Here is a 111,082-nt window from a genome sequence, read left to right as displayed (position 1 = left end):
GGGCCCGCTGGGCGGCCGGTGTCAAAGGCTTGCGCGGTGCTTCAGGCAATTCATCGGACATCGAACCCTGCTCCATTACGCTTTGGTCATCCGCACTTGCATGCAACCATGGGCTGCACAACATATTTGCCTGTCACACGCGTTTGTCGAGGTCCTGATGTTCAATGCCTTCCGCACCACCGTCCTGCTGGCCGCGCTGACCGCGATCTTCATGGCGGTCGGCTATTTCATCGGCGGCACCGGCGGCATGACGATCGCCTTTGGCGTGGCACTGGTGACCAATCTCATCGGCTACTGGAATTCCGATCAATTGGTGCTGCGCATGCAGAATGCCCAGCCGGTCGAGCGCTCCCGCGTGCCCGAGCTCTATGACATGGTCGATACCCTTTCCAAGCGCGCCGGCATTCCGACGCCTGCCGTCTATGTCATCGAAACCGACCAGCCCAATGCCTTCGCCACCGGCCGCGACCCCAATCATGCCGCGGTCGCCGTCTCCACCGGCCTGCTTCGCAGCCTCGAAACCCGGGAAATCGCCGGCGTCATCGCCCATGAGCTGGCCCATATCCGCAATCGCGACACCCTGACCATGACTATCACCGCCACCTTTGCGGGTGCCATCGGCATGCTGGCGCAGTTCGGCTTCTTCTTCGGCGGCGGTGGCAATAACCGCAACAATCCGCTCGGGCCCTTTGGCGGCATCCTGATGCTGATCCTGGCCCCCATGGCCGCCGCCCTGGTGCAGATGGCGGTCAGCCGCACCCGCGAATACGAGGCCGATCGCCATGGCGCCGAAATCTCCGGCGATCCGCTGGCCCTGGCCTCGGCGCTGCAGAAAATCGCCAACGCTGCAGGGCACACCGTCAATGTGGCGGCCGAACGCAGCCCGGCAATGGCCCATATGTATATCATCAATCCCCTGTCGGGCCGGGCCATGGACAACCTGTTTTCCACCCACCCCGATACCGGCAATCGCATTAATGCGCTGCGCCAGCTTGCGGCGGAGATGAGTGTGGACGATAAGGGCCGCAGGCCTCAGCCCCGTCCAACGCCGCAGAACACTGCGCCGGTCAGCGGCGGCGGCTGGCGCGTGCCGACCGTCGGACGAACCGACGAGGATGGCGGACAACGGGGTCCCTGGGGCTAGAGCACCTATTGGCTAAGTCTAAAAAACCTGAACCGGCGGGGCTTGCGCTTCGCCTCGCCGCCGCCCAGCGCCTGCGCGCCGTCCTCAATGGGGACAATTTCATTCCGCTCGGGGCGGGCGACGTCGCCGACAGCCGCGACCGCGCGCTGGCCAACCGGCTGGTCACCACCGCCCTGCGCCGTCAGGGCCAGCTCAACTTCATCATCCATGCGCTGCTCGACAAGGGCATGCCCGGCAAGTCCGGCAGTTTTGAAGCCGTGCTGCGCCTCAGCCTGGCGCAACTGGTGTTCCTGCCCGATCTGGGTGCTCATAGCGCGCTGTTTCTGGCCGTCGAGGCGGTCAAACGCGATGCCAAGGCGCGCCACCTGTCCGGGCTGATGAATGCCGTATTGCGCACCGCCCAGGCCAATTCGGCCAAGTTCTCCATGCTGGAAGACGACCTGCTGATCCCCGACACGTTTGGCGATACCTGGCTCAAGGCCTATGGGGAGGACGCCATCGACGCCTTCACCGAGGCCCTACTGGCCGGCGCTCCGCTGGATATCACCCTCAAGCAGAATGACCCCGAATTGATCGAAGCGCTGGGCGCCAGCCCCGTGATCGTCGATACGGTCCGCGTCGATACCCGTGACCGTCCGGTCGAAGCGCTGCCCGGCTTTGCCGAGGGAAGCTGGTGGGTGCAGGACGCGGCCTCCGCCATTCCCGCGCGCCTGCTGAACCTGCCCGCCGGCTCGCGCGTACTCGACCTCTGCGCGGCGCCAGGCGGCAAGACCGCGCAACTGATCAAGGCTGGCTACGCCGTCACTGCGCTCGACAACGATGCCAAGCGCATCGAGCGCCTGAGCGAGAACCTGGTCCGCCTCAACTACAGCGCCGACATCGTCACTGCCGATGCAGGCAACTACGCGCCCGCCGGTCTCTTCGATGGCGTCCTGCTCGACGCGCCCTGCTCGGCCACCGGCACCTTCCGCCGCCATCCCGAGGTGATCTGGCACCGCTCGGTCGCCGATGTCGAAGGCCGTGTCCGCCTGCAGCGCTCGCTGCTGATCAATGCCCTGCGCTGCCTCAATCCCGAAGGCGTGCTGATCTATTGCGTGTGTTCGCTGGAGCCCGCCGAGGGTGAAAAGCAGGTGCAGTGGGCGCTCGATACCCTGCCGGGCCTTGATCTGTTGCCGATTTCCAAGGACGAGATGCCCGGGCTGGAACAGGCCGTGCTGCCCTCGGGGCTGGTACGCACGCATCCGGGGATGCGGCCGAACAATCTGGACGGCGGCTTGGATGGCTTTTTCGTCGCCCGTTTTCGTCGCCGCTGAACCTTGCGGGGATTACGGCTTGGTGGTTACGGACAGGTTAACTCCATGATGCTAGAGTCGGCGCTATGCGAGTGCGAACAAGACTACGCCCGGACAACCGATTGAACGGCATGACCACACACATTTCCACGCCGGCAGGAAAGCCGGCGAGGCAGTCCTGATGTTGGAAGGGTTCCGTTTTGCCACGCGCCGGCTGGCGCTGGGCGTCGCCGATTATGCGCTGACCGTGCCGGCTTTGCGCTGGAGCTGGACCGGCCTGGCCGATGACGCCTTTGCGGGCGACCTGCCCGAATTCCGCCCCAGCGACCGCGAAGCCGTGCGCGAAATGATGGCTGGGCGCTACCTGCTGGCCTCCAAGCTGATCGAAAGCGGCGGCACCTCGCCCTTTGGGCTTGAGGTCGAGCATGCCGACTGGCTCTGGAGCCTCAACAGTTTTTCCTGGCTGCGCCATTTCCGCGACTTGCGCGACCCCGGCGAACGCCGCTTTGCCCGCACGCTCGTGCTCGATTGGATCGGCCGCGATGGCCAGTTCACCCGCGACACCTGGGCCCCGGCGCTCTGCGCCCAGCGCGTGCTCAACTGGCTGCGCCACCTGACCCTGCTGCTCGAAGATGCCAATCCCGAGCAGACCCGCACCATCCAGCGCTCGCTTGGCACCCAGATCCAGAGCCTCAAGGTGCGCCGCCGGCTGGCGGCCGACCCCACCGACGAACTGTTCGCCGCCATTGCCCTGGTGGGCGCCGAAGTCTGCGAGCAGGGTGACAAGGTCGATGTCGACAAATATGTCGAGCGGCTCAACCTGCTGCTCGATGATCAGCTCGACAATGACGGCATGCATATGTCGCGCAATCCGCGCCTGCAGATGCAATTGCTGGTCGAACTGGCCAGCGTGCGCCGCGCCCTGGGCAGCCATAAGAGCGAAGCCACCGGCGAGCTTTCGGCCCAGGTCGAGCGCATGCATGAAAGCCTCGACGCGCTGACCCTTGGATCTGGCGAGCCGGTCTATTTCAATGGCTGCGGGCAATTGCCCCATGACGTGCTGATCGCCGTGCAGGCCAATGGCTCGACCCGCAAGCGCAAGAGCATGCTGCTCGGCGGCTACGGCATCTTGCGCGACGGCAACGCCGTGGTGGTGGCTGATAGCGGACTGGTGCCGCCGCCGGGCCTCGCCAATGAGGCCCATTCCAGCGCACTGGCCTTTGAATTCAGCCACGGCACCGAATTGATCCTGGGTTCGTGCGGCCCCGCTCCATCCGACCTGCCGGCCAGCAAACCATTGTTTCGCCAGGGTATCGCCCATTCGGCGCCCACCGTGGATGCCGAGGACGCCCAGCCGGTGGCGCGATCGGGCTCCAGGGCCGGCCGCTTGCTGCAGGCCGGTGCACCGCCGGCAATGACCCTGCACGCCGCCGATCATCTGCTGACCCTGACTACGTCGGGCTATGCCAAGCGCTTCGGCGTGACCCTGGAACGCCGGTTGACGCTACTGTCGGGTGGCACGACGCTGGTGGGGCAGGACCGCATGATTGCGGCTGGCGGAGCCGCCAAGGGCCTCTTGGCCGTACGCTTCCATCTGGCGCCCCGCGTGGTGGTTCGTCGCATTCGCGGCGAGAGCATCGTACGGCTGGTGCTGCCCAATGGCGCGGTGTGGAGCTTTTTGTGGGAAGGCGCCGAGTTCCACGAGGAAGACAGCGTGCGCCAATCCTCCTATGTGGGGTTTGCCAAGACGCGGCAGCTGGTGCTGGAAGCGCAGGTCAACCCGGGCGCCGAAGTGGCGTGGATTTTTACGCTGGAGCAGGCTTAGGCCTTCCCGATCCAAACGACGTAGGTCCGATCTTGCCCACCCACTATCCTTCCCGCGGGCTTGACCCGCAAGCCATTCGCCACTTGTGCCGAGTTGAGAGAGGCCCGCGGATCAAGTCCGCGGGAGGACCGGGGGTGGTGACGGCATAGCACCTAAAGCCGGCCCCCAATGCCCTTTCCCCGGTTCCCCTGAACCGCACTTCGTGTTAGCCACCGCCCATCATTCCAGCGCGAGGCAAAATCATGGAAACGGTCAAGATCACCCGAGCCCTTCTTTCGGTGTTCGACAAATCCGGCATGACCGATTTTGCCAGGGGCCTGAGCCAAGCCGGCATCGAGCTGGTCTCGACCGGCGGCACACACAAGCTGATCTCCGAGGCCGGCCTGCCCGTCCGCGAGATTTCCGAGCTCACCGGCTTCCCCGAAATGATGGACGGCCGCGTCAAGACGCTGCATCCAAAAGTGCATGGCGGCCTGTTGGCGGTGCGCGATAACGCCGAGCACAAGGCGGCGATGGACGCCCATGAGATCGGCCCGATCGATCTGGTGGCGGTCAACCTCTACCCCTTCGAAAAGACCGTGGCCTCCGGCGCCAGCTATGACGAGATCATCGAGAACATCGATATCGGCGGCCCGGCCATGGTGCGCTCGGCGGCCAAGAACCACGCCTTCGTCACCGTCATCGTCGATCCCGCCGACTATCCGGAAATCCTTGCCGCCATAGCCGAAACCGGCGGCGTGCCCTATGCGCTGCGCCAGAAGTTGGCCGCCAAGGCTTATGCCCGCACCGCCGCCTATGACAGCGCCATCTCGACCTGGTTCGCCAAGGCCATCGACTATCCCGAAATTCCCTACCGCTCTCTCGCAGGTTCCTTGCGCGAAGTGATGCGCTATGGCGAAAACCCGCACCAGTGGGCCGGCTTCTACGCCAATGGCGATACCCGCCCCGGCGTTGCCACGGCGCGGCAGGTGCAGGGCAAGACGCTGAGCTACAACAACATCAACGATACCGACGCCGCGTTCGAGCTGGTCAGTGAATTCGATCCGGCCGACGTCGCCGCCGTCGCCATCATCAAGCACGCCAATCCATGCGGCGTGGCCGTGGCGGGCGACCTGACCACAGCCTACAAAAACGCCTTGCGCACCGATCCTGTCAGCGCCTTCGGCGGCATCGTCGCCCTCAACCGCGAACTGGACGCCGCCACCGCCACGGAAATCGTCAAAGTGTTCACCGAGGTGATCGTCGCGCCCTCCGCAACCCCGGAAGCCGAAGCCATCATCGCGGCGAAAAAGAACCTGCGCCTGCTGCTCACCGGCGGCCTCGCCGACCCCAAGGCCGATGGCCTGACCGTGCGCTCGGTCGCCGGGGGCCTCCTGGTCCAGACGCGCGACAACCGCAATGTCGATGACAACGAACTGCGCGTCGTCACCAGGAAGCAGCCCACCGACGCCGAAATGGCCGACCTGCGGCTGGCCGCCAAAGTCGCAAAACACGTCAAGTCCAACGCCATCATCTACGTCAAGGACGGCGCCACCGTCGGCATCGGCGCCGGCCAGATGAGCCGGGTGGATTCGGCCCGCGTCGCCCACCGCAAATCCATCGACGCCGCCGAGGCCGCGGGCATTTCGGGTGCGCTGACGCAGGGCTCCGTCGTCGCCTCCGACGCCTTCTTCCCCTTCGCCGATGGTCTTGAGGCCCTGGTCGCCGCCGGGGCCACCGCCGTGATCCAACCGGGCGGCTCGATGCGCGACGATGAGGTCATCGCCGCTGCGGACGCTGCGGGTATTGCCATGGTGGTCACCGGCATGCGCCACTTCCGCCACTAACGGTTTCGCGCGCGCTCTTCCCGCGCTTCTCTCCTCTCTCTTCTTCCCGCGGGCTTGACCCGCGGGCCACTCGCCCCCTGTGCCATGCTGACAGAGGCCCGCGGATCAAGTCCGCGGGAAGGCTGGCGGTTGGGGATGGATCCAGCTTGAGCGGGATATCCTAAAGGCGGCGCAGCACCTGGATGGGTAGCTCCATGAGCGCCGGCAACGGGTCGTCCAGCGCGAACAGCGCCGGCACTGAGCGCGGGGACAGGGATCGCATAGCCGCATAGCCGAGCCGCTTCGTGCGCTGCAATGACTGCACCAGCGACAGCGCATTGGGAATGGCGCGCACCCAGCTTGCGCCATAAGCCGGCTCGAGCTTTTCGGGCAAGCGTCCCAGTGCCATGGCCGCCGCCAGAACCGGAAAGTCCAGCCCAGCGGCGGCGCCCAGCCCGATCCAGGCCCAGATCCGCGTATTGACGTCGAGCAGCTTCAGCCGGTCGTCGCGCGCGTCGAGCTTGAACTCGACCTCGACCAGCCCGTGATAATCCACCGCCTTGAGCAGCGCCTGCGCCTCGGCCAGCACGCGCGGCTGCGCGGTGGTTTCGACAAACGGACTGGTGCCGAACTCGGCGGGAAACTGCCGTGCGCGTCGTGCGGTCAGTCCGCACACCTCGACGCCGTGGTTCCACAGCCCCGCATAGGAGAACTGGCTTTCCCCATCGCCGGGGATCAGTTCCTGCGCCACGAAGCCGCCCGGCCCCATATACTGGGTCGCCAGCGCGTACTTCTCGGCATACTCCGCCGCGTTATCGGCCTTCCACGCCTTGGCCTTTGTCAGCGGATTGGATTTTTCCGTCGAGGACGGCTTGATCACCACCGGAAATCGCATCTCGTCAACAGGTCGATCCGCCGCGATGCCGTCGGCGTAGACGCGCGGATAATCGATGCCCAGCGTGTCCGCCAGCCGATAGAGCTGTGCCTTGTTGTTGAGCTGCTCCAGCGCCGCCCAGTCCTCTGTCACCAGCGTAAACCGCGCCGCCAGTGCGTCAAAATTCCGCGCCACGAACTGCACTTCCGCATCGCCGCTGGGCAGCAGCAGCCAGCCGTTCATACCCAGCCGGTCGGCGGCCGCGAACAGCACATCGAGGGCCTTGGGATCGCCGGGGCCCTGCCAGGGCACGTGATGGGTCACATAGCGGCAATATTGCGCCACGCTGCGCACGGCGCTGAAATACGAAACCCCGATGCCCTGCCGGCCAAAGCTGCGCGCCACCGACAGGCTCCCATAGGAGCCGCCCAGGATGATGGCTCCGGCGATTTGCGGCTCAGTCACTGGAAAACCGCACGCTGGACCGCCCGCATCCTGGAAGAAAGCTTAAATTCCGCAACGGTCTAGTCTTAGCGTGGCGCCGTAAATAATTGATGAGTTGCAAGGCCGTGGAAAATGTCGCCCCGCCGGCCTTCCAGCCGCTGCGTCAGCACGCCCAGGCTGATCGCCCAGAACACTTCGGCGCCCAACGTCGCAAGCGCGATGCCGACCAATCCCCAGAGCGGCGTCAGGACCGCCGCCAGCACCACCAGCAGCACCACGGCCATCACGCAGGTGGCGGCACTGCGCACCTGGTGACCGCCAAGCGCCAGCAATTGCCCGTTCATGCCGCCCATCACCCGCACTACCTGGCTGACGAGGAAAATCAGGAGCGGCCAATAGCCGACGGCATAGTCCGGCCCGAACAGCGCCAGCACCAGATGGCCGAAAACCAGCACGAACAGTGTCGCTGCCAGCATGGTGGCAAGGCCGGTGATATTGGTGCGCCATAATAGGGCATCGACCTCGCTGCGGCCCATGCGCGCCATGGCCGAGACCAAGTCGCGCAACACGAATTGCTGCGAGGCCAAGCTGAAAAATCCCACCAGGGCCGCGACCCGCACCGCCACGCCCAGCACCGCGACATCGCTGGGCGTGAGGAAAAATCCGCCGATCAACACCACGAGATCGGCAGTCGCCCCGGCCACGATGGTGAACATCAACATCGCCGCCGCTCGCCGCCGATAGAATTTTCGCAAATCGCGCAACGGTTTGGCCCGTCCGCGCACAAAGGCGTTATCGGCGCCGAGCATGAGCGCCTGCCCGACCGCGACGGCGGCAGCGATCCCCACCATCGCTACCAGCACGTAATCGATGTTCCGCTGCACGCCGAGGAGCACCATGGCGCCGATAAAGCCCAGCAGCAGCGCCGGCCGCACCACGAAATCGGGCGCGTAACTGAGGGTGAAGCGTTTCTGCGCATTGGCAGCGCTGTTGTTGAGCCGGATCGCCGCCAGCGGCACCGCGGCCAGCGTGCCGTAGAGGAACGCCTTGGCGGTATCGTGATCGGGCAGCACCAGCATGGCCAGCAGCGACAGCGCCACCAGCACCACTGCGACAACCGCCATATCGCGCCGCGCCGCATACAGAAATGCCCACACCAGTTGGCCCCGCCCAAAGGCCTGGAACCGCGCCAGATAAGTCAGTGCGATGGTGTGATAACCGCAGGTGATCAGTAGGCTGACGAACGAAGTGACGCTGATAGCCAGGAACGCCACGCCCACATCGTGCGGCACGAAGGCGCGCGCCAGCACGATCTGGCTGACAAAGCCAAACCCCGCCCCGGCCAGTCGCGCTCCCATGAGCCCGAAGACCGGCATGATGACCTGCCAGAACGATCGCATCCAAGGCTCCATGGCGGGCCGCCGAAATGTCGCTCCACCGGGCCTGATCTATGGGCCGGCAGGCGTGAGAATTCAGTTAAATGGCGGCCTGGCAGGCAGGCGCTAACGCCAGCGTGATGCAAAACCGTACCCGACGGTACGGTTGCGCTTGACCCATCGGCGCTCCCGGCTTAGAACGGCTCCAAACTTCGCTGTCTTTTGCTGGAACACCGCTATGACCAAGGCCCGCACGCTCTACGACAAGATCTGGGACGACCATCTGGTCCAGAACAACGAAGACGGCACGAGCCTGCTCTATATCGATCGCCATCTGGTCCATGAAGTGACCAGCCCGCAGGCCTTCGAGGGCCTGCGCATGAATGGCCGCACGGTTCGTCACCCCGAGCGCACGCTCGCCGTGGTCGACCACAATGTGCCCACCACCGATCGCAGCCTGCCCAATCCCGACCCGGAGAGCGTGATCCAGATTGCCGCCTTGGCCGAGAATACCAAGGATTTCGGCATCGAATATTTCGACGCTTTCGATCCCCGCCAGGGCATCGTGCACATCGTCGGCCCCGAACAGGGTTTTACCCTGCCCGGCATGACCATCGTGTGCGGCGATAGCCACACCTCGACCCATGGTGCGTTCGGCGCGCTGGCCCACGGCATCGGCACCTCCGAAGTCGAGCATGTCCTGGCCACCCAGACGCTGATCCAGCAAAAAGCCAAGAACATGCTGGTGCGTGTCGATGGCAAGCTGCCGCCACATGTCACCGCCAAGGACATCATCCTCGCCATCATCGGCGAAATCGGCACCGCCGGCGGCAATGGCCACGTCATCGAATTTGCCGGCGAGGCGATCCAGGCGCTGTCGATGGAAGGCCGCATGACGGTCTGCAACATGACCATCGAAGGCGGCGCCCGCGCCGGCCTGATCGCCCCCGACCAGACTACCTTCGACTATGTCGAGGGCCGCAACCGCGCGCCCACGGGCAAGGCCTGGGACATGGCGCTGGACTATTGGAAAACCCTCTATACCGATGAGGGCGCGGTCTACGACAAGGTCGTCATTCTCGACGCCGCCAAATTGCCGCCCATCGTCTCCTGGGGCTCGTCCCCCGAGGACGTGATCTCGATCACCGGCGTCGTGCCCAATCCCGACGATATCGCCGACGAGAACAAGCGCGCCTCCAAGTGGCGGGCGCTTGAATATATGGGCCTCGTCCCCGGCACCAAAATGGTCGACATCACCGTTGACCGCGTCTTCCTCGGCTCGTGCACTAATGGCCGTATCGAAGACCTGCGCGTCGCCGCCAACGCCATCAAGGGCAAGAAAGTGGCCGCAACCGTCTCGGCCATGGTCGTGCCCGGCTCCGGTCTGGTCAAGGATCAGGCCGAAGCCGAAGGCCTCGACGTCATTTTCAAGGATGCGGGCTTTGAATGGCGCGAACCCGGCTGCTCAATGTGCCTGGCCATGAATGCCGACAAGCTCAAGCCGCATGAACGCTGCGCCTCCACCTCCAACCGCAATTTCGAAGGCCGTCAGGGCTTCAAGGGCCGCACCCATCTGGTGTCCCCGGAAATGGCCGTGGCGGCCGCCGTCACCGGCCACTTCGTCGATATCCGCGATTGGCAATAAGCCCCAACCAGTGGGGAGAGCGCCTGGCGCCCTCCCTCGACGACTTCGAGGCTTTGGCCCGCGAAGCGCTTTACCTGCTGCCCGAGCCGTTCAAGTCGCTGGCCTCCGACATCACCTGTTCGGTGGCTGAATTCGCCGAAGACGACGTGCTCGAAGAATTCGACATGGAATCGCCCTTCGAGTTGATGGGGCTGTTTGTCGGCACCGGCCTGACCGAGGACGGCGCGGTGCCGCAGACCGGCCAATTGCCCAACAATGTCATCCTCTACCGCCGCGCGATTCTCGACTACTGGGCGGAAAACGAGGACGACACGCTGGGCGAAATCGTCACCCACGTGCTGGTGCACGAAATCGGCCACCATTTCGGGTTTTCGGACGACGACATGGAAGCCATCGAGACTGCGGCCGAAGCGGAATAAGACTCCCGCTCCACCGCTGTGCGTCTCACGCACTCTCCACGCCCACTGTCCTTCCCGCGGACTTGATCCGCGGGCCCCTATCAGCGTGTGCGACGCTGGGAGAGGCCCCCGGATCAAGTCCGGGGCAAAGGCGGGGTGGAGGCACCACGGTGGCTGAGCGCAAGCTTACTCCCGCTCGACGAACTCGAACTCCGCCTCATTGCCGCCCGAGGGATCGTCCGATACCCGCAGCGACAGCTTGTTGGCATCGAGCGCCTCGAACCACTCGTCCCAGCTTACCAGTTGATAGCCGCCGACGCGGTCGGGACCTTCGTTATTGTCGGAATTGAGCGCTTCCTGCCCGAAGGTCAGGTTCAACAGCGTGCGGCTGCGCGTGCCGTCCGGCGTTTCCATCAACATCGGATTGCCGGCTCGCGCGGCGGCCCATTCGCGAATGTCCTCGCGCGAAGTCAGAATTTTAGCCATCGATGACGCTCCTCGATTATCAGTCTCGGACAATCGTGAGCGCCCGAGATGGTTCCGGCAAGCGCTCTCTTAGCTTTCCACCGCCACGTCCAGCGCCAGCTCGACCATTTCGGTTAGCGAACTCTGGCGTTCGTCGGCGCTGATTTCCGCATGGGTGATCAGGCAATCGGTCATGGTGCAGATCGTCAGCGCCTTGACGCCGAAGCGGGCAGCGAGCGTGTACAGCACGGCCGCCTCCATCTCGACGCCCAGCACGCCATGTTCGGGCAGCTTGTCGTAACCCGCAAAGCCGTCGGCGTGATAAAAGATGTCCGAGGACAAGAGATTTCCGGCATGGAACCGCAATCCGGCGGCCTCGGCCTTGTCGGCAGCGCTGCGCAGCAAGCCGAAATCAGCGATCGGGGCGAAATTGAAGGCGCCGAACCGCCCCTTGACGATGGAGCTGTCGGTCGAGGCGCCCTGCGCCAGGATCAGGTCGCGCACCTTGACCTTGGCATTGAGCCCGCCGCAAGTGCCGACGCGGATCAGCGATTGCACGCCATAGACGTTGATCAGCTCATGCACATAGATGGCGAGCGACGGCTGGCCCATGCCGCTGGCCTGCACCGAAACCGGCTTGCCCTTCCAGGTGCCCGTGTAGCCCAGGCAATTGCGCACCGAATTCACCAGTTTTGGCGCCTCGAAAAAGGTTTCGGCAATCCATTTGGCGCGCAGCGGATCACCCGGCAGCAGCACGGCGGGGGCGTAATCGCCGGCCTTGGCGTGGTTGTGGGGGGTCATGGCGCGCTCCTGTGAGAATTGGGCCGCAAACTGCCATCGCAACGCCGGACCAGCAAGCCGCGTTGAATGAGTATTGCGATTGCCAGAGGAGGACGACATGGCCGACACCATCGGAGCCAAGGTAACTCACAAATCGCCGGCCCGCGCGGCCGCTATCTATGACGCCTGGCTCGATCCGCGCCAGATTCGGCTCTGGATGGCGGCGGCGCTCAGGCAGAACGGGCTGGCGGGCGAAATGCTCGCCTGCGGCACCGACCCCGTCGTGGGCGGGGCTTTCCTGTTCACCGACCGGCGCGACGGGCAGGAAGCGCGCCATTGGGGCCATTACCGCCATCTCGACCGGCCCCGGAAAATCGTCTTCACCTGGATCACCAGCGATGCGGCGGCCAATGATCCCTCCAAGGTGACGCTGATCATCGAGCCAGATCCGGACGGACCCGGCGCGGTGGTGACGCTCTATCATGAGATGCTCGCCAAGTGGGACGAGCATCGCGAGCGCACTGAACGGAGCTGGCGGCAGATGCTGGAGCAGGTCGACGTCTTGCTCGCCAAGCCTTGAGCGGCAGAAGCCCTGACCCGCAGGGTCTTGACCTTGTCATGGGAGCAGTCCATTTACGCAAAACTGGACGAGGAGCCCGATCATGGTCGCGAAAATCTTCATCGATGGCGAAGCTGGCACGACGGGCCTGCAAATCCGCGATCGGCTGGCCGGACGGCGCGACCTTGAACTGCTGTCGATCCCCGCGGATCGGCGCAAGGATATTTCCGCGCGGGCCGAACTGCTCAACGCCGCCGACGTGGCGATCCTCTGCCTGCCCGACGACGCCGCGCGTGAAAGCGTGTCGCTGATCACCAATTCCACCACGCGCGTCATCGACGCCTCGACGGCGTTCCGGACCGATCCCGAATGGGCCTATGGCTTTGCCGAGATGGACAAGGACCAGGCCGATGTGATCGCCAATGCGCGCTTCGTCACCAATCCCGGCTGCTGGCCGCAGGGGCTGATCGCGGGGCTCCGGCCGCTGGTCGAGGCCCGGCTGGTGCCGGCCGATTATCCGATCAGCTATCACGGCGTTTCCGGCTATACGGGCGGCGGCAAGCAGATGATTGCCGAATACGAGGGCGCTGCGACGCCCAGCCAGTACATGCCTTATGCGCTGACCTTCGTGCACAAGCACCTGCCCGAAATGGCGTTCTATGCCCGGCTCAACCGTACTCCACTGTTCGAGCCGGTCGTGGGCAATTTCGCGCAGGGCATGACCACCACGGTGCCGCTGCATCTCGACCTTCTGGCCGAAATCCCGACCGGCCGGGACCTGCATGCAGCCCTGGCCGATTACTACGCCGCCATTCCTGATAGCTTCGTTCAGGTCGCGCCCTTCGATCCGGCCCAGACCAAGTCGGCAGGGCTCGATCCGCAGGTGCATAACGGCACCAACACCATGACCCTGCACGTGTTTGCCAACGACGACCGCCAGCAGGCCGTCATCGCCGCCGTCTACGACAATCTGGGCAAGGGCGCTTCGGGCGCCGCGGTGCAGAACCTAAACCTGATGCTGGGCGTCGACGTCGCAATGGGCCTCGCAGCCTAGCGCAGAATATTCAGTCGACGCCTCCCCCTTGAGGGGGAGGAGCAGGCTGGGGCTCGATGGCGCAACCGAACGGATTCCCCCAATCGCGGCTTGACCGCGTACCCAAGAGTACGGCATGAAAGCCCCAACCAAGGAAGGCTTTCCCATGGACAAGTTCACGACATTGACCGGGGTCGCGGCGCCACTGCCGATCATCAATATCGACACCGACATGATCATCCCCAAGCAGTACCTCAAGACCATCAAGCGGACAGGTCTCGGGACGGCGCTGTTTTCCGAGATGCGCTACAACGAAGACGGCAGCGAAAACCCCGATTTCGTGCTCAACAAGAGCGCCTATCGGGGGGCCAAGATCATCGTGGCCGGCGACAATTTCGGCTGCGGCTCGTCGCGCGAACACGCGCCCTGGGCCCTGCTCGATTTCGGCATCCGCTGCGTGATCTCGACCAGCTTCGCCGACATCTTCTACAATAACTGCTTCAAGAACGGCATTTTGCCCCTTGTCGTCTCGCCCGAGCAGCTCAAGCTGCTGCTCGACGACGCCGAGCGCGGCGCCAATGCGACGCTGACCGTGGATCTGGAGGCCCAGACTGTGCGCGGCCCCGATGGCGGCACCCTGCATTTCGATATCGATCCGAGCCGCAAGCAGATCCTGCTCGAAGGCCTCGACGATATCGCCGGAACGCTGAAATCCGATCCGGCGATTTCCGGCTTCGAAACCAAGATGGCCGAAAACCGCCCCTGGCTCTAAAACTTAAGGCCCAAAAATGCAGCGCGTTTCTACCGGCTCGCCCTTCGAGACAACCCTTGGCTATTCCCGCGCTGTGCGCCACGAGGACACGGTCTATGTGTCGGGCACGACGGGCTATGATTACGCCACCATGACGATGCCCGACGATGTCGGCGTGCAGGCTGCCAACGCACTGGCCACCATCGACAAGGCGCTCAAGCAAGCCGGCTCGTCGATCGAGGATACCGTGCGGGTGGTCTATTACATCGGCGACCGCAATGACGTGAATGCGGTGGTCGCCGCCGTCGGTCCGGTATTCCGCGACATCCGCCCGGCCGCTTCGATGCTCATCGTGCAGATGATCGAAGCCGGCATGAAGGTCGAGATCGAAGTGACCGCCCGCATCGGCGCGAGCAACAGCTAAGCGCCATGGAGATCGTGCTCGACGCGGCGCCGACGGAGACCGACCGCAAGGCGATCCAGGATGCTCTGGTCGCCTTCAATCGATCCAAGACCACCTTGCGCGACTATCGCGATGTCGCGGTGCTGATCCGCGACGACGCTGGCACCACCATCGGCGGGGCTTGGGGCTACACGTCCTATCGCTGGATGTTCATCGAACTGCTGTTCGTGCCCGAAAGCCTGCGCGGCCAGGACATCGGCACGCAGGTCATGGAGCAGGCCGAGGCCCATGCGCGATCGCTGGGGCTGGTCGGCATCTGGCTCGATACCTTCTCGTTCCAGGCCCGCCCGTTCTACGAAAAGCTGGGCTATTCGGTGTTCGGCACCATCGAGGATTATCCGCCCGGCGGCGCCCGCTATTTCCTGTCCAAAACCCTCTAGGTCCGCGAGATCACCATGACCCAATCCCTGTTCCTGCTTCCCGGCGACGGCATCGGCACCGAAATCATGGTGGAGGTGGAAAAGGTTATCGCCTGGACCAATGCTGAACAGCTTACCGATTTTGTCACCGATAGCGGCCTGGCCGGCGGCTCGGCGTACGACAAGCATCAGGTGGCGATCACTGACGAAGACACCGCCAAGGCGCTGGCCGCCGATGCGGTGATTTTTGGCGCCGTGGGTGGGCCGAAGTGGGACAATGTTCCTTATGAGCATCGTCCGGAAGCCGCCCTGCTGCGCCTGCGCAAGGAAATGGCGGTGTTTGCCAACCTGCGCCCAGCCATCTGCTATCCGGCGCTGGCGGATGCCTCCTCGCTCAAGCGCGAACTGGTCGAGGGTCTCGATATCCTGATCGTGCGCGAACTGACCGGCGGCGTCTATTTCGGCGAGCCCAAGACCATCACCGATCTGGGCGACGGCCAGAAGCGCGCCATCGATACCCAGGTCTACGAGACCTATGAAATCGACCGCATCGCCCGCGTGGCGTTCGACCTGGCGCGCACCCGCAACAATCGCGTGCACTCGGCCGATAAGAAGAACGTGATGAAGTCGGGCGTGCTGTGGGACGAAGTGGTCAAGGGCGTCGGCAAGGACTATCCCGACGTCAAGCTGGAGCACATCCTGGCCGATAACGCCGCCATGCAGCTGGTGCGCAATCCCAAGCAGTTCGACGTCATGGTCACCGACAACCTGTTCGGCGATATCCTGAGCGACGTCGCCGCCATGCTGACCGGCTCGCTGGGCATGCTGCCCTCTGCGTCATTGGGTGCGCCCGATCCGGTCACTGGCAAGCGCAAGGCCTTCTACGAACCCGTACACGGCTCGGCTCCCGACATTGCCGGCCAGGGCGTCGCCAATCCCATCGCCATGATCGCATCCTTCGCCATGGCGCTGCGCTATTCGTTCAACATGATCGAACTGGCCGACAAGATCGAAGGCGCGATTGCCGCCGTGCTGGATGATGGCCTGCGCACCGGCGACATCGCCCAGGACAACCGCAAGCGGGTTGGGACGCAAGAGATGGGCGCGGCGATTCTGGCGAAGCTGAAGGCTTAAGGCTGCAGGAGGATCGTGGCTCCCGTCACCCCTCTAGCCGCCCACAGGTCACCCCTCCCAGTCCCAGCGTGGCTGGCCTCGATCTAGTCCCCCACCGCCCTTCCCGCGGGCTTGACCCGCGGGCCTCTCGCCACCCCACCGAATTCGGCGCTACGCTCGAATGGCAGGGTGGGAGGGGAATGCGGTCGCGCGATCCCTGGGCCGGCGCGACGTTCGTCTCCTGAAACAATGGAGGCCACGTTCGAGCGGCCAGAAACCCCATCGCATGCGGCGAGACATGTCTCGCTTACTACCAAACCCATGAGGCGCGTCTCGCCGCATGCCGCAGTCTTTCACACCCGGAGGTCATCCCGTCCGGCGCCTCACCTTGCCCATTTCTTGCCGGGATCGTCGTGTTATCCTGTCCCTGAGCCCGCATCCGGGCGAGGGGCCGCAGATGCAACTCAAGAACAATGCCTATCGCCTCAACGAGACCCTCAGGGGCGTCGAGACGATGACGCGCTTTGCCCTGGCCGTGCTGGCGCTGGCCTCGGGCGTCTATACCTATCTGGGCGTGCGCGGGATTCTGGACGGCTCGGCCACCTTCGTGTTCTTCGCCGCCATCATCTATTCGGCGGCGGTCTCGGTCGCCATCTACGCGTTCTGGACTTTCATGCTGCGGTTCGTGCCGCTGGTCACCTCGGGCGTGCAGCGCATCGGCCTCTTCGTCACCATGGCCATCGGCTGCATCATGATCATGGCGATGAGCTCCTGGCTCAACGCCGCGGCCCTGGCCGGGTCCGCCGCGCTCGAGCAGCATATGGCGGTCACCCTGCAGGGCTATGCCGAAGACCTCGACGACGCCCATGCCAATGCGCTGGCCGCCCAGAGCCTGCTGCCGGACGTACAGCGCGCCGCCGAGCGCTTCGACACCCTTGCCGCCTCCGAGCGTGAATCGGGCGCCCTGACCGGCACCACCGGCTCGGGCAGCGTGGTCCAATTGTTGAGCCAAATGGGCTCGCAGATGACCCAGCTCGCCGCCACTATCACGGGCAGCCGCGAAGAGGTCGCCGGGCAGTTCGAACAAGGCTCGGCACGCCTCGCCACCATGCGCGAACTGGTGTCCACTCCTGGCGCCATCGAGCCGCGAAGCGACCAGTTCCAGGCCGAGGCCGTCCAGCTCACCGCTGTCATCGCCGCGCTGCAGCAGACCGGCGTCGCTGCCTCGGTCAAGCGAGCCTCCGCCGATCTCAGCGCCGGCTTCATCGCCCCGGTGGCCGACGGCGCCTCGGCCGATCTCGCCAGCCGGCAGGATCGGGTGATGGAAACCGTGCGCACCTCGGTCGCCGCCCAATCGGCCGCCCTGACCGCGGCCGCCGACGAAATTCTCGCCACCCCCTTGATCGAGCAACGCCGCTTCGTGCCGCTGTCGAGCGCCGAGGCCGTGATCCGCTACTGGAGCGACTTCATTCCCTCCTGGGCCGGCGCTATCTCCATCGACATGCTGCCGGTGGTGCTGGTCCTGGTGTTGATGATCGTCAACGACGCCCTGCGCCGCGATGCGGATACGCTGGAGGAGGCCGAAAACATCACCGCCGCCGAAATGCTGCGCGCCATGGCGCTGTATCGGCGCATGCAGGAGACCGGTGTTCTCTCCGAACAAGCCCCGCTGCCCGTCACGCCCGAGACCGAACCCGTTCCCGAGGAACCGTTGGCGCCGGCCGCGCAGGCGCCGCCCGACGATGCCACCGTCACCCCCATCGACACGGCCCAGCGCAAGCGCAACGAGGGCCCGGCCCGGCCATGAAAACCGACGCCAATGCGCGTGCCGACACCCAGGACGGCCCGTTCTACCGGCGGCTGATCGCCTTCCTGGCCAGCTTCGAGGACGGCGCCATCATGCGGGTGGCGTTTTTCGGCCTGCTGCTGGGCACAGTGTCGGTGCTCTATGTCGATTACCGCGAATTGAGCGCGGGCGAAGGCTCGGCGCTGGCCATGCCCACACAGCCCATCCTGCCCCCCGCGACCGCCCCAACCGGCCCTGCGCAGGGCCCGATGCCGCCCATTACCACCAGCCCCGATCTGCTCGACGATCCCCTGGTCATCGCGCTGGAGCCCGGCGGCGTGCTGGCCCTCACCGGCACCATCGATATCGGCTCCGCCACGCGCTTCGCCACCGAAATCGCGGCGCGCGGTGAATATGTCAAAACCATCGCGCTCGATTCCCCCGGCGGCTCGGTCGAGGATGCGCTGACCATTGCCGACCTGATCCACGACAAGGGCTTTGCCACTTCGGTGGCGGCCGGCGCGCTCTGTGCCTCGTCCTGCCCGCTGGTGTTTGCCGCCGGCAAAGCCCGCCTCGCTACACCGCAGTCGGCGATCGGCGTGCACCAGATCTATGCCGCCCAGCTCTCGGGCGATCCGCAGTCAGCCTTGCGTGTCGCCGGCGCCGCCATGGCGGACGCACAAACCACAACTGCCCGAATCACCCGCTTTCTGGATATGGTGGGTGTCGATCCGTCCGTTTGGGTACATGCCCTCGAAACGCCGCCGGATCGGCTCTACTACTTTACGCCTGAGGAACTGACGAAATACCGCCTGGTCACCGTGCTGGAAAATCAGCCAAAGACCGGAACCTGAGGAGGGGTGCGGGCATTTTGTTCCAATGTGTCTATCGAGAGGAGGCCACAATGACTGACATACATACCCTGACACGCCACCGCGATATCCAGAACTGGGTCACGGACCGGCACGGCATCCCCGCCATCGCCCGAATCCGCAACAACTTCGGCGAGGTGCGCGCACAACTGCGCCTGAGTTTCCAGCGGGCCAATGCTGCCAAACCCGATCCGGCCAGCCAGGATGACGGCATGAGCCCGTGCTCCTGGACAGCCTGGCTGGCCGAACTCGACCGCCAGCAACTGGCCCTCAAGGTCGATAGCACCAAGGCCGATAGTTTCGAGCTGGTGGAACGGCGCGGCGCCGTCAACTAGGCGATAAACTTGCCTGTCACCATCCGGCACGGGCGCAAACCCGTGCCGTTCTGCGTTCGTACAATCCCTTACCCGGTGAACACGACAGTTTTCATTAAAGTGGCATTCACCTTTCGGGCGACTATCCCGTACCTTCTTGAGTGGCTGCTTCATTGTGGCAAGACCATCTTAACGCCGTGCATGGCTCATGGGAGGTCACAATAAGGAAGCCCGCGTGCTCAATTCGGCCCGCAAATCGATGCCGACCCTCGACTATGTGTCGATAGTCCGCTCCGTCTATGGGGATAGGCGGGCGCTGCTGGCTGGTGCCTTCGCTTCTGCATCCGCGGCGGGCCTGACCGCCTACAAGGCCCATTCGATCCCCCTAGCGCTGGTCACCTGCGCGTTTTTGATCTTCGGCGCCGCGCGCTATTTCAACATGCAGGCCTTCTGGCGCGCCAATATCGATAGCGACGATGCCGATGCGGCCGAGCGCTGGGAATTGCGCGCCATGATCGGCGGCTCGACAGTTGCGCTCACCTATGGGATGTGGTGCCTCGTCACCATGGCGTGGACCAGCGACCCCTATGCCGAATTGGTCAGCGCCTCGCTGTCCATTGCCGTCATGGTTGGGCTGATCGCCCGCAATTTCGGCCTCGATCGCCTGGTTGCCACCCAGCTCCTGCTGGTCATCGTGCCACTGGCGATCGGGCTGTTCCTGCATGGCGACGCTTATCACGCCATCCTCGCCGTACTTCTGGTGGTCCTGCTGTCCAGCTTCCGCCGGCTGGCCGGCGATATCCGCACCATCCTGCTCAGCGCCGTGCATGGACGGGTCGAGGCCTCGCGCCTGGCCGCCGAGCTCGATATGGCCATGTCCACCATGCAGCATGGCCTGTGCATGCTTGATGAAAGCGGCGTCGTCACCTTAGCCAACGAGCATGCGGTGCGCACCTTCTCGCTGATCAACATGACCAATCTGGTCGGCCAGTCATTTCAAAGCGTGCTTGGGAAACTGGGCGAAAACGGCCGCCTGCCGCGCACCGCCGTCGACCGGCTGCTCGATATCGTGAGCCGGCGTGCCTCGGGCAAGGTGCTGCTCTGCCTGCCGCATGGCCGTTATTACGAAGTCACCGTCAGCTCGCGCCAAGAGCGCAGCGTGCTGCTGTTCGAGGATATCAGCGAGCGCGTCGCCGCCGAGGAACGCATCAGCTTCATGGCGCGCCACGATGCGTTGACGAGCCTTCCCAACCGCACCTATTTCAGCGAGATGGTAACCGAAGACCTGGCCACCCGCGAGCGCAATGGCGAGCCTGCCCGCCCCGTGGCGCTGATGATCCTGGATATCGACGACTTCAAGCACGTCAACGACACGCTGGGCCATATCGTGGGCGACCGGTTGCTGACCGAGGTGGCACAGCGCCTGCGCGGCTCAGTGGGCCCCGAGGCCGTACTGGCGCGGCTGGGCGGCGACGAGTTCATCATCTATCGCGGCACGATCGGCGACCCCGCCGAGGCCGATGCCGAAGTCGCGGCCATTATCGCCGCCTTCGCCACGCCCTTCGCCATCGACGGCATGGCGCTATCGACCAATATCAGCGTCGGGCTGGTCACCAGCACTTCGCTCGACGACCACCTCGATTCCCTGATGACCAAGGCCGACCTGGCGCTCTATATGGCCAAGGGTGACGGCAAGGGCCGCAGCCAGATTTTCCATGCCCAGATGGATATCGACTATCATTACCGCCAGCGGCTCAAGGCCGACCTGCGCACCGCCGTACGCACCGGCGGCCTGACGCTGGCGTTCCAGCCGCAGCTCGATATCGCCTCGCGCAAGGTGGTGGCCTGCGAGGCGCTGGCGCGCTGGGATCATCCCGAACTGGGCAGTATCCCGCCCTCCACCTTCATTCCGCTGGCCGAGGAGATGGGCCTGATCTCCGAAATCACCGCCTGGGTGCTGCAGGCAGCAACCCTGCAGTGTCAGAGCTGGCCGGGCGATATCGGCGTTGCCGTCAACATCTCGGCGCACGATTTCCGCGGCGGCGATATCGGCACCATGGTGGCGCGGGCGCTGGAGCTGTCCGGCCTGCCACCCGCCCGGCTGGAGGTGGAAGTCACCGAAACCGTGCTCATCGAGGAGCGCGATATCGCCCTCAAGGTGCTCAATGCCCTGGCGGCGCAGGGCATTTCCATCGCGCTGGACGATTTCGGCACCGGCTATTCGTCCTTGAGCTATCTGAGCGTGCTGCCCTTCACCAAGCTCAAGATCGACCGCAGCTTCGTGGTCGATATCGCCACCGACCAGCGCTCGCTCAAGCTCCTGGCCAATGTGGCCCGGCTGGGCCGCGATCTGGGCCTGACGGTAACCGCCGAAGGGGTGGAGACCGAAGAGCAGCTCAATGCCATGCTGGCCAAGACCCGCGTCGAGCAGGTGCAGGGTTATTTCTTCAGCCGGCCGCTGCCACCCCGCGATATTGCCGAACTGATCAGTCGTCTGAACGCCAACCCCGCCCAAGCCACGCTAATCCGCAAGCATGGTTAACCCCCGTTAAGCATTTGTACGAACTAGCGAAATGGAAGCCGGTTGGGCTTTCGGTCGAATGCAGTCATTATTTCTCATGTTTGATATAGCTAACAAAAGATTAACATAGCCCCAGTCGTTTGGGGATTGGGCATGAGTGCGGCAACCGATTCATCCGGCAGCGCGGCGTCGCGCTTTGCCGTTACACTGATTGATCTGCTCGATCGCGTGCAATACCGGCGGGTCTCGGTCGAGGAACAGTTCGACCCGGTTTATGCGTTACGCTACGCCGCCTACCGGCGCGAAGACTTTGTGCCCGTCAACTCCCAGGAGATGACCCGGGACGACTATGACGACGCGGCCAATTGCTACAGCTTTGGCGTCTATATCGACGACGCCCTGGTCAGCTCTATCCGTTTTCACGTGGTGACGCCCGACAATCCAACCTCGCCCAGCCGCACCATCTGGCCCGAAATCCTCGAGCCCGTGCTGGAGCGCGGCGATAGCTATATCGACCCCAGCCGCTTCACCGCCGACCACGATGCCTCGCTGGCCATCCCCGCCCTGCCCTACCTGACGCTGCGCATCGTCGCCATGGCCTGCGAGCATTTCGCCGTGCGCTACTGCATTTCCTCGGTCCGCGCGGAGCATTCGGCATTTTACCGCCGCGTCTTCGGCTCCCAGCAACTGGGCGACGAGCGCAATTGGGGCGAACTGAAATTCCCGGTCTGCCTTTATGCCGCCGACGTGCCGGTGATCCGCGACCGCGTCGCCGACCGCTTCCCGTTCTTCATGTCGACCCCCGAGGAGCGCGCCAAGCTGTTCGATGGCCTGGGCAAGCCGGTGCAGGCGATCGCCCCCACCGCCCGCATGGCCCATCGCCTGCGGCTGATCGAGATGGGCGCCGCCTAATTCAGCGGCATGACGAAAGTGAAGCGTGTTTCGGCAGCGGACGAGGTGACCTCAAGCGTGCCACCATGGGCCGCGGCAATCTGGGAAGCGATATAAAGCCCGAGGCCCAGCCCTTGCTGACTAGCCTGGACATCGCCCCGATAGAAGGGCTGAAACAAACGGCCCAACGTTTGCGGATCGATTGGCTTGCCCGGATTGGCAACCCATAATTCCAATGCCCCGTTGCGCGTGCTGGCGCCGACGCGCACCGTCTGGTCGGGCGCGCCATGGGTGAGCGCATTGCCCAGCAGGTTGGAGAATAGCTGCGCGATCCGCACCCGGTCGCACACCACTGGCCGGTCGAGGGCAAATTCGGTTTCGATCGCGCGGTCGGGCCAACTGGCCCGCAGTTCGGCGATCACCTGGCTGAGCAACGGCTCGATCTCGGCGGACTCATGGCGCAGCGCCAAGCCATTGCCCAGGCGGCCGCGGGCGAAATCGAGCACATTCTCGATCAATTCGCCCATGCGCGACACGCTGCCCTGCATCAACTGCACGATCGCGGTTGCTTTCTCGTCGAGCGGGCGCTTCAGCAGCAGGTTGGTGCCGGCCTGGATCGAGGCCAGCGGATTGCGCAGGTCATGCCCCAAAACGGCGATGAACTGCTCGCGCAATTCGGCGTTCTGCCGCTCGCTCAACAGGTGCGCTTCGCTGGAGCTGAGCTTCTCGGCGGCTTCCAGATGATAGCCGATCAGCTCGGCGAACAGCTTGAACATACCGATGACCTCGGGCGTCTGCAGCAGCGCCGGGCGCGGATCGATGGCGCAGAGCGTGCCGAAAAACCGCCCGCCCGGCAGCGTGATGGGCATCGAAATATAGCTCTGGAAGCCATATTGCAGGGGCGTGTGGTGGTTGCGAAATGCCGGGTCCTCGTCGACATGGTCGATGACCACCGCGTTGCCGCTCTGGCGGATTTCGTGGCAAATCGTGGTCTGGACCTGCAGCTCGCCGCCCGGTACCAACCCGAACTCGATCGTGTCGAGCACCTGGCAAGCGATCCAGCGGTCCTCGGTGACGCGCGCCACTGCAGCAAAACCCATGCCGGTCGTGCGGCAGATGACTTCTAGAATGGTCGGAACGGCTTCAATGCCGTTGACGGCGTCGATATCGTTTTGGAAGTCAGTGCTCACGTCGATCCCGGCCTATCGCTGCAAGAAAGATCAAGGCTCGCGAGACCCTCATCCGTGCACCTGCATTTGCCAGCGGCAAACAGACCAGTCCACGCTCATCCAGGATACGCTATCACGGCGGACTTTGGCCGTCCTCGACGAAATAGCGAGCCTCGTCCTAGTCCAGATCGGGCACATCGCCTTCTTGATACAGCACGACCGGCGGTCCGAACTCGCCCAACAGCAGGTCGGCCGAGCGCGACCAGGCGATCACCCCTACGTGGCGCCGCGCCATCTCCTTGGCGGTGCGGATTGCCGTGCCCTCGTCGCGCATTTCGCGCGGCTCGAACGCCGGCAGCAACTCGCCGTCTTCCGACCGGTCGAAGGCCAGCAGAACGATCAATTTGGTGGGTTTGGGTTCGGCATCGCTCATCGGCGGTCACTATCGGGATTGTGGATGCAATCGCCCAACCGGGAGAAGTGGTGCCGCTTAGGTGACTCGAACACCTGACCCCATCATTACGAATGATGTGCTCTACCAACTGAGCTAAAGCGGCTTGATCGGTGGGCCGATCGATGGGCGTCTTTTACTGAGGGTTTCCAGCCTGTGCAAGAGGCAACACCGCAGGATGCTGTTGCACCATCGGCAAAGCCGGCTCGGCGCTGGCCGGACGCAGGCTGGCAACCACCGGCACCTTCCACTCGAAGGCATCGAGCCGCCCGGTAATCGGGGAGATCGGCTCCCATTCGTCGCTGGTGAGGCCATCGGCAGTCCAGGCCGGATCGCGCGGCGCCCGCACGGCGCGAGCCAGCCATTCGCGCGCTTTGCCCTGGTCGCCCGATTGGCCTTCCTCGATTTCGGCCATCAGGCTGGCAATGCCCTGCGTGGCGTCCTTTCCGGCAAACGGCGCCAGCGCGTCGCGCGCCTTGCTCCAGTCATAGGCATCGATGGCGGTTCGAGCCAGCACCAGCGCGGCAGCCCGATGCGGCGGCGGCATTTCGACCAGTTCGCCCATGCGCTTGAGCCGATCCACCGCCGAGGCGCCCGGCTGGGCATGGGCATAGAGCAGCGCCACGTCAGGATGCCCGGTTGCGCGCCAGATGCGACGCAAGAGGCTCATGGCCTTGCGCGTCTCGCCGCGATTGATGTGGATGCGCGCCGCGATCAAAGCCGCCGGCACGAAATCGGGCAGCAGCTTGAGCGCTGTCAGCGCATGATCCAGCGCCGGCAGCGGCGCGCTGGTTTCGGTCTCCCGGGCGCGCGCAGTCTCGATCACCGCCTGGCGACGACGCTTGTGGGCCCGCTGCTCGCGCGTATTGGCGGCCTCGACATTGACCATGGCGACCGCCTCGGCCCATTGCCCGCGCCGCACCAGATCCTCGAACACTGCGGTTGCCGCCCAGCCGGCCTGCGGCGCCAGTGCCAGCGCCTTGCGGGCGAAGGTCAACGCGGCTTCAGGACGGGTCTGGGTGCGCGCCTGCTCATAAAGCCCGGCCAGGGCCGCCAGCGCCGTACGCTCGTCGGCGATCAGCCCGCGATAATGCTCGCGCGCCGCCGCCATATCGCCCACCGCCAGATCGGCGCAGGCCTCCAGCAGCCGCGCCGCCTGATTGCTGGGCAGGCGCGCCTGCGCTTCGCGCGCCAGGAGACGCGCCCGCACCGGATCGCCGGCCTGCAGCGCGATGATCGCGTCGCTCAGCGCCTCGACCCCCTGCTCCTTGCGCCGCTCGCGATTGCGCCGTGCCATGGCGCGCGGAGCCGAAATGATGCGCCGCACCACCGCCCACACCACGATGAGGACGATCGCCACCAGCAGGAACAGGAAAATCGCCACGCCCAGCCGTGGCTGCATGCGATAGCCTGCCGCCTCCAGCGTCAGCGTGCCGTCGAGCGAGATCAGCCAAGCCGCCAGCGCGGTGATGAACAGGCTACCGACAATCCAGGAGGCAAGCCGGATCATGAAGCGCTCCCGCTCAGCGCCTGCGTCCGCAGCGCCTCAAGAAATTTGCAGGCCTCAGCCTGCGCGTGGATCAGCGTCGGGACATCGCCCGCCGCCGCCTGCATCGGGGCCGGCAGGCTGGCCATCAGCGTTTCCGCTGCCGGGTAATCCCGCCGCGCAATCGCCGCCTCCAATCGCGATACCACCGCTTCAGGGTCATCGCCCGGCAATTCGCCCGTGGGTCGTAGTGCGATGGCAGAGCGCAGCCAATCGAGCGCGCCATCCTGCCAGCCCGCATCGGGATTGGCCGGACGACCAGCCAGAATTGCCGGCAGCGCAGCGGCAAACTTGCTGGCGATAACATCGGGGCGGGTCAGGCCGGTTGTGGCGCCATTGGCGATATCGGTCGGGATCGCCGCAGTAGGCACCGCCGCCCGCAAGGCCGCCAATTCGGTTTCATAAGGTCGCCCGGTAGCGAACGCCGATTCGAACCCGGACAGCACCAGCGGCAATTGCAGCACCGCGCCGACATCGGCCGGCTGCTCGGCCAGGGCGGCCGTGGTAGCGGTCACGCTGGTCTCCAGCGTCCGCACGCCCGCTTCCGTGGTGCCGATACGAGCCCCAAGCTCGTCGAGCCGCGAGCCAAAACCGGCAAGATCGGTCTTGAGCGCTGCAATATCGGCTGGCGCGACCGCATTGGCCGGCGTCGCTCCAAGTTCCTCGACCCGCGACGTCAGCGCCGCGATATCGGCCTGGACACCGCCCAGATCAACCGGCGGAGCGCTGGCTGCTGCGGTACCGCCGCCTTTTTCGAGGCCAGCCACGCGGGCATTGAGCGCCGAAAGTTCGGACTGCGTGGTCTGCGTCACGGTCTGCAATTCGGGAATGGCGCTGCCGAGCTGGGCCAGCCGTGGATCGGCCTGGACCACCGGCGCGGGCGCACTCGGCCAATAGCCCAGCAAAGCCAGCCCATAGGCCGCCGCCAGCCCCAACACGGCGCCCGCAATTGCGGCCCCAAAGGCGAACTCGCGCTCCGGCTCGGCCGGCACCGGCGCTTTGGGGGGCGTCGGCTTTGGCGCCGTGTCCTTGGGCTCCACCGGCTTGGTGGCCTCGGGCTTGGCTGATTCGGTCTCCGGCTTGCCGGTTTCCCGCGCCTTCAAATCCAGCACGGGCGGCTTGACCGGGCCGCTCTTGGTCTCGCTGGGCTTGGGATCGTCTCGTTTAGGATCAACCATGGGACGGCTCCGTCTTGCTGGCCCGCATCATGGCCGGTTTTGTTCGCGCGTAACAGCCAAAGCCAGTGCCATCATGGCTTCATCGCTAGGATAATCGGCAAGGCTGATGCGATTGAAGTGCGCTGCCATCAGCGGCTCCGCCACCGCTTCGGACAGGCATAACATGGCAATGCGCGAACGCTGTGTCCGATCCAATTGCCCATCCAGTGCCTTGACTAGAAGTTCGGCAGTGCGCCGCGAATAGAGCAGCACGCCGCCGATATCGCCGCTCGCCAGCCCCGACACCACTGCATCCGGCAGGGCCTCGACCGGCACCATGTCATAGACGCGCGCCGTCACCACCAAAACGCCGAACGGGGCCAGCGCCTTGGCCAGATCGCCCGACAAATGCTTGCCCGCCGGATAAAATACCGGCCCCGCCAGCCGCGCCCGTGCCATCAGGTTGACCAGGTCGGCCAGCGTTCCTTCCGCCGCGAAGGCTTCGGCAAAGCCCATGCTGCGGGCCTCGTGCGCGGTCCGTTCACCCACGGCAAACACCGGTAGCTGCGCAAATTGCGCCACCACGCCCCGATCAGCCAACGCCCGCAAGCCGTTGGTGCTGGTCAGCGCCAGCGCGGCAAAACCCGCGGCGCGCGGCAGGCTGGTGTCCAGCGTCCGTCGGCTCATCAGTGGCGCGGCGAGGGTCGCGATGGCAAGGGCCGCGAGTTTTTGCACGGTGGCCTGCGCATCGGGCTCGGGCCGCGTTACCAGCATCCGCATCAGGCTTGCGCCCACTGCGCGAGAAATTCGGTGCCCGCCAGTGCGAGCAGCTGGTGCCCCAGCGCCGCGCCGAGCGCATCGGCATTTTCCGCCGGCCCGGACACGCTGTCGGTAAAGGTTGATTGCCCATCAAGGCTAATGATCTCGCCCTTGAGCATCAGCGTCTCGCAATCGAGGTTCGACAGCACGCCCACCGGCGTGCGGCACGAGCCATCCAGCACGCGCAGCATGGCGCGCTCGGCAGTGATGCCGCGATGGGTCCGCGGATGATCGAGCGGCGCCACGATACCCGCAAAGCGGTCATCGCCACGGCGCACCGCAATACCGATCGCCCCCTGCGCCGGCGCCGGCATGAACTGCTCTGGATCCAGAAACGCGGTGATTCGGTCGCCCTTGCCGAGCCGGTTCAGCCCAGCCGCCGCCAGTATGGTGGCATCCGCCACCCCATCGGCAAGCTTTTGCAGCCGCGTATCCACATTGCCGCGGAACGGCACGATCACCAGGTCCGGTCGCAGCCGCAGGGCCTGCGCGGCGCGACGGATTGAAGACGTGCCGAATTTGGCGCCCAGCTTCAGGTCTTCGATGCTCTTGGCCGTCACCGATATAAAGGCATCGCGCACATCCTCGCGCTCGAGGAAGGCGGCCAGCGCAATGCCCGGTGGCAGCGAAGTCGCCACATCCTTGGAAGAATGCACCCCGATATCGACCACGCCATCGAGAAGCGCCTGGTCGATTTCCTTGGTGAACAGGCCCTTGCCGCCAATCTCGGTCAGGCTGGCATTGCTCTGCTGCGAGCGATCGCCGCCGGTGGAAATCACCTGGATTTCAATGCGCTCGCGATCGACCTGATGCGCCGCTGCCAAGAGGCTCCGCACCAGCCGCGCCTGCACCAGGGCGAGCGGCGAGCCGCGAGTTCCGATCCGGGCGAAGGGCGGTTGCGATTGCAATGTCTTGGTGTCCTATAGTAGGCAACAGGCTCATGTCAGGGAGTAGACCAGTTCGTCATGACCGGGCAAGCTTCGACCATTGTTTTGGGCATCGAGACCAGTTGCGACGAGACCGCGGCATCCATTGTCATGCGCGACGCAGCGGGCAACGGTACCATCGTCTCCAATGTGGTGCGATCCCAGCTCGATGAACATGCGGCATTCGGCGGCGTCGTCCCGGAGTTGGCCGCCCGCGCCCATGTGACCTATCTCGACCACATCATCGCCCAGGCCTGCCGCGAGGCGGGGATTGCGCTGGACGAGGTCGATGCGATCGCCGCCACCGCCGGCCCCGGCCTCATTGGCGGCGTTCTGGTCGGGCTGACCACCGCCAAGGCCCTGGCGGCGGCGCTGGACAAGCCCCTCCTCGCCATCAACCACCTCGAAGCCCACGCCCTGACCGCACGGCTGACCAATGGCGTGCAATTTCCCTACCTCATGCTGCTGGTCTCTGGCGGGCATAGCCAGTTTGTCCTCGTGCGCGGCGTCGGCGATTATGAGCGCTGGGGCACCACCATCGACGATGCGCTGGGCGAGGCCTTCGACAAGGTCGCCAAGCTCCTCAGCCTCGGCCATCCCGGCGGTCCTGCCGTTGAGGCGATTGCCAGGACCGGCCATGCCACCCGCTTCAAATTCCCCCGCCCATTGCTGCGCGAGGAGCGGCTGGACTTTTCGTTTTCCGGCCTCAAGACCGCCGTGCGCCTTAAGGCCGAATCCCTGGCGCCGCTGAGCAACCAGGACGTCGCCGATATTGCCGCCAGCTTCCAGGCCACGGTTGCAGAGATCGTCGCCTTCCGCGCCAGCCAGGCACTGGCGCGGTTCAGCGCCGAGTATCCGGGCCAGAAGCTCAATCTCGTCGTCGCCGGAGGCGTTGCCGCCAACCTGGCGATCGCCGCCGCGTTACAGGCAATCTGCACAAAGCATGGTGCCACCCTGACCGTGCCGCCCATTGCCCTCTGTACCGACAATGGCGCCATGGTGGCCTGGGCCGGAGCCGAGCGCTTCGCGCTGGGTGTCGCCGATAGTCTCGACACCGTCGCCCGCCCCCGTTGGCCGCTCGATTTGCCCGATATGAAAGTGGTGTCCCATGCCACTTGAAACCGTGAGCGTCATTGGCGGCGGTGCCTGGGGGACCGCTTTGGCACAGGCCGCCGCGATGGCGGGCCGCTCGGTAACCCTCGTGGTCCGCCACGGCTCACAGGCCGACGAAATCAACAGGCACCATACCAATACGCGTTTCCTCGACGCGCAAACCCTGCACGCCTCGATCAGCGCAACAATCGACATACAGCCTGCAGATATCGTCATATTGGCCGTGCCCGCACAGGCGACCCGCATGATGCTCAGCGAAATCGATCCGGCTTACCTGGCCGGCCGGCCGGTCATCGTCTCGGCCAAGGGGCTGGAAACCGGCACCCTGGAACGCCAGAGCCAGATCGTGCTCGACATGGCCCCCGATGCCGTTCCCTACGTCCTGTCCGGCCCCAGCTTCGCCGCCGATGTGGCCGCCGGCCGGCCCACGGCAGTGACCCTTGCGGGTGACGATGCCAGCGCCACCTCCGCACTCGCGGCTGCCTTGGCCGGCCCCAGCTTCCGCCCGTATGCGGCCGACGACCGCATCGGCGTCGAGATCGCGGGCGCCTTGAAAAACATCTACGCTCTGGCCTGTGGCGCGGTCGAGGGCGCCAATCTGGGCGCGTCGGCCCGCTCGGCGCTCTTGGCCCGCGGCTATTCGGAAATGGCCCGCATGGTGGTCGCCATGGGCGGCTCCGCCAGCACCCTGACCGGCCTCGCGGGCCTCGGCGATCTGACGCTCACCTGCACCTCCACCCAATCGCGCAATTACCAGTTCGGCATTGCCCTGGGCCAGGGCCGCACGGTGCAGGATATCATCGCCGCCGGCGCCAAGCTGGCCGAGGGCGTCAGCACCACGCCGGTCGCCGCCGAACTGGCGCGGAGCCTCGCGGTCGACGTGCCCCTGATCGATGCGGTCAATGCGGTGCTCAGCGGCCGCGACACCATTCAAACCATCGTGGCCGGGCTGATGTCCCGACCGCTCAAACGGGAGGACTGACCAATGCTGTTTGTCATGATCGCCAAGGACAAGCCTGGAATGGGCGAGAAGCGCCTGGCTGTCCGGCCGGTCCATCTGGAGCATCTCAAGGCGCTCGGCGAAAAACTGGTCATGGGCGGCGCTCTGATGGGTCCGGATGGCAATGCCGAAGGCTCGTTGCTGGTGCTCGAAGCCGACTCGCTCGAGGCGGCCACGACGAGTTTCTTGCAGGACCCGTTCTTCACCGAAGGCATTTTCGGCGCCCCCGACATCAAACCCTGGCGCGTGGCGTTCAACCACACCGGCCGCGAGGTCTGACCATGGCGTATTGGCTGATGAAATCAGAGCCGGACGTGTTCTCGTTTGCGGACATGACGGCCAAGACCAAGCGCGGCGAACCCGAGTCCTGGCATGGCGTGCGCAGTTATGCCGCCCGCAACAACATGAAGGCCATGAAGCTGGGCGACGAAGCCTTCTTCTACCATTCCAATATCGGCAAGGAGATTGTCGGCATCATCCGCGTGATCGCCCTGGCCCACCCCGATGACACCGCCGAGCTGAGCAAGGACGGCAAGGTGATGTGGGAATGCGTTGACGTGGAAGCCGTCAAGCCGCTGCCCAAGCCGGTGACGCTGGCCACCATCAAGGCGACGCCGGCACTGGCCGAAATCGCTTTGGTCAAGCTGTCGCGCCTGTCGGTCTCGCCGGTGCGCGATGATGAGTGGAAACTGATCTGCCAGATGGGCGGGCTTTGAGCCGGCTCAGCTCTCGACAATGATGGGCGGCACATGCGGCGGCTCGGCCGGCGGCGCGTATTTGGTCAGTGTCGGCAATTGCAGCACCGAGAACAGCACGGTCAGGGGCATCACGCCCCAGACTTTGAACGACACCCAGACGTCGCCTGCCGCCTTGGTGTCATTGGGGAAATACGCATTGGCGCCGCGCCACACCACCTCATTGGCGATCGCCAGCACCAGGAAAAACAGGCCCCAGCGCAGCGTCAGCAGAAACCAGCCGCGCGGCAACAGCTTGTAGACATCGCCGAACACGTATTTGAGCAGCGATTGCTTGAACAGCAGCCCACCCAGCAGTGTGCCGCTAAACAGCAGGTTGGTGATGGTCGGCTTGATCTTGATGAAGGTATCGTCTTGCAGCCACAGCGTCAGGCCGCCAAACACCATCACCACAATACCGGTGACGAGCGGCATGACCGCGACCTTTTTCAGCACGAGCCAGGCCGCCAGCAGCGAGATCGCCATCGCCGCCATGAACACCGCGGTCGCGAAAATAATGGCGTGACCGCCGAACCAGCCGCTCAGCGTCGGATTGGCCGCGAGAATATCCTCGCCCTTGGCATTGGCGAGGAAGAACACCACCAGCGGGCCCAGCTCCAACACCAGCTTGATGATCTGGGGGCGCATCTCGTCCCAGTTCAACTGGGGTTCGGCGGCTTCGGCCTTGTTGTCGCTCATGGCTCAGATGCTTTCAGGTTTCGGCTGTAATGTGGTCTGCTCTGCGGTTCGACGCAAGCAGGCGATACTGCTCAAGCGTGGTGCAAATGCGGCTAAGCGTTTGACCCACCGGCGATGGCCTGGGCAAAATCGGCGGCCCGGAATGGCTCCAGGTCATCGACGCCCTCGCCGACACCGATGAAGTGCACCGGCATGCCGAACTTGCGGGCGATGGCCACGAGGATGCCGCCCCGCGCCGTGCCGTCGAGCTTGGTCATCACCAGCCCGGTGACCCCAGCTCTTTCGCCAAAGATTTCCACCTGCCGCAAGGCGTTCTGCCCGGTCGTCGCGTCGAGCGTCAGCAAGGTGGCATGCGGCGCAGTTGGATCGACCTTCTTGATCACCCGGATGATCTTTTCCAGCTCGCTCATCAATTCGTCGCGGTTCTGCAACCGGCCGGCCGTATCGATGATCAACACATCGCGACCCTCTGCCTTGGCGCGCGTCATCGCATCGAACGCCAGCCCCGAGGCATCGGCGCCCGCTGGTCCGCTGACCACCGGCGTATTGGTGCGCTGACCCCAGATTTGGAGCTGCTCGATCGCCGCCGCACGAAACGTGTCACCGGCCGCCAGGAGGACCGACTTGCCCTCCGCGGAAAACTTCTGGCTTAATTTGCCGATAGTTGTGGTCTTGCCCGAACCATTGACCCCGATCATCAGGATCACGAAGGGCTTTTTGGTGCCTTCGATCACCAGCGGCTGCGCCACCGGGCCCAGCACCTTTTCGATTTCGGCCGCCAGCACAACGCGGACGTCTTCGCCGCTGACATCGCGGTCAAAACGGTCACGGCGCAGGGTTTCGGTGATGGCGGTGGCCGTTTCCATGCCCAGATCGGCCTGGATCAGGACTTCTTCCAGCTCGTCCAGCGTCGCCGCATCGAGCTTTTTCTTGGTGAACACATTGGCGATCGAGCCGGTGAGCTGGTCCGAGGACCGCTTCAGCCCGGAGCTCAGCCGAGCAAACCAGCCGACACGTGGAGCCTCGGGCACCGGCAAAACCTCCGCCACCGCCCGCGCCGCGCTGAACGCTTCCGGCTCGGTTTCGGGCGGCCCCGGCGAGGGAATTTCATCGGGTTCGGACTGCGGAATTTCCGGCTCGGGTGCCGGTGGCGTCGGCTCGACCGGCTCCGGCGGCGCTGGCGGCTCCGGATTGATCGGCAGCGGTACATTCGGCACCGGCTCGGGCGCAGGCGTGTCGCCGCCGAACAGGCGCTGGAAGAATCCGGGCTTTTTCTCAGTCATCGCCATACTTTCAAACGCCCATCAGGCCGCGTCGCGGACCGGCTCGCCGACCAGCCCATCAGTCCCAGCGCCGGTCACCCGGACGGCCAGCAACTCGCCCGGCTGTGTACCAGCAACGGCGACCGGCAAGAATTGTTCAGTCCGGCCCAGCCCGTCGCGCTCGATCAGCACGCTCTCGACCATGCCGATGCGGCTGGCCTGCAACTTGGCCACCTGCCGTTCCCCCGCCGCGCGCAGCATCGCAGCCCGACGCTTGGCCACACCCTTGTCCACCTGCGGCATCCGCGCCGCCGGTGTACCCTCGCGCGGCGAATAGGGGAACACGTGCAGGTAGGTGAGGTCCGCCTCTTCGACGATCCGCAACGTATTGTCGAACATTTCGTCGTCTTCAGTCGGAAAGCCCGCGATGATATCGGCGCCGAACACCATGTCCGGCCGCAGCGTGCGCAGCTTGGAAACGATCGCCAGCGCGTCATCGCGAGAATGCCGGCGCTTCATGCGCTTGAGGATCATGTCGTCGCCCGATTGCAGCGACAGATGCAGATGCGGCATCAGCCGGCGATCACTGGCAACAGCATCATACAGCGCCTCGTCGGCTTCGATGGAATCGATCGATGAAATCCGCAGGCGCGGCAGGCTGGGCACGTGGCGCAGGATCGATTGCGTGAGTTTGCCGAGGCTCGGCAGCCCCGGCAGGTCGCCCCCATAGGAGGTGATATCCACCCCGGTCAGCACCACTTCGCCATAGCCGTTGTCGACCAGCTTCTTGATCTGATCGACCACCACGCCCATCGGCACCGAGCGCGACGGCCCGCGGCCAAACGGAATGATGCAGAAGGTGCAGCGATGATCGCAGCCATTCTGCACCTGCACGAAGGCGCGGGCGCGGCCATCCATGCCCTCGATCAGATGACCGGCGGTCTCCCGCACGCTCATGATGTCGTTGACTTGAACCTTATCGTTCAGCGGGGTGCCGAACACCATGGGCGTATAGCTGGCGGCCTTCATCTTGTCATTGTTGCCAATGACCATGTCGACTTCGGCCATGTCGCCGAAGCTTCGAGCCTCGGTCTGCGCCGCGCAACCGGTGACGATGATCTTGGCATCGGGATGGTCGCGGCGGGCCTTGCGCACCGCCTGCTTGGCCTGGCGCACGGCCTCGGCCGTCACGGCGCAGGTATTGATGATGATGGCATTGTCGAGCCCCGCCTTGAGGGCTTCGGCCTTCATCACTTCGGATTCATAGGCGTTGAGGCGGCAGCCGAATGTGAGGGTTTCGATCCCCATCAGGCCGCTTCCTCGTCGCGCGACCATGCCCCGGTCGCCGGATCGACAACGCCGGCAAATTCCAGCTCGGCCGGACCGGTCAGGATCACATGGTCATTGTCGCGCCATTCGATCAGCAGATCCCCGCCCGGCAGCGTCACCGTCGCCTTGCGGCCAGTCCGCTTGGTGCGCGCGGCATTGACTAGGGCGGCGCAGGCCGCCGTGCCGCAGGCCTTGGTCAATCCGGCGCCGCGCTCCCAGGTGCGCAGAATAATGTGATCATCGCTTACAACCTGCGCGATCGAGATATTTGCCCGCTCCGGAAAAATCGGATGGTTTTCCAGCAGCGGCCCAAACCGGTCCAGCGCGTAATTCCACACGTCATCCTTAACCCAGAAGGTGGCATGCGGGTTGCCCATCGAGACCACGGACGGCGTATGCAGGATCGGCTTGTCGATCGGCCCGATCTGCAGCTCGATCCCGGTGGTGTCGATAAATTCCTCGGCCAGCGGGATCTCTTGCCAGCCGAAATGCGGCTTGCCCATGTCCACCGCGATCAGGCCATCGTCGTGCTCGTCGCCGGTCAGGATGCCGGCCAGCGTTTCGAACACGAAAGTCTTCTGCCCGGTCTGGGCGGCCAGTGCCTGCACCACGCAGCGCATGCCATTGCCGCAGGCCTGCGCCCTTGTGCCGTCGCTGTTGATGATCTCGATATAGCCGAACGTACCCGAGGTGCGCGGATCGTGGATCGCCATGATCTGGTCGAACTTGGTATCGGGCGCGCCATTGATGGCGATCGCCGCCGCCGCCGTGACCCGGTCGGTGCGCCCGCGCATATCGGCCACGATGATCTCGTTGCCCAAACCGTTCATCTTGAGAAACGGCACGCCGCTCACGTCAGGCCTCATGGGAAGGGAAATGCTTGTTAGCGTCTATATGGCCCAAAGGCCGTCCGATTGCCAGTGTTTGGGGAAAATGCGGGCCCTGTGCTTGACGCATTGTTGAGGCTTTCGGGCCGCCAATGGCACTTCACCAGCGCTTAACCAGGCGATGAGGTGAAGCAAGCGTGGCCGGGCAAATGCGGGTAAGAAAAAGGCGGGCAAATTCGGCCAATCCGCGCGCCGTTTCCGACCCAAGGGGCAGTCTTTGCAATCGTTACGCACTCAGTTCAGAGAACAACTGGCTGATGTCTTGTCCGCGCCGGATCAAGACTGGGCCGCAATTGTCTCCATTAGTAAATTTTGTGTTGCCGACACTGACAGTTTTGCGCGGTGGACTGGCAATGTCTGATAGCGCAATGCTCACTATGCCCGCGTCTCGCGCCCTGCCTGCCGGCCCGGCTAGTCTGGCCCATGCGCAAAAGCTCGACATCGCCGCCGTACCGCGTGGCGCCTGGGAGGCGCTGTGCGCCGCCAGCATCGAGCCCAACGTGTTTTTCGATCCGGGCTACGCGGTGCCCGCCGCCACGATGGCCGCTGGTGGCAAGGGCGCCGATGCCCTGGTGGCCTTTGACACTGCCGATCACGGCCGCATGCTGGGCCTGCTGCCCGTGACCAGCGCATGGCACGCCTATAAGCTGCCGATCCCGGCGCTGGTGGCCCTGCAACCCTATTCGCCGCTGTCGACACCCCTGCTCGAAGCCGAACACGCCATCGAGGCGGCCGGCGCCCTGATCGACGGGGCCGCGGCGACCGGCGCCCATTTGCTCGTCCTGCCCGATATGATGCTTGATGGCCCCGTCGCCATGGCGTTTCAGGCGGCCCTCGCCGAACGCGGGTTGAGCTCGCTGACCGACCATGCCCATCAGCGCGCCGCCTTCGACGCCACCATTACCGACACCGACGATTACCTCCGCGCCAGCATGGGCGCCAAGCGGCTCAAGGAAATGCGCCGATTGCGCAACCGGCTGGCCGATGACGGGGAGGTCGTGTTCAGCATGGCCCGCTCACCCCTGACCATCGCTCCGGCGCTTGAGCGCTTTCTCGCGCTCGAGGCGCGCGGCTGGAAGGGCAATCTGGGCACCGGCCTCGGCCAGAGCCAGGCGGATACCGCTTTCATCACCGCCGTCGCCCGGGATTTGGGCACGCGCGGCGCCTTCGAAGTCGCAGAGCTAACCCTGAACGGCGCCACCATCGCTGCTGGGCTGGTGCTGCGCCAGGGCGACCGCGCCTTCTTCTTCAAGATCGCCTATGACGAAGACCTCGCCCGCGTCTCGCCCGGTGTACAGCTAACGCTGGAGCTGACCAAGCGCTTCGCCGCCAATCCCGCCATCGCGCTGGTCGATTCCACCGCCGCCGCCGGCCATCCGATGATCGACCACGTCTGGCGCGAGCGCCTGTCCGTTGGCGATCTGCTGATCCCAACGCGCCCGCATGATCCCGCCGGTCCGGCTCTGGGCAAACTCATCATAGCGCGCCGCCACGCGCGCGAAGAGGCCAAACGCCTCGTCCGTTTCATAGCGTCCATTCGGGAGAAAAAATCGTGAGCACATTGCTGAACGCCGATGCCTCCGCCTTCGAAGCCAAGTTTCCGCTCCTGCCGTTCCGCATCAATCACGGCCTCGTCGGCGATGCCCGCCTGACGCTTCCTGCCATTCTCGAACTGGTCAAGGAGATGCCGCGCGACCGCATCGAATACAACTCGGGCAAGGCCGCCGTCAGCCAGGACCCGACGACGACCCCGCTGGTCGATCTCGACCCCGAAGACGTGATACAAAAGATCGAGACGGCCGGCGCCTGGATGGTGCTCAAGCGCGTCGAGATCCATCCCACCTACAAGGCGCTGCTCGACGAGGCGCTGATGTCGGTCGCCACCGCACAGGGCTTCAAGAGTCTGGATGAAGCCGGTTTCTCGGACGTACAGGGCTTCATGTTCGTCTCCTCGCCGGGCTCGACCACCCCGTTCCACCTCGACAGCGAGGACAATTTCTTTGTCCAAGTGCATGGCGACAAGATTTTCAATGTCTATGACAACCAGGACAAATCGATCGCCACCGACGACCAGATCGAGCATTGCATCACCAAGCATCGCAACCTGAAATTCGACGAAAAATACGTCGCCAAGGAAATGCACAACGACCTCAAGCCCGGCGAAGGCGTGTTCGTGCCCTATCTGTGGCCCCATTGGGTGCGCACCAAGGACACCTATTCGATCTCGGTCGCCATCACCTGGAAGACTAAGGCCGTCAGCCGCCGCAACGACCTTTATGTCGCCAATTCCATGCTGCGCGATCGCGGTTTTCCGCAAAAGGGGCCGGGGATCAAGCCGGTCTGGGACGGGATCAAGGTTGCCGCCATGCAAGTCGCCAAGGGCGTTGCCGCCCCGTTGCGCCAGAGCGAGGGGCTGCGTCGTTTGATTCGCTCGGTGGTGTTGGGCAAGGACGCGAACTATTATTATAAGGCGCAGGAGGCCAAGGATGCTGCCGCCAAGGTTGGCATGTAAGGGCCGGTTACATACGGACTGAATGCTAGCGGGCGGCTCTTAGGGGCCGCTCGTTTTTGTTTTGGGGTGGACCACGCTCTTCACCTCTCCCTTTGGGGGAGAGGTCGGCGCGCAGCGACGGGTAAGGGGGCCTTCCCCACACGCCTCACCCAGCAAAGGCCCCCTCACCCGACCCAAGAGGGTCGACCTCTCCTCCAAAGGGAGAGGTGGGAAGGACGCTACCGCCGTAGCTTGCTCACAAAATCATACCGCAGCTTCTGCGCTTTGCGCGCTAGCGCCCAGATGCGCGGGTTTTGCTTGATCGCACGCTTGGTGCGGACCAGGTTGTCGAGCACCGGCAAGGCCACCTGCCCCAGCGGGCTCACCGCCACCGCGCTGTCGAACACCAGCTCTGGCTGGCTCCAGTCGGCTTTGTAGGCAAAATCACCGGTGCCCATATCGAAGCCGGTAATGCCCGAGGCGATCAGGTCGTCGAGCATGTCCACCATCAGGATGCCCATGAGGCTATATTTGCTGGCCGGGCCGGCGCTGGTCGAGTTGATGTACTGGCTATAGTGATTGCCCGCGGCGGTGCCGAATGAGGTCGCCAGGATCGTGTCGCCGGCATAAAGCGCATGGGCCATGAAGGCGGGGCGGGCCTCGCCGAGACTCCTTGCACAGAGCGAGCGGAAGAACCCCACCATGCCCGGCGTGGCGAAGACGTTCTCGATGCCCATCTGGGCGAACCGCTCGCCGCGTTGCGCGAGGAATGCATCGTGGACCGGCCCCAGCGCCGCCGCATCCACGATGCGCCGCACGCTGACCGGGCCGAACTGCTCTTCCAGCCGCGCCCGGCCGCGGCGCAGATTGGCGCGCAGCTTGCTCGTGATGCCATGATCGATGAAGGGACGCGGCACCGCGCCGATCTCGGCGACATAGAGGTTGTTTGCCGCCGGCTGATGGCGGAAGGCCAGCAGGGGATTGTCCTGGCCATGCCAGCGGGCCGGCAATTGGCTGAAACGCACGATATCGACGCCGCCAGCCTGGCGGGCGACTTCGCGCAGCAGATTGTGCAGCACTGGTAATGTCAGCCGGCAGGCGGCATCGGGATCGAAGATCAGCCAGTCGCTATTGCTATAATCCGAGCCGATCAGTCGCGCCTGCCGCACGCCGCGGCGCCAGGCGATGACCAGCGGCAGGATGGCGATCGGGCGATCGGCGGGCCCGAGGACAGCAATGGCCAGGCGCCCGTGATCGAGCCCATTGGCATACATCGCCGCCATCCAGTCGAACCGCTGATAAGGGGTGAGGACCGCCCGGGTTTCCAGATCGAGCCAGGCGGCGCGGGCGGCCTCGAAACTATCGAGGACCTTCACTTCGGCCAGCGCCGGCACCAAAACCGGCGTCTTGGCGACATCAAGGCGCACGTCCCCTGCCATGGTGCCCAACCGCTCGCTCAAGCTCATGTGTCCCCCGCTCCCGCCACCACTTGCCCCCGGCTGGCTGGTTTGACCATCTGCAATACACGGGCTCGGTTAAGACGAGTTTAGCCCGATACCAGCATTGTCGCGGATCTGCGGACGAGCGGCGTCCCGCCTTTTCTTGACTCCGGCAGCCAACCGGCTTATGCAGCGCCCATTCATCAGGCCCAGCCCTGACCAGCCGACCGGGACCCTTAGGGTATAAATCGATCCCGGAGGCCAACATCCGCCAGCGCGTTGCGCCCGCGGGTGGGTTTTGCGTTTGGGCTTTTTGACCCTATCTCTCGGGAGGATCCACTCTGCGAGTGAAATGGAAAAGCAATGTTCGATAGCTTAAGCGACCGGCTTGGCAAAATCTTTGATGGTCTGCGCGGCCGCGGCGCGCTGAGTGAAGCCGACGTCGATGCGGCGCTGCGCGAAATCCGCCGCGCGCTGATTGAGGCCGACGTTTCGCTCGAAGTCGTGCGCGCCTTCGTCGAACAGGTGCGCGACCGCGCCATCGGCGTCGAGGTCACCCGCTCGGTCACCCCGGGCCAGCAGGTCGTCAAGATCGTCCATGACGAACTGGTCGCCGTGCTGGGCGAAGCCGCCGTGCCGATCAGCCTCAATGCCGTGGCGCCCGTCACCATCCTGATGGTGGGCCTGCAGGGCTCTGGCAAGACCACCACCACTGCCAAGATCGCCAAGCGCTTCAAGGACCGCCAAAACAAGAAGGTCCTGCTGGCCTCCCTCGACACCCGACGCCCAGCCGCCATGGAGCAGTTGCGCGTGCTGGGCGAGCAGGTTGGCGTCGCCACCCTGCCCATCGTCGCCGGTGAAAACCCGGTGCAGATTGCCCGCCGCGCCGCGCGCGAAGGCAAGCTGGGCGGCTTTGATATCCTGATCCTGGATACCGCCGGCCGCACCCATATCGACGAAGAGCTGATGGCCGAAACGGCCGAGATCAAGGCTGTCTCCAACCCGCATGAAGTGCTGCTGGTGGTTGACGCTCTGACCGGCCAGGATGCCGTCAACCTCGCCCGCTCGTTCGACCAGCGGGTGGACATTACCGGCATCGTCATGACCCGCGTCGACGGCGATGGCCGTGGCGGCGCCGCGCTCTCGATGCGTGCCGCGACCGGCAAGCCGATCAAGCTGATCGGTACCGGCGAAAAGATGGATGCGCTCGAGGATTTCCATCCCTCCCGCATCGCCGACCGCATCCTGGGCATGGGCGATATCGTTTCCCTCGTGGAGCGCGCTGCCGAGCATGTCTCGGCCGAAGACGCCCAGAAGATGGCCAAGAAGCTCAAGAAGGGCTCCTTCGACCTCGACGATCTGCGCGGGCAACTGCAGCAGATGAAGAAGATGGGCGGCATGAATGGCCTGATGTCCATGATGCCCGGCGTCGGCCAGATGAAGAAGGCCATGGCCAATTCCAACATCGATGAGAAGGTGTTCGATCGCCAGATCGCCATCATCGGCTCGATGACCAAGAAGGAACGCGCCGAGCCCGACCTGCTCAATGCCAGCCGCCGCAAGCGCATTGCCTCGGGTGCCGGCGTCGAAGTCAGTGAAATCAACAAGCTTATCAAGCAGCACCGCCAGATGGCGGACATGATGAAGAAGGTCAGTAAGGGCGGCATGGGCTCGCTGGCCGGCATGTTCGGCGGCAAGATGGGTGGGATGATGGGCGGCATGCCCGATCTCTCCAAGATGGACCCCAAGCAGCTCGAAGCCATGGCCCGTCAGGCCGGCATCGATCCCAAGCAACTTCAGCAGGGTATGGGCGCACCAGCTCAGCCGCAGCTGGCCGATAAATTGCCGACCGATGTCGGCGCCCTGTTCAAATCCGCCCGCGGCCTGCCCGGCCTTGGTGGCGCTCCCCGTTTCCCCGGCCTTCCCGGCCTGGGCAAGAAAAAGTAACCCCAAAACTCCATCTAAAGGACCAAAAATATGTCTCTCAAGATTCGTCTGGCCCGTGGCGGCACCAAGAAGCGCCCGTTCTACCACATCGTCGTTGCTGACGCCCGTTCGCCGCGCGATGGCCGCTTCATCGAAAAGCTGGGCACCTTCAATCCGCTGCTCGCCAAGGACAATGAAGTCCGTATCGTGCTGAACACCGATCGCGCCAAGCATTGGCTCGAAGTCGGTGCCCAGCCGACCGACCGCGTGCTGCGTTTCCTCGACACCGCGGGCCTCTTGAAGCGCGAAGCCCGCAACAACCCGGAAAAGGCCGTCCCCGGCGCCAAGGCAACCGAACGCGCTGAAGCCCGCGTCGCCGCTGCCGCTGCTGCTGAAGCCGCCAAGAATGCCCCCAAGGAAGTCCCGGCCGAAGAAGCTCCGGCTGAGTAAGACCCTCTGGGTCTTTGATTTTGGGCCTCGATACGCCGTATCGGGGCCCTTTTCGTCTTGACGGCAACCGCCTCCAGACCTCCTCTGGCCGTCAGTGGTGGGGCAAGCCAATGGTGATCGCATGACCAATTCCAATCGCCTGCTGATGGGCATTATCGGGGGTGCCCATGGCATCAAGGGCGAAGTGCGCATCACGCCCTATACCCAGGACCCCGAAGCCATCGCGTCTTATGGCGCGCTGGAAACTGACCGCGCGGGGCTGACCATCACCATCACCAATCTGCGCGTCCAAAAGACCGTGGTCGTCGCCCGACTCAAGGGCGTGGCTGATCGCAACGCGGCCGAATTGCTCAATGGTGTCAGCCTGTTCGTCGATCGCTCGCGCCTGCCCGATACCGAGGATGAAGACGACTTCTACCACGCCGACCTGCTGGGGCTCGAAGCGCGCCTCGAAGACGGCACGGTGATCGGCACGGTCACCGCCATCCCCAATTTCAACGCCGGCGACCTGATCGAAATCCGCAATACCCAGTCCGGCGATACCTATCTTTATCCCTTCACCAAGGCCGTCGTTCCCGCCATTCATATCGAACAGGGCTTTTTGACCATCGTCGCCCCCACCGAGACCGAGTGGGGCGAGGAAGAAGAGCCAAATTGAGCTTTTCGGCCTCGATCATCACGCTGTTTCCCGACCTGTTTCCCGGTCCGCTGGGCGCTTCGGTAATTGGCCGTGGCATGGCCGACGGGCTATGGTCGCTCTCGACGACGCACCTGCGCGATTTCGCCACCGACCGTCACCGCACCGTCGATGACACGCCCTCGGGCGGTGGCGCCGGCATGGTGCTCAAACCCGATATCCTGGCGGCTGCCATCGATGCGGTGGCGCCGCAAGGCGACCCCCGCCCGCGCATCCTGATGTCGCCGCGCGGCAAGCCGCTGACCCAGGCGCGGGTGCGCGAACTGGCTGCCGGTCCCGGCGCCGTCATCGTCTGCGGCCGCTTCGAGGGTATCGACCAACGCGTCATCGACGCCCGCCAGCTCGAGGAAATCTCGATCGGCGACTATGTGCTCGCCGGGGGCGAAGTCGGCGCCATGGTGCTGCTGGAAGCCATTGTGCGCCTGATCCCCGGCGTGCTCGGCGCCGCCGAAAGCCATGCCGACGAAAGCTTCGAGAACGGAATGCTGGAATACCCGCATTACACGCGGCCGCAGGCCTTCGAGGGCGTCGAAATTCCGGCGGTTCTGACCTCGGGCGACCACGGCAAAATCGCCAGATGGCGGCAGGCGCAGAGCCTGGCGCTGACGCAGGCGCGCCGGCCGGACCTGCTGGACTGGAAGTAAGGCCCGTCCCGCACGACAGTTTTGCGACCATCGCGGCCAAAACCCATAGACTCTGGCCCTTTTTTCCCTTATAGCGCCGCTACTATCGCGCGTATGGGCTATTCGGACCCGTCGGGCACAAAACAAAAAGACGAAAAAACCTCCGTTGTAACCAAGACCGGGCAGTCGGGATCAGTTTCCCGAACAATGCTCCATTGAAAAGATCAGGACGGATCACATGAATATCATTCAGCAGATCAACGCCGAACAAGTCGAAGCGCTGGCCGCCAAGCGCACCCTTCCAGAATTCACCCATGGCGATACCGTCAAGGTGTGGGTCAAGATCCGCGAAGGCGAAAAAGAACGCCTGCAGGCCTATGAGGGCATCGTGATTGCCCGCACCGGCGGTGGCATCACCGAGAGCTTCACCGTGCGCAAGATTTCGTACGGCGAAGGCGTCGAGCGCGTGTTCCCGCTCTATTCGCCGAACGTCGCTTCGGTTGAAGTTCTCAAGCGCGGCAAGGTGCGTCGCGCCAAGCTGTACTACCTGCGCGATCGTCGCGGTAAATCCGCCCGTATTTTCGAATCGACCAATTCGCGTACCAAGAAGATCGAGGCCGTCGAGCGCACTGCAGCTCTGGAAGCCAAGAACGCCCGCGAACAGGAAAAGATTGCCGCTGCCGAGGCGTTCGCCGCTGAAGCTGCTGCCAAGGACGCGGAAGCCGCAGCCGCTGCTGCCGCCGCCGAACAGGCTGCTGCTGCAGAAGCCGCCGCTGCCGAGCCCAAGGCCGAGTAAGCCTGGATCAGATTTGAGTTTGAAAGCCCGGCCATTGTGCCGGGCTTTTTGTTTCTCGGTTGTGCCCCATCCACCGTCGCCTTCCCGCGGGCTTGACCCGCGGCCCCTCACCGCGAACACGAACGGCTGCGCAAGCTGCGAGTGGCCCGCGGGTCAAGCCCGCGGGAAGAACGGTGGGTGGGTAACATCGAGTGTGCAATGCAATATTGCGGCTCATGACATCCCTTGGCAGCAGCCCGCCATTTCCGGCTTTACCCCCCGTCGGGCTGCGGCCATAAAGAAGCCCCGCCAGCCTCAAGGCCCAAAAACATGTCCGTTGCCGTCGTTACCTGGAACATCAATTCGGTTCGCCTGCGCCTGCCCATGGTGCTGGAATTCCTCAGCCAGTATCAGCCCGACGTGCTGATGCTGCAGGAAATCAAATGCACCAATGACCAGTTTCCGGCCAATGCCTTCCGCGATGCCGGCTATCCGCACCAAGCAGTGCATGGACAGAAGGGCTATCACGGCGTCGCCATCGTCTCGAAGTTTCCCCTGACCGATGTATCGAGCCGCGTATTCTGCGAAATCCCCGAATCGCGCCACGTCTCGGCATTGACCGATCTGGGCCACGGACCGCTGACGCTGCACAATTTCTACATCCCGGCCGGCGGCGATGAGCCCGATCCCGAGATCAACCCCAAGTTCAAGCACAAGCTGGGCTTTCTCAACGAACTCACCTCCTGGTTCAGCGAGCCCATCTTCCAGCGCGGCCACCTGATCGCCGGTGATTTCAACATCGCGCCGCATGAAAACGACGTCTGGAGCCACAAGCAGCTCCTCAAGATCGTCAGCCACACCGCGGTCGAGACCGAGGCCCTCAACGCCATCCTCAATGGCGGCCACACCTGGGTCGACCTCGTGCGCAAGCACGTGCCGTATGACCAGAAGCTCTATTCCTGGTGGAGCTATCGCAGCGCCGATTGGGAAAACGCCAACAAGGGCCGGCGGCTGGATCACATCTGGTCAACGGGCGATGTTGCCGAACACTCCATCGGCGCCGAGATCATCAAGGCCTTCCGCGGCTATGCTCCACAGCCGAGCGACCACGTGCCGGTCATTGCACGATTTGCGGGGCTGTAGGTGCCGCCTCTGGGCTTGCAATAGCGAATTCGCCACCCTCGATCTTCCCACGGGCTTGACCCGTGGGCCACTGGCCGAACGCTCCTAAGCTCGTGTTTGCGGAGGAGGGCCGGGAGGCAGGCCCGCGGGAAGGTGGCTTCTGGGGTATGACTACGGGCACCACAACTAGAGCGCCCGCAGCAGCCCCCTACTTCCCGTCCCGCATCTTGACGCCCATCGGCTCCAGCGCCCCCAGATATGCGCCCAGATCGCTCTGGATACGCTCCACGGCGCGCTGCGCTAGGCCTGGCGACTGTTCCAGCAGTTTCAAAAACGCCTGCCGCGGCACGAACAGGGTTTCGCAGTCGATCACAGCAGTGATGGTCACAGGGCGAGGCTTGGGCAGGATCAGCGCCATGGCCGAAACCACGCTGCCGGGCTCGCTGATGGCGTAGGGCTTGCCCAGCGCACCCTGCCCCTCCGGCTTGACCTTGAGCGTGCCTGAGGCCAGCACATGGGCGCCGCCCGGCACGTCGCCGGCCTTGTAGATGACTTCGTCCGGGGCAAAGCTGCGCCGTTCGCTGGCAAAGGCCAGCAGACGTCGCTGCTCGTCGTCGCAAATATCGAAGAATTCGGCCTGCGCAAGAACGCCGGCCGCATTGTCAAATCGCATACGCCCCTAGCCCGGATGAGCACAATCGCCCGCTGACATGGAAATCAGCCGACGCTGTTCATCCTATAGGGCATTTCTTTCCCGGCTCTGAACGGAAATTTTACCCAAAGCCTAAGGAACGAGGCGATATCCACCCTCTTCGGTCACCAGCAGGCGCGCATTGGAGGGATCGCGCTCGATCTTCTGGCGCAAGCGATAGATGTGCGTCTCCAGCGTGTGGGTGGTGACGCGGTTGTTATAGCCCCAGACTTCCTTGAGCAGCACGTCGCGCGTGATGGTCTTGGGACCCTGCCGGTAAAGAAACTTCAGAATCGAGGTTTCCTTGTCGGTGAGGCGGACCTTGCCGCCGTCATTGGCTTCCAGCATCTTGGCCGCCGGCTGGAAACTGTATTGGCCGATGGTGAACACCACGTCCTCGCTCTGGTCGTGCTGGCGCAGCGCCGCGTTGATGCGCGCCAACAGCACGGGGAAACGGAACGGCTTGGTCAGATAGTCGTTGGCGCCCGATTCCAGGCCCAGGATCTGATCGGCATCGCTGTCGTGGCCGGTCAGCATGAGGATGGGGCTTTTGAACCCCTCGGTTCGCAGCACCTTGACCGCCTCGCGCCCGTCCATGTCGGGCAGTCCGACGTCGAGGATCATCAGGTCAATATTGTTTTCGCGCGTGACTTTGAGCGCATCATTAGCGCTACCGGCTTCAAGGATGTCGAATTCCCGGTGCTGCGCCAGTTGGTCCACAATAGTCTGGCGCAAATCCGCATCGTCATCTACCAGCAGAATGCGTCGCTTATTCATTGTTTTCTCCGGACAATTTCGATCAACCTCGCCATCGGTCACACTATTGCGACCTGTTTTGGACCTGCTAATCACATCGGCGTTACATTTCAGCAACGGCACGGAGCAACAAGAGTTGCAGGCTCACCCTAAGTTTTTGGACGATGTCCGAACAATGCCGAGCCAACCCTCACATGGGTGGCGCCCATGGCGATGGCGGTCTCGAAATCCCCGCTCATCCCCATCGACAGCTTTTGCACCCCGGCAGCTGCGCCCAGCACCGCCAGATGCGCGAAATAGGGTCCGGCCGGCACTCCATCGGGCGGAATGCACATCAGCCCAACCACATCGAGCCCATGCACCGTCCGGCAACGCGCCACGAACTCAACGACTTCGGCGGGTGCGATGCCGCTCTTTTGCGTTTCGCCGCCGATATTGACCTGAACGAAGCAGGGCATCGTCTTGCCGGCGCGCTCCATCTCGGCCTTCAGCACCACGGCCAGTTTGTCGCGGTCCAGCGTCTGGATACAGTCGAACAGCGCCACCGCTTCACGCGCCTTGTTAGTCTGCAATGGCCCGATCAGGTGCAGTTCGACGTCGCCATAGCGCTCACGCAGCCCTGGCCATTTGTCCGCGGCCTCCTGCACCCGGTTTTCACCAAAAATCCGCTGGCCAGCCTCCAGAAACGGCGCGATCTCGTCGGCCGCGAAGGTCTTGGAGACTGCGACCAGCGCCACGCTTCTCGCCGGTGGGCCAAACCGTTGCTGCGCGTGGCTGATCCTTGCGCGGATTTCCGTGAGCCGATCCTGGGCATCGCTTGCTGTCTGCTCCACGCTTTCGCCCTGTTTATGTTGACCTTGGGGGGGAATTCTGATGATGGTCCGGTAACCAAAATCCCCAACAAACGCAAGCCGCGCCGACTTTTCCTTAGCGCTGCTGTCGACCTTTCAAGGACTAAAAAAGTGAGCGGCGAACGCTACAATCCGCGCGAAATGGAACCCCGTTGGCAAAAAGTGTGGGACGAGGCCAAGAGCTTCGTCGTGCGCGACGATGATGCCCGCGAGAAATACTACGTCCTCGAGATGTTCCCCTACCCGTCCGGCCGCATCCATATGGGCCATGTGCGCAACTATTCCATGGGCGACGTGGTGGCGCGCTATCACCGAGCCCGCGGCAAGAATGTGCTGCACCCCATGGGCTGGGACGCTTTTGGCATGCCCGCCGAAAACGCCGCCATGGAGCGCAAGGTGCATCCGGGCGCCTGGACCCGTCAGAATATCTCAGCGATGAGGGACCAGCTCAGATCCATGGGCCTGTCGATCGACTGGACCCGCGAAATCGCCACCTGCGAGCCCCAATATTACCAGCACCAGCAGGCCCTGTTCATCGATTTCCTCGAAGCGGGCCTGGTCACGCGCAAAAAATCCAAGGTCAACTGGGACCCCGTGGACATGACCGTGCTGGCCAATGAGCAGGTCATCGACGGCCGCGGCTGGCGCTCCGGTGCGCTGGTCGAGCAGCGCGAGCTGACGCAGTGGTTCTTCAAGATTTCCGATTTTGCCGAAGACCTTCTCGCAGGCCTCGACACCCTGACCGAATGGCCTGAAAAAGTGCGCGTCATGCAGCGCAACTGGATCGGCAAGTCCGAGGGATTGCGCCTGCAGTTCGAGGTTGTCCCGAACGAAAAGGCCGATGCCAGCAGCATCGAGGTCTTCACCACGCGCCCCGATACCATTTTCGGCGCGTCCTTCATTGCGCTGTCGCCGGACCATCCGTTGACTGCCCAATTGGCCGCCAATGATCCCGCTCTGGCCGAGTTCGTCGCCGAATGCCGCCGTCAGGGCACCGCCACTGAGGCGATCGAGAAGGCCGAGAAGAAGGGCTATTTTACCCGGATTCACGTGAAACATCCGGTCAAGCCTGACGCCACCCTGCCGGTCTATGTCGCCAATTTCGTGCTGATGGAATACGGCAGCGGCGCCATTTTCGGCTGCCCGGCGCATGACCAGCGCGATCTGGACTTTGCCCGCAAGTACGACCTGCCCGTCATCCCGGTGGTCCTGCCACCCGATGCCGATCCCGCCAGCTTCGTCGTGGGCCACGAAGCCTATGTTGACGCTGGTAACATCTTCAATTCCGAATTCCTCGACGGCCTGTCCATCGACGACGCCAAGAAGGCGGCGGCCGCGCACTTCGCTGCGCTGACCGTGGACGGCAAGCCGCAGGGCAAGGTCGAGGTCAACTATCGCCTTCGCGACTGGGGCATTTCGCGCCAGCGCTATTGGGGGGCGCCGATCCCGATCATCCATTGCGAGGTCTGCGGCACCATTCCGGTGCCCAAGAAAGACCTGCCCGTGGTGCTGCCCGAGGATGTCACCTTCGACCAGCCCGGCAATCCGCTCGATCGCCATCCCACCTGGAAGCACGTGCATTGCCCGCAATGCGGCGGCGCTGCCCGGCGCGAAACCGACACTATGGACACCTTTGTCGATAGCTCCTGGTATTTTGCCCGCTTCACCGCGCCGGACGCCGCGACGCCGACCATTCCGGGCGTGGCCAATGCTTGGCTGCCGGTCGATCAATATATCGGCGGCGTCGAACACGCGATCCTGCACCTGCTCTATTCGCGGTTCTTCACCCGCGCCATGAAGGCCACCGGCCATGTGGGCATTGACGAGCCGTTCAAGGGGCTGTTCACCCAAGGCATGGTGACCCACGAGACCTACAAATCGCCTGCCGGCGATTGGGTCGCGCCGGCCGAAGTGATCATCGAAACGCTCGGCGAGGACCGCAAGGCCCTGCACCTGCATTCCGGCGAGCCCATCACCATCGGTTCGATCGAAAAGATGAGCAAATCCAAGAAGAACGTGGTCGATCCTGACGAGATCGTCGGCAGCTATGGCGCCGATACCGCCCGCTGGTTCATGCTGTCGGATTCTCCCCCCGAGCGCGATGTGCAATGGACCGAGGCCGGCGTCGAAGGCGCCAGCCGCTTCCAGCAGCGCATTTGGCGCCTGGTCACCGAAACCATCGAAATTACCAAACAGTCCGCCCACTCTGTTCGTGAATTGGACGACGATGAAGCGAAGGCCCTGCGCAAGATCGCTCACCGCGCCGTCCACAATGTCAGCCAAGACATCGAAGGCCTGCGCTTCAACCGCGCCGTAGCTCAGATCTATGAGCTGACCAATGCGCTGGTGCGCTCCTCGGGCATCGCCGCCGTCGCCCCCTCTTCCCGCCTGTCGGCGCTTGAAGATGGCGTCGCGCGCCTGATCCAGTTGTTGGCTCCCATGATGCCGCATCTGGCTGAAACCTGCTGGGAAGCCCTGGGTAAATCCGGCCTCGTCGCCGACGCCCCATGGCCCGAAGTCGATCCGGCCTTGCTGGTCGACGATCAGGTGATCATGCCGGTTCAGATCAACGGCAAGCGCCGCGCGGAAATCGTCGTTGCCAAGGGCACCCCCAGTGCCGAAGTCGAGCGCCTGGTCTTGTCTCTGGACGAGATTGTCCGCATGCTGGACGGCAACGCGCCCAAGAAGATCGTCGTCGTACCGGACAGGATCGTCAATGTTGTGGTCTAAACGCCTGCAAATCCTGAGCTTTTCGGCTATCGTACTGGTCGGCACACCATTGCTTGCTGCCTGTACGCTGACGCCGGTCTATAGCGGGCGCCTCGCGGAAAACGCCAATCTCGAACTGTCGTTTCCGCCACCGACCAGCCGCCTCGATCAGGTCATCTACCAGGAATTGGCGCTACGCTTCGGCAAATCGCCGACGGCGCCTTTGGCAACGGTTCAAACCAGCGCCAGCAGCACAACCCTTGTCGACACCGTCACCGCCAACCCCAACAAGACCTATGAGGTCACTGTGACGGCAACACTGACCATCGAGCAAAACCACGATCCCAAGGCCAAGCCGCTGGTGCTGACGCGACGAGCGACGGCCAACTACCAGACCGGCGCGCAAATCCTCAACGACCAGTCTGCCTATACGGAAGCCTCCGAACGCGCTGCGAAATCCGCCGCCGAATCGCTGCGCCTGGCCATCCTGGCAACGCTGACGCGCTGATGACGGCGCTCAAGGCCCATGAGGTGGCGCGCTATCTGGCGCGCCCCGATCTGAGCGAAGGCATCTTCCTCGCCTACGGCCCCGACGCCGGCCTTGTGCGTGAGACGGCGCAAAAACTGGTACGCTACTTCTCCGGCGACGACCCGCAATCGGCCAGCCTCGTGGTTCTGGACGGCAGCGAAGTCGATGCCGATCCCTCGATTCTAGCGATGGAGGCCAAATCCGTCTCGCTATTCGGCGGCAAGCGCATCATCCGCGTCCGGGGCGCTACTAAATCCTTGGTCATGACCCTGACCGAGCTGCGCGACGACCCGGCCGGCGCCGTCATCGTCCTGGAGGCGGGCAATCTCCTGCCTAAGGACGCCCTGCGCGCCTTGGTGGAGGCCGCCAGCTTTGGCCGTGCCCTGCCCTGCTACCCCGACAGCGACGAGACCCTGATCGCCCTGATTCGCGACACTTTTGCCAAGGAAGCCATCCGCATCGACAGTGATGTGGTGCCTGTCCTGCGCGAAATCCTCGGCAATGACCGCGAAATCACGCGGCGCGAACTGGAAAAGCTTTGCCTCTACGCCGCCACCACGAAAACCCTGACCGCCGATGATGTTTTGCTGCTCTGTGCCGACAATGGCGCGCTGGTGATCGATACGATCCTTGATTCCACGGGCTCGGGCCACGCCGAAAAGCTGGAGTTGGCGCTCAACCGCGCCCTGGCCTCGGCCGTGGACCCACAGCGCCTGCTGCGCTCCGCCGATCTGCACTTTGCTGCGCTCCGGCGCTGGCGGGCCGAGGTCGATGCGGGCAAAAGCGCCCGCGACGCGGTCAATAATGCCCGCCCCAAGCCCCATTTCTCGCGCACCGGCACTCTGGAACAGCAAGTCCGGCTGTGGTCCGATGCCGCGCTGGCCACGGCCTCCGAGCGCCTGCTTCAAGCCACCGCCGACAGTCGCCGCCGGCCCGCTTTGGCTGAAGCCACCATGCGCCGGGTTCTACTGTCACTCTGCATTACCGCGGCGACGCACTAGAGCAATACCGTTCACGGCGTCATTGCCGCGAGCGGAAAACCACTCTGTCGCCGAGTTTGGCGCGTTTCACGTGAAACGCAGTCAGTTCGTGCCGGTCAGCCTGAGACAAATACCGTCCAACTGTTCCAGCGTCTTGTAGCGAATCTCCAGCTTGCCCCCGCGCTCGCCATGCGCCAGCGAGACCGACAGGCCCAAAGCGTCCGACAGCCGACGTTCCAGCGCTACAGTGTCGGCGTCGCGATCGTCCTTGTTCGGCTTTGCTCGCGCCGGCACGTCCCGCTGCTGGCTCAACGCCTCCGCGTCACGTACGGAAAGCCCGCCACGCACGATCTGCTGTGCCAGCGCCGCCGGATCGTCCGCCGTAATCAGCGTCCGCGCATGTCCGGCCGTAAGCGTGCCGCTCGCCACCATTTCGCGCACGTCCTCGGGCAGCCGCAGCAGCCGCAGCGTGTTGGCGACATGCGAGCGGCTTTTGCCGATTACCTGAGCCAAATCCTGCTGAGTATATTCGAACTGCTCGATCAACTGCCCGTAACCCATTGCTTCTTCAAGCGGATTTAAATCGGCACGTTGTACGTTCTCGATTATGGCAAGCTCGAGCGCTTCCTTATCGCCGACGTCCCGCACGATGACCGGCACATCATGCAGGCCTGCGCGCTGCGCGGCCCGCCAGCGCCGTTCGCCCGCAATAATCTCGAAAATATTGGGATCCTCGCTCGGCCGCACCAACAGCGGCTGCATGATGCCCTTCTCGCGAATCGAATTGGTCAGCTCTTCCAGCTGGTCCGCATTGAACGTCCGCCGCGGATTGGCACGGTTGGCGATGATGAAGTCTACCGGGAGGCGTTTCACGCCCCCCTGGCCCTCGGTGACGCGACCACCTTCCATCGCCGCCATATCGCCAATCAGAGCGGCGAGGCCGCGGCCCAAACGTGTCGGTTTTTCGTTCATGCTCGCTTGTCCTTATGCCGCGTTCAACTGCCGCTCGCGGCGGATCACTTCGGTCGCCAACCGCAGATAGGCCTGGCTACCGGCACTTTTCAAGTCATAGAGCAGCGCCGGCTTGCCATAAGACGGTGCCTCCGCTAGCCGCACATTGCGCGGAATGACCGTCTCGTAAACCAGATCGCCCATTTCGCTGCGCACATCCTGCAGCACCTGTTCGCTAAGACTGTTGCGCTTGTCGAACATGGTCATCACTACGCCCTGGATCGACAGTTTCGGATTCAGGGTGGATCGAATTTGTTCGATCGTTTGAAGCAGTTGGCTCAAACCTTCCAGCGCAAAAAACTCGCATTGCAACGGCACCAGAACCGCATCGGCCGCCACCAGAGAATTTACGGTCAACAGGTTCAGCGACGGCGGACAGTCGATCAGCACGTAGCTCACCGGCTTTCCGGTAATCGTGAGTTCGTGCAGGCCCTTGAAAGCATTGCGCAACTTGAAGGCGCGGTCGCCCTGCCCCGCAATGGTCAGCTCCACGCCGAGCAGATCCATGGTGGAGGGCACGATCGCCACATGCGGCACGCTGGTCATGATCGCAGCCTGCGCCACGGTGGCTTCGCCGACCATCAGGTCATAGGCGGAAACTTCGCGGTCGGTGCGCGAGATTCCCAGACCCGTAGAGGCGTTGCCCTGCGGATCGAGGTCGACAATCAACACCCGCTCGCCCACGGCAGCGAGGGCCGTCGCAAGATTGATCGCGGTCGTGGTTTTGCCCACGCCGCCCTTCTGGTTCGCCAAAGTCAAAATACGAGGCGCCAAGGTACTCTCCAGGAGATTGCCGCTAACTACCTGTTTTTCAAGCTTAAATTAGAAAGCTCGAGCAAAACGCCGTTCGGATCGGTGTCGCTGGGAATTATTAACACGTCATGGTCCCAGACCAAACGCGATTCGGCCAACTCTTCGAGATGTTCACGACCTTTATGGAAAATCGCCCTGGTCTGGGCCCCAAACAGCGGCGCCGCCATGCCACAGAGCTCATTGAGCGACGCCAGAGCACGGGCCGAGACCACGTCGATCGGTCCTGTTTCACGTGAATTAAGTTCATTGCTGCGCCGCGACTCAACAGTCACCGCTAGGCCCAACTCACGCGCCACAGTCCGCAAAAAGCTGACCTTGCGGCCGTTAGGCTCCACCAGAACGAACCGGATCGGAGTATCTTTCAGCGCAATTGCCAGCGGCAGCGCCGGAAACCCACCACCGCTGCCGAGATCCACCACGACGCGATCAGCGGGTCGCAGCAGCTTGAGTACCTGCAGGCTGTCGGCAAAATGCCGGCTCCAGACGGCATCCAATGTTTCACGTGAAACAAGATTCTGAACCTTCTGCCACTTCCGCAGCAGTTGAGCATAGGATTCCAGATCGTCAGATACATCCGCGATGGGACGCGATAAGTACTCGCCATATGGCGCAATTGCCGGTTGATGCAGATCCATCAACTCGCCTTGCGTAACGAGCCGCGTCGAATAATCGACAACATCAGGGTGATCGCGGCCGGGGTCATGCCATCGATGGCCTGAGCTTGGGCGATAGTCTGCGGCCGCTGCGCGGTCAGCTTCTGCTGCAGTTCCGAGGACAGTCCGGGAATTGCCGCATAATCCAATTGTTCAGGGATCACACGCTGCTCGTCGCGCCGCACCGCCTCGATGTCTGAGCGCTGCCGATCCAGATAAACCGCATACTGCGCGTCAACGACCAACTGATCCATGATCTCAGGACGAATAGTCGCCACCTCGGGCCATAGCCGCGCGACATCGGTCGGCATGACATTTGGATAAGAGAGCAGTTCAAAGGCGCTACGGGCCTTGCCGTCCTCATTGACGTCAATGCCAACCTTGCGCGCGGCATTTGGCGTCGCAGAGAGCGACCGCAGCATGTGCCGCCCCCCATCCAGCGCCGCGGATTTATCGACGTAATGCGCCGCCCGCTCGTCACCGACCAGGCCGGTGGCAAGCCCCAAGGTCGTCAGGCGCTGATCGGCGTTATCGGCGCGCAGGTGCAGCCGAAACTCGGCGCGCGACGTGAACATGCGATAGGGCTCGCTGACTCCGCGCGTCACCAGGTCATCTACCATCACGCCAAGATAGCTTTCCGTGCGCGACAGGGTCAGTGCCTCACGCCCCGCTGCCGCCAGCGCCGCATTGGCGCCAGCCAGCAATCCTTGGGCGCCGGCCTCCTCATAGCCCGTGGTGCCGTTGATCTGACCCGCCAGATAAAGCCCAGGCTGGCGCTTGACCTCGAGGGTCAGCTTCAGCTCGCGCGGATCGACGTGATCATACTCGATAGCGTAGCCGGGCCGGATGATGCTGACGTTTTCCAGCCCCGGCATCGAGCGCAGGAATTGCTCCTGCACCTCAGCCGGCAGCGAGGTCGACAACCCATTCGGATACACCGTTGGATCATCAAGCCCCTCAGGCTCCAAAAAAATCTGGTGGCTATCCCGATCGGCGAAGCGGACGATCTTGTCTTCAATCGAGGGGCAATAGCGCGGCCCGCGACTTTGGATTCGCCCTGAATACATTGCCGAACGATGGATATTGTCGGCAATGATCTTGTGCGTTTCCGCCGTCGTGCGGGTAATATGACAGTCCACCTGCGGATTAGTGATGGACTCGGTAAGCGATGAAAACGGCTCCGGCGGCGTATCGCCCGGCTGGCTCTCCAACACCGTATAATCGATAGTCCGGCCATCCAGCCGCGCGGGCGTACCGGTTTTGAGCCGGCCGAGTTGCAAACCAAGGTTTTCCAACCGCGTGGATAGACCCAGCACCGGCTTTTCGCCCAGGCGTCCCGCCGGCGTGGTTTCTTCGCCGCGGTGAATCAGGCCGCGCAGAAACGTCCCAGTGGTCAGCACAACTGCCTTGGTGCCGATCCGGCGACCGTCCAGCAGCACGACGCCGGATACAACGCCACCGGTGACCTCAATATCGTCGACTTCGCCCTCGATAACATCGAGATTGGGTTGCGCGGTTATCGCCGCCTGCATCGCCTGCCGGTAAAGTTTGCGATCGGCCTGCGCACGTGGCCCGCGCACAGCGGGGCCTTTGCGCCGGTTGAGCACGCGAAACTGGATGCCGGCGGCGTCGGCGACGCGGCCCATCAAGCCGTCCAGGGCGTCGATCTCGCGCACCAGATGGCCCTTGCCCAGGCCACCGATAGCCGGGTTGCAGCTCATCTCACCAATGGTCGAAAATTTGTGGGTGACCAATGCCGTGGGCACCCCCAGCCGCGCCGAGGCCGCAGCGGCTTCGCAGCCGGCATGGCCTCCTCCAACAACGATGACGGCATAGTCGCTCATGATGCATGTCTCCGAGCGCGCTGCATAAGCCAATGTTTCACGTGAATCAATTCACGCCGGCGCGTAGCAGTGTTTCACGTGAATCATTTGCCGATGCAAAAACTGGAAAACAGCCGGTCCAGAACGCGCTCGGCGTCGATGCGACCGACCAGCCGTTCGAGCGCCTGGGACGCAATCCGCAGCGACTCGGCGGCCAACTCGGGCTCGCCCAACACGGTCATCACCGTCACAAGCGACTGTGCCGCTGCGGCCAACGCCGCACGATCGCGCTCACGGCTGACAAGCATAGGCTCCCCCTTCCCGGTGCGTTCAGTAGCGAACGCACTAAGGCGGCGCAACAACTCGTCCATGCCAGCGCCGGATGTGGCCGACACAGTCAGACCGTTATCCTGCAGCGTTACTCCAAGATCGCTCTTGGTCGCAACGCGCCATAGCGGCGTCTCTACGGGGACCTGCTGGACGGCGTCGGGCACATCGGGCGCCACCAGCCACAGAATCAAGTCGGCACGCTCGATTTCCGCCTGCGCCCGCCGAACACCTTCGGCCTCAGCCTTGCTCGCCGTCTCGCGCAGCCCCGCCAGGTCCAGAAAGATCACCAATTGCCCGCCGATATCGATGGGCACTTCGCGAACGTCCCGCGTCGTCCCCGCCTCGTCCGTCACAATGGCGATCTCGGACTTCGCCAAGGCATTGAGAAGACTGGATTTTCCGGCATTCGGGGCACCAGCCAGTGCAACGCGAAGGCCTTCGCGAAGGACCCGCCCGCGCTCGACGCTATCCAGTGCGCGAGCAATGTCCGTATGCAATGCCGCAACATCCTCGGCGAAACTTGTGGGCAGATCGCCAACATCGCCTTCGTCGGAAAAGTCCAGCCGCGCTTCGATTTCGGCTCGCAGATCAAGCAGTTGGTCGCGCCAGAGATCGATTTGCGCGGTGAGGCCACCCTCGAGACGGGCGACGGCCTGGCGACGCTGATTTTCGGTCTCGGCGTCGAGCAGGTCGCCCAGACCCTCAATCTCGACTAGGTCCAGCTTGCCGTTTTCAAACGCCCGGCGCGTGAACTCTCCAGCCTCGGCCAACCGTGCGCCCAGGCTGGTGCAGAGCCTCAGGATGGCCCGGACGCCTGCGGGTGAGCCATGCACCTGCAATTCGGCGCAATCCTGGCCGGTGAAGCTGTGCGGCGCGGGGAAGTAGGCGACAAGGCCACGATCCAGCACTGTATCGCTGCCAATCCGCCGCAACGCCAAACGGCGGGGTTTTGGAACCCCGCCGGCTATCGCGTTGAGAATATTGGAAACGTCGGGCCCAGAAAGCCGGATCACCGCCACGCCCGAAGGCACGGCGCCCGAAGACAGCGCGACGATGGTATCGCCGTCGCGCATTGGTTCTTAGGTATTCATCGAGTCGAAGAAATCGGAATTGGTCTTGGTCTGGCGGATCTTGTCCATCAGGAATTCCATCGCGTCAATGGTGCCCATGGGCGTCAGGATGCGGCGGAGAACATACATCTTCTTGAGGATGTCCGGCTCGACCAGCAGCTCTTCCTTGCGGGTGCCCGACTTGGTGATGTCGAGCGCCGGGAAGACGCGCTTGTCCGCAACCTTGCGATCAAGGATGATTTCCGAGTTACCGGTGCCCTTGAACTCTTCGAAGATAACTTCATCCATGCGCGAGCCGGTATCGATCAGCGCCGTCGAGATAATGGTCAGCGAACCGCCATCCTCGATATTGCGCGCCGCGCCGAAGAAGCGCTTCGGGCGCTGCAGGGCATTGGCGTCGACACCGCCGGTCAGCACCTTGCCGGACGATGGCACGACTGTGTTGTAGGCACGGCCGAGACGCGTGATCGAATCGAGCAGGATGACCACGTCGCGCTTGTGTTCAACCAGGCGCTTGGCCTTTTCGATAACCATCTCGGCGACCTGGACGTGGCGCGAAGCTGGCTCGTCGAAGGTCGAGGAGATGACCTCGCCCTTGACCGAGCGCTGCATGTCCGTGACTTCCTCGGGCCGCTCGTCGATCAGCAGCACGATGAGGTAGCATTCGGGATGATTGGTGGCGATCGACTGTGCAATATTCTGCAACAGTACGGTCTTACCGGTACGCGGCGGCGCAACAATCAAGGCGCGCTGGCCCTTGCCGAGCGGCGCCACCAGATCCAGGATTCGCGCCGAGCGATCCTTGAGGGTGGGGTCCGGCAACTCCATGCGAAGCCGTTCCTCGGGATAAAGTGGCGTCAGATTGTCGAAGTTGACCTTGTGGCGAACCGCCTCGGGATCTTCGAAATTGATGGTCGAAACCTTGAGCAGCGCGAAATAGCGTTCGCCTTCCTTGGGAGAGCGAATTTCGCCCTCAACCGTATCACCGGTGCGCAGGCCGAACCGGCGGATCTGCGATGGGCTGACATAAATGTCGTCGGGGCCCGGAAGATAATTGGCATCGGGAGAGCGCAGGAAGCCGAACCCATCGGGCAGAACTTCGACGACGCCTTCGCCAGTGATATCGATATCCTTGGCGGCGAGTTCCTTGAGGATGGCAAACATCAATTCCTGTTTGCGCATGGTCGAAGCGTTTTCGACCTCGTGTTCTTCGGCGAACACCAGCAGCTCTGCCGGGGACTTGGCCTTGAGCTCACTGAGCTTCATATTCTGCATGTGGTGGATGACCCTTTAGGGAAATCGGAGATGTATCGGAAATTTTGGGAGGGGTAGGCACCACAACAGCGGCCGGGGAGGCCGAGACGATATTGATGCGTTGTCCAGCATGTAGCGTGATCCGGCGTCACTTTCAAGATTGAAACAACACCGCAGCACGGATTCACGTGAAACGCCGGAGACGGGCTTCGCCCCCGGAGTGGCATGGATCAAATAAAGGGTGCGGCCGATTGAGCCGCCTCCCCTGCGGCCAACTCAGAACGGCTTCACGATGACCATGATGACGATGATGATCATCGCCACGGTCGGAACCTCGTTGATCATACGGAAAAACTTGGCCGGCCGCGCGTTGCTATCGCTTGCAAATTCCTTGTAGCAGCGCGCCAGAAAGCCGTGAAAGCCGGCCAGCACCAGCACGAACACGGCCTTGACCCAAGGCCAGCCCTGCCCCCAGTCGACCACGCCCGAACTGACCAGCCCGATGCCGAACAGGAAGGTGGCGATCATCGCCGGGGTCATGATGCCGCGCAGCAGCCGCCGCTCCATCACCTTGAAGGTTTCGGACTGTATCGAGCCCTTTTCGGCACTCGCATGATAGACGAACAGCCGCGGCAGATAGAGCATGCCCGCCATCCAGGCGATCACCGAAATGACATGCAGCGCCTTGATCCATTCGATCATGACGATTTCCCCTTCACCAGGTCGACCAGTCTTGCCACGTGCTCGATCGGGGTTTCCGGCACGATGCCGTGGCCCAGATTGAAGATATGCGGCCGATCGGCAAAAGCCGCAATGATCTCGCGGGCGCGACTTTCCATCTGCGCGCCGCCGGCGACCAGCCGCAACGGATCGAGATTCCCCTGCACCGTCAAGCCGGCCGGCACATGCTCGGACGCAAACTTCAGCGGAGTGGCATAATCGAGGCCCACCGCATTGACCCCGGTCGCCTTCACATAAGCCGCGATATTGCCCGCCGCACCGCGCGGAAAACCAATGATTGGGGCATTGGGCACGCGAGCCCGCACGCCTTCGACAATCCGCCGATTGGGCCCAATGACATGGCTGGCAAAGGCCACTTCGTCGAGGTTGAGCGCCCAGCTCTCGAACAATTGCACCACATCGGCGCCCGCTTCGAACTGCGCCGCAAGGTAATCAATGCTCGCCGCCACCAGAATATCGATCAGCGTGGCAAACGCCTCCGGATGGCGCAGGGCGAACAGCCGTGCCGCCGCCTGGTCGGGCGAACCCTTGCCGCCGATCATGTAGGTCGCCACGGTCCAGGGCGACCCGCAGAAGCCGATCAGGGTCTTTTGAGGCTCCAGTGCAGCCCGCAGGCGTCGCAAGGTCTCCAGCACCGGCGCCAGATGCTCCAGCACGCGCTCGGGCCTTAATATCCCAAGCGTCTCTGCGGTGACCGCGTCTAGCACCGGGCCTTCGCCGACCTCGAAGCGAACCGACTGCCCCAGCGCATCGGGAATGACCAGAATATCGGAAAACAGGATCGCTGCATCCAGATCGAAGCGGCGCAGTGGCTGCAGGCTGACCTCAACCGCTAGGTCCGGCGTGTAGCACAGGTCCAAAAATCCCTTGGAGCGCGCGCGCACCTCCCGATACTCGGGCAGGTAACGTCCCGCCTGTCGCATGATCCAGATCGGAGGCCGCTCCTGTCGGTTTCCCAGCACGGTAGCGAGCAGCGGTTTATGGACCGAAGCGCTCACGCGCCCTTCCCTTCCAAAACCCTAAAGAAAAGTCTTAGACTTAGTATTTGTATTATCATGGCGGTGTTTTGCATCAATTCATTGCCGTCCACAATCGCCCCTCCGGCGACAGATGGGCGCAGCGGTTTGGTTAACGGGGTGTGAACGCAGCATGTGTGAATGCCGGCCGGATATGGCCCGCCACAAGAGTTAACGCTTCGTTAATTCGGGACTCCCCGAAGTCCAGCGGAGTCTTGGCCTGTGTAAAAGCGCTTGGCGCCAGGATCGCGCCGTCGCGGAGTTTTCCCCACTCTTGTCCCCAGCCCGGTTTCGCCGGGGGCCGAGTCCAAGTGTTAATGTTTTGATAACCAAGTCGAACAAGTCGGGCCCAAGGCCAAAACCATGAGTCATTATCACAGGCGGGCCTTGAGCTGGGGATGACAGTGTGGAAAACCTAAGCGCATGTTGATCCTCGCCTCTGCCAGCGCCGCCCGAAAAACCCTGCTGACTCAAGCCGGTCTGGGGTTTTCCGCCTATCCCGCCGACATCGATGAACGCGCGCTGGAAAGCGCCGCCCACGAGGCTGGCGCCGACGGCCGCGACGTCGCCCTGCTGCTCGCCAAAGCCAAGGCGGCCAATGTCGCCAGGGCCCATCCCGGCGCCTTTGTGATCGGCGCCGATCAAACCCTGGCCCTCGGCACCGAGCTCTTGCACAAGCCGGTCAACCGCGCCGATGCGGCGCTGCAGCTCGATCGCCTCAAGGGCAAGACCCATCGCCTGCATGCCGCCGTCACCCTGGTGCAGGATGATCTGTTGCTGTGGTCCGATGTGCAAAGCGCCGAGCTGACCATGCGCGAGTTTTCCGACGACGACCGCGATGACGTGCTGGCCCGCGAGGGCGAAGGCATTCTGTCTTCGGTGGGTGGCTATCGCCTGGAAGGGCCCTCGATCCGCTTGTTCGAGGCGATCAGCGGCGATTACTTCACCATTCTTGGCCTGCCCCTACTGCCGCTGCTGGCCGCCTTGCGCGAATTTGCCCCCGAAGTGCTCAAGGACCAGACGGCGTGACCATTAAAGCCTTCGTCATCGGCCACCCGATCAATCACTCGCGCTCGCCGCTGATCCACGGCACCTGGCTGGCCGAACATGGCATCGAGGGCAGCTACGAGGCTATCGACGTGGCGCCGGCCGAGTTGCCGGCCTTTTTCGCGCGCCTGCGAAGCGGAGAGTTTGCTGGCGGCAATGTCACCATTCCCCACAAGGAAGCGGTTTTCGCGCTGTGCGACAGCGTCGATCCGCTCGCCAAAATCATCGGAGCGGTCAATACGCTGGTGGTCACCGACGGCACCGTCCACGGCACCAACACCGATTATCTGGGTTTTCTGGGTAATCTCGATGCCGGCGCGCCCGGCTGGTCGGATAGCCTCGACGCGGCGATCGTGTTGGGTGCCGGCGGCGCGGCCCGCGCCATTCTGGTGGCCCTGAGCAGCCGTGGCGTCAAACAGGTCCACATCCTCAACCGCACGCTCGCCAATGCGGCGCAACTGGCGGCGGACATCGAGGGTCCGTTCAGCGCCAACGGCTATGAAGCCTTCGCCGAACTGGCGCCAAAGGCGGGCCTTGTGGTCAATACCAGCTCGATCGGCATGCACGGCACGCGCTTCGATACTCTCGATCTGGCCTTGTTGCCGTCAAATGGCCTGGTCACCGATATCGTCTACATCCCCCAGGTCACGCCCCTGCTGGCCGACGCCAAGGCGCTTGGCCTGCGCACCGTCGACGGGCTGGGCATGTTGCTGCATCAGGCCGTGCCCGGTTTCGAGGCCTGGTTCGGCATTCGGCCCACGGTCACGCCTGACCTGCGCGCCCGCATCGAAGCCACATTGGGGCATTGAGCATGTGGCGCCTCGGTATCACCGGCTCGATCGCCACCGGAAAATCCACCGTGCTCGAGGCCTTTAGGGCTCTCGGTGTGCCCGTTTATTCGGCGGACACGGCCGTGGCCGAGCTTTATGCCGGTGGGGCCGTGGCACCCGTCGAGGCTCTGTTCCCCGGCGTTGCGGTCAACGGCGTTATCGACAAGGCCCTGTTGTCACAGCGGCTGGCTGCCGACCCATCTGGCTTCCAGCGCCTCGAAGCCGTGGTCCATCCCCTCGTGCGCGCCCGCATTGCGCGTTTCCTGGATGACGCCCAAAAAACCGGCGCGGCGCTGGCCGTGGTCGAAGTCCCCCTGCTGTTCGAAAGCGGCTATGATTATGGCTTCGATGCCATCGGCGTCACCCATGTGGCCGAATCCATCCAGCGCGAGCGTGCCTTGGCGCGTCCCGGCATGACCGTGGAAAAGCTCGACACCATCCTTGCCCGCCAGCTCCCGCAGGCACAAAAGAGGACACGCGCCACCTATGCGTTCGATACCGGTGGCACAATGAAGCAGACCACCGACATGGTCAAAGCGCTGGTCGCCGCCATCCAGGCGCGCCAGGCGCAGCAGTAAACAGACGGAGACGCCGTGACCCGCCAGGTCGTGCTCGATACCGAAACCACCGGCCTGTCCCCCGCCACGGGGGACCGCCTGGTCGAAATCGGATGCGTCGAACTGGTCAATCACCTGCCGTCGGGCCGCACCTTTCACGTCTATCTCAATCCGCAGCGCTCGATGCCCGAAGAGGCGTTCCGGGTGCATGGCCTGTCCGACGACTTCCTCGCCGACAAACCACTATTCTCCGCCGCGGCCGCCGATTTCCGCGCCTTCATCGACGATGCCACGCTGATCATCCACAATGCCCCCTTCGATATGGGCTTCCTCAATGCCGAGCTGACCAATCTGGGCCAGCCCAAGCTGACCAATGAGGTCATCGATACGGTCATGCTGGCCCGCGAGCGCCATCCGGGCGCCCGTGTGAGCCTTGATGCCCTCTGCAAGCATTACGGCATCGATACCTCGCGCCGCACCCTGCATGGCGCCCTGCTCGATAGCGAAATCCTGGCCGAGGTCTATCTGGAGCTGATCGGTGGCCGCCAGGCGGGCCTGGCTCTGGTGGCGGAAAACCGCATTTCCGGCGCCGAGGGCATTGCCGCCATGGTCAGCGCGATTCGCCGCCCGGTGTCGCTGCCCTCGCGCGTGTCGGCCGAGGCGTTGGCCGCCCACGCCGCGCTCGTCGCCACGATGGGCGCCGACGCGTTGTGGAACGAATACGCCGAAGCGTCCTAGACTGCGAAGCGCCCCAAACCGCCTGAATTTCTCAGTTCACCCTATGCCCACCCAGCCACCGCCCTTCCCGCGGACTTGATCCGCGGGCCTCTACCCGCTTGTGCCGAGTTGAGAGAGCCCCGCGGATCAAGTCCGCGGGAAGGCAGTTGGTGGGGGTGTGATCGTAGTGAAACCCATCGCGATCATGCACCAAATAAAAATCCCGGAGCCAAGCCCCGGGATCTTTCGAACCTCAAAAAACCCAAAAATCAGTTCGGCTTGGTCGTATCCGCATCGGCCACCGCCGGCGCACCATTCTGCTTGGCGGCCAGGTTCGCCAGGTTCTGGCGATAGATGGTGGCGAAATCCACCGGCTCCATCATCAGCGGCGGGAAGCCGCCCTGCTGGGTGACGCTGGCCAGAACCTGCCGCGCGAACGGGAAGATCAGGCGCGGGCATTCGATCATCAGCAGCTGGCTGAGCTGCGCGTCCACGATATTGCGCAGGCGGAACACGCCGCCATAAACCAGCTCGACATTGAACAGCACGGTGGCTTCGCGATTGGCCTTGGCCGTCAGCGTCAGCTCCACTGCATACAGATCATCGGCCTGCTTCTTGACGCCGACGCTGATCGAGACGTTGAACGCCGGGGCGCCCGAGCCCAGCATGATCGAGGCCGGCGCGCCCGGATTTTCGAACGACAGGTCGCGGATATACTGGCCCACCAGGTTCATCATCGGAGCGGTGTTTGCCTGCGGCGCGGCAGCGCCCTGATTGTCGTCAGCCATTTTGGGGTTCCTCGACACCATTTATTGGCGGGCTGGCTAGCATCTTTGCGCCAGCCGGACAAGCAGGACCCGCTTATCCGCTTAACGCGGCCGATAGTCCTCGTCGTCGAGATCGATCACCCCCGGCCCCTTGATGCGGCCATCGTCGGGACTGGGCTGCGCGCGAAAGCCTGTGGTCTGTACCACGGTGAAATTGCCCGCCAGCGTCTTGTAGATCCACCGCCGGATCGGCGGCACCAGCATGGACAGCCCCACCACGTCACTCAAAAACCCCGGCAGGATCAGCAGCACCGCCGCCACCCCGATCAGCGCCGCATCCGCAATGGTCTGTCCCGGCAGCTTGCCGGCCGCGACATTGCCGCGCAGTTGCATCAGCACCGCGAGCCCCTGCTGGCGCAGCAGCGCCCCGCCCAACAGCGCCGCCCCGATCACCAAAGCCAGCGTGGGCCAGAGCCCGATGGTCTGCCCTACCTTGATGAACAGGGCAATTTCCACGATGGGCAGGGCCAACAGGCCAAGCAGGAAAAATCGAGCCAACCGGGTCATTCCTCTCTTGCCGAAACCGGGATCGAGCCTCAAAAGAGAACTCGCCCCATCGTGAACTGGTTTCGGGGTGAACTTTTCCTATATATATGTCAGTTTGGGCGCGCTGCGAGCGCTCGCGTCGCATCCGGATGCGATTTTGCCGACGTGTTTTGCAATAGGTGTTTGTCCATGGCCGAATTTCTCGATCTGCCTACCCTCATCGTTATCGGTCTTGCGATCGTCATCCTGTTCCGCCTGCGCTCGGTTCTGGGGACGCGCACCGGCAATGAGCGGCCTCCGGTCGAGCGTCGCGTCAAGTCCGATGCCAAAACCGTCAAGCCGACCACCGAGGACACCATCGTGCCGATCCGCCCGCGTGGTGCCGGCAATCCAGATCTCGACGAGGACCGCCGCGCCCGCAAGACCGAGGCCGAAATCGAACAATACTCCAAGGGCAATGCGGGCCTGGCCGAAGGCCTCAAGGCGGTGGTCGAGGCCGATCCGAGCTTTACCCCGAAGTCGTTCATTGATGGCGCCAAGCAGGCCTATGAGATGATCGTCACTGCCTTTGCCGCCGGCGATCGCAATACGCTCAAGAACTTGCTGGAAAAAGACGTGTTCGACGGCTTCCAGCGCGCCATCGCCGATCGCGAGGCTGCCGGCCAGAAGGTCGATTTCACCTTTGTGGGCCTGCCCAAGGTGGAATTCTCCGACGCCGAATTCGACAAGAAGAACGTCAACGTCACCATCCGCTTCCACGCCGAGGTGGTCTCGGCCACCCGCGACAAGGACGGCACGCTGGTCGATGGCAATGCCGATCAGGTGCAGACCATCGCCGATGAATGGACCTTTGCGCGTAACCCGAAGTCGCGCGATCCGAACTGGAAAGTGGTCACCACCAGCCAGCTCGACTGACCGGCGCGGCGGGCGGGTCTTTGCCTTCATGTCCAAGCGTGATCCCAAACGCCTGCCGCACGACTTCCATCTGTGGACGGCCGTCGCCGCCACAATCGATCCTCTGCGGCGAAAACGCCTGCTGAACATGGCGAGCGGCCCGCTCCCCCTGCCCGAGCCGGTGGCCGAAAAGCCGCCCGCTCCTCCCCCACCAGCCGAAAAGCCGCGCCGCCGCTTCCAGGTGCCGTCCTATCAGGCGCCGATGCCCCCGCACGGCAAAATCCCCGACCGCGCGCTCGAGCCCTCGATCAAGAAGAAGGTCGTGCGTGGCCGCATCGAGATCGACGGCACCATCGACCTGCACGGCCTGCGCCAGGATGAAGCCCGCGCCGCCCTCTATCGGTTCATCCAGACCCGCGCCGCGCGCGGCGACCGCACTATTCTGGTCATCACAGGCAAAGGCGTCAAAACCATCGACGATTACACCTTAGCGATGACCGAACGCGGCGTATTGCGCACCATGTTGCCGGTCTGGCTCAGCGAGCCCTCGCTGTCGCCCATGGTATCCGGCTGGACCATTGCCGCTCGCGGCCATGGTGGGGAGGGCGCCTGGTACGTGCGCCTGCGCCGGCCATGACGCCGCTGGGTGCAAAAATGCGCGCCTTGCGCGACGAGCGCGGCGTGTCGCTCAAGGAGATGGCGGCGGCGCTCAACGTGTCCAGCGCCTATCTGTCGGCCCTCGAACACGGCCGCCGGGGCAAGCCCACCGGCTTCCTGCTGCACCGCATCATCACCTATTTCAACGTCATCTGGGACGAAGCCGAGGAGCTGCAGCGCCTCGCCGAACTCTCCGATCCCAAGATCACCATCGATACCGGCGGCCTTGCCCCCGAAGCCACCGAGCTGACCAACCGCCTCGCCGCCTCCATCGGCAAGCTCGATACCGAAGACCTCATCGCCCTCCGCACCGAACTGCAGCGCCGCGCCAACAAACCGCGCCCGTAAAAGGCGGTCGGCAAAGCCCCGCGTCGTTCCATCCCCGATATCACCCCGCCCTTCCCGCGGACTTGATCCGCGGGCCTGCCTCCGCATTGCACATGCTGCGAATGATCCCCGGATCAAGTCCGGGGACAGAGCGGTGGTGGGGCATGGCAAGTACGCACAAAAAGCCGGGGATACGTACAAAAAGCCGCCGAGCGAACCCGGCGGCTTTTCTTTCGCGGCGCATCATCGCAGATGACGGCCGCCCCTGCCCAACCTCGTCAGTCAACCCCTCCCCCTTCAGGGGGAGGATCAAGGTGGGGGTTCTCGTGGTTGGGTAATGGAGCTTCCACCCCCACCCAACCTCCCCCTGAAGGGGGAGGAGCCGCGCGGAGCGAGGGACGGAATCGCGCCCCCGAACAGAGCCAGCCTACAGCACGAACTTGCTCAAATCCGTATCCGCCGCCAACACACCCACCTTCTCGGCCACAAACGCAGCGTCGATGCGGATGGTCTCGCCCTGCTTGTCGGGCGCGGTGAAGGAAATATCCTCCACCAGCCGCTCCATCACCGTCTGCAGCCGGCGCGCCCCGATATTCTCGACCGAGTTGTTGACCTTGACGGCCGCGTCGGCAATCGCCGCGATGGCGTCCTGGGTAATGTCCAGCGTCAGCCCTTCGGTGGCCATCAGCGCCACATACTGCTTGATCAGGCTGGCCTCGGTGTCGTTGAGAATGGCGATGAAGTCCTCGCGCGTGAGGGCTTTCAGCTCCACCCGGATCGGCAGGCGGCCCTGCAATTCCGGCAGCAGGTCGCTGGGCTTGCTGACATGGAACGCCCCCGAGGCGATGAACAGGATATGGTCGGTTTTCACCGGACCATACTTGGTCGACACCGTGGTGCCCTCGATCAGCGGCAACAGATCACGCTGTACGCCTTCGCGCGACGGACCACCCGACACGCCGCCATCGCGCGCCGCCACCTTGTCGATTTCGTCGATGAAGACGATGCCGTGGTTTTCCACCAGCTCGATGGCTTCGCTCTTGAGCTGGTCCTGGTCGAGCAGCTTGTCGCCTTCCTCGGCGATCAGCGGTTCATAGGCGTCCTTGACCTTGACCTTCCGCTTGGTGCCACGTCCGCCCATCTTGGCGAACATGTCCTGCAGGTTGATCATGCCGACCCCGCCCTGCATGCCGGGGATTTCAAACCCGCCGGCCCCGCCGCTGGGCGTCAGCTCGATCTCGATTTCCTTGTCATCCAGCTCGTTGCCCCGGAGTTTTTTCCGAAACGAATCTCGCGTCGACGGCAGCGCCGAAGTGCCCACCAGGGCGTCGAGCACCCGCTCTTCGGCATTGTGATGGGCCTGCGCCTGCACATCGGCGCGCTTCTTGTCGCGCAGCACTGCAATACCAGCCTCGACCAGATCGCGAATGATCTGTTCGACATCGCGGCCCACATAGCCCACTTCGGTGAATTTTGTGGCCTCCACCTTGATGAACGGCGCCTGCGCCAGCCGCGCCAGCCGGCGCGCAATCTCGGTCTTGCCGACGCCGGTCGGCCCGATCATCAGGATGTTCTTGGGCGTCACCTCGCGCCGCAATTCGGGGGTGAGCTGCTGCCGGCGCCACCGGTTGCGCAAAGCCACCGCCACGGCGCGCTTGGCGTCATGCTGGCCCACGATATGCCGGTCGAGTTCGCTCACGATCTCGCGCGGAGAAAAATTGGTCTCACTCATTTTCTGTCTTTCCTGGTGCCTCATCCAAAAAGCGCACCATCAGGTGTTCGTCGATATATCGACCGTTCACAAAGAGGGCCCGGGGTTCGGTCCTATAAATTTCAAAGCCGGCTTTCTGGTAGAGCCGAATGGCCGGCTGGTTATGCGCCCCAACCCCCAGATGCACCTGCAGCACGCGGCCCCGGGCATAGTGGAGCACGGCCGCGATCAGCGCTGGTGCCGCACCCGTGCCGCGCAGGCTCGGCTGCACATAGACCTGGTAGAGACCGCCGCGATGGCGCTCCCGCTCGCCCTCTCCCTGCCCAAACGCGGCCAGGCCACAGAGGCGCTGTTCGACGACGACGCCGAACAGGGTCATCTGTTCGAACATCGCCGCCAGTTCGGCATCGCTGCGTTTGGCCAGGCTATCGGGCGAGCTGCCATAGGCCTCGGGATGATTGACCAGCGCTTCATGGCGCACGGCCCGGTAGGCCGGCACATCGTCGGCGGTCAGCGTGCGGATTGCAAAATCCAAGATCAAAACTCGATGGTTTCAAGGGTGACGTTGGAATTGGTATAGACGCAGACCTGCTCGGCGATCTTCATTGCCCGGCGCGCGATCTCTTCGGCGTCGAGTTCGGTCGCGTCGGCGAGCGCCAGCGCCGCGCTCAGCGCGTAATTGCCGCCCGAACCGATTGCCGTCACGCCATAGTCCGGCGTCAGCACGTCGCCCGTGCCGGTCAGCACCAGCGTCTCCTTGGCATCGGCGACGATCATCATCGCCTCCAGCCGCCGCAGATAGCGATCGGTGCGCCAGTCCTTGGCCAGCTCGACCGAGGCGCGCATCAACTGATTGGGATATTGGATCAGTTTGGCTTCCAGCCGCTCGAACAGCGTGAACGCATCGGCCGTCGCGCCGGCAAACCCGCCGATCACGCTGCCATCGCCTAGCCGGCGAACTTTCTTGGCGCCGTGTTTCATTACGGTCTGGCCCATGGTCACCTGGCCGTCGCCGGCCACCACCACCTTATTGCCCTTGCGCACGGCGACAATCGTCGTCCCGTGCCAGCCGGGGAAATTATTGCTCTCACTCATTGGGAAGAAACTCCAGAACTGTTGAGTGATATTTAGGGTGGAGCATCAGGAATGCAATGTGGCCCTACTACATGGCCCCGGCGACGGCCTCGGCCAGATCCACGGCACTTTGCTTGGGCATGCCATAGGTCTCCACCGTCACGGTGTCGTCCTTGTTGAGGAAGGTGATGCTGTAGAACTGCTGGGGATTGGGCTCCGTAGTGACATCGATGATCTGTGCCGACTGCCATGGCCCCTCCAGCGTCGTGATATTGGCGGCGCCCACATTGGCGATACGGTCGGCTTCATGCTGCTCGAAATACTCCAGCGGCGTACCACCGGAGATGCCCTGGCTGGCCGCTGTGATGGAATGCAGCTTGACGATAAGGCCATCCCCCGCCTGCCACTTGCACAACGAAATACCGTCCTGGTCGACCCGCTCGACGATTTGCCCAGGCGCCCCCAGGCTCTGCTCCAAAGCGGCTTGCGGTGCCATCTCACAGGCGACGCGACTGGATTGGGCGGCGGCCGGCAGTGTCAGCGACAGGGCGGCAAGGGCGACGGCGGCAGGTAGGCGCATGGCGATCTCCGAAACGATGGGCGCCCAGATCGCCCGGCGAATGTGGCCATTGCCGGGCGTGGCGGCTCTAACCTGATCTTCACGCCTGCATGCCTATCTGCTAGTGAGCCCGAATTCCGGAGACCAGCCATGCGCACCGCCACCATTGCCCGTACGACCAACGAGACCCAGATTTCCGTCTCGCTCAATCTCGACGGCACCGGCACCCATTCCATGGCGACCGGCATCGGCTTTTTCGATCACATGCTCGACCAGCTCTCGCGCCACTCGCTGATCGACATGACCGTGGCCGCCAAGGGCGACCTGCATATCGATTTCCACCACACGGCAGAAGACGTTGGCATTGCCCTGGGCCAGGCCTTTCTCAAGGCGCTCGGCGACAAGAAGGGCATCCGCCGCTACGCCTCCTCCGACCTGCCGATGGATGGCACGCTCACCCGCGCCGCCGTGGACGTCTCCGGCCGGCCATTTTTGGTGTTCCGCGCCGCCTTTTCCGCCCCCAAGATCGGTGAGATGGATACCGAGCTGTTCCGCGAATTCTTCCAGGCTTTCGCCATGAATGCCGGCATCACGCTGCACCTCGAAAACTTCTACTTCGACAATAACCACCATCTGGCCGAGTCGATGTTCAAGGCCGTCGCTCGCGCCTTGCGCGACGCCGTCGAGATCGATCCCCGCCAGGCCGACCGCATCCCCTCCACCAAGGGCACGCTCTAAAGCTTGACCCACCCACCGTCCTTCCCGCGGACTTGATCCGCGGGCCATCACCCGCGAGAAGCGCCGGTGATGGCCTGCCTGTCAAAGCACAAGGCACCCGTGCGGCGGCCAACCCTTCCAACGCCGCTCAATATGTCTTAAGTGCACCTGATCCGGCCTTGCCGCGTGGAGCCGCCATGACCCTCTTCGCCATCTACACCCGCCAGTTCGCCGCCCCAGCCGCCATCCCGGAAAAATTCTCCTGGCTGGCCTTCCTGCTGCCGCCCGTCTTCGCGCTGGTCCACGGCCTCTGGCTCCCGCTGATCGCCTACATCGTCGCCGTCATCGCGCTCGGCTTTGCGGCCAGCGTCCTCGGCGGCGCCGCGACCTTCTGGCTCTACATCCTCTTCGCTCTCTGGATCGGCTTTGCCGCCCCCGGCCTGCGCCGTCATGCGCTCACTCATCGCGGCTGGACCCATCATGGCGACCTTGTCGCCGCCGCCCCCGATCTTGCGACCCTGTCCTGGTTGGAATCCAAATGAGCCTCGTTACCATCATCGATTACGGCTCGGGCAATCTGCGCAGCGCCGCCAACGCCTTCGAGCGCCAGGCCGCGCTCATGGATAATCCCCCCGGGATTCTCGTTACCGCAGACCCTGAAAAAGTCCGCGTTGCTGATCGCATCGTGCTGCCCGGCGTCGGCGCCTTTGCCGATTGCGCCGCCGGCCTCAATGCCGTCCCCGGCATGCGCGACGTGCTGGAAGAGCGCGTCATTCGAGCCGGCACGCCCTTCCTCGGCATCTGCGTCGGCATGCAATTGCTCGCCACCGAGGGCCGCGAAAAGGCCATCACGCCCGGCCTCGGCTGGATAGAGGGCGCGGTGGTCCACCTGACCCCGTCCAACCCAAGCCTCAAGATTCCGCACATGGGCTGGAACACACTGGCCATCCAGAAGGCCCATGCGCTGCTCGCCGGGATCCCCGAGGGCCTGCACGCCTATTTCGTGCACTCCTATCACCTGCACACCGACCGGCCCGGCCTGACCATCGCCACCACCGATTACGGCGGGCCCGTCACCGCCATCGTCGGCCGCGACAATATTTTCGGCACGCAGTTCCACCCCGAAAAAAGCCAGGCGCTTGGCCTGGCCCTCATCTCCAATTTCCTGACCTGGACCCCATGATCCTCTTCCCCGCCATCGATCTCAAGGACGGCCAGTGCGTGCGCCTCAAGCTGGGCGACATGAACCAGGCCACCGTGTTCAACGACAGCCCCGCCGCCCAGGCCAAGCTGTTCGAGGACCAGGGTTTTGAATATCTGCACGTCGTCGACCTCAACGGCGCCTTCGCGGGCGAAAGCGTCAACGGTGCTGCCGTCGAAGCCATCATCGGCGCGGTGAAATTCCCCGTTCAGCTCGGTGGCGGCATTCGGACCATGGCCCATATCGATGCCTGGCTTGCCAAGGGTGTGTCCCGCGTCATCCTCGGCACCGTCGCCGTGCGCGAGCCCGCCCTGGTCCGCGAAGCCGCCCAAAAATACCCCGGCCAGATCGCCGTCGGCATCGACGCCCGCGCCGGCATGGTGGCCGTCGAAGGTTGGGCCGAAACCTCCGAGCTGTCAGTGATCGAACTCGCCAAGCGCTTCGAAGGCGCCGGCGTCGCCGCCATTATCTATACCGATATCGACCGCGACGGCATTCTCGCAGGCATCAACTGGGACGCCACGCTCGCGCTCGCCGAGGCCACCGCTATCCCGGTAATCGCTTCGGGCGGCCTCGCCTCGATGGCCGATATCGCCACCCTCGCCGATCCGAAATACCGCAAGCTCGAAGGCGCCATCTCGGGCCGCGCGCTTTATGACGGACGCATTGATTCACGTGAAGCACTGGCCCTGCTGAAAGCCGCCGCATGATCGAGCCGATCCACCAGAGCCGTTTTCCCTGGTGGGTCTATTGGACGGCCCTCATCTTTATCCTGGCCTTCACCATCGCGCCGTTTTTCCTGATGGTGGCCGATAGCGGCCTCGGCATCCTGCTCATCGTTACGGCGCCGCTGGGCATGGGCGCGCTGATCGTCTGGGGCATCGTCGTCACCATCCACCGCCTCGCCTGGGGCCGCCACAACAAGCCTTCCCCCTGACTGGCATCGCCGCCACTTCGTCCCTATCTTGGTCGTCAAACAAGGACTTTTCTCCGTGACCCTCAAGACCCGCCTCATCCCCTGCCTCGACGTCAAGGACGGCCGCGTGGTCAAGGGCGTGCAGTTTGTCGACCTGATCGATGCCGGCGATCCGGTGGAAGCCGCCATCGCCTATGACGCGGCCGGCGCCGACGAATTGTGCTTCCTTGATATCGCCGCCAGCCATGAGGGCCGAGACACCATTTTCGACGTCGTGGCTCGCACTGCGGAACACTGCTTCATGCCCGTCACTGTCGGCGGCGGCATTCGCACGCTGGAGGATATCCGCAAGCTCCTGCTCTCGGGGGCCGACAAGGTCTCGATCAATTCGTCGGCGGTCAACGATCCGAACTTCATCGCCCGCGCCGCCGACAAGTTCGGCAATCAATGCATCGTCGTTTCGGTCGATGCCAAGCAGCGGCTCGACCGGCGCGTCGGTGGTGATAACCGCTCCGAGTGGGAAATCTACACCCATGGGGGCCGCAACGCCTCGGGCCTCGACGCGGTCGAATTTGCCGTCCGCATGGTCGAGCTGGGCGCTGGGGAACTGCTGGTCACCTCGATGGATCGCGACGGCACCAAGTCCGGCTTCGATATCGCCCTGACGCGCGCCATCACCGATGCCGTCAATGTCCCGGTTGTCGCCTCGGGCGGCGTCGGCAATCTAGATCACCTGGTCGAAGGCGTACTCGAAGGCCATGCCAGCGCCGTGCTGGCCGCGTCCATTTTCCACTTCGGCACCTACACCATCCCCCAGGCCAAGCAGTATCTCGCCGATCACGGCATCCCGGTTCGTATGGATCGTGCCGCCTAGCAATTCCCCCTTCCCCTCCCCTCAGGGGAAGGGATCAGATCGGGGCTCTTCTAGGTGACTCCAGCATCAAAGTTTGCTCTAAGCCCCTCGAACAGTGGGAGCCTCCGCATGCCCTTCACCCTCGACGACCTTGATGCCCGCATCGCCCTGCGCGCGGCTGCCTCTCCCGAGGAGAGCTACACCGCCAAGCTGATTTCGCGCGGCGTCGAAAAGTGCGCGCAAAAGCTCGGCGAGGAAGCCACCGAAGCGGTCATTGCCGGCGTCACCGCCAATAAGCCCGAATTGGCCAAGGAGGCCGGCGACGTGCTGTTCCACCTGCTGGTGTTGCTGCGCGCCGCCGAGGTGCCGCTGAGCGCCGTGATGAGCGAACTCGAATCGCGCCAGGCCCAATCCGGCCTTGCCGAAAAAGCATCGCGGAAACCGTCCTGATGACCAAGCGCCGCTCGGTCCTCGCCCCCTATCATAGCTTCACCAAGGCCCAATGGTCGGCCCTGCGCGCCGACGAGCCGATGACGCTCAACGCCGATGACATCAAGCGCCTGCGCACCCTCAGCGATCCGATTTCGCTGCACGAGGCCGAAGAGGTCTACCTGCCGCTGACGCGCCTGCTCTCGTTCTACGTCGAGGCCGTGCAGGGCCTGCACAACATTTCCACCCGCTTTCTCGATACGCCCGACCAGAAGGTGCCCTTCATCATCGGCGTCGCCGGCTCGGTGGCGGTCGGAAAATCGACCACCGCGCGTATCCTGCGCGCTTTGCTCCAGCGCTGGCCCTCCAGCCCCAAGGTCGATCTGGTCACCACCGACGGCTTCCTGCTGCCCAATGCGGTCCTCACCGAACGCAACATCATGGAGCGCAAGGGCTTCCCCGAAAGCTACGACCGCGGCCGCTTCGTGCAGTTCCTCGCCGATATCAAATCGGGCAAGGCCCAGGTCGCCGCGCCGGTCTATTCCCACCTGGTCTACGACATCGTCCCCGACCAGCAAGTGGTGATCGACCGCCCCGATATCCTGATCGTCGAGGGGCTGAACATCCTGCAGCCGGGCGAGCTGCCCAAGACCGGCAAGCCCATCCTCTTCGCCTCCGACTTCATCGATTTCTCGATCTATATCGACGCCGATGACGAGGATTTGGAAGCCTGGTTCATGGAGCGGTTCTTCCAACTCCGCGAGACGGCGTTCCGCGACCCCACCTCGTTCTTCCGCCGCTTTGCCGAGATGAGCAAGGACGAGGCCGGCGCCTTTGGCAAAATGGTCTGGGAGACCATCAACCTGCCCAACCTGCAACAGAACGTTGTGCCCACCCGCGGCCGCGCCGATCTGATCCTCAAGAAGGGCAAAAGCCACTCCATCGAGGATGTAAAATTGCGTCGCGTCTAAAGCGTCGCGAAACAGGGAGTCGGCACGTTGCAGCAAGCGGCGGCCGAAAGAGGGAAACCAAAATGCGCTACTCCGCCTGCATCGACATGCTGTTCGTGCCCGAAAGCCCCGATCCGGCCCAGCGCATCCGCCTCGCCAAGGCCGCCGGTTTTGACGCGGTGGAATTCTGGCTCTGGTCAAACAAGAACCTCGACGCCATCGAGGACGCCTTGGGCGAAACCGGCCTGACCCTGGCCGGCATCGTCGCCGAGCCCTTTGCCGAGCTGACCCGCATCACCGATCACCAGCGCTTCTTCGATGGCCTCGCCCAAAGCCGCGATGTCGCCCTGCGCCTCGGCGCCAAAATGCTGATCGCCCAGGGCGGTCCCGAACTATCCGGTGTTTCTCGCGCCAGCCAGCATGATGCGCTGATCGCCGCCATGGCCGGCTCCGCCGATGTGCTCAAAGGATCCGGCCTGCGCCTTGGGCTGGAACCGCTCAATACCCGTGTCGACCACAAGGGCTACTATCTGTCCTCGACCGCCGAGGGCCTCGGCATTGTCAACGCCGTCAACCGTCCCGAAATCGGGCTGACCTACGACCTCTACCATTCCATGGTGATGGACGAAGTTCCTCAGCAGGTCGTGGCCGGCCACGTCGATCGCGTCGTGCACCTGCACATCGCCGATCATCCCGGTCGCAACCAGCCCGGCACGGGTGGACTGGACCTGGCCGGCGCGGTGCACTGGCTGGTCGACAATGGCTATGAGGGTTTCGCCGGGCTGGAATACAAGCCGATTGGCGATAGCGCCGCGTCGTTCGAGCAGACCAAGAAGGCGCTCGGGGTGTAGCTTCCTTCCCCCTCCCCCTCGAGGGGAGCGCCGGGGTGGAGGTGTCGGACGTTCCGCCAACCCCGTCTCATCGCGATCGTCCAATCCGCGACACCCCCACCCTCAATCCCTCCCCTCAAGGGGGAGGGAGGCAGATCGAGTGCGCTAGGGCTTCCGTATTCTAACCGTCCAGCGCCTGCGCCAGCCCATGCTCGCGCGCCAGACCAGCCAGATCCAACTGCGGCCGCGCCCCGACGTGGGAAATTACTTCGCTTGCCGACAGGCACCCGGTCTTGAGCGCGCTTTCCAGTGTCTGCCCGCGCGCCATGCCCAGCAAAAATCCTGCCGCGAACAGATCGCCCGCCCCGGTCGCATCCACCACCTTGTCGATCGGGAACGCCGGCACCGAGGTCACCTCGCCATCGCAGATTACCATGGCCCCATCGGCGCCCATGGTGATCGCCGCAAGTTCGCAATCCTTGGCGATCTGCCGCACGGCCTCGCCCAGGTCCTGGGTCTGATACAGCGACTTCAGCTCATGCACATTGGCGTAAACATGGTCCATGGTCTTGGAGCGCATCAGGTCCAGGAACTCGTCGCGATAACGGTCGACGCAGAACGGATCGCTCAGCGTAAACGCGGCGGCGCGCTCGTGCTTGTGGGCATAATGGGCCGCCAGCACGAAAGCCTTCTTGGCCTCCTGCGGGTCCCACAGAAAGCCCTCCATGTAGGTGATTTCGGCGCCGCCGATTTCGTCCTCGATGATGTCGACTTCGGTCAGTTGCTGGCAGGCGCCCAGATAGGTGTTCATGGTGCGCTCGCCATCGTCCTCCGACACGAAGATCATCGAGCGCGCAGTGGGCGCGCCATGGATCAGCCGCGTGGTGGCGTAATGCACGCCGATGGCATGAAAGTCCTGCTCGAAGAAATCGCCCAGCGCGTCGTCTGCCACCTTGCCCACGAAGGCCGCCCGGCCCCCCAGCGAGGCGACGCCCGCTGCCGTATTGGCCGCGCTGCCGCCCGAAATCTGCTGCTTGTCGGCCGGCATCCGCGCGTAAAGGTCGAGCGCCCGGTCGGCGTCGATCAGGTGCATGATGCCCTTTTTCATCCCCTCGGCTTCGATAAATCCCGCTTTGGCCGGTGCGATGATATCGACGATCGCATTGCCGATGGTCAGGACGTCGAAGCGGGACTGGGCCATTGGGGCTCGCTCAAGATGATATTGGGACCGGGCCGATGTAACGGAACGCCCGGTGGCGCGCAACGATTATGCGCCGCCCCAGCCGGTTTTGTCGGCCAGTACCGCCGCGATCAGCGCCCCGATATCCTCGTCGGGCCGGAGCGCGATCTGCCCGTCGAGCAGCAGCACCGCCAGCCCGTGCACCTGTGCCCAGGCCTTGAGCGCCCCAATCCTCTTGTCACCCTCCGGCAGGGCCGCGGTGACGGCACGAAGCGTATCGAAGGCCGCATCGGCCGCCATGCGCAGCCCGGGACGGTTGTCGCGCTTGAGCTCGGGCGAAAACATCAGGCGGAACAGGTTCGGATTGGCCAGCGCGAAATTCACGTAGGCCTGCCCCATCATGGCGATGCGACGCTCCGGGGGACTATCGCGTTCGGCTTCACCCATCATCTTGCTGAACCGCTGATATCCGGTAATGGCCAGTGCCTCCAGCAGCGAGGTCTTGCTGTCGAAATGCCGGTACGGCGCCGCCGCCGATACGCCCACCAGGCGCGCCAGCTCGCGCAGGCCAAGTCCCGCTGCGCCCTCGGCCTCCAGCATGTCCATGGCGGCTTCCAGCAGGGCCCGCCGCAGGTCGCCATGATGATATCGGCCCGAAATCGGCGAAGTTGACACTGCTCACATCTTTCCCTATTTATGTGGCCACTGTTAACATGACGCCAGCCCGACGCAAGCCGACCGGAGACACAAATGCTCGATCTCGACCTGACCTTCGCCATTCTCCACCATCTCGCGGTCTTCACCCTGGTGGGGATCATTGCCGCCGAGTTCGTGCTGCTCCGCCCCGGCCTGTCGGGTCCGCGCCTGAGCCAGCTCGCCAGCGTCGATAAACTTTATGGCGTCGCCGCCATGGTGGTCATCGTCATCGGCGTACTGCGGGTGTTCTTCGGCGGCAAGGGCTGGGAATTCTACGTCGCCAGCGACATGTTCTGGGGCAAGATGCTGGCCTTCCTCATCGTCGGCCTGCTGTCGATCCAGCCTACTCTCGCGCTGGGCAAATGGGGACGAGCCCTCAAGGCCAACCCCGCCTTCACGCCGCCGGCCGGCGACATCGCCACCAGCCGCCGCTTCCTCAACGGTCAGGTTATCGTGCTGATCCTGATTCCGATTTTCGCAGCGGCGATGGCACGGGGATATTAGGCTGGCCACCGAACCGCCTCCCTCCCCTCAAGGGGGAAGGACGATAGAGCGGCGTCGTCGAGCCCTCGGGCGATCAGACTTAAGCCACCTTCGGCGCCGGCGTCTTCGGCTCGAACCGGCACCACTCCCGAATAATGCAGCGCCAGCACTCCGGCTTGCGCGCCTTGCACACATAACGCCCGTGCAGGATCAGCCAGTGATGGGCATGCAGCAGATAATGCTCCGGCACCGCCTTGAGCAGCGCTTCCTCCACCTGCAAGGGATTGTCCCCCGGCGCCAGCCCGGTGCGGTTGCCCACCCGGAACAGGTGCGTATCCACCGCGATGGTGGGCTGCTTGAAGAAAATATTGAGCACCACATTGGCGGTCTTGCGCCCCACCCCCGGCAGGGCCTCCAGCGCCTCGCGTCGGTCCGGCACTTCGCCATTGTGCCGCTCGATCAGCAGCTGGCTCAGCGCGAACACGTTCTTGGCCTTGGTGCGATAGAGCCCGATGGTCTTGACCAGCTCTTCGATCCGCTCCGGTCCCAGCGCCACCATCGCCGCGGGGCTCGGCGCCAGTTCGAACAGTTTTTTGGTCGCCTTGTTCACGCCCACGTCAGTTGCCTGCGCCGATAACACCACCGCGACCAGCAGCGTAAAGGCGTTGACATAGTCCAGCTCCCCCTTGGGTTCGGGATTGTCGCGCTCGAACGCCGTGAAAATCGCCTCCACATCGGCCGCGGGAAGCCGCTTCACTTTTTTGCCCTTGGCCATTTTCTCTCCGGTGATTCTGCGGCTATACTGAACAAGAGAACCAAATGCCCATGCAAGCAACCACCACTGCGCCGCTGTTCGCGGCCGAACTGACGCCGCACCGCTCGCTCACCCCGCGCGGCCTGCGGATCGTTATTGTCCTGCTGGCGGCTTTGGCCGCATTGCCGGGGCTGATTTTCTTTTCCCTCGGCGCCTGGCCGGTCGTTGCTTTCATGGGGCTCGACGTCATTGCCATCGCGTTTGCGCTGCGCACCGCCATGCGGCGCGAGAAGCGTCGCCAGCAGTTGACGCTGTGGTCCGACCGGCTCGAACTGATCGCCACCGACACCAAGGGCGCCATCGCCAAGACCCAGTTCAACCCCAATTCCGTGCGCCTGGTGATCGACCGCGATTTCAACGAGCGCACCACCGCGCTCCGCCTGCGCACCAACAAGGGTGAAACCGAGATCGGCGCCTTCCTCACCCAGGACGATAAATCCAGCCTCGCCAAGGCTTTCGGCACCGCCCTGCGCAAGGCCCGCGGCTAGGCCCCTGTGTCGTCAAAACCGGGTCGCATTCCCCCGCCCGCGCCCCTAGATATCCCCCATGACAAGCCCATGGGTGTTCAGATGAACCAGATGATCACGGCCGCGCCCCAAACCGATTACGAGACCATCCAGGCCGCCATCCGCTATCTCAGCGAGAACGGCCCCGATCTGCTCGACCTGCCCCGCTTTGCCCGCGCCATGGGCCTGAGCGAGCGGCAGCTGACCGACCTGTTCCGCCGCTGGTGCGGCCTCAGCCCCAAGAGTTTTGCTCAGGCGGTGGCGCTCGATCATGCTAAATTCCTGCTGCGCGATCGCCAGAGCGTGCTCGACACCACCTACGAGGTCGGCCTGTCTTCGACCTCACGGCTGCACGATCTGTTCGTGACCTACGAGGCCATGCCGCCTGGCATTTTCCGCGCCGGCGGTGCCGGGCTCGACATGATCTGGGGCGCCGCGCCCTCGCCCTTCGGCATGGCGGTGGTCACCGCCACCGAATACGGCATGTCCGGCCTCGGCTTCGCCGATGACCAAACCACGGTGGAGGAAGCGTTCCAGGACCTCGCCCAACGCTGGCCCAATGCCCGCTTCACCCGCGACGACGCGCGTGTCGCCCCGATGGTCGCGCAGTCGTTCGATCCGGCGCAGTGGTCGGCGGATCGCCCCGTGCGCGTCGTGCTGATCGGCACCGATTTCGAGGTCAGCGTCTGGGAAACCCTGCTCAAGATTCCCGTTGGCTGCGCCACAACCTATGCCAAGGTCGCCCACGATATCGGCCGCCCCACCGCCTCCCGCGCCGTTGGCGCCGCCGTGGGCAAGAACCCGATCTCCTTCGTGGTGCCCTGCCACCGCGTGGTGGGAACTTCGGGCGCATTGACGGGCTACCACTGGGGCGTCCCCCGCAAGCGCGCGATTTTGGGCTGGGAAGCCGGCGTCATCTCCGCCGCGCATTAAGGATTCACGTGGAACACTTCACCCCTCTGGGGGAGAGGTCGACCCTCTTGGGTCGGGTGAGGGGGCCTTTGCTGGGTGAGCGCCTGCGGAAGGCCCCCTCACCCGTCGCTGCGCGCCGACCTCTCCCCAAAGGGCGAGGTGAAGCCCTAAATCTCCACCCGCCCCTCAAGCTGCCCCTCGGCGCCAATCTGGTAAACCACCGGTTCCCCGGTGGCCAATTCCCGCTTGAGGATCTGCTCGGGCGTCAGCCCTTCGACCGCCATCACGATGGAGCGCAGCGAATTGCCATGCGCCGCCACCAGCACGGTCTTGCCCGCCTTCAGCAGCGGCACGATCGTGCTTTCGTAATACGGCAGCGTGCGCGCCGCGGTGTCCTTCAGGCTCTCCCCACCCGGCGGCGGCACGTCGAACGAGCGGCGCCAGATCAGCACCTGCTCCTCGCCCCATTTGACGCGCGCATCGTCCTTGTTGAGTCCGGTCAGGTCCCCATAATCGCGCTCGTTGAGCTTGAGCGAACGGGTGATCGTCACCTCGGTGATCCCCATTTCCTCCAGCATCAGGTCCAGCGTGTGCTGGGCCCGGCGCAGGTTGGAGGTGAAATACACGTCCGGCACATAGCCCTTGGCCTTGAGCTTGACGCCCGTTGCTCGCGCCTCGCCGATCCCCTTTTCCGTCAGGTCCGGATTGCGCCAGCCGGTGAACAGGTTCTTGAGGTTCCAGTCGCTTTCCCCGTGGCGCACGAGGATCAGGGTGCCGGTCATGCTAAAATGCTCCGTTAGTGGATAAGGTCGCCCACGCCCATGGCTTCGGCGATCAGCGCAAAATCGCCGGCCTCCACCCTGAACAGCGATTTGCGAAAGTACATGCCCCAATGGGCCGGGTTGGTCACGAAGGAAAGCTGCGGTAGCAGCAAATAGATATCGGCTTCCTGCGCGTCGAGGAACCGCGCCGCCCGCCGCCAGCCGGTGTCATCCATGCCCATTTGCATCTGCACCGGCTCGCCCTCCAGCACCTGCCCGATGGCGGTGAACCGCCGAACGGCGTCGGCCTTGCCCAGCGTTTGCGTCGGCGAGTAATAAACAAACCAGTCGCCCGGCTGCACCTGCTTGACCGCGCCATGCTTGCCATGCGCGAACATCACGAACCCCTCGGCGACGCCAACCATCACATGGCCCCGCGCCGCCACGCCGATCCAGTGTGCCGGCGCGCTCATCGCTCAGAGCCCCAGCACGTCGGCCATGGAATAGAGGCCCGGCCCCTGGTCCTTGGCCCACAATGCAGCCCGAGCCGCGCCATGCGCAAAAATCGCGCGGTCCTCGGCGCGGTGGTTGAGCTCGATCCGCTCCGATGGCCCGGCAAAGATCACGCTGTGATCGCCCACCACGGTGCCGCCGCGCAGCGTGGCAAAGCCGATCGTGCCCTCTTCGCGCGGCCCGGTATGGCCGTCGCGCACGCGCACGGAATGCGAGGCCAGGTTAATCTGCCGCCCCTCGGCGGCCGCATGCCCCAGCAGCAGCGCCGTGCCCGAAGGCGCATCCACTTTCTTGGCATGATGCATTTCGAGAATTTCGATATCGTACTGCGCCAGCACAGCCGCCGCCTGCTTGACCAGGCTCGCCAGCACATTGACGCCCATCGAGAAATTCCCCGACTTGACGATTGTCGCGCCGGCTTTGCCCGCTTCGGCAATCGCCACGTCGTCGCCTTCCGAACACCCGGTCGTGCCGATCACATGAACGAGTCCCAGCTTGGCGGCCTTTTGCGCCAGCGCCACGCTGGCGGCCGGTGCGGTGAAATCGATCACCGCGTCAGCGCCCACCAGCGCCGCATCCAGATTGTCGCTGATTGTCACGCCCAGCGCGCCGATCCCGGCGAACAGCCCGGCATCCTGCCCGATGGCCGGCGTACCCGGCCGGTCCACGGCGGCATGCAGGCTCAGCCCGCTCCCCGCCACCGCGCCATGCACGGCCAGTCCCGACAGGGCGGCGACGGCGCGAATATTGGCCGCGCCCATCCGCCCGCCCGCACCGGCAATAACCACCTTGAGATCGGCCATGGCGAAGTCTCCAGATTAGCAATATTCGGCTCCGGCTATAGCAGCGTGCTTTGCCAACACCAAGCCACACTTGCGGGTAAGAAGAAGCTTCGCCACATGCTAGACTCGGCGTCGTGTTGCCGCATGAAGGACTGCCTATGACCATCACCAATGCCCTGGCCGGTGTCGCCGTCGACAATTTGGCGACCGCCCTGCCCTGGTACGAGCAGATGTTCGGCCGCAGCGCCGACGCGCGCCCCATGGCCGATGTGGCCGAATGGAAATTCTCCACCGGCGGCTGGGTGCATGTGTTCACCGATGCCGACCGCGCCGGCGCCTCCTCGGTGACGCTGATTGTCGACGATCTGGCTGCGCACGTGGCGGCGCTCGAACCCCTGGGCATCACCCCCGTCAGCAAGCGCATCGGCGACTACGTCAAAACCGCCATCTACCGCGACCCCGACGGCAACCAGCTGATTTTTACCCAGCCGCTGAAGAATACGTATTGAGGGGTCTTCTTCACCTCTCCCTTCGGGGGAGAGGTCGACCCTTTTGGGTCGGGTGAGGGGGCCTTTACCGGGTGCGGTGTTGGGGGAAGGCCCCCTCACCCGTCTTGCTGCGCAAGCCGACCTCTCCCCCAGAGGGAGAGGTGAAGAGCCCCCTAGGCCACCCGCACTCCACCCGCCATCTCCGCCAGGATCGCGCGTGCCGCCGCTGCGGGATCGGCAGCCTGGATGATTGGTCGCGCGACCACCAGATGCGTCGCCCCCGCCGCCAGCGCTTCCGCCGGCCCCATCACTCGCTTCTGATCGCCATGATCGGCGCCCGCCGGCCGGATACCCGGCGTCACGATCGCCAGTTTCGGCCCCACGATGGTGCGCACCATCTCGGCCTCATGCGGCGAGGCTACCAGCCCCCCAATGCCCGCGTCGCGCGCTTGTTGCGCCCGTAGAGCCACCAGCCCCGCCGTGTCGCGCGCGAAGCCGGCTTCGGCCACGTCCTCGTCATCCATCGAGGTCAGCACCGACACGCCCAACACAGTCAGATCCGATCCCGCGGCGCCGCGCATCGCCGCCCTCATGCATTGCGGATAGGCATGCACGGTCAGCATCGCCGCCCCGGTCGCGGCGATCGCCGCCACACCTTTTTCCACCGTGTTGTCGATATCCAGCAGCTTGAGGTCGAAGAACACCTGCTTGCCCGCCGCGATCAAATCCTTGCCCAGCGCGAACCCGTCCGCGCCGTAGAAGCACTGATATCCGATCTTGTAGAACTGCACGTCATCGCCCAGCGCCGTCACGATGGCTTCGGCAACCGCGCGCGAGGAAACGTCGAGGCCAACGATCAGTTGTCCGCCCATGGCTTGATTCTCCCTGTGGATCGCGTCTCACTGGCACAACGGGCCACCCAAGGCAACTATGCGCCCTGGATCAGCGCGGCGGTGAGGTCTTCCATCGGCGTCCAGTCGCAATAGAGTTTTCGCGCCATGAGGTCGAACGCATAGCCATTGCCGCCGCCCGGATTCGCCAAGCGGCTCTGGTCTTCCGAACGGGCAATGGACCACCCGCCCAGATAGCATTTGAGCAGCGTACCGACGCCGCCATGCCCACAGAATACGGCGGTCTGTCCCGGTTGCACGCGAGCCATCGCCCCGGCGACGGCTTCGATGATTCGCCGCTGCGCATCGATCGCCCGCTCCCAACCATCCACGCTCTCCATTGGGGTGGCAAAGAACCGATTGGCGGTTTCCTCGAACTGGTCGGGCGGCAGAAAGCCCGTCGCCGAGCGATCGTTCTCGCCCATCTGCGCGTCGACCGTTACCGCCGCGCCGCGCGCAATCATCTCCGCCAGCTCCACGGCCTTGTGTTCATCGCTGGCAAAGATCATCGCATCGGCCGGAACCAGCCCACGCGCCGCAAACGCCTCCGCGCGGGCGCGCCCAACCTCCGACAACCCCCATTGCGGCACCGGCACCTCGGGATCGATCCTGACCTGCGGATGACTGATATAGAGCGCGCGCATAAACCATTAGCCCCGGCTGAAATGGGTCAATTCATGCACCATGGCCTCGACCTTGCGGATGATCGCCGGCTCCACCGGCGCGCCATCCGCATCGAAGGCCTCGTCGGCCGGCCCGATGCCCAGCAGCGTCGGCACCACCAGCGCGCCGATCTTGCTCAGGCTGTCGCGCAGATGGCTTAGCCCAAAGATGGTGCCATATTTACCGGTACTCACCCCGCCAATGCCGAATACCGGGTGGCGGAACGGGCTGGGCCGCTGCCGGCTCAGCCAGGCCAGCGTATTGACCGTCAGCGGCGTCAGCCCGCCATTATATTCGGGGCTGGCCCAGAACACGATATCATGGCTGGTGAACAGCGCCGCCAACTGGCCCGCCGCTTCGGGCACATACTCGGCTTCCAGGTCCTCGTTGAAGACCGGCAATTCGTAATCGGCCAGCGTGATGGCGGTGACCTTGACCCCGGCCGCCTCCAATTGCGTGCCGATATGGCGTTGCAACATCTGGTTCAGCGATCCCTTGCGGATCGAGCCGGAAAGCGTAAGCGCGGTGGTCATGAAGCGTCATCCTGGTGAGGAGGTAACACTGCCCGCCGCCGCGCCGCGCCGCAAGGGCGAGCGGGCGCTTGCCAGTCGCGACGTAAACAGTTAAGTAAATGCCTTAGTAAAACGGAGGAGGCACCCATGGCCACCAACATCTTCGTCAACCTGCCGGTCCGCCATCTCGAGGCGTCCAAAACCTTCTTCGGCGCGCTCGGTTTCGCCTTCAACGCGCAGTTCACCGACGAGACCGCCGCCGCCATGGTGATCGACGAAAACATCTTCGCCATGCTGCTGACGCATGAAAAATTCGCCCAGTTCACGCCCAAGACCATCGCCGATGCCCATACCAGCAGCGAAGTGCTGATCGCGCTCAGCCGCGACAGCAAGGAAGCCGTCATCGCGCTGTTCGATAAAGCCATCGCCGCCGGCGCCACGCAGGCGCGCCCCGGCGACGACTACGGCTTCATGATGAGCCGCGCGTTTTCCGATCTCGACGGTCACATCTGGGAAATCATGTGGATGGACCCGAGTTTCGTCCAGCCGAGCTGAGGGACTCTTCACCTCTCCCTTTGGGGGGAGAGGTCGACCCTTTCGGGTCGGGTGAGGGGGCCTTTACCGGGTGAGGTGTTTGGGGAAGGCCCGCTCACCCGTCGCTGCGCGCCAACCTCTCCCCCAGGCAGAGGTGAAGGGCTTACGCCCCAAACATCGTCTTCAGCTTCGCAAAAAACCCGTCCGAGGTCGGATTGGTCTCTTCCGTCGTCAACCGCTGGAACTCTTCCAGCAATTCGCGCTGCTTGCGGCTCAGGTTTTGCGGCGTCTCGATATCGAGCTGCACATACAAATCGCCGGTGTCCTTGCTGCGCAGCACCGGCATGCCCTTGCCCTTGAGCCGCACGCGCTGGCCTGGCTGCGTGCCCGCCGCAACCTTGACCTTGGCGCGCATCGCATCGAGCGTCGGCACTTCGAATTCCCCGCCCAGTGCCGCCGTCGCCATGGCGATCGGGACGCGGGCATAGAGATCGGCTCCATCGCGCTGGAACAGATCGTGCGGCCGCAGCGAGATGAAAATGTAGAGATCACCCGGCGGTCCGCCGCGCAATCCCGCCTCGCCCTCATTGGCCAGCCTGATGCGCGTGCCGTCCTCGATGCCCTTGGGGATATCGACGCTCAGCTTGCGATTTTCCTGGCGACGGCCCTGGCCACCGCAATCGGTGCACGGCTGGTCCATCATCTGGCCACGGCCCTGGCAAACCGGGCAGGTCCGCTCGATGGTGAAAAACCCCTGCGCCGCGCGCACCTTGCCATGGCCATTGCACTGGCGGCAGGTATGCGTGCCGGTGCCCGGCTTGGCGCCATTGCCGTCGCACGTGGTGCAGGACACCAAGGTGGGCACGTCGATCTCGACCGTCTGCCCGGCAAAGCTTTCTTCCAGCGAAATTTCGAGATTGTAGCGCAGGTCGCTGCCGCGCAGCTTGGCCGCGCCCTGCCCGCCGCCACCGCGTCGGCCGCCCATGAAGTCGCCAAAGATGTCGTCGAAAATATCGGACATCGAGGAGGTGAACTCCGGCCCGAAACCGGCGGCCCCGGCAGCACCGCGCCCGCCATTCTCGAAGGCCGCATGCCCGAACCGGTCATAGGCGGCGCGCTTCTGGCCGTCCTTGAGCGTCTCGTACGCTTCGCTCAGTTCCTTGAACTTGCCTTCGGCTTCGTTATCGCCGTGATTGCGGTCGGGGTGATATTGCATCGCGAGCTTGCGATAGGCGCTTTTGAGCACCGCATCATCGGCGTCCTTGGCAACGCCGAGCACCTCGTAGAAATCACGTTTGGCCAAGAATTTTTCTCCGAAAGCCATGCCGGCGCCAGCTCGTCGCGATCGCCATGGACCGCGCCAAACCCAGCGCCTCACTAGAAGAGACCTGAAACTAACCCCTAGATGGCAATCAAGCCCGCTTCCCGCAAGGGGAAGCAAGGCTTGCCAGACCAAATGAGTAGCGCTCGCTCCATATCAAGCAAGGGCCGCGCCATCAACTGTGGTGAGCGGTTTCAGCTCCGACGGCCGCGCCCAAACGCCTGGTTCAGCGCTTCGGCGGCTTCCGATTGGGCGAACAGCGCCTTGGTGACGATCAACCCCAGCCCGAAAAAGCCCTGTGTCACCCCCTCATGCACGGTGCAGGTGACATTGACGCCCGCCGCCTCCAGCGCTTCGGCCAGCGCCTCGCCTTCCGAGCGCAAAGGATCAATTTGCGCCAGGATGATCGTCGCCGGCGCCACGCCCGCCAAATCCTCGCGCGATGCCAGGTCGATCCGCGGATCGCTCATCTGCTCGCGATCCTCCAGTTCGTGCCGCATCCGCCACTGCATGCCCGGCATGCCGATCGGCCGCGCCCGCAGCGTCTCGCCATAAGAGGGCCGGCTCATGTCGCTGCCGGCAATCGGATGGATCAGCAATTGCGCCAATGGCTGGGTGAGACGGGCGTCCCGCGCCATCAGCGCCACGTTCAGCGCCAGATTCGCTCCAGCGTCCTCGCCGGCCACCGCAATCCGCCGCGGATCGCCGCCCAGGTCGCGCGCCGCGCCTACCAGCCAGCGCCAGGCCGCATAAGCATCCTCATGCGCCGCCGGAAATTTGTGTTCGGGTCCCAGCCGATAGTCGAGTGAAACCACGATGGCCCCGGTCCGCCGCGCCAGCGCCCGCGCCGTTGCATCGTGCATATCGAGGTCCCCGGTGACAAAACCGCCACCATGGAAGTAGGCGATCATCGGGTTGAGCCGGCTCAAGAGGCCAATCGGCCGGTAAACCCGCGCCGCCAACTCGTCCTCGGCTGCCTGGTAGGTGATGTCCTCTGTGCTCACGCCATCGTCGCTGGGCGCTCGGCCCTGCCGCGCCATGATGGCGCTGATGGCGTCGATCAGCTTGGGCTGGCGCCGCGCCATGTCGGGGCTGCTCTGCTCCAGCGGCCGCGCACCCAGCTCCGCCAGCGCCTCGATCACCAGTTTCATATCGGTATCGAGCCGGTCCATCGGGTTGCCGTGGATCAGCTCGGCGAGCCGGCCAATGCCGCTCGATTCAGGATTGCTGGCAATGTCGCCCATGGTGGCCTCGCTGTGCGTTAGTGCCGCCCCCCAGCGACATCCCTTTCGAACCCCATAATGGGCCCACATTGGGGCGCGATCTGGCCTATTTCTGGATTTGTCAGTTCTGCAGAGCGTTTCGCAGGCAACAAAAAACCCGGGATCGCTCCCGGGTCGGATCATGATTCACGTGGAACACTTCAAGCCGTCCCGCAGGGAAAATCGATCCGGTGGATCGATTTTAGGCGAGAAGGCCATAAGAGCTATGCTCGAATGGCCCGGACAATGGCTCGAACTCGATCTACGCCGCTTCTAGTGCCTCGGCACTGATATTGTGCTCCATCAACTTCTTGCGCACCGCATTGACCGCGTCGACGCTGAACAGCTCTTCATTGCGCATCACGATGGCTTCGCTCGACAGGTCCGCGCGGCCATGCTCGACCAGGGTGGCAAAGCCATCCGACATTTCGGGCTCCATGGCGGCGTCCGCCAGAACCTTCTGGGCGCCGACACGCTTGTGCTTGGCGCGGATCTTGGTGAGCTTGGAAGTCTTGCCCTTGATGGCGGTATTGAATTCCTCGGCCGCGCTCAGGGCGGTCCAGAATTCGCGCTCGATACCCTTTTCATGGGTATTGCCGACCAGCTCGGCAATGCGCAGCTGGCAGTTGAAAACGAGATCGGGATAGCCCAGGCGGACGGCATTGGCCATCAACTTGCGCAGTTTTTCGGGATCGGTGAAGGTTTTGGGGTCTGGAATGTTCATTCCCCACCATAGGACAGTTTGCAACAATTAGCTAACACAAAGGCGGAATACGCGAATCGGGGGGAAGTCAAGGTGAACGGCGACACTGGTACGATCAGTCTGCCTCCCCTCCCCCGCGAGGTGATGGTCAGGGTGGGGGGAGCCCGAGCGGGAAATGGCGCCAAGAATGGTTAGGCAGGCGGCCCGTACGAGCCGACGCTCCCCCCACCCAACTTACGCGGACGGCTCGCCGACTTCCTCGAACGGGAGGCCGGCATGGTCCCGGTCAGCCAGGCGATCTTCCCCACCATGGCAATCACAAAAGCCAGCCAACAGAACGGCGCCGCCATCGCCACCATGTAATCGTGCAGGGCGGTATCGTAGTTCAGCGCCACCGGCACCGGCCAGCAGGCCCAGGCCAGCAACCCGCCCGCGATCGCCAGACCCATGAGATAAGAGCGCCACCCCGGCATGAAGGTCAAAACTACCGTTGATGTCAGCAAAACCAGAACCAGCATGGCGCGTCCCCCGAAGCCCAGCCTTGATAGCAGGCGCCCGTAAGCCCTCCGTGCTCACAATCCTCGCAATTTTAACGCCGCCCTTATCCTCTCGTTAACCGCCGGCCGCGGGCAACAAAAAAGCCCGGGATCGCTCCCGGGCTTACGTCATGCAACCTGTTTGATTTATGCGGACTTCTTGTTGTCGTCGTCCTTGACCTCTTCGAAGTCAGCGTCGACCACGTCATCATCGTCGTCTTCCGCATCGCCGGCGGCCTGGGCCTCGGCTTCAGCCTGGGACGCCTTGTACATGGCCTCGCCCAGCTTCATCGAAGCTTGCGCCAATGCGTCGGTCTTCTCGCGGATCACTTCGGCATCGTCGCCGTCAAGCACGCCGCGCAGGTCGACGATAGCCGCTTCGATCGCAGCCTTGTCTTCAGCCGAAACCTTGTCGCCATATTCCTTGACCGACTTTTCGGTCGAGTGAACCAGGCTCTCAGCCTGGTTCTTGGCTTCCACGGCTTCGCGCTTCTTCTTGTCGGCTTCGGCGTTCTGCTCGGCTTCCTGCACCATCTTTTCGATATCGGCGTCGCTGAGGCCACCCGAAGCCTGGATGCGGATCTGCTGCTCCTTGCCGGTGCCCTTGTCCTTGGCCGAAACGTTGACGATGCCGTTGGCGTCGATGTCGAAGGTCACTTCGATCTGCGGCACGCCACGCGGTGCGGGCGGAATGCCGGCGAGATCGAAATTACCCAGCAGCTTGTTGTTCGCCGCCATTTCGCGCTCACCCTGGAACACCCGGATGGTCACGGCCGACTGGCTATCCTCAGCCGTCGAGAACGTCTGGCTCTTCTTGGTCGGGATCGTGGTGTTGCGATCGATCAGGCGGGTGAACACGCCACCCAGCGTCTCGATGCCGAGGCTCAGCGGGGTCACGTCGAGCAGCAGCACGTCCTTGACGTCGCCCTGCAGCACGCCGGCCTGGATCGCAGCGCCGAGCGCCACGACTTCGTCCGGGTTCACGCCCTTATGGGGTTCCTTGCCGAACAGCTGCTTGACGACTTCCTGCACCTTGGGCATGCGGCTCATGCCGCCGACCAGCACGACTTCGTCGATCTGGGCTGCGGTCAGGCCGGCATCCTTGAGCGCCTGCTTGCAGGGCTCAACGGTCTTCTGGATCAGGTCGTCGACCAGCGACTCGAACTTCGAGCGGCTCAGCTTCAGCGTCAGATGCTTCGGACCCGAGGCATCGGCGGTGATGAAGGGCAGGTTGATTTCGGTCTGGGTCGAGCTGGAGAGTTCGATCTTGGCCTTTTCGGCCGCTTCCTTGAGGCGCTGCAAAGCCAACTTGTCGGAGCGGAGGTCGATGCCCTGCTCCTTCTTGAACTCGTCGGCAAAGTAGTCGACCAGGCGCATGTCAAAGTCTTCGCCGCCCAGGAACGTATCGCCGTTCGTGGACTTCACTTCGAACACGCCGTCGCCGATTTCCAGCACCGACACGTCGAACGTGCCGCCACCAAGGTCATAGACCGCAATGGTGCCGGAGTTTTTCTTGTCGAGGCCATAGGCCAGGGCGGCCGCGGTGGGCTCGTTGATGATGCGCAGCACTTCAAGGCCGGCAATCTTGCCCGCATCCTTGGTGGCCTGGCGCTGGCTATCGTTGAAATAGGCCGGAACCGTGATGACGGCCTGCGTGACAGTCTCGCCGAGATAGGACTCAGCGGTTTCCTTCATTTTCTGCAGGATCATGGCCGAAACCTGCGAGGGCGAATACTTTTCTCCCGAGGCTTCCACCCATGCATCGCCATTGTCGGCGGCGACGATTTTGAACGGGACCAGGTTCTTGTCCTTGCCCACGACCTTGTCGTCGTAACGACGACCGATCAGGCGCTTGACGGCAAACAGCGTGCCTTCAGGATTGGTGACGGCCTGGCGCTTGGCCGGCTGGCCAACGAGACGCTCGCCATCCTTGGAAAATGCCACCATCGACGGCGTGGTGCGCGCGCCTTCGGCATTTTCGATCACTTTTGGGTTCGAGCCGTCCATCACTGCAACGCAGCTATTGGTGGTCCCGAGGTCGATACCGATAACTTTAGCCATTACTATGCCTCTCTCTCAGCAAACCCAGGATGAAGCCCCGCTTTCGAAGCAGCTTCGTGGCCGGTTAGGGCCGGGTTCCCTTGCAACGTGAATGTGCCCATCTCTGGGCCTGCGGGGTATATAGGGGGGTCATTGTGACGCTTCAAGCGGACAATCAGCGTTTGCCGCTCTCCCAAGGCTTGCGCGGCAAAGAAAAGCGCTGCGCCCGGCCCTTGCGGCAACTTCCCAAACCAGTTCGCCCCGCTTACAACGCCCCCATGCTGATCCCCGGCACAGTACTGCTCCACGACACGCTCGATCCCTCGGGAGCGAACCTGCTGTTCACCGCCCCGCGCGAGATCGTGGTCGCCGATACGGCCGATGAAGCGCGCGTGGCCCTCGCCCGCCTCGAAACTGCCCGCACCAAAGGGTTTTGGGCCGCCGGCTATCTGTCTTACGAGCTGGGTTTCCTGTTCGAGGAGCGCCTCGCCCCCCGCCTGCCCGCCCGCAGCGACACCCCTTTGATGTGGATGGGCCTCTACGACGCGCCGCAACCCCTTGATGCCGCGCAAGTGGATGCCTGGCTCGCCAGCATCGCCGGAACCGCCGGCCGCGCGGTCGACATCCAGCCCCGTCTCGATCGAGCGGCTTACAAAATCGCCTTCGACACCGTCAAAGCCCTGATCGCCGCTGGCGATACCTATCAGGTCAATTTGACCTTCAAGGCCGATTTTACCCTCGAGGGCGATGCCGTGGCGCTCTATCGCGATCTCATGCGCAAGCAACCCGTTGCCTATGGGGCGCTGATCGCCACCGGCACCCACACCATTCTGTCCCGCTCCCCCGAACTGTTCGTCTCCAACCGCGCCGGCGCGCTCTCCGCCCGCCCGATGAAGGGCACCATGGCGCGCGGCCGCACCCTCGCCGAAGACGAAGCCGGGCGCCTCGCTTTGGCCCATGACGAAAAGAACCGCGCCGAAAACCTGATGATCGTCGATCTGTTGCGCAACGATCTCGGCCGCATCGCCGAGATCGGCTCGGTCAAGGTCACCGATCTGTTCACTGTCGAAACCTACCGCACCCTCCACACCATGACCTCGGGCATCACCGCCACCCTCAAGCCCGGCCTCGGCCCCAGCGATATCCTCAACAACCTCTACCCCTGCGGCTCGATCACCGGCGCCCCCAAACTGCGCGCCATGGAAATCATCGACAGTGTCGAACCCGATCCGCGTGGCCTCTACACCGGCTCCATCGGTTACATCGCCCCCAATGGCGACCTCACCCTCAACGTCGCCATCCGCACTGCCGTCATCGACAATTTTGGCAAAGGCGAAATCGGCATTGGCGGCGGCATCGTCGCCGATAGTCTCGTCGCCGACGAATATCAGGAGGCCCTGCTCAAAATGGCATTCTTCTCCGATCCCGCCATACCCGTCTGCCTGATCGAAACCCTGCTGTGGGAACCCGCTCGCGGCTATTATCTGCTCGAGCGTCACCTGGCGCGCATGGAAGGCTCAGCGCGCTATTTCCGCCTGCCCTTCGATGCCAACAAGAAATCCAGCATGCTGGACGATTTGGCCCTCACCTTCACCGCCCCCATGCGCGTCCGCCTCACTCTGCACGAGGTGGATGGCCCCGCCATCACCGCCGTGCCACTACCCCCCAATCCAGCAGTCTTCCGCTTCTCGATCGCCCCAGAAAAACTCCATTCCGCCAGCCTCTGGCTCGCCCACAAAACCACCAACCGCGCCTTCTACGACGAACCGCGCCAGCGCGCCCATGCCGAAACGGGCGTCGATGAAGTCGTATTCCTCAACGAAAACAATGAACTGACCGAAGGCTCGATCACTAACCTCTTCGTCGAGCGCGACGGCATCCTGCTGACGCCCCCCCTCTCGGCCGGCCTTCTCCCCGGCACGCTGCGCGCCGACCTCATCGACAGCGGCCGCGCCGTCGAGCATGTTCTGACCCTAGCTGACCTCGAAACCGCCAAAACCATTTTCCTCGGCAATTCCGTCCGCGGCCTCATCCCCGCCCAATGGATCAAGGAGTGACCATGCTCGCCATCACCTCCCGCGACGTCCTCATCGTCGTCGACATGCAATATGACTTTCTGCCCGGCGGCAGTCTTGCGGTGGCCGGCGGTGACGAAATCGTCCCGTTAATCAATACTTTAGCCAAGCGCTTCACCAATGTGATCTTCACCCAGGACTGGCATCCGGCCGATCACATTTCCTTCGCCAGCCAACATCCGGGAAAAAATCCCTTCGATCTGATCGAGCTGACCTACGGTCCCCAGGTGCTCTGGCCCGACCATTGCGTGTGGAATACCCGTGGCGCCGAACTGAGCGCCGACCTGGACATTCCCCACGGCCAATTGATCATCCGCAAAGGCTACAACCGCCAGATCGACAGCTATTCGGGCTTCCAGGAAGCCGACCGCGAGACCCAGACCGGGCTGGCCGGATATCTCAACGAGCGCGATGTCGACAAGCTCTATGTGGTTGGCCTGGCAACGGATTTCTGCGTCGGCTGGACCGCCATCGACGCCGCCGCGGGTGGCTTCGACGTCGCCGTCATTGAGGACGCCACCCGCGCCATCGACAATGCCGGCTCATTGGCAAACGCCTGGGCTGAAATGCAAACAGCCGGCGTGAGCCGGCTGCAAAGCAAGGATATCTTGGCTAGCTAGACGCTCTTGTCGATCGCCTCGGCGCCCTCGGCATGGCTCGGGCCACCCTTGGCCACGCCCACCATGGCGGGGCGTAACACCCTGTCGCCAATAGCAAAACCGGCCTGAACCACCTGCACCACAGTGCCTTCCGGCCGGCTGGGATCGGGCACTTCGAACATCGCCTGATGACGATGCGGATCGAACTTCTGGCCTTCGGCTTCGATCGGTTTGACGCCATGCTTGGCCAGCAGGCGCTGCATCTCGCGCTCGGTCATTTCGATGCCGTCGATCAGGCTCTTGGTGGTCGCATCCCCGGATTCGCGCGCTTCCGCCGGCAGCACCATCAGCGCCCGGCTCAGGGCATCGGTGGCGCTCAGCATATCGCGCGCAAAGCCCGCAATGGCGTAGCTGCGCGTATCGGCCACTTCCCGCTCGGTGCGCTTGCGCAGGTTTTCCATCTCGGCGATGGTGCGCAGCACGCGGTCCTTGAGCTCGGCATTTTCGGCCCGCAGCGCCACAGTCGGATCGATTTCCGGCGCAACCGCCTCAATCTCAATCTCGGGATTTTCGTCCTGCGAGGCGTTTTCGTCGCTCATCATCATCTGTTCCGCAAATTAACTGGATTTGACCCCGCATATCGGCCAAAGCGCAGGTTTTTTCAACCCTACCGCTTCCGTGCCATCATCGAGCTGATAACATGGGCGGTATAATCCACAACGGGCACGATACGCGCATAGTTCAATCGCGTCGGCCCAATCACCCCCAGAACCCCCACCACCTTGTCATTAGCGTCCTTGTAGGGACTGAGAATCACCGACGAGCCCGACAGCGAAAACAGTTTGTTCTCCGACCCGATGAAGATGCGCACGCCCTGCGCCTTCTCGGTATCGCCGAGCAGGTCCAGCAGTCCGTCCTTGCTTTCCAGCTCGTCGAACAATTGCCGCATCCGCGAAAGGTCTTCCGACGCCATGGCGTCGTTGATCAGGTTCGCCCGCCCACGCACGATGATGGTCGGCTGCCCCGAACTCGATGGTTGGCTCAGCGTCGCGATCCCGTCATCCACCAGCTTTCGCGTCAGCTCGTCCAGCTCCGCTCGCTGTTCGGCGCGCTGCTCGCCCAAAATCTTGCGCGCCTCGGGAATGGTCCGGCCGATCACATGATGGGCCAGATAATTGCTGGCCTGCTGCAAGGCGCTGGCGGTCAGCCCCGCCGGCAGGTCCATGATGCGGTTTTCCACCTGCCCGTCCTGGCCCACCAGCACCGCCATGGCCCGCAAGGCGTCGAGCCGCACAAATTCGATATGCCGCAGCACCATGTCCGCCTTGGCGGCGATGACGACGCCGGCGCCCTGGCTCAGCCCGCTCAAAAGCTGGCTAGCCTCGGTCAGCAGGTCCTCGACCTGCCCCTGCCGCGCCTGGCCCTCAATATTCTTGGAAATCTGCAGCCGCTCGCGCTCGTCGACGCTGCCGATCTCCAGCATAGCATCGACGAAAAACCGCAAGCCTTCCTGCGTTGGCGCCCGTCCGGCCGAAGTATGCGGCGCCGCGATCAGCCCCAAATCCTCGAGGTCCGCCATCACATTGCGCACCGAAGCCGGGGACAATCCCACCTGTAGCATTCGGCTCAGGTCACGCGAACCCACCGGCATCCCGGTCTCGAGATAGCGCTCGACGATCTTCTTGAAGATGTCCTGGCTGCGGGTATTGAGCACCGCGAGAAAGTCTTCGGGTGGCTTTGCCATGTGTTGCGTAAAATCTTCCGTTTAACCCTGCCCCATCATTTAAGCGCATTGCAGCCTCCCGCCAAGCGCCCGCGGCTTGTGAGGCGCCCCTAGGGGGGGTATGAGGGCGGATTAACACTTCACTAACTATCAGGGACTGATTTGCCCATGCGGCCTTCCGGACGTGAGCCCAACCAGATGCGCGCAGTCACGATCGAGCGCGGCGTCTCGCAAAAGGCCGAGGGCTCCTGCCTCGTGCAGTTCGGCAACACCAAGGTTTTGGTGACGGCGTCGGTCGAAACCAGCCTGCCCGGCTGGCTGCGCGGTAAGGGCCAGGGCTGGGTTACCGCCGAATATGGCATGCTGCCCCGCGCCACCGGCTCGCGCAATCGCCGCGAAGCCACCGCCGGCAAGCAGTCCGGCCGCACCCAGGAAATCCAGCGCCTGATCGGGCGCTCGCTCCGCGCCGTGGTCGACATGACGCTGCTTGGCGAAAACCAGGTCACGATCGATTGCGACGTGCTGGAGGCCGATGGCGGCACCCGCACCGCGTCGATCACCGGCGCCTATATCGCGCTGGCCGATGCCATCGCCTGGATGGACGAGCGCAAGCTGACCAAGGGCAAGGCCCTGCGCGACTCCGTCGCTGCCGTCTCCTGCGGCATCTATCGCGGCACGCCCGTGCTCGACCTCGATTACCTCGAGGACGTCGAAGCCCATACCGACGCTAATTTCGTGCTGACCGGCTCGGGCAAATACGTTGAAATCCAGGGCACTGCCGAACAGGTGCCCTTCAGCCGCGATGAACTGAATGCCCTGATGACCCTGGCCGAACAGGGCATTGGCGAACTCACCCTGCTGCAACAAACGGCTCTTATCCCATGATCGGCTGGCTTCTCAAGAAAGTCGCAACCGCCCAACGCGCCGCTCCCCAGCGGCCGGAAGAACAGCGCGCGCCATCGCCCGAGGCCTGCGCTATCTGGCACGATGTCGTCCGCGCGCTCGACGCCAAGCCCAAGAACGCCAAATGAGCGCCCTCCTCAGGCTCCGCGATGGCGACCGCCTCGTCCTGGCTACCCACAACAAGGGCAAGCTCAAGGAATTCCAGGAACTGTTCGAGCCCTTTGGCCTCGAACTGATTTCTGCCGGCGATCTCGGCCTGCCCGAGCCTGAGGAAACCGGCACGACCTTTGCCGAGAACGCGCGCCTCAAGGCCCATGCGTCGGCCCAGGGTTCCGGAATGATCGCTCTCAGCGACGATTCGGGGCTTTGCGTCGATGCGCTGGGCGGCGATCCCGGCGTTTACACTGCCGATTGGGCGGGTGTGCCGCGCGATTTCGCGCATGCGATGAAGCGTGTCGAAGATGCGCTGCAAGCCGCCAACGCCACCTCGCCAAGCCAGCGCAAGGCCCATTTCATGGCCACCCTCTGCCTCGCCCATCCCGATGGCCGCGATTGGCTGTTCGAAGGCCGGTGCAGCGGCACCATGGTCTGGCCGCCACGCGGCGAGCGCGGCCACGGCTACGACCCCGCCTTCATGCCCGATGGCTACGACATCACCTTCGGCCAGATGCCGGCCGAAATGAAACATTCCTGGACGCCCGGCGAAACCGGCCTGTCGCACCGCGCCCGCGCATTTGCGAAGTTTGTGGAGGGTGCAATTGAGCGCGAATGACCTGTTCGGCGTCTATGTGCATTGGCCCTTTTGCGCCAGCAAATGTCCCTATTGCGATTTCAATTCGCATGTTCATCGCGGCCCGTTCGATGAGCAGGCCTATGTGGCCGCCTATGAACGCGAAATCGCCCATGCGGCGAGCCTGACGCCCGGCCGGGTCGTGCAATCCATCTTCTTCGGCGGCGGCACGCCCTCGCTGATGAGCCCCTGGGCCGTCGAAAGCATCATCAACTCGATCACCCGCCACTGGACCGTCGAGCCCAAGGCCGAAATCACGCTAGAGGCTAATCCCACCAGCGTTGAAGTCGACCGCTTCCGGGGCTTCCGCTCCGCTGGCATCAACCGCGTCTCGCTTGGCGTGCAGTCCCTGCGCGACAAGCCGTTGGCCGATCTCGGTCGCCGCCACACCGTGGACGAGGCCATCGCCGCCGTGCGCATCGCCCAGTCGGTGTTCGAGCGCTCCAGTTTCGACCTGATCTATGGTCGTCCCAACCAGACGCTGGACGACTGGGAAGATGAACTCAAGGAAGCGCTCTGGCTCGCCAAAGGCCATATCAGCCTCTACATGCTCACTATCGAGCAGGGCACGCGCTATTTCGACCTGCACAGGGCCGGCAAGCTGATCATGCCCAATGAAGACTTGGCCGCCGATTTCTACGAGCTGACCCAGGAACTGACCGCACAGGCCGGCATGCCCGCCTATGAGATTTCCAATCACGCCCGTCCTGGCCAGGAGAGCGAGCACAATCTGCTCTATTGGCGCTATGGCGAATATGCCGGCATCGGCCCGGGCGCCCATGGCAGGCTGCTGATCAACAACCAGCGCCACGCCACCGCGACGGAAAAGATGCCCTTCGACTGGCAGAAAAAGGTCGTCTCCAACGGCCACGGCCTCGTCACCGACGATGTTCTGACCTGGGAAGAACAGGGCGACGAATTCCTCGTCATGGGCCTGCGCCTGCGCGAAGGCATCTCCCCCCAGCGCTTCACCGCGCTCAGCGGCCGCAAGATCAACCAGCGCCAGATCGATGATCTCAAGGGCTACGGGTTTGTCGAAATCCTTCCCAACGGCAATATAAGGGTGACGGATCGCGGCTGGCCGGTGCTGGACGCGGTGGTCGCGGATTTGGCGGCTTAGCCTCCTCCAGTCGCGCTAAGCTTCTCAACCTTCCTTCCCGCGGACTAGATCCGCGGGCCACTCACACCACGGTAGGTGCGGGAGGAGACCCGCGGATCAAGTCCGCGGGAAGTGCGGTGAGTATTGAGGTATCGGCGTCAAAGCTTCGCCCCCTCTAAAACGGCGGCTCCGCCGTTCCCCACCTGCTTGATCGCCAGCGCATATTCGCCCTGCCCATTGGCGAGGAACCGGAACACGCCGTCCCGCCCATTGAACCCGGACACCGCCGTCAGCGCCGCGGGAGCGTAGCGCGGTGTACTCATCGACAGGGTCTTCACATTAGCCAGGATCACTGCCGTATAGGCCAGCGTCGCCAGTTGCGGCGGCGGTGATCCGAACCGCGCCTGATACTCGGCGCCGATCGCCATCAGCCCGCGCGGGTCAACTGCCGGATAGATCGCTCCAGCCAGCCCCGGCGCCTGCGCCAGCCGGCCGTCAGTGTCCCAATCAGCCGAACCCACCACCAGCAAACCGGTTGTCCCCGCCTGCTGCAATGCCGCGCCGAACGCCGACGCTGCCGTCGTGTCCGGCACGAACAATGTATCGATATAGCCCGTCTTCAGCATTGGCATCGCCTGCTGCACGACGCCCTGGGCTTCCGCGGCGCTGCCGTAGGTATAGACCGCAGCCGGGCTCAACCCGATCGCCGCCACGGCCTGCCGGAATGCTTTTTCCTGCGCCGCGCCGGCCTCAGTCGCCGGAAACGCGCCGGCGAACCCGCGGCTGCCCTTGCCCAGCGCATAGTTCAGGCTGCGCTTGACCTCGGCCTCCGGCAGCACGCTGAGCAGATATACGCCCGGCGCCGCCGCACTGGGCGTATTGGCAAACCCGATGACCGGCACCCCGGCCGCGCGCCCGACGCTGCCCACCGCCATCACCTGGTCGGCTCGCAGCGGCCCCAGGATCAAGCTCGCACCATCCTGCAGCGCCGCGGTGGCCGCCTGGCTGGCGCTAGCCGCCGATGCGCCGCTGTCGCGCAGCGAAATCGTGATGTTCTCGGCAATATTAGGATTTGCCTCGATAAAGCTCATGGCGAGCCTGGCCCCATTGGCCATACCCGTCGCCGTGCCCGCCAGCGCCGGATCGCTGAGCGGCAGCAGAAGCGCCACTCGCACCGAACCCTGTCCGAACGTGTTGCCGGGCGCGGCCGGTAAAGCCGCCTGCGTCACGGGCGCGCTCTCCTGCGGCGCGTCCCAAGGAAATGTCAGCACCCGGTCACCAATGGCAAAGCCGCCCGTCGAACAGGCGCCCAAGACCATCGCCAAAACGCCAGCCGCAATCGCTCGCAGTCCAATTGTCCCGGCCATGCTTGCCCCTCAAGCCCGACGGATGCACGAAGCCTGCGCCTTTCCAATTAAGCAATTCTATACTTTGCGGCCCCCGCTCTCTAAAACAGCTTCGGAAAGCGGAAGGATGACGCGTGGACGAGCAGCAGCCCAAGACGGCTAACTATTTCATTGCGGGCCGGACCTTTGTGGCGCCTCCATTGGCGCCCGGCCTTTATGTCGTCGCCACCCCGATCGGCAACTTGCGCGATATCACCATCCGCGCGCTCGAAACCCTTGCCGCTGTCGACGCGGTGCTGTGCGAGGACACCCGTATGTCCGCCCGCCTGCTCGACCACTACGGCATCAAGGGCCGCCGCATTGCGCTGCACGAACACAATGAGCGTGCCAAGGCCGACGACATCGTCGCCCGCATTGCCGCTGGCCAGACCTTTGCGCTGATTTCCGACGCCGGCACGCCCTTGCTCTCCGATCCCGGCTTTCCGCTGATCCGCGCGCTGGCTGAAGCCGGCTTGCCGGTCTTCGCCATTCCTGGCGCCTCGGCATTGCTCTCGGCGCTGGTCGTCGCCGGCCTGCCGACGGACGCCTTTGCCTTCCACGGCTTCCTGCCACCCAAGGCGGGCGCCCGCGCCAACGCCCTCAAGGCATTGGCAGATTCACGTGAAACACTGGTTTTCTACGAGTCACCCCGCCGCCTGGACGATACGCTCGCCGCCATGACCCTCGCCTTCGGTCCGGATCGCCCCGCCGCCGTCGCGCTCGAACTTACCAAGCGCTTCGAGCGCGTCCATCGCGGCACGCTGGACGATCTCGCCGCCGAATTCGCCGATACCGAAACCAGGGGCGAAGCCGTGATCGTCGTCGGCGGCTCGCCAGAGGCCGCCGTCCCCGATGCCGCCGATTGGAATGCTTCGCTGGTCGAGGCGTTGGCCGATCAACCGCTTCGCGCTGCCGTCGATGCCATCACTGCCCAGTACGGCCTCAAGCGCAAGGAGGTTTACGATGCCGCCCTCGCCCTCAAAGCCGAAAAGTGACAAGCGCATCGCCGCCCATCGCGGTGGCCATCGTGCCGAAGCGTTGGCGGCTTGGTTTCTTCGGCTGCAACTCTACCGCGTCATCGCCACGCGGTACAAAACACCGGTTGGCGAGATCGATCTGATCGCCACCCGATTTGGTGTTACCGTCTTCATCGAGGTCAAGGCGCGAAACCAAAAATCCGGCTATGCCGAGGCGCTCGAAGCCGTCAACACGTCGCGCATTTCCCGCGCCGCGCAGTACTGGCTTGCCAAGCATCCCGCCCAGGCCGAAACACCCTTCCGGTTCGATGTGATTTTCCTTGCGCCCCGCTCCTGGCCGCGCCATGTCATCAACGCCTTCGACGCCTCTTAAGGACCAAAAATGCTCAAAGTCGCCGTCCAGATGGACCATGTCGCCACCATCAATCCACGCGGCGATTCCACCTTCGCCATGATGCTCGAAGCGCAAGCGCGCGGCCACGTGCTGCTGCATTACACGCCCGATACCCTGGCCCTGCGCGGCGAAGTGGTGTCGGCGCTCGCCGCCCCCATCACCGTGGCCGACAAGCCCAAGGGCGAGCATTTCACCCTCGGCGAGGCCAGCCGCGTGGATTTGTCGACCCAGGACGTGGTGCTGATGCGCCAGGATCCGCCCTTCGACATGAACTACATCACGCTGACCCACCTGTTGGACAAGATCCACCCCAAGACCCTGGTGGTGAACCCGCCCACCGCCGTCCGCAACGCGCCCGAAAAAATCCTCGTCACCGATTTTCCCGAACTGATGCCGCCCACTTTGGTGACGCGTGATCGCGAGCTGATCCACGCCTTCCGCAAGGAACACGGCAACATCATCGTCAAGCCGCTCTACGGCAATGGCGGCGCCGGCGTGTTCTTCCTGCAGGAGGGCGACCATAACCTCGCGTCCCTGCTCGAACTGTTCGAGCAGAACTATCGCGAACCCTTCATGATCCAGAAGTACCTGCCAGACGTGCGCAAGGGCGACAAGCGCATCATCATCATCGATGGCGAGCCGATCATGGGCCTCAATCGCGTGCCCGCCGATGGCGAAGCGCGCTCCAACATGCATGTCGGCGGCCGTCCCGAACTATCCGAACTGACCAAGCGCGATCTCGAAATCTGCGCCGCCATCGCCCCGGCCCTCAAGGAGCGGGACATGATCTTCGTCGGCATCGACGTCATCGGCGACTACCTCACCGAGATCAATGTCACTTCCCCCACCGGCATCCGCGAAATCAAGCGCTTCGGGGGCCCCGATATCGCCGTGCTGATCTGGGACGCGATCGAAAAGCGGCGTTAAAGATCGCGGGCCACGGAAGTGTAGAACACCGCACCCCCAGTCGACACCTCCCTCCTTCCAGGGGAGGATCAAAGGTGGGGGTTCTTTCTGCTAGATTCTGGCTCTTCAACCCCCACCCGGCCTCCCCCTGGAAGGGGGAGGAGAAGAGCGGTGGGACCAGCACTTGATGCTGCGATCTGCGATAGCCTTGCGTCACGGGAAGCGGCTTCCCATAATTGCGGAGCCAAGTATCGCTTCGCGCCAACCATTTGGGTCAACGCGATGAACCCGACCGTCACCTATGATCCTGATGCCAATGCCGCCTACATTCGCTTTTCTCCCGAACCCGTGGAAGAAAGCGAAGATGTGTCAGCCGGTATTATTCTTGATTACGATGCGGATGGCAGGATTGTCGGCATGGAGGTGATGGATGCCCGAGCCCATCTCTCCCCGAAACTCCTGAACAAGGCCCCCTAAAGCAAACGCCGCACCCGACCTCCTTACCCCTGTGGGCATTTCGCCCCCAACCGGCTATGGCTACGCCAGAGCCGGGGGAACCGCCATGCCGACCAATACCTTTCTTGTTGCCTTCGCCACGCTGTTCGCGACTGTCGGCGTGGCTGATATCGCTTTCATTTTCGCGGCCCTCACCAAAGACCATACGCCTCAACAGCGCTTCAATTTTGCCACGCGGGGCGTGGTCATCGCAGGCATCATCCTGCTGTTCTTCGCGGTATTGGGCAATCCGATCCTGGAACTGTTCGGCATCACCATCCCGGCCCTGCGCACAGCTGGCGGCGTGCTGCTGCTGTTGATTGCCATCGACATGGTGTTCGCCCGTCATTCGGGCGCCACCGGCACCACGACCGAAGAGGATGTGGAAGCCCGGCAGCGCCACGATATTTCGGTGTTTCCATTGGCGATGCCGCTACTGGCTGGTCCCGGCGCCATCAGCGCCGTGATCCTGTTGACCACCACCACCACCAACCAGTTCGAATATTGGTCGGTGCTGGTCGCCATCGTGGTCATCCTGGCGCTGGCCTGGCTGACGCTTTTGATCGCCATTCCCATCCAGCGCCTGCTCGGCGTCACCGGTCTCGCGGTGGTCTCGCGCGTCGTCGGCATTCTGCTGGCCGCGCTTGCCGTCCAGTTCGTGTTCGACGGTATTCGCTCCAGCGGGCTTTTGGCCTAGAGCAAGCGGCGAAAAGGTGGTTACCGGCTTTTCGCCTAAAAGCTTGCGGCGCTAAGCCCCGGTCAGCCGCCATATGATGTGGCCCACATCGTCGGCCATCAGCACGGCGCCGTCCTTGGCCAGCGCTACGCCGACCGGCCGTCCGTAGGACGTCTTTTCGTCGGGCGCCAGAAATCCCGTCAGCAGCTCGATTGGTCGTCCAGCGGGCTTGCCGTTCTCGAACGGCACCAGCACCATCTTGTAGCCGCTCAGCGTGCTGCGGTTCCACGAGCCATGCTGGCCGATCGCCATGCCGGCCGGAATGCCCGGTAGCGCGCCTTCCGGTATCCAGCACAGCCCAAGCGAAGCGGTATGCCCGCCCAGCGCATAGTCGGGCACGATGCTCTTGGCTGCCAAGGCGGTGTCCTGCGCCACGCGGTCGTCCACAGTGCCCCAATAGGCATAGGGCCAGCCATAAAAGCCGCCATCCTTGACCGAGGTCAAATAATCGGGCGGGGTTTCGTCGCCCAGTCCGTCGCGCTCGTTGACCACGGTCCATAGCGCGCCGGTGGTCGGCTCAAACGCCATGCCCACGGCATTGCGCAGGCCACCGGCAAAAATGCGGCTCTTGCCGGTGACGAGATCCAGTTCGTGGATTGCGGCGCGGCCTTCTTCCACATCCATGCCGCTCTCGCCGATATTGCTCTGCGAGCCAACGCCGACATAAATCTTGGTGCCATCGAGGCTCGCCTGCAGATTGCGCGTCCAGTGCCCGCCCGGCTTCATCTCCATCAGCTTGCGACCCGGCGCGGTGATTTTGGTTTGACCGGTCGCATATGGAAAGGCCACCACGCTATCGGTATTGCCGACATAAAGCGTCTCCCCGATCAGCACCATGCCGAAGGGCTGGTTCAGCCCGCTCAGGAACACTTCGCGCAGTTCGGGTACGCCATCGCCATCGGCATCGCGCAACAGGGTAATCTGGTTGGCGCTGTCCTGCAGCGCGCCCGCCCGGCGCATGGTCCGGGTGGCGACGAAATCGGTGATGCTGCGGATTTTGCCGGCCTGCGTCGCGGCCTCGGCGATCAGCACGTCGCCATTGGGCAGCACATAAATCCAGCGCGGATGGCGCAGTTTGGCGGCAAACACGCTCACCTTCAGCCCCGATGCCGTGGTTGGCTTCTGCCCCGGCGCCCAACCCTTGGCGGTGGGCATTTTCAAGGTCGGCATCTTGCCCTGCGGCTTGGCCTCGGGAATTGTCGGATTGGCGCCATAAATCGGCGCCATCGGCGCTCCGGCGCGCCCGCGCAGGAAATACCAAAGTGCGGCGATGACCAGCACGACGGCGACAACAAGGACAATGGCGGCAGTCTGGTTCATGCAAGAAGCTCCCGGAATAGTGCGGGCGCCAGAGGCAGGCCGCGTCAGTCTTTCCTTTGCGGCAACTGCCGCCTCAGCGCAACGGCGTTATCGATAATCCAGCAATTGTCTGCGCTCCACCGCAATAAAAAACGGCCGGCGCCAGGCCGACCGTCACAAATATCGCAGTGCCAAAATTTACTTCTTCTTGACGGTGCCGGAGCTGCCTGCGCCAAGGCCGGTGGCATTGGTGGTGGCGGCAACCTTGTCCTTCTTTGGCTTCTTGGCTTCCTTGTTGCTCTTCATTTGACCCTTGGCCATGTCTCGTCTCCTCGCTGTGGGCGGGTATGCCCTTCAAATCACCAGCAAAATCTATGCTCTTGGCACAATAGTGACAAGACCACTCATTTCTGGATGCGGCAGCGTCCGCCCGGCCCCAGCGCCGCCACGGCGCGCGGATCGCACCCGGTCAGCAGGAAATTGATCCAGTCGTTCTGGTCGCCATAAAACGCATTGCGATCGACCTCTTCGCGAATGCCGCGCACCACCCCGGTCTGCGTCCACTGCCAAAACGTCCAGGGCCGGCCCTGGTAACGTTCATGCGGCTCGGCAGCAGTCGAGCGCAGCCAGAACGCATTGGGGAAATACTCGCCCTCGAGCACATCGCGGTGGAACGTCATGTCGGTATAGATGATCGGCAGCTTGCCGGTATGGGCCTCCATCGCCGCCAGCATGACGCGGACCTTTTCCAGCGCGTCGGCCCGGCTCGGCTTGTTCTTGCAGCTCGAATGGTTGTTCCATTCCAGGTCCAGCACCGGCGGTAGCGCGTCGGGGTCGTCGGGCACATTGGCGACGAACCAGGCCGCCTGCTCGGAGGCCAACGAACACCATGTCATGAAGTGATAGGCGCCGCGCGGCATGCCGGCATCCTTGGCGCGCTTCCAGTTCTGGTAGAAATTGGGGTCGATATAGTCCTTGCCCTCGGTCGCCTTCATGAACACGAAGTGGATGCCCGACGCGTAGGTGGTGTGCAGGTCCGGATTAGACTGGTAGCGCGCAATATCGATGCCCTGGATCGGCATGTTGCGCGCGCGATCGACCCCGGCATGTGGCCGGTTATCGCCCGGAACGGCACCATAAAGCCCGCCGCCGCTGGCGCAGGCAGCGAGCACGACGACGAGCGCGGTCATTGCCACGCTCTTGAACATCGCCGTAGGCGAAACCTTGGACCAATCGGCAATCATCTAGGGAACACTCATGACGCAAAGACAGCTGAACTTTTGATTCAACATGGCCCCGTTAAAGAAAGCTTGCGGTTACCATTCTGCCTTGGCTCGATGGTTAACGGTCTCATCCATGTTCGCCAAATGTTCTTGTTCTGGTGAATGTCCTCTGTTAGCTTCGCGCCAGCGTGGGGGGCGTAGACATGGTGGCGCGGGTCGCAACGGTGGCATTTCTGGGCATCGATGCGGTGCCGGTCGACGTACAGGTGCAGATCGCGCCCGGCCTGCCGAAATTCCTGATGGTTGGCCTGCCCGATAAGGCGGTCAAGGAAAGTAGCGAGCGCGTTCGCGCGGCTTTGGTCGCCTCGGGGCTCGGCCTGCCGCCCAAGCGCATCACCGTTAACCTGGCCCCGGCCGATCTGCCCAAGGAGGGCCGTATTTTCACACGTCAAAATGTCAGAAATCCGATATAGACTTTAAATATCAGAAGGATAGCGTCAGGCGTCTAAAGTCAAATTGACTTTAGCGGATTCCAATTGACTCTGCAGCCTCAATCTCCTGACCTCCTCGTCGGAGGCTGCGATGGCGAGAAAACTCAGATCACTGGATAATCGAGGTCGCTGGAAGCCCGGTGTACAACCTGACGTTGTGCAGCGACGTGTGATGATCCCAGGTGGTTCACCTAACGACTTCTCTTGGATTTTTTACACCTACGGGGCCGTCTTCGTAGAAAAGCTTGTCTCTGCAGGGCCTGAGGCGTTCGGAGATTTAGGCAATCAGACGACAAATAAGTACGTAGCTTCTCTTCGTTATTTCTTGAAATACATTGCAACTAATGCAGCGATGAAGAAGAGCGAATTTAATTACGGCAAGGTGTTCCGTCACCTAGCTTATAGCGAAGATACCGCTGATGATTCTGACTGGAAGATAGTGCTCAGCGAGTACTATCAGGAATTGGTCGATAACAACGGCCTTACGTTTCCAAGTGGCCATACAGAAAGAAGTGTCACAAACAGGATTACCGAGTTCAGCTCAATGCGTGGCCGCTTGTTTAAGGTCCTAGGTTGGCCCGATAACGCGCCATACCCCTCTAAACGCCAGACCATGCCAAGGCAGAGCAAACCGTCCTTAGGTGAAATTTCCTCAAGGAGGAGGAAGCCTGGCAGCTCCGAGATTCAACAGCTCAATCTAGTAAGGATGCAAGCGCTCAGGAGCGCCTGCGAAGACATCCTTCTAGAGGCGAAAGAAAAAGTGAGCAGGTGTCAGCTGGTAGCGGCGGCGATCGATGAAAAGACATACAAATCGTTCAGTAACATGATCGATAGCGCTCCCATCGATATTCATCCATTGCTCCTTAAGAAAAGCGACATCGGCGGTGATGATCTCGAAAGCATTGCCGTACGATACATGAGGGACACGGGATATCGGGGGTCCAGCCTAGGTAAAAACCGACTGTTAGAGCGAGTCTCCGGCAAGAACTTCGACGATCTTCTGTCGTATTTCGAAGGGACCCGCCATTCAATGCTAGCCGCGTTTACCATCCTGTTGATAGACACTGGCATTAACGTAGAGCAGCTCCAGCAATGGGACGAAAGTCCTGCTACTTCCGTGATCTCATCCGGAAAAATTGAAGTTCATACTGTTCGGAGTCCAAAACCCCGCGCAAATTACAAGATCAAGAAGTCGCATCTTCTTCATCAAGTAGAAGACGTCTCGGACAAAGATTCGGGAGAAGGGATCTCCCTTGCTACAATCAAGGGATATGGTTCGCTCTCATCTTATGACGTGCTTACTTCTTGGCAGGAATTATCTACGGAAGCCAGACGGGCCGCGCATCAGGCTAAAAGCAAGGTCGCTGGAATGCTCTGGATATACCGAACCAAAAAAAATGATTTCAGCACAAAGGTCTATCCACATCAGTGGGCTGAATTTCGTTTTAACTGTCAGCTGAGGGAGGCGCCCCTGCGAGGTGTAGTTTTTACACGCGACAATATACGCCCAACATTCCACCAATTGCTGTTTTCAAAAAGCGGCGGCAATGCAGATTTTGTGGCTGCGGTTGCCGGGCATACGTCAACAAAGGTCACTTTCGCCAGCTACCTAAATAAGAGCCACATAAGACGGCTGATGGACCTGAAGATAATTGAGTTTCAGCAGCAGTTTGAATCTATTTTTGGTGATGGGGCTAAGCGTGCCGCTTCGCTCTTTATAGGCTTAGATGAATTTGAGAAACGGCGCGCATCGGCCGTGGCAAACGGCATAGGGTTTTACTGCAGCGCTCCGCATAGTGGATTTCAACCAGACACCAAGGGAAGGCAGTGTTGGAAGATCGACGCATGCTCAAAATGCCCACTCCTGAAGTTCTATCCAACTCGTGCCGCAATTCTGGAACTGCTTTGGTTCAAAGCTTCATTGGAGCGGGCGAGTCAAGGATTCATCACGGGCAATCCGGAACGGTGGGTCGCGGTTTGGCTACCTGCCTTGGCTTTGTGTGAGGGGATTGTTAGCCTTTTATCGGCTGGCTCTAAGCGGACAATGTTTACCAAGCTAAAAGCTGAATTTGAGGAGCTGGAAGCCGCGGGTAGCAGGGCAGATTTTCACCCATGGTAACTAGCAATAGCAATGCTCCATTGCCCCTTATCGGGCCAAGGCATGACTTTGAAAACTTGGCGCGACCTTGGTGGCTGGAGGGCGGGGAGCTTGGAGGCGACTGTTGGAAATTGCTTACCGCAGACCCTGCCAAAGTGAAGCCATCAGAAGATCGGACTATCCACTTTAACACGCCTGTGGCGCCAGGGGTCCTACTAACCGATTGGCAGGTCCGATCGGATCTCTTGACCATCAAGACCATGCTAATCGCGGACCTCGGCGCAGGCGGTGACCTAAGGTCCGAGCCCGCCGCTAAGCATCGTGCGACCACATACATGCATTTTGTCAGATGGCGCCTGCACAATGGCATTTATAGAAATGCTGACCTAACTCCAGAGGTTCTAGAGAAGCTGTTGGCTGACCTGAAGAAGCGTGGTGTTGCGAAACTAGTTTCGTTTTGCGACCAGATCCGCCGCTACACCATTGAGATCCTAGAGGGCAGGCTGCCAAAGCCAGTGATGGTCGATAGACGAAAAGCCATTCTTGACATGTCGGAAGTGAAACGTCGGGTGGGGTACGGACATACTGTCCATTTGGACGGAGAGGCAATAGCCCTACTCAATGAACTCGCGAAGTCGCTGGGAGTGCATTGTCCGCTAAAGAGTGGCGCGAAGGCAGATCAGAAAACTAAGTCTGTTCTGTCATACAGTGCATTCCTCCAAAGCTTGTTACGTCTTTGGAAGCATCGGGACGCGCTTGAGCATGATCAGATCGGATTCGTGCCCTTTGGTGGACGAAAGCCTCTGCAGGTGGCTCGCGGGGTGACTGCAGAGCCCCCCGGCAGAACTAAAACCGTCGAAAGCTTGCTGGTTTGTACCCTAATCGACCACGCCCTGCAGTGGGTACTTGAGTACAGCGACACCATCCTCAAATTCAAAACCAATCTGGAATTGCAGTTGCAGTCGCTCGCGGGGTCGCAAGAAGCGACCATAATAGCCAGAGCAATCACGCTTGCCCTTGAGAAGACAGAATTTCCGAATGCCACGCATAACACCCCGTGGCCGATTGGAGCGCGATATATAGCGGGAACTCACACTACGAGTCTCCCCCCCGTAGAGCGCGTCCTCTTCCATCTACTTCCGGCAGCTTGCATGATCGTAATTGCCGCTTTTTCGGCTAGACGGGCCAACGAGATGATTTCTCTTCAGAGAGAAAGCTGCCAGTCGGAAGAAGAGTCTCACTATCTATCAGTTTATATATCGAAAGGGCTCAACGACATCGACAGAATACCAGTTCCGTCGAGCGTATACAAAGCAGTAGGTGTCTTAGAAAAATTGATGGGTGAAGAGGCAATATTTCTGTTTGATTTTAAAGAAGCGCTGAGAAACAAACCGAAAGGATCGAAAAATCCATTCCATGTGCGGCGCTCCCTTTCACTGTTTGCAGCAAAAGTGGGCCCTTTCCTCCTTGAGGCTGGATTCGAGTGGATACCTAAACCCCACCAGCTTCGGCGCTTCTTTGCCGTACTATATTTCAACCGGTTCAGGTACGGGCACCTTACTGCCCTCTCGATGTTTCTCCGGCATGAAAGTTTGGATGTGACAGGCCGATATGTCAGGGAGGCTCATGGTGGAACGTTTGTGGAGACTCCTGCAGGCCGTCGGGCCATAAGGGAAGCTCGCCGGGCGCGAGAAGATTTTGTAGCTGTGGAGCATGACTTTAAGGTTGAACGTCTGACCAGTGCCCTGAAAGATGGTGAGATGATGGGCGGCTGGGGAGGCCAGGCAATTCAGCGTCAGTTTGAGGATCTGAAACGCGACGCCGCCGCTCGTCTCGAGTTAATGTCCGGCGACGAAATTCCAGAAGAGTCGCTCAACAGAATCATCCAGCTCATGTCTGGATCGATAAACATGGAGCCTCACAATAGCGGCCAAGGGTACTGCAAATCTACCAATCGACCAGAAGATCGAGCAGTCGCCGTGTGCCTAAGAGAGGCAGTTAAAAGCGGTTTGCAGCCTGAACAACTCCAGGTGCCCGTTTCGGCCTTTGCTACGGGTACCGTTTGTGTTGATTGTCGCCTGGAACTGACCCGGGGTTGTCATTGAGAAGTGACCCGCCTGTAGGATAGTTTCCCGCGGTGCGGGGATGGTCAAGTGGCA

General features: G+C 63.2%; 119 protein-coding genes, 1 tRNA gene and 1 pseudogene (1 of these 121 cut by a window edge). 67 read left to right on the top strand and 54 right to left on the bottom strand.

Going from position 1 to position 111,082, the window contains the following annotated elements; genetic code table 11:
• Positions 1–61, bottom strand: the beginning of a protein-coding gene (locus ABIB57_RS08380; RefSeq protein WP_354039940.1) for a DUF1674 domain-containing protein. 137 nt of this gene lie to the left of the window's left edge; only the first 61 of its 198 coding nucleotides appear in the window; its start codon is at positions 59–61; its stop codon lies beyond the left edge, outside the window.
• Positions 62–157: 96 nt separating this feature from the next.
• Between ABIB57_RS08380 and htpX the strand changes: the two genes are divergently transcribed.
• From htpX to purH, 4 genes are all read left to right on the top strand, one after another.
• Complete coding sequence (gene htpX, locus ABIB57_RS08375; RefSeq protein ID WP_354039939.1) at positions 158–1,144, top strand: zinc metalloprotease HtpX; 987 nt, start codon at positions 158–160, stop codon at positions 1,142–1,144.
• An 8-nt stretch (positions 1,145–1,152) separates the two neighbouring features.
• Positions 1,153–2,457 carry an RsmB/NOP family class I SAM-dependent RNA methyltransferase gene (locus ABIB57_RS08370; protein WP_354039937.1) on the top strand — a complete coding sequence of 435 codons (1,305 nt, stop codon included), beginning with the start codon at positions 1,153–1,155 and terminating at the stop codon, positions 2,455–2,457.
• Between the two features lie 160 nt (positions 2,458–2,617).
• Entirely contained in the window at positions 2,618–4,261 is a 1,644-nt protein-coding gene (locus tag ABIB57_RS08365; protein ID WP_354039935.1) for a heparinase II/III family protein, read from the top strand.
• A 242-nt stretch (positions 4,262–4,503) separates the two neighbouring features.
• The gene (gene purH, locus ABIB57_RS08360; protein WP_354039933.1) at positions 4,504–6,087 is read left to right on the top strand and encodes a bifunctional phosphoribosylaminoimidazolecarboxamide formyltransferase/IMP cyclohydrolase; all 1,584 of its coding nucleotides are present in this window, start codon (positions 4,504–4,506) and stop codon (positions 6,085–6,087) included.
• Positions 6,088–6,247: 160 nt separating this feature from the next.
• Here the strand turns inward: purH and ABIB57_RS08355 are convergent, their stop codons facing one another.
• Entirely contained in the window at positions 6,248–7,405 is a 1,158-nt protein-coding gene (locus tag ABIB57_RS08355; protein WP_354039931.1) for a carboxylate--amine ligase, read from the bottom strand.
• 65 nt (positions 7,406–7,470) lie between these two features.
• Entirely contained in the window at positions 7,471–8,784 is a 1,314-nt protein-coding gene (locus tag ABIB57_RS08350) for a lipopolysaccharide biosynthesis protein (RefSeq protein WP_354039929.1), read from the bottom strand.
• Positions 8,785–8,998: 214 nt separating this feature from the next.
• Here ABIB57_RS08350 and leuC point away from each other — a divergent pair, with 214 nt between their 5' ends.
• Together leuC and ABIB57_RS08340 are read left to right on the top strand one after the other, a co-directional pair.
• Positions 8,999–10,405, top strand: coding sequence for a 3-isopropylmalate dehydratase large subunit (leuC, locus tag ABIB57_RS08345; protein ID WP_354039927.1), 1,407 nt, complete (start codon positions 8,999–9,001; stop codon positions 10,403–10,405).
• Complete coding sequence (locus ABIB57_RS08340; RefSeq protein ID WP_354039925.1) at positions 10,396–10,824, top strand: metallopeptidase family protein; 429 nt, start codon at positions 10,396–10,398, stop codon at positions 10,822–10,824. Before leuC ends, ABIB57_RS08340 begins: the two co-directional genes overlap by 10 nt.
• 165 nt (positions 10,825–10,989) lie before the next feature.
• On the opposite strand, the gene ABIB57_RS08335 is transcribed toward ABIB57_RS08340, so the two are convergent.
• Together ABIB57_RS08335 and deoD are read right to left on the bottom strand one after the other, a co-directional pair.
• Positions 10,990–11,289 carry a hypothetical protein gene (locus ABIB57_RS08335; protein WP_354039923.1) on the bottom strand — a complete coding sequence of 100 codons (300 nt, stop codon included), beginning with the start codon at positions 11,287–11,289 and terminating at the stop codon, positions 10,990–10,992.
• A gap of 69 nt (positions 11,290–11,358) precedes the next feature.
• Positions 11,359–12,069, bottom strand: a complete 711-nt coding sequence (gene deoD / locus ABIB57_RS08330; protein WP_354039921.1) for a purine-nucleoside phosphorylase — start codon at positions 12,067–12,069, stop codon at positions 11,359–11,361.
• A 97-nt stretch (positions 12,070–12,166) separates the two neighbouring features.
• On the opposite strand from deoD, the gene ABIB57_RS08325 reads away from it, so the two are divergent.
• The 11 genes from ABIB57_RS08325 (at position 12,167) to ABIB57_RS08275 (ending at position 22,731) form a co-directional block, all read left to right on the top strand.
• Positions 12,167–12,628: an SRPBCC family protein gene (locus ABIB57_RS08325; protein ID WP_354039919.1), complete on the top strand. Its 462-nt coding sequence runs from the start codon at positions 12,167–12,169 to the stop codon at positions 12,626–12,628.
• Between the two features lie 82 nt (positions 12,629–12,710).
• Positions 12,711–13,661 carry an N-acetyl-gamma-glutamyl-phosphate reductase gene (gene argC, locus ABIB57_RS08320; protein ID WP_354039917.1) on the top strand — a complete coding sequence of 317 codons (951 nt, stop codon included), beginning with the start codon at positions 12,711–12,713 and terminating at the stop codon, positions 13,659–13,661.
• 145 nt (positions 13,662–13,806) lie between these two features.
• A complete protein-coding gene (gene leuD, locus ABIB57_RS08315) occupies positions 13,807–14,412 on the top strand; it encodes a 3-isopropylmalate dehydratase small subunit (protein WP_354040598.1) in 606 nt (201 codons plus the stop codon).
• A gap of 16 nt (positions 14,413–14,428) precedes the next feature.
• A complete protein-coding gene (locus tag ABIB57_RS08310; RefSeq protein WP_354039915.1) occupies positions 14,429–14,815 on the top strand; it encodes a RidA family protein in 387 nt (128 codons plus the stop codon).
• A gap of 5 nt (positions 14,816–14,820) precedes the next feature.
• Positions 14,821–15,234 (top strand): GNAT family N-acetyltransferase, encoded by a 414-nt coding sequence (locus tag ABIB57_RS08305; RefSeq protein WP_354039913.1) that lies wholly within the window; start codon positions 14,821–14,823, stop codon positions 15,232–15,234.
• A gap of 15 nt (positions 15,235–15,249) precedes the next feature.
• On the top strand, positions 15,250–16,347 hold the full coding sequence (gene leuB / locus ABIB57_RS08300) for a 3-isopropylmalate dehydrogenase (protein WP_354039911.1): 1,098 nt from the start codon (positions 15,250–15,252) through the stop codon (positions 16,345–16,347).
• Positions 16,348–16,783: 436 nt separating this feature from the next.
• Positions 16,784–18,133 carry a hypothetical protein gene (locus tag ABIB57_RS08295; RefSeq protein ID WP_354039909.1) on the top strand — a complete coding sequence of 450 codons (1,350 nt, stop codon included), beginning with the start codon at positions 16,784–16,786 and terminating at the stop codon, positions 18,131–18,133.
• Complete coding sequence (locus ABIB57_RS08290) at positions 18,130–18,966, top strand: COG3904 family protein (RefSeq protein ID WP_354039907.1); 837 nt, start codon at positions 18,130–18,132, stop codon at positions 18,964–18,966. Before ABIB57_RS08295 ends, ABIB57_RS08290 begins: the two co-directional genes overlap by 4 nt.
• Positions 18,967–19,016: 50 nt before the next feature.
• Positions 19,017–19,319: a hypothetical protein gene (locus tag ABIB57_RS08285; protein ID WP_354039905.1), complete on the top strand. Its 303-nt coding sequence runs from the start codon at positions 19,017–19,019 to the stop codon at positions 19,317–19,319.
• Positions 19,320–19,533: 214 nt separating this feature from the next.
• Positions 19,534–21,840, top strand: coding sequence for a putative bifunctional diguanylate cyclase/phosphodiesterase (locus ABIB57_RS08280; RefSeq protein WP_354039903.1), 2,307 nt, complete (start codon positions 19,534–19,536; stop codon positions 21,838–21,840).
• Between the two features lie 132 nt (positions 21,841–21,972).
• Positions 21,973–22,731, top strand: coding sequence for an N-acyl amino acid synthase FeeM domain-containing protein (locus ABIB57_RS08275; protein WP_354039901.1), 759 nt, complete (start codon positions 21,973–21,975; stop codon positions 22,729–22,731).
• Here ABIB57_RS08275 and ABIB57_RS08270 read toward each other — a convergent pair.
• The 7 genes from ABIB57_RS08270 to hemC all read right to left on the bottom strand — a co-directional run bounded on the left by ABIB57_RS08270 (position 22,728) and on the right by hemC (position 28,760).
• A complete protein-coding gene (locus ABIB57_RS08270) occupies positions 22,728–23,900 on the bottom strand; it encodes a GAF domain-containing sensor histidine kinase (protein ID WP_354039899.1) in 1,173 nt (390 codons plus the stop codon). The genes ABIB57_RS08275 and ABIB57_RS08270 overlap by 4 nt on opposite strands.
• Before the next feature lie 157 nt (positions 23,901–24,057).
• On the bottom strand, positions 24,058–24,312 hold the full coding sequence (locus ABIB57_RS08265; RefSeq protein ID WP_354039897.1) for a hypothetical protein: 255 nt from the start codon (positions 24,310–24,312) through the stop codon (positions 24,058–24,060).
• A 48-nt stretch (positions 24,313–24,360) separates the two neighbouring features.
• Positions 24,361–24,436, bottom strand: a tRNA-Thr gene (locus tag ABIB57_RS08260).
• A gap of 30 nt (positions 24,437–24,466) precedes the next feature.
• Complete coding sequence (locus ABIB57_RS08255; RefSeq protein ID WP_354039895.1) at positions 24,467–25,840, bottom strand: heme biosynthesis protein HemY; 1,374 nt, start codon at positions 25,838–25,840, stop codon at positions 24,467–24,469.
• The gene (locus ABIB57_RS08250; RefSeq protein WP_354039893.1) at positions 25,837–27,054 is read right to left on the bottom strand and encodes a COG4223 family protein; all 1,218 of its coding nucleotides are present in this window, start codon (positions 27,052–27,054) and stop codon (positions 25,837–25,839) included. Before ABIB57_RS08250 ends, ABIB57_RS08255 begins: the two co-directional genes overlap by 4 nt.
• 27 nt (positions 27,055–27,081) lie before the next feature.
• On the bottom strand, positions 27,082–27,813 hold the full coding sequence (locus ABIB57_RS08245; protein WP_354039891.1) for a uroporphyrinogen-III synthase: 732 nt from the start codon (positions 27,811–27,813) through the stop codon (positions 27,082–27,084).
• Positions 27,813–28,760, bottom strand: a complete 948-nt coding sequence (hemC, locus tag ABIB57_RS08240) for a hydroxymethylbilane synthase (protein WP_354039889.1) — start codon at positions 28,758–28,760, stop codon at positions 27,813–27,815. The genes ABIB57_RS08245 and hemC overlap by 1 nt, the downstream gene beginning before the upstream one ends.
• A gap of 57 nt (positions 28,761–28,817) precedes the next feature.
• Here hemC and tsaD point away from each other — a divergent pair, with 57 nt between their 5' ends.
• Genes tsaD through ABIB57_RS08220 form a run of 4 tightly spaced genes read left to right on the top strand, consistent with a single transcriptional unit; the run spans position 28,818 to position 31,607 of the window.
• Positions 28,818–29,897 carry a tRNA (adenosine(37)-N6)-threonylcarbamoyltransferase complex transferase subunit TsaD gene (gene tsaD, locus ABIB57_RS08235; protein WP_354039887.1) on the top strand — a complete coding sequence of 360 codons (1,080 nt, stop codon included), beginning with the start codon at positions 28,818–28,820 and terminating at the stop codon, positions 29,895–29,897.
• Complete coding sequence (locus tag ABIB57_RS08230) at positions 29,887–30,873, top strand: NAD(P)H-dependent glycerol-3-phosphate dehydrogenase (protein WP_354039885.1); 987 nt, start codon at positions 29,887–29,889, stop codon at positions 30,871–30,873. The genes tsaD and ABIB57_RS08230 overlap by 11 nt, the downstream gene beginning before the upstream one ends.
• Before the next feature lie 3 nt (positions 30,874–30,876).
• Positions 30,877–31,170, top strand: coding sequence for a YciI family protein (locus ABIB57_RS08225; protein WP_354039883.1), 294 nt, complete (start codon positions 30,877–30,879; stop codon positions 31,168–31,170).
• Positions 31,171–31,172: 2 nt separating this feature from the next.
• Positions 31,173–31,607, top strand: coding sequence for an EVE domain-containing protein (locus ABIB57_RS08220; RefSeq protein ID WP_354039881.1), 435 nt, complete (start codon positions 31,173–31,175; stop codon positions 31,605–31,607).
• 6 nt (positions 31,608–31,613) lie between these two features.
• Here the strand turns inward: ABIB57_RS08220 and ABIB57_RS08215 are convergent, their stop codons facing one another.
• The 4 genes from ABIB57_RS08215 to dapF form a co-directional block, all read right to left on the bottom strand.
• On the bottom strand, positions 31,614–32,324 hold the full coding sequence (locus tag ABIB57_RS08215; protein ID WP_354039879.1) for a septation protein A: 711 nt from the start codon (positions 32,322–32,324) through the stop codon (positions 31,614–31,616).
• A 92-nt stretch (positions 32,325–32,416) separates the two neighbouring features.
• Positions 32,417–33,607, bottom strand: a complete 1,191-nt coding sequence (ftsY, locus tag ABIB57_RS08210; RefSeq protein WP_354039877.1) for a signal recognition particle-docking protein FtsY — start codon at positions 33,605–33,607, stop codon at positions 32,417–32,419.
• 21 nt (positions 33,608–33,628) lie between these two features.
• On the bottom strand, positions 33,629–34,894 hold the full coding sequence (mtaB, locus tag ABIB57_RS08205; RefSeq protein WP_354039875.1) for a tRNA (N(6)-L-threonylcarbamoyladenosine(37)-C(2))-methylthiotransferase MtaB: 1,266 nt from the start codon (positions 34,892–34,894) through the stop codon (positions 33,629–33,631).
• Positions 34,894–35,745 (bottom strand): diaminopimelate epimerase, encoded by an 852-nt coding sequence (gene dapF, locus ABIB57_RS08200; protein ID WP_354040596.1) that lies wholly within the window; start codon positions 35,743–35,745, stop codon positions 34,894–34,896. Before dapF ends, mtaB begins: the two co-directional genes overlap by 1 nt.
• A 410-nt stretch (positions 35,746–36,155) precedes the next feature.
• On the opposite strand from dapF, the gene ABIB57_RS08195 reads away from it, so the two are divergent.
• The gene (locus tag ABIB57_RS08195) at positions 36,156–37,358 is read left to right on the top strand and encodes a GNAT family N-acetyltransferase (RefSeq protein WP_354039873.1); all 1,203 of its coding nucleotides are present in this window, start codon (positions 36,156–36,158) and stop codon (positions 37,356–37,358) included.
• A complete protein-coding gene (locus ABIB57_RS08190; protein WP_354039871.1) occupies positions 37,355–38,314 on the top strand; it encodes a cupin-like domain-containing protein in 960 nt (319 codons plus the stop codon). The genes ABIB57_RS08195 and ABIB57_RS08190 overlap by 4 nt, the downstream gene beginning before the upstream one ends.
• A gap of 218 nt (positions 38,315–38,532) precedes the next feature.
• Here ABIB57_RS08190 and ABIB57_RS08185 read toward each other — a convergent pair whose 3' ends face one another.
• A complete protein-coding gene (locus tag ABIB57_RS08185; protein WP_354039869.1) occupies positions 38,533–39,753 on the bottom strand; it encodes a GNAT family N-acetyltransferase in 1,221 nt (406 codons plus the stop codon).
• 342 nt (positions 39,754–40,095) lie between these two features.
• On the opposite strand from ABIB57_RS08185, the gene ffh reads away from it, so the two are divergent.
• From ffh to ABIB57_RS08155, 6 genes are all read left to right on the top strand, one after another.
• The gene (gene ffh, locus ABIB57_RS08180; protein WP_354039867.1) at positions 40,096–41,679 is read left to right on the top strand and encodes a signal recognition particle protein; all 1,584 of its coding nucleotides are present in this window, start codon (positions 40,096–40,098) and stop codon (positions 41,677–41,679) included.
• A gap of 30 nt (positions 41,680–41,709) precedes the next feature.
• Complete coding sequence (rpsP, locus tag ABIB57_RS08175) at positions 41,710–42,108, top strand: 30S ribosomal protein S16 (protein WP_354039865.1); 399 nt, start codon at positions 41,710–41,712, stop codon at positions 42,106–42,108.
• A 121-nt stretch (positions 42,109–42,229) separates the two neighbouring features.
• Positions 42,230–42,766 carry a ribosome maturation factor RimM gene (gene rimM, locus ABIB57_RS08170; protein ID WP_354039863.1) on the top strand — a complete coding sequence of 179 codons (537 nt, stop codon included), beginning with the start codon at positions 42,230–42,232 and terminating at the stop codon, positions 42,764–42,766.
• Complete coding sequence (gene trmD / locus ABIB57_RS08165; RefSeq protein WP_354039861.1) at positions 42,763–43,449, top strand: tRNA (guanosine(37)-N1)-methyltransferase TrmD; 687 nt, start codon at positions 42,763–42,765, stop codon at positions 43,447–43,449. Before rimM ends, trmD begins: the two co-directional genes overlap by 4 nt.
• A gap of 217 nt (positions 43,450–43,666) precedes the next feature.
• Entirely contained in the window at positions 43,667–44,224 is a 558-nt protein-coding gene (gene rplS / locus ABIB57_RS08160; RefSeq protein WP_354039859.1) for a 50S ribosomal protein L19, read from the top strand.
• A 309-nt stretch (positions 44,225–44,533) separates the two neighbouring features.
• The gene (locus ABIB57_RS08155; protein ID WP_354039858.1) at positions 44,534–45,346 is read left to right on the top strand and encodes an exodeoxyribonuclease III; all 813 of its coding nucleotides are present in this window, start codon (positions 44,534–44,536) and stop codon (positions 45,344–45,346) included.
• Between the two features lie 187 nt (positions 45,347–45,533).
• Here ABIB57_RS08155 and ABIB57_RS08150 read toward each other — a convergent pair whose 3' ends face one another.
• The 3 genes from ABIB57_RS08150 to ABIB57_RS08140 all read right to left on the bottom strand — a co-directional run bounded on the left by ABIB57_RS08150 (position 45,534) and on the right by ABIB57_RS08140 (position 47,605).
• On the bottom strand, positions 45,534–45,998 hold the full coding sequence (locus ABIB57_RS08150) for a Crp/Fnr family transcriptional regulator (RefSeq protein WP_354039856.1): 465 nt from the start codon (positions 45,996–45,998) through the stop codon (positions 45,534–45,536).
• 111 nt (positions 45,999–46,109) lie between these two features.
• Entirely contained in the window at positions 46,110–46,793 is a 684-nt protein-coding gene (locus ABIB57_RS08145) for a response regulator transcription factor (protein ID WP_354039854.1), read from the bottom strand.
• A 128-nt stretch (positions 46,794–46,921) separates the two neighbouring features.
• Positions 46,922–47,605 (bottom strand): YggS family pyridoxal phosphate-dependent enzyme, encoded by a 684-nt coding sequence (locus ABIB57_RS08140; RefSeq protein WP_354039852.1) that lies wholly within the window; start codon positions 47,603–47,605, stop codon positions 46,922–46,924.
• A gap of 129 nt (positions 47,606–47,734) precedes the next feature.
• Between ABIB57_RS08140 and leuS the strand changes: the two genes are divergently transcribed.
• Genes leuS through holA form a run of 3 tightly spaced genes read left to right on the top strand, consistent with a single transcriptional unit; the run spans position 47,735 to position 51,862 of the window.
• The gene (gene leuS, locus ABIB57_RS08135; RefSeq protein ID WP_354039850.1) at positions 47,735–50,353 is read left to right on the top strand and encodes a leucine--tRNA ligase; all 2,619 of its coding nucleotides are present in this window, start codon (positions 47,735–47,737) and stop codon (positions 50,351–50,353) included.
• A complete protein-coding gene (locus tag ABIB57_RS08130; protein WP_354039848.1) occupies positions 50,340–50,840 on the top strand; it encodes an LPS assembly lipoprotein LptE in 501 nt (166 codons plus the stop codon). The genes leuS and ABIB57_RS08130 overlap by 14 nt, the downstream gene beginning before the upstream one ends.
• Positions 50,840–51,862: a DNA polymerase III subunit delta gene (gene holA / locus ABIB57_RS08125; RefSeq protein ID WP_354039846.1), complete on the top strand. Its 1,023-nt coding sequence runs from the start codon at positions 50,840–50,842 to the stop codon at positions 51,860–51,862. Before ABIB57_RS08130 ends, holA begins: the two co-directional genes overlap by 1 nt.
• A gap of 81 nt (positions 51,863–51,943) precedes the next feature.
• Here the strand turns inward: holA and ABIB57_RS08120 are convergent, their stop codons facing one another.
• The 8 genes from ABIB57_RS08120 to hemE form a co-directional block, all read right to left on the bottom strand.
• Entirely contained in the window at positions 51,944–52,813 is an 870-nt protein-coding gene (locus ABIB57_RS08120) for a ParB/RepB/Spo0J family partition protein (RefSeq protein ID WP_354039844.1), read from the bottom strand.
• Positions 52,814–52,825: 12 nt separating this feature from the next.
• Positions 52,826–53,626, bottom strand: coding sequence for a ParA family protein (locus ABIB57_RS08115; RefSeq protein ID WP_354039842.1), 801 nt, complete (start codon positions 53,624–53,626; stop codon positions 52,826–52,828).
• Positions 53,627–53,652: 26 nt separating this feature from the next.
• Positions 53,653–54,300 (bottom strand): 16S rRNA (guanine(527)-N(7))-methyltransferase RsmG, encoded by a 648-nt coding sequence (gene rsmG / locus ABIB57_RS08110; protein WP_354039840.1) that lies wholly within the window; start codon positions 54,298–54,300, stop codon positions 53,653–53,655.
• On the bottom strand, positions 54,300–56,162 hold the full coding sequence (gene mnmG / locus ABIB57_RS08105; protein WP_354039838.1) for a tRNA uridine-5-carboxymethylaminomethyl(34) synthesis enzyme MnmG: 1,863 nt from the start codon (positions 56,160–56,162) through the stop codon (positions 54,300–54,302). Before mnmG ends, rsmG begins: the two co-directional genes overlap by 1 nt.
• Positions 56,163–56,245: 83 nt before the next feature.
• Positions 56,246–57,544 (bottom strand): tRNA uridine-5-carboxymethylaminomethyl(34) synthesis GTPase MnmE, encoded by a 1,299-nt coding sequence (mnmE, locus tag ABIB57_RS08100; protein WP_354039836.1) that lies wholly within the window; start codon positions 57,542–57,544, stop codon positions 56,246–56,248.
• A 6-nt stretch (positions 57,545–57,550) separates the two neighbouring features.
• Positions 57,551–58,816 (bottom strand): transcription termination factor Rho, encoded by a 1,266-nt coding sequence (gene rho, locus ABIB57_RS08095; RefSeq protein WP_299726183.1) that lies wholly within the window; start codon positions 58,814–58,816, stop codon positions 57,551–57,553.
• A 255-nt stretch (positions 58,817–59,071) separates the two neighbouring features.
• Complete coding sequence (gene hemJ, locus ABIB57_RS08090) at positions 59,072–59,497, bottom strand: protoporphyrinogen oxidase HemJ (protein ID WP_354039834.1); 426 nt, start codon at positions 59,495–59,497, stop codon at positions 59,072–59,074.
• The gene (gene hemE / locus ABIB57_RS08085) at positions 59,494–60,534 is read right to left on the bottom strand and encodes a uroporphyrinogen decarboxylase (protein WP_354039832.1); all 1,041 of its coding nucleotides are present in this window, start codon (positions 60,532–60,534) and stop codon (positions 59,494–59,496) included. The genes hemJ and hemE overlap by 4 nt, the downstream gene beginning before the upstream one ends.
• Positions 60,535–60,975: 441 nt before the next feature.
• Here hemE and ABIB57_RS08080 point away from each other — a divergent pair, with 441 nt between their 5' ends.
• Genes ABIB57_RS08080 through dnaQ form a run of 4 tightly spaced genes read left to right on the top strand, consistent with a single transcriptional unit; the run spans position 60,976 to position 63,724 of the window.
• Entirely contained in the window at positions 60,976–61,581 is a 606-nt protein-coding gene (locus ABIB57_RS08080) for a Maf family protein (RefSeq protein ID WP_354039830.1), read from the top strand.
• Positions 61,578–62,408, top strand: coding sequence for a shikimate dehydrogenase (locus ABIB57_RS08075; RefSeq protein ID WP_354039828.1), 831 nt, complete (start codon positions 61,578–61,580; stop codon positions 62,406–62,408). Before ABIB57_RS08080 ends, ABIB57_RS08075 begins: the two co-directional genes overlap by 4 nt.
• Before the next feature lie 2 nt (positions 62,409–62,410).
• Positions 62,411–63,007, top strand: coding sequence for a dephospho-CoA kinase (coaE, locus tag ABIB57_RS08070; protein WP_354039826.1), 597 nt, complete (start codon positions 62,411–62,413; stop codon positions 63,005–63,007).
• Between the two features lie 15 nt (positions 63,008–63,022).
• Positions 63,023–63,724, top strand: a complete 702-nt coding sequence (gene dnaQ / locus ABIB57_RS08065) for a DNA polymerase III subunit epsilon (RefSeq protein ID WP_354039824.1) — start codon at positions 63,023–63,025, stop codon at positions 63,722–63,724.
• A gap of 248 nt (positions 63,725–63,972) precedes the next feature.
• On the opposite strand, the gene secB is transcribed toward dnaQ, so the two are convergent.
• Both secB and ABIB57_RS08055 read right to left on the bottom strand, forming a co-directional pair.
• Positions 63,973–64,491: a protein-export chaperone SecB gene (gene secB / locus ABIB57_RS08060; protein WP_299726197.1), complete on the bottom strand. Its 519-nt coding sequence runs from the start codon at positions 64,489–64,491 to the stop codon at positions 63,973–63,975.
• Positions 64,492–64,572: 81 nt separating this feature from the next.
• Positions 64,573–65,028, bottom strand: coding sequence for an FxsA family protein (locus ABIB57_RS08055; protein WP_354039822.1), 456 nt, complete (start codon positions 65,026–65,028; stop codon positions 64,573–64,575).
• Positions 65,029–65,205: 177 nt separating this feature from the next.
• Between ABIB57_RS08055 and ABIB57_RS08050 the strand changes: the two genes are divergently transcribed.
• From ABIB57_RS08050 to ABIB57_RS08040, 3 genes are read left to right on the top strand one after another with little or no spacing between them, the layout of a single operon-like run.
• Complete coding sequence (locus ABIB57_RS08050; RefSeq protein WP_354039820.1) at positions 65,206–65,931, top strand: Tim44/TimA family putative adaptor protein; 726 nt, start codon at positions 65,206–65,208, stop codon at positions 65,929–65,931.
• 28 nt (positions 65,932–65,959) lie between these two features.
• Complete coding sequence (locus tag ABIB57_RS08045) at positions 65,960–66,547, top strand: Smr/MutS family protein (protein ID WP_354039818.1); 588 nt, start codon at positions 65,960–65,962, stop codon at positions 66,545–66,547.
• Complete coding sequence (locus ABIB57_RS08040) at positions 66,544–66,915, top strand: helix-turn-helix domain-containing protein (protein WP_354039816.1); 372 nt, start codon at positions 66,544–66,546, stop codon at positions 66,913–66,915. The genes ABIB57_RS08045 and ABIB57_RS08040 overlap by 4 nt, the downstream gene beginning before the upstream one ends.
• Positions 66,916–67,321: 406 nt before the next feature.
• On the opposite strand, the gene hslU is transcribed toward ABIB57_RS08040, so the two are convergent.
• The 4 genes from hslU to ABIB57_RS08020 all read right to left on the bottom strand — a co-directional run bounded on the left by hslU (position 67,322) and on the right by ABIB57_RS08020 (position 70,259).
• Entirely contained in the window at positions 67,322–68,626 is a 1,305-nt protein-coding gene (gene hslU / locus ABIB57_RS08035) for an ATP-dependent protease ATPase subunit HslU (protein ID WP_354039815.1), read from the bottom strand.
• On the bottom strand, positions 68,619–69,140 hold the full coding sequence (locus ABIB57_RS08030; protein WP_354039814.1) for a GNAT family N-acetyltransferase: 522 nt from the start codon (positions 69,138–69,140) through the stop codon (positions 68,619–68,621). The genes hslU and ABIB57_RS08030 overlap by 8 nt, the downstream gene beginning before the upstream one ends.
• Positions 69,141–69,142: 2 nt before the next feature.
• Entirely contained in the window at positions 69,143–69,700 is a 558-nt protein-coding gene (gene hslV / locus ABIB57_RS08025; protein ID WP_354039812.1) for an ATP-dependent protease subunit HslV, read from the bottom strand.
• 67 nt (positions 69,701–69,767) lie between these two features.
• Entirely contained in the window at positions 69,768–70,259 is a 492-nt protein-coding gene (locus ABIB57_RS08020; protein ID WP_354039811.1) for a hypothetical protein, read from the bottom strand.
• A gap of 129 nt (positions 70,260–70,388) precedes the next feature.
• Here ABIB57_RS08020 and hisB point away from each other — a divergent pair, with 129 nt between their 5' ends.
• From hisB to ABIB57_RS07975, 9 genes are all read left to right on the top strand, one after another.
• Positions 70,389–70,976, top strand: coding sequence for an imidazoleglycerol-phosphate dehydratase HisB (gene hisB, locus ABIB57_RS08015; protein ID WP_354039809.1), 588 nt, complete (start codon positions 70,389–70,391; stop codon positions 70,974–70,976).
• 176 nt (positions 70,977–71,152) lie between these two features.
• On the top strand, positions 71,153–71,497 hold the full coding sequence (locus ABIB57_RS08010; RefSeq protein ID WP_354039807.1) for a DUF2628 domain-containing protein: 345 nt from the start codon (positions 71,153–71,155) through the stop codon (positions 71,495–71,497).
• Positions 71,494–72,138 (top strand): imidazole glycerol phosphate synthase subunit HisH, encoded by a 645-nt coding sequence (hisH, locus tag ABIB57_RS08005; RefSeq protein ID WP_354039805.1) that lies wholly within the window; start codon positions 71,494–71,496, stop codon positions 72,136–72,138. Before ABIB57_RS08010 ends, hisH begins: the two co-directional genes overlap by 4 nt.
• Entirely contained in the window at positions 72,135–72,866 is a 732-nt protein-coding gene (gene hisA / locus ABIB57_RS08000; RefSeq protein WP_354039804.1) for a 1-(5-phosphoribosyl)-5-[(5-phosphoribosylamino)methylideneamino]imidazole-4-carboxamide isomerase, read from the top strand. The genes hisH and hisA overlap by 4 nt, the downstream gene beginning before the upstream one ends.
• On the top strand, positions 72,863–73,093 hold the full coding sequence (locus tag ABIB57_RS07995) for a hypothetical protein (protein ID WP_354039803.1): 231 nt from the start codon (positions 72,863–72,865) through the stop codon (positions 73,091–73,093). The genes hisA and ABIB57_RS07995 overlap by 4 nt, the downstream gene beginning before the upstream one ends.
• Positions 73,094–73,148: 55 nt before the next feature.
• Positions 73,149–73,946, top strand: coding sequence for an imidazole glycerol phosphate synthase subunit HisF (hisF, locus tag ABIB57_RS07990; RefSeq protein WP_354039801.1), 798 nt, complete (start codon positions 73,149–73,151; stop codon positions 73,944–73,946).
• Positions 73,947–74,054: 108 nt separating this feature from the next.
• Positions 74,055–74,375 carry a phosphoribosyl-ATP diphosphatase gene (locus ABIB57_RS07985; protein WP_354039799.1) on the top strand — a complete coding sequence of 107 codons (321 nt, stop codon included), beginning with the start codon at positions 74,055–74,057 and terminating at the stop codon, positions 74,373–74,375.
• Positions 74,375–75,325, top strand: coding sequence for a type I pantothenate kinase (coaA, locus tag ABIB57_RS07980; protein WP_354039797.1), 951 nt, complete (start codon positions 74,375–74,377; stop codon positions 75,323–75,325). The genes ABIB57_RS07985 and coaA overlap by 1 nt, the downstream gene beginning before the upstream one ends.
• Before the next feature lie 62 nt (positions 75,326–75,387).
• The gene (locus ABIB57_RS07975) at positions 75,388–76,155 is read left to right on the top strand and encodes a TIM barrel protein (protein WP_354039795.1); all 768 of its coding nucleotides are present in this window, start codon (positions 75,388–75,390) and stop codon (positions 76,153–76,155) included.
• Between the two features lie 160 nt (positions 76,156–76,315).
• Here ABIB57_RS07975 and ABIB57_RS07970 read toward each other — a convergent pair whose 3' ends face one another.
• The gene (locus ABIB57_RS07970) at positions 76,316–77,335 is read right to left on the bottom strand and encodes an adenosine kinase (protein ID WP_354039793.1); all 1,020 of its coding nucleotides are present in this window, start codon (positions 77,333–77,335) and stop codon (positions 76,316–76,318) included.
• Between the two features lie 66 nt (positions 77,336–77,401).
• Positions 77,402–77,989, bottom strand: coding sequence for a TetR/AcrR family transcriptional regulator (locus tag ABIB57_RS07965; RefSeq protein ID WP_354039791.1), 588 nt, complete (start codon positions 77,987–77,989; stop codon positions 77,402–77,404).
• A 75-nt stretch (positions 77,990–78,064) separates the two neighbouring features.
• Between ABIB57_RS07965 and ABIB57_RS07960 the strand changes: the two genes are divergently transcribed.
• Positions 78,065–78,514 carry a DUF2214 family protein gene (locus tag ABIB57_RS07960; protein WP_354039789.1) on the top strand — a complete coding sequence of 150 codons (450 nt, stop codon included), beginning with the start codon at positions 78,065–78,067 and terminating at the stop codon, positions 78,512–78,514.
• Positions 78,515–78,593: 79 nt separating this feature from the next.
• Here the strand turns inward: ABIB57_RS07960 and nth are convergent, their stop codons facing one another.
• Positions 78,594–79,268, bottom strand: a complete 675-nt coding sequence (gene nth / locus ABIB57_RS07955) for an endonuclease III (RefSeq protein WP_354039787.1) — start codon at positions 79,266–79,268, stop codon at positions 78,594–78,596.
• A gap of 44 nt (positions 79,269–79,312) precedes the next feature.
• Between nth and ABIB57_RS07950 the strand changes: the two genes are divergently transcribed.
• Positions 79,313–79,795, top strand: a complete 483-nt coding sequence (locus ABIB57_RS07950; RefSeq protein WP_354039785.1) for a DUF2244 domain-containing protein — start codon at positions 79,313–79,315, stop codon at positions 79,793–79,795.
• A gap of 81 nt (positions 79,796–79,876) precedes the next feature.
• Positions 79,877–80,746 (top strand): methylated-DNA--[protein]-cysteine S-methyltransferase, encoded by an 870-nt coding sequence (locus tag ABIB57_RS07945; protein ID WP_354039783.1) that lies wholly within the window; start codon positions 79,877–79,879, stop codon positions 80,744–80,746.
• A gap of 146 nt (positions 80,747–80,892) precedes the next feature.
• Here the strand turns inward: ABIB57_RS07945 and ABIB57_RS07940 are convergent, their stop codons facing one another.
• Genes ABIB57_RS07940 through dapB form a run of 3 tightly spaced genes read right to left on the bottom strand, consistent with a single transcriptional unit; the run spans position 80,893 to position 82,802 of the window.
• Complete coding sequence (locus ABIB57_RS07940) at positions 80,893–81,507, bottom strand: 2,3-bisphosphoglycerate-dependent phosphoglycerate mutase (protein WP_354039781.1); 615 nt, start codon at positions 81,505–81,507, stop codon at positions 80,893–80,895.
• A 14-nt stretch (positions 81,508–81,521) separates the two neighbouring features.
• Entirely contained in the window at positions 81,522–81,959 is a 438-nt protein-coding gene (locus ABIB57_RS07935; protein ID WP_354039780.1) for an EVE domain-containing protein, read from the bottom strand.
• Between the two features lie 3 nt (positions 81,960–81,962).
• On the bottom strand, positions 81,963–82,802 hold the full coding sequence (dapB, locus tag ABIB57_RS07930; RefSeq protein WP_354039778.1) for a 4-hydroxy-tetrahydrodipicolinate reductase: 840 nt from the start codon (positions 82,800–82,802) through the stop codon (positions 81,963–81,965).
• Positions 82,803–82,939: 137 nt separating this feature from the next.
• Here dapB and ABIB57_RS07925 point away from each other — a divergent pair, with 137 nt between their 5' ends.
• Complete coding sequence (locus ABIB57_RS07925; protein ID WP_354039776.1) at positions 82,940–83,290, top strand: VOC family protein; 351 nt, start codon at positions 82,940–82,942, stop codon at positions 83,288–83,290.
• 152 nt (positions 83,291–83,442) lie between these two features.
• Here ABIB57_RS07925 and pyrF read toward each other — a convergent pair whose 3' ends face one another.
• Genes pyrF through ABIB57_RS07910 form a run of 3 tightly spaced genes read right to left on the bottom strand, consistent with a single transcriptional unit; the run spans position 83,443 to position 85,355 of the window.
• Positions 83,443–84,141, bottom strand: coding sequence for an orotidine-5'-phosphate decarboxylase (pyrF, locus tag ABIB57_RS07920; protein WP_354039774.1), 699 nt, complete (start codon positions 84,139–84,141; stop codon positions 83,443–83,445).
• A gap of 56 nt (positions 84,142–84,197) precedes the next feature.
• Positions 84,198–84,803, bottom strand: coding sequence for a histidine phosphatase family protein (locus ABIB57_RS07915; protein WP_354039772.1), 606 nt, complete (start codon positions 84,801–84,803; stop codon positions 84,198–84,200).
• Positions 84,804–84,809: 6 nt separating this feature from the next.
• Positions 84,810–85,355 (bottom strand): NADPH-dependent FMN reductase, encoded by a 546-nt coding sequence (locus ABIB57_RS07910; protein WP_354039771.1) that lies wholly within the window; start codon positions 85,353–85,355, stop codon positions 84,810–84,812.
• Positions 85,356–85,481: 126 nt separating this feature from the next.
• Here ABIB57_RS07910 and ABIB57_RS07905 point away from each other — a divergent pair, with 126 nt between their 5' ends.
• Positions 85,482–85,889: a VOC family protein gene (locus ABIB57_RS07905; protein WP_354039769.1), complete on the top strand. Its 408-nt coding sequence runs from the start codon at positions 85,482–85,484 to the stop codon at positions 85,887–85,889.
• Positions 85,890–86,031: 142 nt separating this feature from the next.
• On the opposite strand, the gene dnaJ is transcribed toward ABIB57_RS07905, so the two are convergent.
• From dnaJ to dnaK, 5 genes are all read right to left on the bottom strand, one after another.
• Positions 86,032–87,171, bottom strand: a complete 1,140-nt coding sequence (dnaJ, locus tag ABIB57_RS07900) for a molecular chaperone DnaJ (protein ID WP_354039767.1) — start codon at positions 87,169–87,171, stop codon at positions 86,032–86,034.
• A gap of 212 nt (positions 87,172–87,383) precedes the next feature.
• Positions 87,384–88,433, bottom strand: a complete 1,050-nt coding sequence (locus tag ABIB57_RS07895) for an alpha/beta hydrolase (protein ID WP_354039766.1) — start codon at positions 88,431–88,433, stop codon at positions 87,384–87,386.
• A gap of 280 nt (positions 88,434–88,713) precedes the next feature.
• Positions 88,714–89,175, bottom strand: a complete 462-nt coding sequence (locus tag ABIB57_RS07890) for a hypothetical protein (RefSeq protein WP_354039764.1) — start codon at positions 89,173–89,175, stop codon at positions 88,714–88,716.
• 170 nt (positions 89,176–89,345) lie between these two features.
• A complete protein-coding gene (locus tag ABIB57_RS07885) occupies positions 89,346–89,672 on the bottom strand; it encodes a hypothetical protein (protein WP_354039762.1) in 327 nt (108 codons plus the stop codon).
• Between the two features lie 165 nt (positions 89,673–89,837).
• Positions 89,838–91,751, bottom strand: a complete 1,914-nt coding sequence (dnaK, locus tag ABIB57_RS07880; protein ID WP_354039760.1) for a molecular chaperone DnaK — start codon at positions 91,749–91,751, stop codon at positions 89,838–89,840.
• 134 nt (positions 91,752–91,885) lie between these two features.
• Between dnaK and pabB the strand changes: the two genes are divergently transcribed.
• Together pabB and pncA are read left to right on the top strand one after the other, a co-directional pair.
• A complete protein-coding gene (pabB, locus tag ABIB57_RS07875) occupies positions 91,886–93,787 on the top strand; it encodes an aminodeoxychorismate synthase component I (protein ID WP_354039758.1) in 1,902 nt (633 codons plus the stop codon).
• A 2-nt stretch (positions 93,788–93,789) separates the two neighbouring features.
• The gene (gene pncA, locus ABIB57_RS07870; protein ID WP_354039756.1) at positions 93,790–94,425 is read left to right on the top strand and encodes a bifunctional nicotinamidase/pyrazinamidase; all 636 of its coding nucleotides are present in this window, start codon (positions 93,790–93,792) and stop codon (positions 94,423–94,425) included.
• On the opposite strand, the gene grpE is transcribed toward pncA, so the two are convergent.
• A complete protein-coding gene (gene grpE, locus ABIB57_RS07865; RefSeq protein ID WP_354039754.1) occupies positions 94,422–95,003 on the bottom strand; it encodes a nucleotide exchange factor GrpE in 582 nt (193 codons plus the stop codon). The two genes, pncA and grpE, sit on opposite strands and share 4 nt — an antisense overlap.
• 68 nt (positions 95,004–95,071) lie before the next feature.
• Complete coding sequence (hrcA, locus tag ABIB57_RS07860; protein ID WP_354039753.1) at positions 95,072–96,148, bottom strand: heat-inducible transcriptional repressor HrcA; 1,077 nt, start codon at positions 96,146–96,148, stop codon at positions 95,072–95,074.
• A gap of 147 nt (positions 96,149–96,295) precedes the next feature.
• Between hrcA and rph the strand changes: the two genes are divergently transcribed.
• The 4 genes from rph to hemW are packed head-to-tail and all read left to right on the top strand — an operon-like array spanning position 96,296 to position 98,940.
• Positions 96,296–97,012, top strand: a complete 717-nt coding sequence (rph, locus tag ABIB57_RS07855; protein WP_354039752.1) for a ribonuclease PH — start codon at positions 96,296–96,298, stop codon at positions 97,010–97,012.
• On the top strand, positions 97,009–97,158 hold the full coding sequence (locus tag ABIB57_RS07850; RefSeq protein ID WP_354039750.1) for a hypothetical protein: 150 nt from the start codon (positions 97,009–97,011) through the stop codon (positions 97,156–97,158). Before rph ends, ABIB57_RS07850 begins: the two co-directional genes overlap by 4 nt.
• A complete protein-coding gene (gene rdgB / locus ABIB57_RS07845) occupies positions 97,155–97,802 on the top strand; it encodes an RdgB/HAM1 family non-canonical purine NTP pyrophosphatase (protein ID WP_354039748.1) in 648 nt (215 codons plus the stop codon). The genes ABIB57_RS07850 and rdgB overlap by 4 nt, the downstream gene beginning before the upstream one ends.
• Complete coding sequence (hemW, locus tag ABIB57_RS07840) at positions 97,783–98,940, top strand: radical SAM family heme chaperone HemW (RefSeq protein ID WP_354039746.1); 1,158 nt, start codon at positions 97,783–97,785, stop codon at positions 98,938–98,940. Before rdgB ends, hemW begins: the two co-directional genes overlap by 20 nt.
• Positions 98,941–99,077: 137 nt before the next feature.
• Here hemW and ABIB57_RS07835 read toward each other — a convergent pair whose 3' ends face one another.
• Positions 99,078–100,286 (bottom strand): penicillin-binding protein activator, encoded by a 1,209-nt coding sequence (locus tag ABIB57_RS07835; protein ID WP_354039744.1) that lies wholly within the window; start codon positions 100,284–100,286, stop codon positions 99,078–99,080.
• Between the two features lie 113 nt (positions 100,287–100,399).
• Here ABIB57_RS07835 and rsmI point away from each other — a divergent pair, with 113 nt between their 5' ends.
• The 5 genes from rsmI to ABIB57_RS07810 all read left to right on the top strand — a co-directional run bounded on the left by rsmI (position 100,400) and on the right by ABIB57_RS07810 (position 103,773).
• The gene (gene rsmI / locus ABIB57_RS07830) at positions 100,400–101,299 is read left to right on the top strand and encodes a 16S rRNA (cytidine(1402)-2'-O)-methyltransferase (protein ID WP_354039742.1); all 900 of its coding nucleotides are present in this window, start codon (positions 100,400–100,402) and stop codon (positions 101,297–101,299) included.
• Complete coding sequence (locus tag ABIB57_RS07825; RefSeq protein ID WP_354039740.1) at positions 101,268–101,654, top strand: YraN family protein; 387 nt, start codon at positions 101,268–101,270, stop codon at positions 101,652–101,654. Before rsmI ends, ABIB57_RS07825 begins: the two co-directional genes overlap by 32 nt.
• A 9-nt stretch (positions 101,655–101,663) precedes the next feature.
• Positions 101,664–102,602 carry a glutathione synthase gene (gene gshB, locus ABIB57_RS07820; protein WP_354039738.1) on the top strand — a complete coding sequence of 313 codons (939 nt, stop codon included), beginning with the start codon at positions 101,664–101,666 and terminating at the stop codon, positions 102,600–102,602.
• A 150-nt stretch (positions 102,603–102,752) separates the two neighbouring features.
• Positions 102,753–103,058: a DUF2283 domain-containing protein gene (locus tag ABIB57_RS07815; RefSeq protein ID WP_354039737.1), complete on the top strand. Its 306-nt coding sequence runs from the start codon at positions 102,753–102,755 to the stop codon at positions 103,056–103,058.
• A gap of 85 nt (positions 103,059–103,143) precedes the next feature.
• Positions 103,144–103,773, top strand: a complete 630-nt coding sequence (locus ABIB57_RS07810; RefSeq protein WP_299731292.1) for a MarC family protein — start codon at positions 103,144–103,146, stop codon at positions 103,771–103,773.
• A 51-nt stretch (positions 103,774–103,824) separates the two neighbouring features.
• Here ABIB57_RS07810 and ABIB57_RS07805 read toward each other — a convergent pair whose 3' ends face one another.
• The 3 genes from ABIB57_RS07805 to ABIB57_RS07795 all read right to left on the bottom strand — a co-directional run bounded on the left by ABIB57_RS07805 (position 103,825) and on the right by ABIB57_RS07795 (position 106,301).
• Positions 103,825–105,132 carry a PQQ-dependent sugar dehydrogenase gene (locus ABIB57_RS07805; RefSeq protein ID WP_354039735.1) on the bottom strand — a complete coding sequence of 436 codons (1,308 nt, stop codon included), beginning with the start codon at positions 105,130–105,132 and terminating at the stop codon, positions 103,825–103,827.
• 177 nt (positions 105,133–105,309) lie between these two features.
• Entirely contained in the window at positions 105,310–105,432 is a 123-nt protein-coding gene (locus ABIB57_RS07800; protein ID WP_354039733.1) for a hypothetical protein, read from the bottom strand.
• Positions 105,433–105,515: 83 nt separating this feature from the next.
• Positions 105,516–106,301 (bottom strand): GH25 family lysozyme, encoded by a 786-nt coding sequence (locus ABIB57_RS07795; RefSeq protein WP_354039731.1) that lies wholly within the window; start codon positions 106,299–106,301, stop codon positions 105,516–105,518.
• Positions 106,302–106,537: 236 nt separating this feature from the next.
• Here ABIB57_RS07795 and ABIB57_RS07790 point away from each other — a divergent pair.
• The 3 genes and pseudogenes from ABIB57_RS07790 to ABIB57_RS07780 form a co-directional block, all read left to right on the top strand.
• Positions 106,538–106,768, top strand: a pseudogene (locus ABIB57_RS07790) (magnesium chelatase domain-containing protein); the annotation flags it as partial.
• A gap of 148 nt (positions 106,769–106,916) precedes the next feature.
• A complete protein-coding gene (locus ABIB57_RS07785) occupies positions 106,917–108,944 on the top strand; it encodes a hypothetical protein (protein WP_354039729.1) in 2,028 nt (675 codons plus the stop codon).
• Between the two features lie 224 nt (positions 108,945–109,168).
• The gene (locus ABIB57_RS07780; protein ID WP_354039727.1) at positions 109,169–111,028 is read left to right on the top strand and encodes a site-specific integrase; all 1,860 of its coding nucleotides are present in this window, start codon (positions 109,169–109,171) and stop codon (positions 111,026–111,028) included.
• The last annotated feature ends 54 nt before the right edge of the window (positions 111,029–111,082 follow it).

The sequence above is a fragment of the Devosia sp. UYZn731 genome (assembly GCF_040546795.1).
Classification (GTDB): domain Bacteria; phylum Pseudomonadota; class Alphaproteobacteria; order Rhizobiales; family Devosiaceae; genus Devosia.
The sequence above is the reverse complement of the archived record's forward strand: the minus strand, read 5'-3'. Positions and strand labels throughout refer to the sequence as shown.

Coding starts and splice junctions, on each gene's coding strand:
- ABIB57_RS07940 (WP_354039781.1), bottom strand. CDS start 81,507: ATGACCGGCACCCTGATCCTCGTGCGCCACGGGGAAAGCGACTGGAAC.
- ABIB57_RS07905 (WP_354039769.1), top strand. CDS start 85,482: ATGGCCACCAACATCTTCGTCAACCTGCCGGTCCGCCATCTCGAGGCG.
- purH (WP_354039933.1), top strand. CDS start 4,504: ATGGAAACGGTCAAGATCACCCGAGCCCTTCTTTCGGTGTTCGACAAA.
- ffh (WP_354039867.1), top strand. CDS start 40,096: ATGTTCGATAGCTTAAGCGACCGGCTTGGCAAAATCTTTGATGGTCTG.
- ABIB57_RS07800 (WP_354039733.1), bottom strand. CDS start 105,432: ATGGCCAAGGGTCAAATGAAGAGCAACAAGGAAGCCAAGAAGCCAAAG.
- ABIB57_RS07805 (WP_354039735.1), bottom strand. CDS start 105,132: ATGAACCAGACTGCCGCCATTGTCCTTGTTGTCGCCGTCGTGCTGGTC.
- ABIB57_RS08310 (WP_354039915.1), top strand. CDS start 14,429: ATGCAGCGCGTTTCTACCGGCTCGCCCTTCGAGACAACCCTTGGCTAT.
- ABIB57_RS07890 (WP_354039764.1), bottom strand. CDS start 89,175: ATGAACATTCCAGACCCCAAAACCTTCACCGATCCCGAAAAACTGCGC.
- ABIB57_RS08295 (WP_354039909.1), top strand. CDS start 16,784: ATGCAACTCAAGAACAATGCCTATCGCCTCAACGAGACCCTCAGGGGC.
- hisB (WP_354039809.1), top strand. CDS start 70,389: ATGCGCACCGCCACCATTGCCCGTACGACCAACGAGACCCAGATTTCC.
- ABIB57_RS08325 (WP_354039919.1), top strand. CDS start 12,167: ATGGCCGACACCATCGGAGCCAAGGTAACTCACAAATCGCCGGCCCGC.
- hslV (WP_354039812.1), bottom strand. CDS start 69,700: ATGAGTGAGAGCAATAATTTCCCCGGCTGGCACGGGACGACGATTGTC.
- ABIB57_RS08145 (WP_354039854.1), bottom strand. CDS start 46,793: ATGAATAAGCGACGCATTCTGCTGGTAGATGACGATGCGGATTTGCGC.
- ABIB57_RS08010 (WP_354039807.1), top strand. CDS start 71,153: ATGACCCTCTTCGCCATCTACACCCGCCAGTTCGCCGCCCCAGCCGCC.
- tsaD (WP_354039887.1), top strand. CDS start 28,818: ATGACCGGGCAAGCTTCGACCATTGTTTTGGGCATCGAGACCAGTTGC.
- ABIB57_RS08255 (WP_354039895.1), bottom strand. CDS start 25,840: ATGATCCGGCTTGCCTCCTGGATTGTCGGTAGCCTGTTCATCACCGCG.
- hisH (WP_354039805.1), top strand. CDS start 71,494: ATGAGCCTCGTTACCATCATCGATTACGGCTCGGGCAATCTGCGCAGC.
- ABIB57_RS07795 (WP_354039731.1), bottom strand. CDS start 106,301: ATGACCGCGCTCGTCGTCGTGCTCGCTGCCTGCGCCAGCGGCGGCGGG.
- ABIB57_RS08230 (WP_354039885.1), top strand. CDS start 29,887: ATGCCACTTGAAACCGTGAGCGTCATTGGCGGCGGTGCCTGGGGGACC.
- dapF (WP_354040596.1), bottom strand. CDS start 35,745: ATGAACGGTTTGGGCAACGAGATCATCGTGGCCGATATGCGCGGGCGC.
- holA (WP_354039846.1), top strand. CDS start 50,840: ATGACGGCGCTCAAGGCCCATGAGGTGGCGCGCTATCTGGCGCGCCCC.
- ABIB57_RS08215 (WP_354039879.1), bottom strand. CDS start 32,324: ATGAGCGACAACAAGGCCGAAGCCGCCGAACCCCAGTTGAACTGGGAC.
- ABIB57_RS07995 (WP_354039803.1), top strand. CDS start 72,863: ATGATCGAGCCGATCCACCAGAGCCGTTTTCCCTGGTGGGTCTATTGG.
- hisA (WP_354039804.1), top strand. CDS start 72,135: ATGATCCTCTTCCCCGCCATCGATCTCAAGGACGGCCAGTGCGTGCGC.
- mtaB (WP_354039875.1), bottom strand. CDS start 34,894: ATGGGGATCGAAACCCTCACATTCGGCTGCCGCCTCAACGCCTATGAA.
- ABIB57_RS07985 (WP_354039799.1), top strand. CDS start 74,055: ATGCCCTTCACCCTCGACGACCTTGATGCCCGCATCGCCCTGCGCGCG.
- rimM (WP_354039863.1), top strand. CDS start 42,230: ATGACCAATTCCAATCGCCTGCTGATGGGCATTATCGGGGGTGCCCAT.
- rplS (WP_354039859.1), top strand. CDS start 43,667: ATGAATATCATTCAGCAGATCAACGCCGAACAAGTCGAAGCGCTGGCC.
- pyrF (WP_354039774.1), bottom strand. CDS start 84,141: ATGGGCGGACAACTGATCGTTGGCCTCGACGTTTCCTCGCGCGCGGTT.
- ABIB57_RS07895 (WP_354039766.1), bottom strand. CDS start 88,433: ATGGGCGACATTGCCAGCAATCCTGAATCGAGCGGCATTGGCCGGCTC.
- ABIB57_RS08335 (WP_354039923.1), bottom strand. CDS start 11,289: ATGGCTAAAATTCTGACTTCGCGCGAGGACATTCGCGAATGGGCCGCC.
- ABIB57_RS08290 (WP_354039907.1), top strand. CDS start 18,130: ATGAAAACCGACGCCAATGCGCGTGCCGACACCCAGGACGGCCCGTTC.
- mnmG (WP_354039838.1), bottom strand. CDS start 56,162: ATGAGCGACTATGCCGTCATCGTTGTTGGAGGAGGCCATGCCGGCTGC.
- grpE (WP_354039754.1), bottom strand. CDS start 95,003: ATGAGCGACGAAAACGCCTCGCAGGACGAAAATCCCGAGATTGAGATT.
- ABIB57_RS08150 (WP_354039856.1), bottom strand. CDS start 45,998: ATGCGATTTGACAATGCGGCCGGCGTTCTTGCGCAGGCCGAATTCTTC.
- rho (WP_299726183.1), bottom strand. CDS start 58,816: ATGCAGAATATGAAGCTCAGTGAGCTCAAGGCCAAGTCCCCGGCAGAG.
- ABIB57_RS08275 (WP_354039901.1), top strand. CDS start 21,973: ATGAGTGCGGCAACCGATTCATCCGGCAGCGCGGCGTCGCGCTTTGCC.
- ABIB57_RS07850 (WP_354039750.1), top strand. CDS start 97,009: ATGATCGGCTGGCTTCTCAAGAAAGTCGCAACCGCCCAACGCGCCGCT.
- ABIB57_RS07935 (WP_354039780.1), bottom strand. CDS start 81,959: ATGAGCGCGCCGGCACACTGGATCGGCGTGGCGGCGCGGGGCCATGTG.
- ABIB57_RS07975 (WP_354039795.1), top strand. CDS start 75,388: ATGCGCTACTCCGCCTGCATCGACATGCTGTTCGTGCCCGAAAGCCCC.
- ABIB57_RS07950 (WP_354039785.1), top strand. CDS start 79,313: ATGCCCATGCAAGCAACCACCACTGCGCCGCTGTTCGCGGCCGAACTG.
- ABIB57_RS08020 (WP_354039811.1), bottom strand. CDS start 70,259: ATGCGCCTACCTGCCGCCGTCGCCCTTGCCGCCCTGTCGCTGACACTG.
- ABIB57_RS07885 (WP_354039762.1), bottom strand. CDS start 89,672: ATGCTGGTTCTGGTTTTGCTGACATCAACGGTAGTTTTGACCTTCATG.
- ABIB57_RS08350 (WP_354039929.1), bottom strand. CDS start 8,784: ATGCGATCGTTCTGGCAGGTCATCATGCCGGTCTTCGGGCTCATGGGA.
- ABIB57_RS08155 (WP_354039858.1), top strand. CDS start 44,534: ATGTCCGTTGCCGTCGTTACCTGGAACATCAATTCGGTTCGCCTGCGC.
- ABIB57_RS07925 (WP_354039776.1), top strand. CDS start 82,940: ATGACCATCACCAATGCCCTGGCCGGTGTCGCCGTCGACAATTTGGCG.
- deoD (WP_354039921.1), bottom strand. CDS start 12,069: ATGACCCCCCACAACCACGCCAAGGCCGGCGATTACGCCCCCGCCGTG.
- ABIB57_RS08040 (WP_354039816.1), top strand. CDS start 66,544: ATGACGCCGCTGGGTGCAAAAATGCGCGCCTTGCGCGACGAGCGCGGC.
- ABIB57_RS08305 (WP_354039913.1), top strand. CDS start 14,821: ATGGAGATCGTGCTCGACGCGGCGCCGACGGAGACCGACCGCAAGGCG.
- secB (WP_299726197.1), bottom strand. CDS start 64,491: ATGGCTGACGACAATCAGGGCGCTGCCGCGCCGCAGGCAAACACCGCT.
- coaE (WP_354039826.1), top strand. CDS start 62,411: ATGTGGCGCCTCGGTATCACCGGCTCGATCGCCACCGGAAAATCCACC.
- ABIB57_RS08245 (WP_354039891.1), bottom strand. CDS start 27,813: ATGCGGATGCTGGTAACGCGGCCCGAGCCCGATGCGCAGGCCACCGTG.
- rpsP (WP_354039865.1), top strand. CDS start 41,710: ATGTCTCTCAAGATTCGTCTGGCCCGTGGCGGCACCAAGAAGCGCCCG.
- leuB (WP_354039911.1), top strand. CDS start 15,250: ATGACCCAATCCCTGTTCCTGCTTCCCGGCGACGGCATCGGCACCGAA.
- ABIB57_RS08265 (WP_354039897.1), bottom strand. CDS start 24,312: ATGAGCGATGCCGAACCCAAACCCACCAAATTGATCGTTCTGCTGGCC.
- ABIB57_RS08080 (WP_354039830.1), top strand. CDS start 60,976: ATGTTGATCCTCGCCTCTGCCAGCGCCGCCCGAAAAACCCTGCTGACT.
- ABIB57_RS08195 (WP_354039873.1), top strand. CDS start 36,156: ATGTCTGATAGCGCAATGCTCACTATGCCCGCGTCTCGCGCCCTGCCT.
- ABIB57_RS07810 (WP_299731292.1), top strand. CDS start 103,144: ATGCCGACCAATACCTTTCTTGTTGCCTTCGCCACGCTGTTCGCGACT.
- pncA (WP_354039756.1), top strand. CDS start 93,790: ATGCTCGCCATCACCTCCCGCGACGTCCTCATCGTCGTCGACATGCAA.
- ABIB57_RS08285 (WP_354039905.1), top strand. CDS start 19,017: ATGACTGACATACATACCCTGACACGCCACCGCGATATCCAGAACTGG.
- coaA (WP_354039797.1), top strand. CDS start 74,375: ATGACCAAGCGCCGCTCGGTCCTCGCCCCCTATCATAGCTTCACCAAG.
- ABIB57_RS08130 (WP_354039848.1), top strand. CDS start 50,340: ATGTTGTGGTCTAAACGCCTGCAAATCCTGAGCTTTTCGGCTATCGTA.
- ABIB57_RS07835 (WP_354039744.1), bottom strand. CDS start 100,286: ATGGCCGGGACAATTGGACTGCGAGCGATTGCGGCTGGCGTTTTGGCG.
- ABIB57_RS07825 (WP_354039740.1), top strand. CDS start 101,268: ATGCCGCCCTCGCCCTCAAAGCCGAAAAGTGACAAGCGCATCGCCGCC.
- leuC (WP_354039927.1), top strand. CDS start 8,999: ATGACCAAGGCCCGCACGCTCTACGACAAGATCTGGGACGACCATCTG.
- ABIB57_RS08225 (WP_354039883.1), top strand. CDS start 30,877: ATGCTGTTTGTCATGATCGCCAAGGACAAGCCTGGAATGGGCGAGAAG.
- ABIB57_RS08250 (WP_354039893.1), bottom strand. CDS start 27,054: ATGGTTGATCCTAAACGAGACGATCCCAAGCCCAGCGAGACCAAGAGC.
- ABIB57_RS07785 (WP_354039729.1), top strand. CDS start 106,917: ATGGCGAGAAAACTCAGATCACTGGATAATCGAGGTCGCTGGAAGCCC.
- ftsY (WP_354039877.1), bottom strand. CDS start 33,607: ATGACTGAGAAAAAGCCCGGATTCTTCCAGCGCCTGTTCGGCGGCGAC.
- hemJ (WP_354039834.1), bottom strand. CDS start 59,497: ATGATCGAATGGATCAAGGCGCTGCATGTCATTTCGGTGATCGCCTGG.
- ABIB57_RS07945 (WP_354039783.1), top strand. CDS start 79,877: ATGAACCAGATGATCACGGCCGCGCCCCAAACCGATTACGAGACCATC.
- ABIB57_RS08220 (WP_354039881.1), top strand. CDS start 31,173: ATGGCGTATTGGCTGATGAAATCAGAGCCGGACGTGTTCTCGTTTGCG.
- dapB (WP_354039778.1), bottom strand. CDS start 82,802: ATGGCCGATCTCAAGGTGGTTATTGCCGGTGCGGGCGGGCGGATGGGC.
- ABIB57_RS07910 (WP_354039771.1), bottom strand. CDS start 85,355: ATGACCACCGCGCTTACGCTTTCCGGCTCGATCCGCAAGGGATCGCTG.
- ABIB57_RS08365 (WP_354039935.1), top strand. CDS start 2,618: ATGTTGGAAGGGTTCCGTTTTGCCACGCGCCGGCTGGCGCTGGGCGTC.
- ABIB57_RS08120 (WP_354039844.1), bottom strand. CDS start 52,813: ATGAACGAAAAACCGACACGTTTGGGCCGCGGCCTCGCCGCTCTGATT.
- hslU (WP_354039815.1), bottom strand. CDS start 68,626: ATGAGTGAGACCAATTTTTCTCCGCGCGAGATCGTGAGCGAACTCGAC.
- leuD (WP_354040598.1), top strand. CDS start 13,807: ATGGACAAGTTCACGACATTGACCGGGGTCGCGGCGCCACTGCCGATC.
- ABIB57_RS07915 (WP_354039772.1), bottom strand. CDS start 84,803: ATGCGCGCGCTCTATATCAGTCATCCGCAGGTCAGGATCGATCCCGAG.
- ABIB57_RS08045 (WP_354039818.1), top strand. CDS start 65,960: ATGTCCAAGCGTGATCCCAAACGCCTGCCGCACGACTTCCATCTGTGG.
- rdgB (WP_354039748.1), top strand. CDS start 97,155: ATGAGCGCCCTCCTCAGGCTCCGCGATGGCGACCGCCTCGTCCTGGCT.
- gshB (WP_354039738.1), top strand. CDS start 101,664: ATGCTCAAAGTCGCCGTCCAGATGGACCATGTCGCCACCATCAATCCA.
- ABIB57_RS07970 (WP_354039793.1), bottom strand. CDS start 77,335: ATGGCCCAGTCCCGCTTCGACGTCCTGACCATCGGCAATGCGATCGTC.
- ABIB57_RS07960 (WP_354039789.1), top strand. CDS start 78,065: ATGCTCGATCTCGACCTGACCTTCGCCATTCTCCACCATCTCGCGGTC.
- htpX (WP_354039939.1), top strand. CDS start 158: ATGTTCAATGCCTTCCGCACCACCGTCCTGCTGGCCGCGCTGACCGCG.
- argC (WP_354039917.1), top strand. CDS start 12,711: ATGGTCGCGAAAATCTTCATCGATGGCGAAGCTGGCACGACGGGCCTG.
- hrcA (WP_354039753.1), bottom strand. CDS start 96,148: ATGGCAAAGCCACCCGAAGACTTTCTCGCGGTGCTCAATACCCGCAGC.
- dnaK (WP_354039760.1), bottom strand. CDS start 91,751: ATGGCTAAAGTTATCGGTATCGACCTCGGGACCACCAATAGCTGCGTT.
- ABIB57_RS08050 (WP_354039820.1), top strand. CDS start 65,206: ATGGCCGAATTTCTCGATCTGCCTACCCTCATCGTTATCGGTCTTGCG.
- nth (WP_354039787.1), bottom strand. CDS start 79,268: ATGGCCAAGGGCAAAAAAGTGAAGCGGCTTCCCGCGGCCGATGTGGAG.
- rsmG (WP_354039840.1), bottom strand. CDS start 54,300: ATGGATCTGCATCAACCGGCAATTGCGCCATATGGCGAGTACTTATCG.
- rph (WP_354039752.1), top strand. CDS start 96,296: ATGCGGCCTTCCGGACGTGAGCCCAACCAGATGCGCGCAGTCACGATC.
- mnmE (WP_354039836.1), bottom strand. CDS start 57,544: ATGCGCGACGGCGATACCATCGTCGCGCTGTCTTCGGGCGCCGTGCCT.